Annotated in this window: 102 protein-coding genes and 1 riboswitch (2 of these 103 cut by a window edge); of the genes, 44 read left to right on the forward strand and 58 right to left on the reverse strand. The window is 55.4% G+C overall.

The window, feature by feature from the left end; all coding sequences use genetic code 11:
• The 7 genes from BJF95_RS04105 to BJF95_RS04135 all read right to left on the reverse strand — a co-directional run.
• Positions 1–715: the 5' portion of an ABC transporter substrate-binding protein gene (locus BJF95_RS04105; protein WP_075638196.1), read on the reverse strand. The gene continues 464 nt to the left of window position 1, outside the view; only the first 715 of its 1,179 coding nucleotides appear in the window; the start codon lies at positions 713–715; the stop codon falls past the left edge of the window.
• Between the two features lie 38 nt (positions 716–753).
• Positions 754–1,815: an ABC transporter ATP-binding protein gene (locus BJF95_RS04110; RefSeq protein ID WP_075638197.1), complete on the reverse strand. Its 1,062-nt coding sequence runs from the start codon at positions 1,813–1,815 to the stop codon at positions 754–756.
• 1 nt (position 1,816) lies between these two features.
• On the reverse strand, positions 1,817–3,880 hold the full coding sequence (locus tag BJF95_RS04115; RefSeq protein ID WP_075638198.1) for a hydantoinase/oxoprolinase family protein: 2,064 nt from the start codon (positions 3,878–3,880) through the stop codon (positions 1,817–1,819).
• A complete protein-coding gene (locus tag BJF95_RS04120) occupies positions 3,877–5,568 on the reverse strand; it encodes a hydantoinase B/oxoprolinase family protein (protein ID WP_075638199.1) in 1,692 nt (563 codons plus the stop codon). The genes BJF95_RS04115 and BJF95_RS04120 overlap by 4 nt, the downstream gene beginning before the upstream one ends.
• Before the next feature lie 143 nt (positions 5,569–5,711).
• Positions 5,712–8,351 (reverse strand): LuxR C-terminal-related transcriptional regulator, encoded by a 2,640-nt coding sequence (locus BJF95_RS04125; protein WP_245297228.1) that lies wholly within the window; start codon positions 8,349–8,351, stop codon positions 5,712–5,714.
• 199 nt (positions 8,352–8,550) lie between these two features.
• Positions 8,551–9,246, reverse strand: coding sequence for a 4'-phosphopantetheinyl transferase family protein (locus tag BJF95_RS04130; protein ID WP_075638201.1), 696 nt, complete (start codon positions 9,244–9,246; stop codon positions 8,551–8,553).
• A 72-nt stretch (positions 9,247–9,318) separates the two neighbouring features.
• Positions 9,319–9,897, reverse strand: a complete 579-nt coding sequence (locus BJF95_RS04135; protein ID WP_425348671.1) for a regulatory protein RecX — start codon at positions 9,895–9,897, stop codon at positions 9,319–9,321.
• A 169-nt stretch (positions 9,898–10,066) separates the two neighbouring features.
• On the opposite strand from BJF95_RS04135, the gene BJF95_RS04140 reads away from it, so the two are divergent.
• A complete protein-coding gene (locus BJF95_RS04140; RefSeq protein WP_075638202.1) occupies positions 10,067–11,095 on the forward strand; it encodes an NADP-dependent oxidoreductase in 1,029 nt (342 codons plus the stop codon).
• An 8-nt stretch (positions 11,096–11,103) separates the two neighbouring features.
• Here BJF95_RS04140 and BJF95_RS04145 read toward each other — a convergent pair whose 3' ends face one another.
• From BJF95_RS04145 to chrA, 7 genes are all read right to left on the reverse strand, one after another.
• Positions 11,104–11,589 (reverse strand): GNAT family N-acetyltransferase, encoded by a 486-nt coding sequence (locus BJF95_RS04145; protein ID WP_075638203.1) that lies wholly within the window; start codon positions 11,587–11,589, stop codon positions 11,104–11,106.
• Between the two features lie 69 nt (positions 11,590–11,658).
• Positions 11,659–12,285, reverse strand: coding sequence for a hypothetical protein (locus BJF95_RS04150; protein ID WP_075638382.1), 627 nt, complete (start codon positions 12,283–12,285; stop codon positions 11,659–11,661).
• A 138-nt stretch (positions 12,286–12,423) separates the two neighbouring features.
• On the reverse strand, positions 12,424–15,480 hold the full coding sequence (locus BJF95_RS04155; protein ID WP_075638204.1) for an isoleucine--tRNA ligase: 3,057 nt from the start codon (positions 15,478–15,480) through the stop codon (positions 12,424–12,426).
• Between the two features lie 346 nt (positions 15,481–15,826).
• The gene (locus BJF95_RS04160) at positions 15,827–16,078 is read right to left on the reverse strand and encodes a hypothetical protein (RefSeq protein ID WP_075638205.1); all 252 of its coding nucleotides are present in this window, start codon (positions 16,076–16,078) and stop codon (positions 15,827–15,829) included.
• A 142-nt stretch (positions 16,079–16,220) separates the two neighbouring features.
• On the reverse strand, positions 16,221–17,201 hold the full coding sequence (locus BJF95_RS04165; RefSeq protein ID WP_075638206.1) for a bifunctional riboflavin kinase/FAD synthetase: 981 nt from the start codon (positions 17,199–17,201) through the stop codon (positions 16,221–16,223).
• Between the two features lie 22 nt (positions 17,202–17,223).
• Complete coding sequence (locus BJF95_RS04170) at positions 17,224–18,075, reverse strand: TIGR01459 family HAD-type hydrolase (RefSeq protein WP_075638207.1); 852 nt, start codon at positions 18,073–18,075, stop codon at positions 17,224–17,226.
• A 98-nt stretch (positions 18,076–18,173) separates the two neighbouring features.
• A complete protein-coding gene (chrA, locus tag BJF95_RS04175) occupies positions 18,174–19,508 on the reverse strand; it encodes a chromate efflux transporter (RefSeq protein ID WP_075638208.1) in 1,335 nt (444 codons plus the stop codon).
• A gap of 182 nt (positions 19,509–19,690) precedes the next feature.
• Here chrA and groES point away from each other — a divergent pair, with 182 nt between their 5' ends.
• From groES to BJF95_RS04200, 5 genes are all read left to right on the forward strand, one after another.
• Complete coding sequence (gene groES / locus BJF95_RS04180) at positions 19,691–19,987, forward strand: co-chaperone GroES (RefSeq protein ID WP_012654127.1); 297 nt, start codon at positions 19,691–19,693, stop codon at positions 19,985–19,987.
• A 69-nt stretch (positions 19,988–20,056) separates the two neighbouring features.
• Positions 20,057–21,697: a chaperonin GroEL gene (gene groL, locus BJF95_RS04185; protein ID WP_075638209.1), complete on the forward strand. Its 1,641-nt coding sequence runs from the start codon at positions 20,057–20,059 to the stop codon at positions 21,695–21,697.
• 231 nt (positions 21,698–21,928) lie between these two features.
• Positions 21,929–22,357: a curlin gene (locus BJF95_RS04190; protein ID WP_075638210.1), complete on the forward strand. Its 429-nt coding sequence runs from the start codon at positions 21,929–21,931 to the stop codon at positions 22,355–22,357.
• Positions 22,358–22,436: 79 nt separating this feature from the next.
• Positions 22,437–22,838 (forward strand): curli-like amyloid fiber formation chaperone CsgH, encoded by a 402-nt coding sequence (gene csgH, locus BJF95_RS04195; RefSeq protein WP_075638211.1) that lies wholly within the window; start codon positions 22,437–22,439, stop codon positions 22,836–22,838.
• Between the two features lie 45 nt (positions 22,839–22,883).
• Complete coding sequence (locus BJF95_RS04200; RefSeq protein WP_075638212.1) at positions 22,884–23,297, forward strand: curlin; 414 nt, start codon at positions 22,884–22,886, stop codon at positions 23,295–23,297.
• Positions 23,298–23,332: 35 nt separating this feature from the next.
• On the opposite strand, the gene BJF95_RS04205 is transcribed toward BJF95_RS04200, so the two are convergent.
• Genes BJF95_RS04205 through BJF95_RS04215 form a run of 3 tightly spaced genes read right to left on the reverse strand, consistent with a single transcriptional unit; the run spans position 23,333 to position 28,849 of the window.
• Positions 23,333–26,653: an error-prone DNA polymerase gene (locus tag BJF95_RS04205; RefSeq protein ID WP_425348672.1), complete on the reverse strand. Its 3,321-nt coding sequence runs from the start codon at positions 26,651–26,653 to the stop codon at positions 23,333–23,335.
• Complete coding sequence (locus BJF95_RS04210; RefSeq protein ID WP_075638213.1) at positions 26,650–28,173, reverse strand: Y-family DNA polymerase; 1,524 nt, start codon at positions 28,171–28,173, stop codon at positions 26,650–26,652. Before BJF95_RS04210 ends, BJF95_RS04205 begins: the two co-directional genes overlap by 4 nt.
• The gene (locus tag BJF95_RS04215) at positions 28,088–28,849 is read right to left on the reverse strand and encodes an ImuA family protein (RefSeq protein WP_075638214.1); all 762 of its coding nucleotides are present in this window, start codon (positions 28,847–28,849) and stop codon (positions 28,088–28,090) included. Before BJF95_RS04215 ends, BJF95_RS04210 begins: the two co-directional genes overlap by 86 nt.
• A gap of 1,018 nt (positions 28,850–29,867) precedes the next feature.
• On the opposite strand from BJF95_RS04215, the gene BJF95_RS04220 reads away from it, so the two are divergent.
• A complete protein-coding gene (locus BJF95_RS04220; RefSeq protein WP_139317400.1) occupies positions 29,868–30,218 on the forward strand; it encodes a hypothetical protein in 351 nt (116 codons plus the stop codon).
• Between the two features lie 153 nt (positions 30,219–30,371).
• Here BJF95_RS04220 and BJF95_RS04225 read toward each other — a convergent pair whose 3' ends face one another.
• Complete coding sequence (locus BJF95_RS04225) at positions 30,372–31,067, reverse strand: L,D-transpeptidase (protein WP_083638686.1); 696 nt, start codon at positions 31,065–31,067, stop codon at positions 30,372–30,374.
• Positions 31,068–31,197: 130 nt separating this feature from the next.
• A complete protein-coding gene (locus tag BJF95_RS04230) occupies positions 31,198–32,007 on the reverse strand; it encodes a L,D-transpeptidase (RefSeq protein ID WP_075638384.1) in 810 nt (269 codons plus the stop codon).
• Between the two features lie 199 nt (positions 32,008–32,206).
• On the opposite strand from BJF95_RS04230, the gene BJF95_RS04235 reads away from it, so the two are divergent.
• Positions 32,207–32,839 (forward strand): DNA-3-methyladenine glycosylase I, encoded by a 633-nt coding sequence (locus tag BJF95_RS04235; RefSeq protein WP_075638217.1) that lies wholly within the window; start codon positions 32,207–32,209, stop codon positions 32,837–32,839.
• A 22-nt stretch (positions 32,840–32,861) separates the two neighbouring features.
• Here the strand turns inward: BJF95_RS04235 and copM are convergent, their stop codons facing one another.
• The 4 genes from copM to BJF95_RS04255 all read right to left on the reverse strand — a co-directional run bounded on the left by copM (position 32,862) and on the right by BJF95_RS04255 (position 35,192).
• On the reverse strand, positions 32,862–33,233 hold the full coding sequence (copM, locus tag BJF95_RS04240; RefSeq protein ID WP_075638218.1) for a CopM family metallochaperone: 372 nt from the start codon (positions 33,231–33,233) through the stop codon (positions 32,862–32,864).
• A 69-nt stretch (positions 33,234–33,302) separates the two neighbouring features.
• Positions 33,303–33,659, reverse strand: a complete 357-nt coding sequence (locus BJF95_RS04245) for a hypothetical protein (protein ID WP_139317401.1) — start codon at positions 33,657–33,659, stop codon at positions 33,303–33,305.
• Between the two features lie 45 nt (positions 33,660–33,704).
• The gene (locus tag BJF95_RS04250; RefSeq protein ID WP_075638220.1) at positions 33,705–34,406 is read right to left on the reverse strand and encodes an HAD family hydrolase; all 702 of its coding nucleotides are present in this window, start codon (positions 34,404–34,406) and stop codon (positions 33,705–33,707) included.
• 30 nt (positions 34,407–34,436) lie between these two features.
• Positions 34,437–35,192, reverse strand: a complete 756-nt coding sequence (locus BJF95_RS04255; protein WP_075638221.1) for a hypothetical protein — start codon at positions 35,190–35,192, stop codon at positions 34,437–34,439.
• 123 nt (positions 35,193–35,315) lie between these two features.
• Between BJF95_RS04255 and hisS the strand changes: the two genes are divergently transcribed.
• From hisS to hisG, 4 genes are all read left to right on the forward strand, one after another.
• The gene (hisS, locus tag BJF95_RS04260) at positions 35,316–36,929 is read left to right on the forward strand and encodes a histidine--tRNA ligase (RefSeq protein ID WP_075638222.1); all 1,614 of its coding nucleotides are present in this window, start codon (positions 35,316–35,318) and stop codon (positions 36,927–36,929) included.
• A 10-nt stretch (positions 36,930–36,939) separates the two neighbouring features.
• Positions 36,940–37,185 carry a hypothetical protein gene (locus tag BJF95_RS04265; protein ID WP_139317402.1) on the forward strand — a complete coding sequence of 82 codons (246 nt, stop codon included), beginning with the start codon at positions 36,940–36,942 and terminating at the stop codon, positions 37,183–37,185.
• Positions 37,186–37,351: 166 nt separating this feature from the next.
• Positions 37,352–38,470 carry an ATP phosphoribosyltransferase regulatory subunit gene (locus BJF95_RS04270; protein WP_075638224.1) on the forward strand — a complete coding sequence of 373 codons (1,119 nt, stop codon included), beginning with the start codon at positions 37,352–37,354 and terminating at the stop codon, positions 38,468–38,470.
• Positions 38,470–39,162 (forward strand): ATP phosphoribosyltransferase, encoded by a 693-nt coding sequence (hisG, locus tag BJF95_RS04275; RefSeq protein ID WP_075638225.1) that lies wholly within the window; start codon positions 38,470–38,472, stop codon positions 39,160–39,162. The genes BJF95_RS04270 and hisG overlap by 1 nt, the downstream gene beginning before the upstream one ends.
• A gap of 71 nt (positions 39,163–39,233) precedes the next feature.
• On the opposite strand, the gene BJF95_RS04280 is transcribed toward hisG, so the two are convergent.
• From BJF95_RS04280 to BJF95_RS04300, 5 genes are all read right to left on the reverse strand, one after another.
• Positions 39,234–39,680, reverse strand: coding sequence for a DoxX family protein (locus BJF95_RS04280; RefSeq protein ID WP_075638226.1), 447 nt, complete (start codon positions 39,678–39,680; stop codon positions 39,234–39,236).
• A 125-nt stretch (positions 39,681–39,805) separates the two neighbouring features.
• Positions 39,806–40,249 carry a hypothetical protein gene (locus BJF95_RS04285; protein WP_075638227.1) on the reverse strand — a complete coding sequence of 148 codons (444 nt, stop codon included), beginning with the start codon at positions 40,247–40,249 and terminating at the stop codon, positions 39,806–39,808.
• A 70-nt stretch (positions 40,250–40,319) separates the two neighbouring features.
• The gene (gene glcF, locus BJF95_RS04290; RefSeq protein WP_075638228.1) at positions 40,320–41,624 is read right to left on the reverse strand and encodes a glycolate oxidase subunit GlcF; all 1,305 of its coding nucleotides are present in this window, start codon (positions 41,622–41,624) and stop codon (positions 40,320–40,322) included.
• A 3-nt stretch (positions 41,625–41,627) separates the two neighbouring features.
• Positions 41,628–42,842, reverse strand: coding sequence for an FAD-binding protein (locus tag BJF95_RS04295; RefSeq protein ID WP_075638385.1), 1,215 nt, complete (start codon positions 42,840–42,842; stop codon positions 41,628–41,630).
• A gap of 11 nt (positions 42,843–42,853) precedes the next feature.
• On the reverse strand, positions 42,854–44,284 hold the full coding sequence (locus BJF95_RS04300) for an FAD-linked oxidase C-terminal domain-containing protein (RefSeq protein WP_075638229.1): 1,431 nt from the start codon (positions 44,282–44,284) through the stop codon (positions 42,854–42,856).
• Positions 44,285–44,417: 133 nt separating this feature from the next.
• Between BJF95_RS04300 and BJF95_RS04305 the strand changes: the two genes are divergently transcribed.
• The gene (locus BJF95_RS04305; RefSeq protein ID WP_075638230.1) at positions 44,418–45,314 is read left to right on the forward strand and encodes a LysR family transcriptional regulator; all 897 of its coding nucleotides are present in this window, start codon (positions 44,418–44,420) and stop codon (positions 45,312–45,314) included.
• 6 nt (positions 45,315–45,320) lie between these two features.
• Here BJF95_RS04305 and BJF95_RS04310 read toward each other — a convergent pair whose 3' ends face one another.
• Complete coding sequence (locus BJF95_RS04310; protein ID WP_075638231.1) at positions 45,321–46,730, reverse strand: DUF6880 family protein; 1,410 nt, start codon at positions 46,728–46,730, stop codon at positions 45,321–45,323.
• Between the two features lie 541 nt (positions 46,731–47,271).
• Here BJF95_RS04310 and BJF95_RS04315 point away from each other — a divergent pair.
• The 5 genes from BJF95_RS04315 to BJF95_RS04335 all read left to right on the forward strand — a co-directional run bounded on the left by BJF95_RS04315 (position 47,272) and on the right by BJF95_RS04335 (position 53,060).
• Entirely contained in the window at positions 47,272–47,781 is a 510-nt protein-coding gene (locus BJF95_RS04315; protein WP_175577195.1) for an NUDIX hydrolase, read from the forward strand.
• Between the two features lie 192 nt (positions 47,782–47,973).
• Positions 47,974–49,479: an inorganic phosphate transporter gene (locus tag BJF95_RS04320; protein ID WP_075638232.1), complete on the forward strand. Its 1,506-nt coding sequence runs from the start codon at positions 47,974–47,976 to the stop codon at positions 49,477–49,479.
• 31 nt (positions 49,480–49,510) lie between these two features.
• Positions 49,511–50,248 (forward strand): 16S rRNA (uracil(1498)-N(3))-methyltransferase, encoded by a 738-nt coding sequence (locus BJF95_RS04325; protein ID WP_075638233.1) that lies wholly within the window; start codon positions 49,511–49,513, stop codon positions 50,246–50,248.
• Between the two features lie 315 nt (positions 50,249–50,563).
• On the forward strand, positions 50,564–51,937 hold the full coding sequence (locus tag BJF95_RS04330; RefSeq protein WP_075638234.1) for a glutamate--cysteine ligase: 1,374 nt from the start codon (positions 50,564–50,566) through the stop codon (positions 51,935–51,937).
• A gap of 238 nt (positions 51,938–52,175) precedes the next feature.
• On the forward strand, positions 52,176–53,060 hold the full coding sequence (locus tag BJF95_RS04335; protein ID WP_075638235.1) for a DUF937 domain-containing protein: 885 nt from the start codon (positions 52,176–52,178) through the stop codon (positions 53,058–53,060).
• Between the two features lie 159 nt (positions 53,061–53,219).
• Here BJF95_RS04335 and BJF95_RS04340 read toward each other — a convergent pair whose 3' ends face one another.
• Positions 53,220–53,513, reverse strand: a complete 294-nt coding sequence (locus BJF95_RS04340) for a DUF1127 domain-containing protein (RefSeq protein ID WP_245297229.1) — start codon at positions 53,511–53,513, stop codon at positions 53,220–53,222.
• A gap of 204 nt (positions 53,514–53,717) precedes the next feature.
• Here BJF95_RS04340 and BJF95_RS04345 point away from each other — a divergent pair, with 204 nt between their 5' ends.
• The gene (locus BJF95_RS04345; protein WP_075638237.1) at positions 53,718–54,671 is read left to right on the forward strand and encodes a LysR substrate-binding domain-containing protein; all 954 of its coding nucleotides are present in this window, start codon (positions 53,718–53,720) and stop codon (positions 54,669–54,671) included.
• Between the two features lie 62 nt (positions 54,672–54,733).
• Here BJF95_RS04345 and BJF95_RS04350 read toward each other — a convergent pair whose 3' ends face one another.
• Positions 54,734–55,387, reverse strand: a complete 654-nt coding sequence (locus BJF95_RS04350; RefSeq protein ID WP_083638688.1) for a TetR family transcriptional regulator — start codon at positions 55,385–55,387, stop codon at positions 54,734–54,736.
• A gap of 448 nt (positions 55,388–55,835) precedes the next feature.
• Here BJF95_RS04350 and guaB point away from each other — a divergent pair, with 448 nt between their 5' ends.
• From guaB to BJF95_RS04375, 5 genes are all read left to right on the forward strand, one after another.
• Positions 55,836–57,326 carry an IMP dehydrogenase gene (gene guaB / locus BJF95_RS04355; protein WP_075638239.1) on the forward strand — a complete coding sequence of 497 codons (1,491 nt, stop codon included), beginning with the start codon at positions 55,836–55,838 and terminating at the stop codon, positions 57,324–57,326.
• A 100-nt stretch (positions 57,327–57,426) separates the two neighbouring features.
• On the forward strand, positions 57,427–58,302 hold the full coding sequence (locus tag BJF95_RS04360; RefSeq protein ID WP_075638240.1) for a dienelactone hydrolase family protein: 876 nt from the start codon (positions 57,427–57,429) through the stop codon (positions 58,300–58,302).
• A gap of 227 nt (positions 58,303–58,529) precedes the next feature.
• Entirely contained in the window at positions 58,530–59,558 is a 1,029-nt protein-coding gene (gene adhP / locus BJF95_RS04365; RefSeq protein WP_075638241.1) for an alcohol dehydrogenase AdhP, read from the forward strand.
• Between the two features lie 188 nt (positions 59,559–59,746).
• Positions 59,747–60,877 (forward strand): DUF3734 domain-containing protein, encoded by a 1,131-nt coding sequence (locus tag BJF95_RS04370; protein ID WP_075638242.1) that lies wholly within the window; start codon positions 59,747–59,749, stop codon positions 60,875–60,877.
• Between the two features lie 342 nt (positions 60,878–61,219).
• Positions 61,220–62,260, forward strand: coding sequence for a LacI family DNA-binding transcriptional regulator (locus tag BJF95_RS04375; protein ID WP_075638243.1), 1,041 nt, complete (start codon positions 61,220–61,222; stop codon positions 62,258–62,260).
• Positions 62,261–62,273: 13 nt separating this feature from the next.
• Here the strand turns inward: BJF95_RS04375 and pglB are convergent, their stop codons facing one another.
• Genes pglB through BJF95_RS04390 form a run of 3 tightly spaced genes read right to left on the reverse strand, consistent with a single transcriptional unit; the run spans position 62,274 to position 67,252 of the window.
• Positions 62,274–63,611: a polygalacturonase PglB gene (pglB, locus tag BJF95_RS04380; protein WP_075638244.1), complete on the reverse strand. Its 1,338-nt coding sequence runs from the start codon at positions 63,609–63,611 to the stop codon at positions 62,274–62,276.
• The gene (bglB, locus tag BJF95_RS04385) at positions 63,608–64,687 is read right to left on the reverse strand and encodes a beta-galactosidase BglB (protein WP_425348673.1); all 1,080 of its coding nucleotides are present in this window, start codon (positions 64,685–64,687) and stop codon (positions 63,608–63,610) included. The genes pglB and bglB overlap by 4 nt, the downstream gene beginning before the upstream one ends.
• Positions 64,688–64,714: 27 nt before the next feature.
• Positions 64,715–67,252 (reverse strand): hypothetical protein, encoded by a 2,538-nt coding sequence (locus BJF95_RS04390; RefSeq protein ID WP_075638246.1) that lies wholly within the window; start codon positions 67,250–67,252, stop codon positions 64,715–64,717.
• Between the two features lie 403 nt (positions 67,253–67,655).
• Between BJF95_RS04390 and BJF95_RS04395 the strand changes: the two genes are divergently transcribed.
• The gene (locus BJF95_RS04395) at positions 67,656–68,816 is read left to right on the forward strand and encodes an alpha-hydroxy acid oxidase (protein WP_075638247.1); all 1,161 of its coding nucleotides are present in this window, start codon (positions 67,656–67,658) and stop codon (positions 68,814–68,816) included.
• 55 nt (positions 68,817–68,871) lie between these two features.
• Here BJF95_RS04395 and BJF95_RS04400 read toward each other — a convergent pair whose 3' ends face one another.
• The 6 genes from BJF95_RS04400 to BJF95_RS04425 form a co-directional block, all read right to left on the reverse strand.
• Positions 68,872–70,800, reverse strand: a complete 1,929-nt coding sequence (locus BJF95_RS04400) for a beta-galactosidase (RefSeq protein ID WP_075638248.1) — start codon at positions 70,798–70,800, stop codon at positions 68,872–68,874.
• Positions 70,800–71,897 carry an ABC transporter ATP-binding protein gene (locus BJF95_RS04405; protein ID WP_075638249.1) on the reverse strand — a complete coding sequence of 366 codons (1,098 nt, stop codon included), beginning with the start codon at positions 71,895–71,897 and terminating at the stop codon, positions 70,800–70,802. Before BJF95_RS04405 ends, BJF95_RS04400 begins: the two co-directional genes overlap by 1 nt.
• Positions 71,890–73,992 carry an alpha-galactosidase gene (locus BJF95_RS04410; protein ID WP_075638250.1) on the reverse strand — a complete coding sequence of 701 codons (2,103 nt, stop codon included), beginning with the start codon at positions 73,990–73,992 and terminating at the stop codon, positions 71,890–71,892. Before BJF95_RS04410 ends, BJF95_RS04405 begins: the two co-directional genes overlap by 8 nt.
• Entirely contained in the window at positions 73,989–74,840 is an 852-nt protein-coding gene (locus BJF95_RS04415; RefSeq protein WP_075638251.1) for a carbohydrate ABC transporter permease, read from the reverse strand. The genes BJF95_RS04410 and BJF95_RS04415 overlap by 4 nt, the downstream gene beginning before the upstream one ends.
• The gene (locus BJF95_RS04420) at positions 74,840–75,748 is read right to left on the reverse strand and encodes a carbohydrate ABC transporter permease (protein WP_075638252.1); all 909 of its coding nucleotides are present in this window, start codon (positions 75,746–75,748) and stop codon (positions 74,840–74,842) included. Before BJF95_RS04420 ends, BJF95_RS04415 begins: the two co-directional genes overlap by 1 nt.
• Before the next feature lie 77 nt (positions 75,749–75,825).
• Complete coding sequence (locus tag BJF95_RS04425) at positions 75,826–77,058, reverse strand: ABC transporter substrate-binding protein (protein WP_075638253.1); 1,233 nt, start codon at positions 77,056–77,058, stop codon at positions 75,826–75,828.
• A gap of 191 nt (positions 77,059–77,249) precedes the next feature.
• Between BJF95_RS04425 and BJF95_RS04430 the strand changes: the two genes are divergently transcribed.
• On the forward strand, positions 77,250–78,176 hold the full coding sequence (locus tag BJF95_RS04430) for a helix-turn-helix domain-containing protein (RefSeq protein WP_075638254.1): 927 nt from the start codon (positions 77,250–77,252) through the stop codon (positions 78,174–78,176).
• A 35-nt stretch (positions 78,177–78,211) separates the two neighbouring features.
• Here the strand turns inward: BJF95_RS04430 and amaB are convergent, their stop codons facing one another.
• Together amaB and BJF95_RS04440 are read right to left on the reverse strand one after the other, a co-directional pair.
• A complete protein-coding gene (gene amaB / locus BJF95_RS04435; RefSeq protein ID WP_075638255.1) occupies positions 78,212–79,747 on the reverse strand; it encodes an L-piperidine-6-carboxylate dehydrogenase in 1,536 nt (511 codons plus the stop codon).
• Positions 79,748–79,807: 60 nt separating this feature from the next.
• Entirely contained in the window at positions 79,808–81,091 is a 1,284-nt protein-coding gene (locus tag BJF95_RS04440) for an NAD(P)/FAD-dependent oxidoreductase (protein ID WP_075638256.1), read from the reverse strand.
• A 163-nt stretch (positions 81,092–81,254) separates the two neighbouring features.
• Between BJF95_RS04440 and BJF95_RS04445 the strand changes: the two genes are divergently transcribed.
• Both BJF95_RS04445 and BJF95_RS04450 read left to right on the forward strand, forming a co-directional pair.
• Entirely contained in the window at positions 81,255–82,154 is a 900-nt protein-coding gene (locus tag BJF95_RS04445) for a LysR family transcriptional regulator (protein WP_075638257.1), read from the forward strand.
• Positions 82,155–82,265: 111 nt separating this feature from the next.
• Positions 82,266–82,417: riboswitch (FMN riboswitch) on the forward strand.
• A 202-nt stretch (positions 82,418–82,619) separates the two neighbouring features.
• Entirely contained in the window at positions 82,620–83,096 is a 477-nt protein-coding gene (locus tag BJF95_RS04450) for a 6,7-dimethyl-8-ribityllumazine synthase (protein WP_075638258.1), read from the forward strand.
• A gap of 38 nt (positions 83,097–83,134) precedes the next feature.
• Here the strand turns inward: BJF95_RS04450 and BJF95_RS04455 are convergent, their stop codons facing one another.
• From BJF95_RS04455 to BJF95_RS04485, 8 genes are all read right to left on the reverse strand, one after another.
• Positions 83,135–84,634 carry an amidase gene (locus BJF95_RS04455; protein ID WP_075638259.1) on the reverse strand — a complete coding sequence of 500 codons (1,500 nt, stop codon included), beginning with the start codon at positions 84,632–84,634 and terminating at the stop codon, positions 83,135–83,137.
• Between the two features lie 25 nt (positions 84,635–84,659).
• The gene (locus BJF95_RS04460; RefSeq protein ID WP_075638260.1) at positions 84,660–86,042 is read right to left on the reverse strand and encodes a M20 family metallopeptidase; all 1,383 of its coding nucleotides are present in this window, start codon (positions 86,040–86,042) and stop codon (positions 84,660–84,662) included.
• Between the two features lie 24 nt (positions 86,043–86,066).
• The gene (locus tag BJF95_RS24550; protein WP_280950432.1) at positions 86,067–86,195 is read right to left on the reverse strand and encodes a hypothetical protein; all 129 of its coding nucleotides are present in this window, start codon (positions 86,193–86,195) and stop codon (positions 86,067–86,069) included.
• Positions 86,196–86,297: 102 nt separating this feature from the next.
• Complete coding sequence (locus BJF95_RS04465; protein WP_075638261.1) at positions 86,298–87,812, reverse strand: ABC transporter substrate-binding protein; 1,515 nt, start codon at positions 87,810–87,812, stop codon at positions 86,298–86,300.
• Positions 87,813–87,969: 157 nt separating this feature from the next.
• Positions 87,970–88,839, reverse strand: a complete 870-nt coding sequence (locus tag BJF95_RS04470) for an efflux RND transporter periplasmic adaptor subunit (RefSeq protein WP_075638262.1) — start codon at positions 88,837–88,839, stop codon at positions 87,970–87,972.
• A complete protein-coding gene (locus BJF95_RS04475; protein WP_075638263.1) occupies positions 88,836–89,045 on the reverse strand; it encodes a DUF1656 domain-containing protein in 210 nt (69 codons plus the stop codon). Before BJF95_RS04475 ends, BJF95_RS04470 begins: the two co-directional genes overlap by 4 nt.
• A 4-nt stretch (positions 89,046–89,049) precedes the next feature.
• Positions 89,050–91,119: an FUSC family protein gene (locus tag BJF95_RS04480; protein ID WP_075638264.1), complete on the reverse strand. Its 2,070-nt coding sequence runs from the start codon at positions 91,117–91,119 to the stop codon at positions 89,050–89,052.
• Positions 91,116–91,589 (reverse strand): MarR family winged helix-turn-helix transcriptional regulator, encoded by a 474-nt coding sequence (locus BJF95_RS04485; protein WP_075638387.1) that lies wholly within the window; start codon positions 91,587–91,589, stop codon positions 91,116–91,118. The genes BJF95_RS04480 and BJF95_RS04485 overlap by 4 nt, the downstream gene beginning before the upstream one ends.
• 253 nt (positions 91,590–91,842) lie before the next feature.
• Between BJF95_RS04485 and argE the strand changes: the two genes are divergently transcribed.
• From argE to BJF95_RS04530, 9 genes are all read left to right on the forward strand, one after another.
• Positions 91,843–92,970, forward strand: coding sequence for an acetylornithine deacetylase (gene argE, locus BJF95_RS04490; protein WP_075638265.1), 1,128 nt, complete (start codon positions 91,843–91,845; stop codon positions 92,968–92,970).
• Positions 92,971–92,987: 17 nt separating this feature from the next.
• Positions 92,988–93,344 (forward strand): cupin domain-containing protein, encoded by a 357-nt coding sequence (locus BJF95_RS04495; protein ID WP_075638266.1) that lies wholly within the window; start codon positions 92,988–92,990, stop codon positions 93,342–93,344.
• Between the two features lie 312 nt (positions 93,345–93,656).
• On the forward strand, positions 93,657–93,905 hold the full coding sequence (locus tag BJF95_RS04500) for a hypothetical protein (RefSeq protein WP_075638267.1): 249 nt from the start codon (positions 93,657–93,659) through the stop codon (positions 93,903–93,905).
• Between the two features lie 254 nt (positions 93,906–94,159).
• Entirely contained in the window at positions 94,160–94,999 is an 840-nt protein-coding gene (locus BJF95_RS04505; protein WP_075638268.1) for a metallophosphoesterase family protein, read from the forward strand.
• The gene (locus BJF95_RS04510; RefSeq protein WP_075638269.1) at positions 94,996–96,156 is read left to right on the forward strand and encodes an ABC transporter ATP-binding protein; all 1,161 of its coding nucleotides are present in this window, start codon (positions 94,996–94,998) and stop codon (positions 96,154–96,156) included. The genes BJF95_RS04505 and BJF95_RS04510 overlap by 4 nt, the downstream gene beginning before the upstream one ends.
• Before the next feature lie 11 nt (positions 96,157–96,167).
• Positions 96,168–97,073 carry a carbohydrate ABC transporter permease gene (locus BJF95_RS04515; RefSeq protein WP_425348675.1) on the forward strand — a complete coding sequence of 302 codons (906 nt, stop codon included), beginning with the start codon at positions 96,168–96,170 and terminating at the stop codon, positions 97,071–97,073.
• Complete coding sequence (locus tag BJF95_RS04520) at positions 97,073–97,918, forward strand: carbohydrate ABC transporter permease (RefSeq protein ID WP_075638271.1); 846 nt, start codon at positions 97,073–97,075, stop codon at positions 97,916–97,918. Before BJF95_RS04515 ends, BJF95_RS04520 begins: the two co-directional genes overlap by 1 nt.
• Positions 97,919–97,944: 26 nt before the next feature.
• On the forward strand, positions 97,945–99,213 hold the full coding sequence (locus BJF95_RS04525; protein ID WP_075638272.1) for an ABC transporter substrate-binding protein: 1,269 nt from the start codon (positions 97,945–97,947) through the stop codon (positions 99,211–99,213).
• Positions 99,170–99,433: a hypothetical protein gene (locus tag BJF95_RS04530; RefSeq protein ID WP_139317403.1), complete on the forward strand. Its 264-nt coding sequence runs from the start codon at positions 99,170–99,172 to the stop codon at positions 99,431–99,433. Before BJF95_RS04525 ends, BJF95_RS04530 begins: the two co-directional genes overlap by 44 nt.
• Here the strand turns inward: BJF95_RS04530 and BJF95_RS04535 are convergent.
• The gene (locus tag BJF95_RS04535; protein WP_245297231.1) at positions 99,430–100,128 is read right to left on the reverse strand and encodes an NUDIX hydrolase; all 699 of its coding nucleotides are present in this window, start codon (positions 100,126–100,128) and stop codon (positions 99,430–99,432) included. The genes BJF95_RS04530 and BJF95_RS04535 overlap by 4 nt on opposite strands.
• A gap of 98 nt (positions 100,129–100,226) precedes the next feature.
• Here BJF95_RS04535 and BJF95_RS04540 point away from each other — a divergent pair, with 98 nt between their 5' ends.
• From BJF95_RS04540 to BJF95_RS04550, 3 genes are all read left to right on the forward strand, one after another.
• Positions 100,227–101,243, forward strand: coding sequence for a J domain-containing protein (locus BJF95_RS04540; protein WP_075638274.1), 1,017 nt, complete (start codon positions 100,227–100,229; stop codon positions 101,241–101,243).
• A 66-nt stretch (positions 101,244–101,309) separates the two neighbouring features.
• Positions 101,310–102,242: a hypothetical protein gene (locus BJF95_RS04545; protein ID WP_075638275.1), complete on the forward strand. Its 933-nt coding sequence runs from the start codon at positions 101,310–101,312 to the stop codon at positions 102,240–102,242.
• Between the two features lie 119 nt (positions 102,243–102,361).
• Entirely contained in the window at positions 102,362–103,585 is a 1,224-nt protein-coding gene (locus BJF95_RS04550) for an adenylosuccinate synthetase (RefSeq protein ID WP_075638276.1), read from the forward strand.
• On the opposite strand, the gene BJF95_RS04555 is transcribed toward BJF95_RS04550, so the two are convergent.
• The gene (locus BJF95_RS04555; protein ID WP_075638277.1) at positions 103,569–104,615 is read right to left on the reverse strand and encodes a substrate-binding domain-containing protein; all 1,047 of its coding nucleotides are present in this window, start codon (positions 104,613–104,615) and stop codon (positions 103,569–103,571) included. The two genes, BJF95_RS04550 and BJF95_RS04555, sit on opposite strands and share 17 nt — an antisense overlap.
• Before the next feature lie 100 nt (positions 104,616–104,715).
• The gene (locus BJF95_RS04560; RefSeq protein ID WP_075638278.1) at positions 104,716–105,153 is read right to left on the reverse strand and encodes an Lrp/AsnC family transcriptional regulator; all 438 of its coding nucleotides are present in this window, start codon (positions 105,151–105,153) and stop codon (positions 104,716–104,718) included.
• A 142-nt stretch (positions 105,154–105,295) separates the two neighbouring features.
• Between BJF95_RS04560 and BJF95_RS04565 the strand changes: the two genes are divergently transcribed.
• Complete coding sequence (locus BJF95_RS04565) at positions 105,296–106,345, forward strand: ornithine cyclodeaminase (protein WP_075638389.1); 1,050 nt, start codon at positions 105,296–105,298, stop codon at positions 106,343–106,345.
• On the opposite strand, the gene BJF95_RS04570 is transcribed toward BJF95_RS04565, so the two are convergent.
• Entirely contained in the window at positions 106,337–107,512 is a 1,176-nt protein-coding gene (locus BJF95_RS04570; RefSeq protein WP_175577196.1) for a glycosyltransferase family 4 protein, read from the reverse strand. The genes BJF95_RS04565 and BJF95_RS04570 overlap by 9 nt on opposite strands.
• Before the next feature lie 106 nt (positions 107,513–107,618).
• Here BJF95_RS04570 and BJF95_RS04575 point away from each other — a divergent pair, with 106 nt between their 5' ends.
• On the forward strand, positions 107,619–108,836 hold the full coding sequence (locus BJF95_RS04575) for a hypothetical protein (protein WP_075638280.1): 1,218 nt from the start codon (positions 107,619–107,621) through the stop codon (positions 108,834–108,836).
• Between the two features lie 83 nt (positions 108,837–108,919).
• On the opposite strand, the gene BJF95_RS04580 is transcribed toward BJF95_RS04575, so the two are convergent.
• The 4 genes from BJF95_RS04580 to BJF95_RS04595 all read right to left on the reverse strand — a co-directional run bounded on the left by BJF95_RS04580 (position 108,920) and on the right by BJF95_RS04595 (position 113,980).
• The gene (locus BJF95_RS04580; protein WP_075638281.1) at positions 108,920–110,608 is read right to left on the reverse strand and encodes a hypothetical protein; all 1,689 of its coding nucleotides are present in this window, start codon (positions 110,606–110,608) and stop codon (positions 108,920–108,922) included.
• A gap of 90 nt (positions 110,609–110,698) precedes the next feature.
• Positions 110,699–112,597, reverse strand: a complete 1,899-nt coding sequence (locus BJF95_RS04585; RefSeq protein WP_075638282.1) for a WD40 repeat domain-containing protein — start codon at positions 112,595–112,597, stop codon at positions 110,699–110,701.
• Between the two features lie 10 nt (positions 112,598–112,607).
• The gene (locus BJF95_RS04590) at positions 112,608–113,384 is read right to left on the reverse strand and encodes a hypothetical protein (protein WP_075638283.1); all 777 of its coding nucleotides are present in this window, start codon (positions 113,382–113,384) and stop codon (positions 112,608–112,610) included.
• On the reverse strand, positions 113,381–113,980 hold the full coding sequence (locus tag BJF95_RS04595) for a RibD family protein (RefSeq protein ID WP_175577197.1): 600 nt from the start codon (positions 113,978–113,980) through the stop codon (positions 113,381–113,383). The genes BJF95_RS04590 and BJF95_RS04595 overlap by 4 nt, the downstream gene beginning before the upstream one ends.
• Positions 113,981–114,147: 167 nt before the next feature.
• On the opposite strand from BJF95_RS04595, the gene ribA reads away from it, so the two are divergent.
• Both ribA and BJF95_RS04605 read left to right on the forward strand, forming a co-directional pair.
• Positions 114,148–114,774, forward strand: a complete 627-nt coding sequence (gene ribA, locus BJF95_RS04600; RefSeq protein ID WP_075638285.1) for a GTP cyclohydrolase II — start codon at positions 114,148–114,150, stop codon at positions 114,772–114,774.
• Positions 114,774–115,343, forward strand: partial view of a GNAT family N-acetyltransferase gene (locus tag BJF95_RS04605; RefSeq protein WP_075638286.1) — the beginning only. It continues 1,593 nt past the right edge of the window; only the first 570 of its 2,163 coding nucleotides appear in the window; its start codon is at positions 114,774–114,776; its stop codon lies beyond the right edge, outside the window. Before ribA ends, BJF95_RS04605 begins: the two co-directional genes overlap by 1 nt.

Genomic DNA, 115,343 nt, shown 5'->3' on the forward strand with positions numbered 1-115,343 from the left:
ACTGGCCATCCTTTTTGTGCTTGATCAGGAATTCCATCACCAGACCAAGCTCGGATTCACTCAGATTGCCTGGATCTTTGATTGGCTTGTTTTCGCTTTCTTTCAGATAGATCGCCGCAAAAATCGCGCTATTGATCCAGGCATCTTCCATGGCCACGCGGCCTTTGAGCTTGGGGTCAAAAATCACGCCATAGCTATCCACCTTGCCCAGCTTGTCGGGGCGGTAAATGATCGAATCGGCATTCACAACCGTTGGAATGCCATATTGCTTGCCATCCTGCTTCAGGTAAGGAATGTCGCGCGCCCATTGCCAAAGGCTATCATAATTGGCGATCTTGCTGACATCCCAAGGAATAATCACCCCCTGGCGGGCCAATTCCTTTTCGGCACCGCCTTGAAAGCCACCAATGTCGAAAAGATCATTGGCATTCCCAGCGGCAAGACGTGCAATAACCGGCCCAAGATCATTGCCATTGTCGGTGAACTCGGGTGAAACACCTGTCTGCTGGGCAAACTCAGCCCACTTGGCAACAATATCCAGCGTGCCCGTTCCCCAAAAAGCAATGGTCTTTGGATCGGCAGCAGATGCACCCTTCAAAAAGCCGAGGCTGCCCGCAGCAGCGGCCAAAGTGCCAACGCCTGCCATTTTCAAAAGTCCGCGCCGCTGAAGATTGCTCCAGCCTGCCGAAGATCCGTTCTGTATGCGTCCTGTCATTATCTTCCCCTTTTTTATAGTACAACTCATTTGCAGCTTTATGCCGCCGTCAGCAAAGCGGCTTTCGGCTTCAATGTCACAACCACATCCTCGCCCACACTCAGCAATGGCCCTCCCGCATCCAGCGCCATCACCAAAGTTTGCCCGTCAGCAAAGGCCAGTTTCACATCCCGATAGAGGCCTCGAAACATGGTCTCCACAACTTTCAGCCGCAGCTGATCGCCATCCGTGTTATTTTCGCCTAACACCACTCTGTCAGATCGAATTACCACAAGGCTTGTTGCGGGATCATGACGCGCCCCTTGCACAACGGGCACATGCTGACCACAAATAACGGCAACCACACCATTGCCGACCTCTTCCAACCGCTCCGGCTTCAACTGATTTTCCATGCCGACAAACCGCGCCACAAACGCATTGGCAGGCGATTGAAAAAACTGCTCCGGCCGGTCCAATTGTTCGATTTTGCCTTTGTGCATAATCGCCATACGGTCAGACAGGCTTAAAGCTTCATCCTGATTATGGGTGACGAGAACAAAGGTCGCGCCGGTGCGCTTGTGCAAGCGGCCAAACTCATCCCGCATCTGCTGGCGCAGGCGTTCATCCAGCCCGGTGAGCGGCTCATCCAACAGAAGAATGCCGGGCTCCATCACCAGCGCCCGGGCCAAGGCGACCCTCTGCCGCTGACCGCCCGACAATAAATTCACGTTGCGCTCCTCAAACCCGCTTAATTCCACCAGTTCGAGAATATTCTCGACCTTCCTGGCGCGCTCCCCACCCGACAGGCCGCGCAATCTTAAGCCGTATTCGATATTTTGCGCAACCGTCATATGAGGAAACAGCCCCAAGGACTGGAAGACTGTATTAACGGGACGTTTATTGGCCGGAACGTCCACCACATCGCGCCCGTCAAACAGGATTTCACCGGCACTTGGACGCTCAAAGCCGCCAATCATTTTCAAAAGCGTGCTTTTACCGCTGCCCGACGAGCCAAGGAGGGTGAAAAACTCTCCGGCCTTGATGTCAAGCGAGAGTGTGTCCACGGCCCGAACAGGCCCATAAGCGCGCGTGACATTGTTGATCCCGATTGATATGGCCATGTCAGATTGCCAGAGCCTCCTGCTCGCGAATAACAAGTATGCCTGTGTCCGTCATGGTCACGGTCTGCCCGGAAAGAACCAATGTTGTCGCGGTTGTTTCTTCAATCAACAAAGGCCCAGCCATGATTTCATTGATCGGCAAGCTCAATCGATCATACACAGAACACGGCCGCCATCCACCTTGATGGCCAAAATAAACAGATCTCTCACCAGTTCTCGCGGTGGCCGCGCTCAAACCTTCCACTTTTATTTTGGAAAGAGAAATTGTTTTGCCCTTCAGCACGGCCTCAACATGCAGGGTGGTCAATTCGATTTCAGCGTCAGCCAAGCGGAAGGAATAGGCCCGCTCGTGCACCTCGTGAAAATTCTGGCGGAAATCATCAATGGTAAAGCCATCGGCAAAATTTGCGAAAACCCCATGTTCCTGGCCTTTATAGCGCGCTTCGATCTGGTAATTGAAGCGAATATCGGCGTTTGAACCTGCCGCGAAATAGGCAATGGCCTCTTCTTCCATCTGCGCAAAGCGGTCCTTGGCTTTCAAAAGCGCATCACCCTGCAATTGTGCAAACCATGTTTCCCGAAAATCGGCGCGAGGCTCTGCCGCCAACATGCCCCAGGCCGAAAAAATTCCAGGATGGGGAGGAACAATCGTTGATTTGGCCTGAAGCTCGCGGCCCAGATTGCTGGCCATGGCGGGGCCTGCGCCACCGCTGATCAGCAGGGACACATCACGCGGATCATGACCGCGCTGCACCGTCACCAGCTTCAATGCATTGATCATTGTGGCGTGCGCTATATCAACAATGGCCTGTGCTGCATCTTCAATGGACAGGTTCAAAGGCTTGGCGATCGTTGCAATTGCGGCGGCGGCCTTATCCTTGTGCAGCACCATCGTGCCGCCCGCAAAGGTTGCGGGGTCGAAAATGCCAAGCGTGAGCAAAGCATCCGACAATGTCGGCTTGTCGCCGCCGCGACCATAACAGGCAGGCCCCGGATTGGACCCTGCACTTTCCGGCCCCACCCGCAATGCGCCGCGCTCATCCAGCCAGGCAATGGAGCCGCCGCCTGCGCCAATTTCGACAATATCGACCACCGGCACCTGCACGGCATAGCCGGGTTCGATCCGCGTATGTTCCAGCTTGTATTCCGCATTCAATGTGGGTCTGTTGCCGTGGATGAGCGAACACTTGGCCGTGGTGCCGCCGACATCGAGAGAAAGAATTTCACTTTCCCCCAACTCCGCACCAATTCGGGCAGCGCCCGCAACACCACCAGCGGGTCCGGATTCAACCATGGTCAGCGGGCTTTGCGTCACATGATCAAAGGATGAAATGCCACCATTCGACTGCATGGCATAATAGGGGCAGGTCAGATTGCGCTGGGTCAGCGATGCTTCCAACCGCTCGAAATAGTGCTGGATAATGGGTTGCACATAGGCATTCAGAACGGTGGTATTGGTCCGCTCATATTCGCGCCATTGACGGGACACCTGATGGCTGGCGCAGATGGTGGCAAATGGCAGCGCATCGGCCAGGATATCGGCGCAAGTGGCCTCATGCTCCGGGTTGGCATAGCTGTGCAGGAACAGAATGGCGACTGCATCGACATCTTCTGCCTCAAGGGCGCGAATGATCGGGCGCAGATCACACAATTCCAGCGGCTGCACCACACGCCCGGATGCATCCACCCGCTCACGCACCTCAAAACGCAAATGGCGCGGCACAAACGGCTCGGGGCTGTGAAATTGAAGGTTATAGAGATCCGGGCGATTGCCGCGACCAATCTCCAGCACATCACGAAAACCGGCTGTGGTGATCAGCGCCGTTTTTGCACCCTTGCGCTCGGTGATGGCATTGATAACGGTGGTGCCGCCATGGGCAAAGAACGTGACGTCGCGCACCCGCAACCCGTCCTTCTTTTCGCTCATGTCGATGGCAGAGAGAACACCCTCGGACTGATCATCAACTGTGGTCAGGCTTTTGGCCGTGAACACCTCTCCGGTGCGCTCGTCATAGCCCACGAGGTCTGTAAATGTACCGCCGACATCGGTCGCCAAACGAATCATTGCGCATTCCTCCCTTGAAAACCGTAGAGCGCGCAAGCGATGTCCTCGCTCACAAAGCCGTTTTTAATGTCATCTGCAACCATGGATGGCTCGCGCTCGAAAGGATCGCCCCAGCCACCGCCACCGCCGGTGATGATCCGCACCACATCACCTTCGCTGAGCGGGATATGCGCAGAGCGCCCGTGATGGTGGGTTGTGCCATCAAGCGCCTCAATCTGAAGGCCATTGGCCGAACCATTCTGCCCGCCCTGCATGCCCCAAGGCATGGTTTTGGTGCGACCAAAGCTGCAATAGGCCGAGGTTTTGCCAGACAATATCTGATATTCACGCACGATGCCGTAGCCACCACGGCGGCGGCCGGCACCGGCACCGCCTTCTGTGTTGAAGCCATAGCGCTTGACGAGCAGCGGAAAGCGCGCCTCCATCACTTCCACCGAATAATTGTAGGTGTCACCATCGGTGAGCGCGATCAGCGCGTTGGCACCATCGCGATCGCGACTGGCACCCCAACCGCCATGTTGCGGCTCGATATGAATAAATGGCGTACCGCTCTGGTCTTCACCGGCAATGTAGACGACGCAAAGGCTGGAATAGGAGCCCGCTGAAAAACGCTCCGGCACCAAGGGCGCAAGCGCTTTCCACACCAGTTCAGAGGCATGCACCGAACCTTCGTAATACCAACCGGTTGGTGCTGGCTTTTCGGCCGTAAACACCGTTCCCGCAGGCGCAACAACGGTCAGCGGGCGAAACCAGCCCTCGTTGGAGGGGGTTTGCGGCCCAACCAGTGCTTTCAAAATGGTCCGAACAGCGGATTCCAATGCACCACGGGCGCAATTGATCGGCCCGGCAACTGAAGGCGGACATCCGGTAAAATCGGCCGTGATGGCGTCTCCGGCAATGGTCACGGCAACCTGCACGGAAATCGGCGCTTCTGACACCCCATCGCCGTCAATTGTGTCGGTGGCGTGGTAGGTACCATCCGGCAAAGCCGCAATGGCAGCGCGGCTCATGCGTTCGCTAACGTTCAAAAGATGCTCGAAACTGGCAGAGACGTTGGAAAAACCGTATTTCTGCGCCATTTCGCCGACGCGGCGGGCCGCCACCCGCACGGTGGCAATTTGCGCTGTCAAATCGCCCATTGCCACATCCGGCATACGCACATTTTCCAGAATGACGTGCAGAATGTCATCGGCCAACACATCATTGCGCACGATCTTCACGCCCGGCAGCCGCAATCCCTCTTGAAACACCGAGGTTGCATTGGGGGCGAGACTGCCCGGCACAGAACCGCCCACATCAATGTAGTGAGCAACGTTGATGGCATAGGCCAAAATTTGCCCTTGCACAAAAATCGGTTTGACAATGGCAAAGTCACAGGCGTGGGTGCCGCCTGCGTAAGGGTCGTTGGTCAAAAGCACATCGCCATCGGAAAGATCACCAGCAAAACGAGCAATCAGAGATTTCACCTGACGGCCAAATGTGCCGGTAAACAGGGTGATGCCATTCATCTGGGCCACAAGTTCGCCCTCGGCCGTCAGAAGGCCACAAGCAAAATCGAGAACCTCATAAATGACCGGGCTCATGCTGGTGCGGGCCATGACGATGCCCATCTCGTCGACGATTGCGATCAGCTTTCCCTCGATGATTTCCTGTGTCACCGGGTCAAAATGGCATCCACCCATTTGCATGATATTCTCATCCCAATTCAATCATTGGGAGTAGAGTACCTTCAAACCAACCGCGCACAAGCCTGCCATATGGGTAGGCTCACACACCCCACCCTACCCATATGGGTAGCTATAAGCATGACCGAGCAACTACATCCTCTGGTTTATGCCAGAATACCAAGGCTACGCGCGGCTGTCACGGCGGCGGTGCGTGTGGTGACGTGAAGCTTGGTGAAAATATTCCGGAGGTGAAATTTGATGGTATTGTCGCTCAACGACAATTTCCGGCCAATTTCCTTGTTGCTGAACCCTTCACTCAAGAGCTGCATCACCGCCAGCTCGCGTTCGGTCAAGGCATCCAGCGCGTTGGCCGAAGCCGGCTGCGGTGCAACATCTGGCAGAGCCTGCCCCATCTCAGAACAGCTCAGCATGGCTTGAAGACGAGATCGCAGCACGGGCGAAAACCCGCTTGAGTTGGCACAATCCAGCAACAGCCTGATCAGGGGTCCCCCTTCAATCAAAACGAGTGAACGATAATCCTCCAGCGGGAAATTCAGCAAAAGATCCGCCAGACGAACACCGAGCAAAGACATATTGCCTTCAGCGGCCAGCAAGAGAATATCGATCAAGGCTAGCTCAATCGCCCTGACCACATGAGGCTTTCTGCCCTGCTGCGCCAAAAGCCACTCGAAGGTCTCTCTCGCCAGCCCGACATCACCGGATGCAAGATAGATCCTTGTCCAGAGCAAAGCCGGTGTTGTTCCGCGCAAATGCGTGGCAAGGTCATTGTCAACCGCAGACCGGATTGTCACCTTGCCAAACCCATTGGCCTCCGCATAGCGAATGGCCTGATCAACATCTCCGCCTTGCACTAAGAGCAAGGCACGCTCCCCATCGATCAAACGCATCAGCCGGCTAAAGCCCCGGCGTTTGGCCACGGGCCGGGCGCGGTCCATCAGCCCATGGCTGGCCATCGCACTTCCAGTCAGTCTCGACAGAATCTGCTGGCCAATAAAGCCCGCAGCCAGCACATCAAACCACGCATCGTGGCGCTCCAGATGCGGCAATGCCCAGCTTAAAATATCGTTGGCACCCACAAAATCGCCGCGCATCACCAATAATTCGGCCTTCAGCACTTGCCCCAGAGCATCCAGGTCACTGCCTTTGCCAATATTGGTTTGCACCTCATCAATAATAGTATCGTAATATTCCAGCGCGCTGGCACAATCGCCCCCCAGATAGGCGGCCTGTCCAATGTGCGCGTAGAGGTGAACGGCACCAAAATCAGCCCCGGCATCTCGAAAAACACGAATGGCAACATGGCCATAATGCAGCGCGCGATCAAGCTCACTGCGCTGCAAATAATTGTAGCACAGCATATTCAAGCCCAAAGCACGATAGACCAATTCGCTATTGGCAGCATTGGCCAGATCGCTCTCAAGCCCGGCCAAATCCTCGGATGACACTTGCTCGTCAAAATAAAGCGCCATCAGTGCCCGCACGACCCGCAAGTCACATAGATAACGTGGCAAGGATGCGCTGGCTGCGCACTCGGCAATCTCCATATAGTGATTGGCGGCATCAAGCTGCCCCGCCTTTGCACTCACCACCGCCAAACCAAGGGTGGTCAAGGGAAAGCGCGCCAAATCAATCAGCGCAACATTGCTCAAAATCGCGTTGAACAGATTGGTCTCGCCGCGGCTGCTGACATACACACGCCGCCAACCGCCAGACATTTCAACGATATCGGCGGCAAGATTGGCATTGCCACTCATCAAGGCATGGCGCACTGCCGCATCCAGATCGCCATGGGTCTGAAACCAGTGCGCCGCTTTTTCCAACAGGGGCGATGTCAGCACACCGCGCCTTGATGCCTCATCCTTTAGAAAAGCGTTAAAGACCGGGTGATAGCGCACCCAGCCAAACTCTCCGCCTAAAATCGCAATCGGCAGGGCATATTCATTCAAACGGCCAATGAGATTGGCAAAATCGGAACTTTGAAACACAGTCTCCAGCAGGCTTCGGCACACGGCGGGAAAGGGCGAGGTCTTGATCAGAAAATCCTGAATATCCGCAGGCAGATTGCTAAAAACCTGCTCTGACAGATAGGTTCCCATCTCGGCACTGCTACCGCCAAAGGACGATAGCAGCGCGTTACTGTCTTTGTTTTCGGCAATCAACAACCGCACCATTTGCAGCGCCACCACCCAGCCTTCTGTGCGCTTGTTTAACTCAGCCAACTGCTCTCGGGTCAGGTCTGCGGATTGCCCGGCAAACAATTCGGCGGTTTCACAGTCGGAAAAACCGAGATCGGCAATGTTGATCTGCTTCAACTCGCCCCGCAAGCGCAGTGCCGAGACGGGAAAGCGCGGAGGCGTGCGCGAAATCAGCACCAGCTTTACGTGGTCCAGCGTGCGATCGACCACAAGGCGGGCGACAATGGCCTCCGTCTCATCGGTTTGGGCAAAATGATAATCATCCAGAAAAAGAACGACGGGTGAGGATGCTTTTCGCAGCCGCGTGGCCAGCATGGCCAGAAGAGATGCCGCCGCCATGCCACCATCGGCGCTCGGTGCATCCTCCGACAAGGTTGAGCTGACGGCATCCAGCAACAGGCGCAAAAACACGACGGCATCACCATGTTCCTGATCAAGCGCCAACCAGGCGACACGAAAACCCTCATCCCGCAACGACGCAAACCATTGCGACGCAAGCGAGGTTTTGCCATAGCCTGCGGGCGCGATAACAGTTGTGACACGCTTCACACCCGCACTCTGCAACTGCGCCAAAATTGCATGGCGCATCACGGCATGCTGCGTACTCACAGGTGGTAAAAATCGGGTCTCGATGGTCATGGCGGGAAAGTGCGCTGTCGTTTTGACTTTAGCAAGCTAGAACCCTGTTTCATTAAGATTTTTGAGAGAAAATAGCACCAATTTATCTCAATAAAAACGGAAACCCCTAGTATAGCAGGGGCAAATATTGGCATCAAACCCTCTACAATCATCCGATGACTGGAAGACTGATTCCCGTATGCACCAAACAGGAGCCGACGCGAAAATGGCCGGTCAATTTTACAGAGCGGCAAAACTCTTGCGTCAAATCTGTCATCAACTCAGCTTGAAAGATACCTGCGGCGTGATCCACAATCTCTATGCGGGCATCCTCAAACCAGAACATCTTGCCGACCAAGGCATGTAAACATTTAAACAGGCTTTCCTTGGCCGAAAATATCATGGTGGTATAAACCTGCTCGGTCATCGACCCTTGCGGCCCATACGCCTCATCTGGACGGCAGATGCGCGCCTTGACATTCTCCATCACCTTTTGCGTCATGATTTCTTCGCTATCAATACCCAGACCGCGCATAATTTTTTCATCCGCAAGCGCTGCCGCCGCAAAGCCGTGGGTATGGGTGATCGATCCAACCAGTCCCTCTGGCCAGACCGGCGCACCGCTGGCACCTGTGGCAATGCTGACCCCAGCCTGCCCCGTTTGCGCCTCAATGGCGCGCATGGCGCACAAACGTCCGGCCACATATTCTGCCTTGCGCTTGGCAACGGCTCTCCCCATGGTTTCCGGCAGCGTAATTCCCAGCTCTTGCGCCAACTCCGATGTGTAACCTTCGATTTGAAAGCGAACCGCCCGATGCGCAACACTTTCATCGAACAGGCTTGGCGCATCCAATTCTTGATACATAGTGATCTATAACTTTCATGAACATCAAAGCCGACACGGACATTCCGGCATTTGCCTTCTTTTGCCTGCAGATCACAGCGGAGGCAAGAGAAGATCCTCGGCCTCTTGCTGGTCCATTTCCACTACGCGCTGCGCCAGCGCAAAGCCAAAACCATTGCGTGCCAACGAAGACAGCTCGCGCGTTAACTGGCGTTGATCGGCCTCTTTGCGGCGAAACGGGCCGTAACCGCGTTTGCGTGCAAAGCGCACCGCCGCAAGCACATCGTCGACCTCTTCCAATGCCGCTGTGACCAGCTCTTTCTCAATGCCTTTTCGGGCAAGGGTCTGCGCAATCGCCCGCCGCGACTTGCCATTGCGGGCTGCCGATTGTGATTTAACGTCGGCATAGGCCTGATCATCAATTGCGCCCATGGTCTGGCCAAAGCGCACGGCTTCATTGGCCAGGATTTCAACCACTTCAGGCGCGATATCCTCATATTTTTGCCGAGCCTTGCGGCTCACCGCCTGCATCAACTCCTGACGGCTCATCATGCGCCGCGCCAACCTGTAGGCTGCGGAATTGCGTGCCCAGGCCAGCATACGGGGTGTTGGTTGGGTACGCTCGCCGTTTTCGGACATGTTCGGGGTGCCCATTGCGTCATCAATCATCATAAAACAGCTCAGACCTGCCACATCTTTTGGCCTCACGTAGCCAACCGCGCACCGGAGGTCAATGAAGCATAGCAAAAGGTGATCTACGAGATAATTTGCCTTTTTGATCGAAACTTTCGCCGAATGCCCCATATAGAGGTCACAATTGCAACGAGAAAAAGGATGCCCCATGACTGATATTCAAAACCGGAAGGTTCTTCTGGCCTCACGTCCTGTTGGCAAACCAACTGTCAATGACTTCAAAATCACCACAGACACAGTTGAAGTGCCCGATGATGGCGAGGTACTGCTTGAAATCCTCTATCTCTCGCTTGATCCTTACATGCGCGGGCGCATGAGTGATGCGAAATCCTATGCCAAGCCCATCGAGATCGGCAGCGTGATGGAGGGCGGCACGGTTGCGCGCGTCAAGACCTCCAAACACCCGAAGTTCAAGGAGGGCGATATCGTGCTCTCTCATTCCGGCTGGCAAAGCTATGCCATCGCCAAAGGCGACACTGTGCGCAAACTGGATCCCTCTGTTGCTCCGATCAGCACGGCCCTCGGCGTCTTGGGCATGACCGGCTTTACCGCTTACGCTGGTCTTTTGACCCTCGGCAAACCCAAGCCGGGAGAAACCGTGGTGGTGGCAGCAGCCAGCGGCGCGGTCGGCTCCGTGGTGGGCCAGATTGCGCGGATCAAGGGGGCGCGTGCCGTGGGCATTGCCGGCGGGGCGGAGAAATGCGCCTTTGTGAAAAAGGAATTGGGGTTTGACGCCGTTGTCGATCATCACTCCGCCAATTTTGCAGCGGAGCTGGCAGAGGCCTGCCCGCAAGGCATTGATGTTTATTTTGAAAATGTTGGCGGCAAAGTTTGGGATGCCGTTTTTCCCCTGCTCAACACCTTTGCCCGTGTGCCGGTCTGCGGCCTGATTGCGCAATATAATCAAAAGCCCGGCGAATTGGCTGGCCCCGACCGCTTCCCGGCCACCATGCGCGATATTCTCACCAAAAGCCTGACCATTCGCGGCTTTATCCAGAATGAATTTGTGGCCCAGTTCCCGGAATTTTATCAGCAGGCGGCAGGCTGGATCAAGGACGGCGCGTTGCGCTACCGCGAGGATGTTGTTGATGGGTTGGACGCCGCGCCAGAGGCCTTCATGGGCCTGCTGGAGGGCAAAAACTTTGGCAAACTGCTGGTGAAAGTCAAAGACGCATGATCATCTGATTACCCCTCTTCGGCGGCAAAGCGTTTCAGCGCGTCGCCGGAGAGGCGATATTTGATCCACTCGGTTTGTGGCTCGCCGCCGATCTGGTTGTAAACCCGAATGGCTGGCTCGTTCCAGTCCAGAACACTCCATTCAAATCGGCCGCAACCCTTTTCCACAGCAAGCTTTGCGAGAAAACGCATCAGCATTTTTCCACCACCGCCACCGCGATGGGCCGGGTCCACATAGAGATCTTCAAGGTATAGCCCATTACGAGCAAGCCATGTGGAGTAAGAGTAAAACCACACGGCAAAGCCAATCGCCTCACCGTCTTTTTCCAAAATCGCCGCATCTGTTACCGAGCCAGGCCCAAACAGGGTGGCGTGAAGGCTGTCCAGAGTGGCCAACACCTCATGCTCGGCTTTTTCAAAAATCGCCAGATCGGTAATAAAGCGCAAGATCACAGGAACATCCTGCTCGTTTGCGGGGCGAATGGAAAATGTCATACGATTCCTCCAAAAAGAAAAGCAGGCCATTTCTGACCTGCTTTTTTAAAAATGACTGAGCAATCCGTCTTATTGGAACGGCTGCCACCACGATTTATTCGAGTTAGACACTTTCGCTTCTTTTTCGCGGCGCTTTTCTTTTTTCAGCTCAGGCTCGCCCAAATCATTGATCTTTGCTTCGTCAATGGCGCGATAGGATGCCGGTGGATCAGACAACAGACGACGCTGGTCGATATAGGCCCCTTTTTGCTCGGCGCGCGCCTTGCGGAACGCTTCCCACTTCTGCGTCTCGGTCATGGTGCCGTTGGTGCCATAACCGTTCAGCAACGGAGAACGATAACCGGGGGTGTTTTTGTTTTCATCTGCCTCGGCCACCAGACGTGCACGAACATCTTCAGGCGATTCAACCCACTCCGGATTGTCCTTGGAAGCCAGCGACTGCTGCGGCTGAACCAGATCTGCAGTCGCGCCCTTCGGCGGCAAAACCAGATCAGGACGCGGATTGTAACTGGTGCCCGCGTTTTTCGGCTTGCTTGCGCCCAGGGAAACAGCAGAACCCACATCGTCTCCCAGCTGCTCAAGAGCCGTCTTGTCTGTGCCGTAAGTTGGGCTGCTCATGCAGCCACTCAAGGCTGAGCAAGCGGCAAACACGCCCAAAACAGTGGCGCCAACGCGAAACATACCTGCCTTAACCATAAACACCTTCCAGCCCTTGGGACCGCCTCCAACAATTCTTTCAGGCGGGAACATTCCGCCTGAAAGAAAAATCCGGCCAATTTCAGGCCGCTTGTACCGGAATTGCGCTAAAAGCGCAAATCATCCGGTAAATATTCATCACACCGTAACACCAAGCTCACGAAGAGCGGCCGCATCGCGCGCCGATACATCGGGATATTGCGGGTCTGAGCCAACATCATCGGTAATCCGCCACGAGCGGGCACATTTTGTGCCTGTTGCCAGCGTTGGCTCAACCGATACCTGCGCAACCTCACTCAAACGGAAGGCATCAGCCGGTCCTTCATCGCCCACCATCGTGATGGCAGAGGTGATGCAGATTTCAGCCAGATCCAGACCGTTCAGCGCGGCCAAAAGCTCAGCGTCGCCAATATGCACAACCGGTGCGGCTTCCAAAGACGAGCCAATCCGCTTGTCCTTGCGCTCCACTTCAAGCGCACCCGTTACAACAGAGCGAACCTTGCGCACCTTGGCCCATTTGGCCTCAATGGCGTCATTGCGCCACGCGGCAGGCACAATCGGAAACTGCTCCAGATGCACCGATTCGGCTGCCGGATTGCGCGACAACCATGCTTCTTCGGTGGTGAAGGGCATCATTGGCGCAAACCACAACACCAGCGAATCGAACAGTTTGCGAATCACAAACAGGGCCGCACGACGGCGCGGTGACGATGGCGCATCGCAATAAAGCGCGTCTTTGCGGATATCGAAATAGAAGGCCGAGAGCTCGACATTGGCAAAATCGGTCAATGCGCGGGTGATCTTCTTGAACTCGAACGCATCATAGGCGTCGCGCACAAGCTGATCCAACTCCGACAGCCGATGCAGCATCAGCTTTTCCAGCTCTGGCAATGTGTCATAGGCGATCTCTTCGCCATGGTCGTGCGCCAGCGTGCCGAGCATCCAGCGGATGGTGTTGCGGATCTTGCGATAGGCATCCACATTGGTCTGGATGATGGTTTTGCCCAGACGCTGGTCTTCCCAGTAATCGGTGTTCATCACCCAAAGACGCAGGATATCAGCACCAGACTGCGCCATAACATCCTGTGGCGCAATGGTATTGCCGATGGATTTCGACATCTTGCGACCATCTTCCGCCATGGTGAACCCATGCGTGATCACCGCATTATACGGTGCCCGGCCACGGGTAGCGCAAGATTCCAGCAGCGATGAGTGGAACCAGCCGCGATGCTGGTCTGAGCCTTCGAGATACACATCGGCAGGCCATTTCAGATCGGGGCGATCTTCCAGCGTAAACGTGTGGGTGCAGCCCGAATCGAACCACACATCCAGAATGTCGCGCACCTGCGTCCAACGGTCTTGATCGGCCACACCTTCGAGGAAACGCTCCTTGGCACCGTCGGCAAACCATGCATCCGCACCTTCAACCTCAAAGGCTTCCAGAATGCGGGCATTAACGGTGTCGTCTTGCAAGACTTCGCCAGCCTCATCGGCAAATACGCAGATCGGCACACCCCATGCGCGCTGACGCGACAGCACCCAATCCGGGCGGCCTTCGATCATGGCGCGCAGGCGGTTCTGGCCAGCGGCAGGTACAAAACGGGTGTCGTCAATGGCTCCGAGGGCGCGCGAGCGCAACGTGGTGCCATCGCCCAATTCCTTGTCCATATAGACAAACCATTGCGGCGTATTGCGGAAGATCACCGGCTTCTTGGAGCGCCATGAATGCGGATAGTCATGCTTGATCCGGCCACGGGCAAACAGGTTGTTGGCGGCGATCAAGGCCTTGATGACCCGCTCGTTGGCATCGCCCTTCTTGCCGTTGTCGTCCATCACGCGGGCAGCGCCACCCTCAGCCGATGGGCCAAAACCGGGCGCATCTTCGGTGTAGAAGCCAGCGTCATCGACGGTGAAGGGGATTTTCGTGTGGAATGGCTTTCCCGTAAACACGAAACATTCGAGATCTGCATCAAAATGAAAGTCTCTGGAACGCTCAATTTCTTTGTTACTGAACTGCTTCAGCAGTTTTCCAACGAAATCCATCCAAGCATCAAAGTCTTCACGACCATGGCCGGGGGCGGTGTGGACAAAGCCAGTACCTGCATCATCGGTAACGTGGTCACCGTCAATGAGTGGAACGGCAAATTCATAACCGCCAGCAAGTCCCTTCAGAGGGTGATCGCACGTCATTATGCTAAGGAGTTCTGGAGGAATTCCTGTGATCTTTTTGTATTCCAATTTGGCTTTTGCAAACGCACCGGAAGCCAGCTGGTCTGCAAACACCAGCTTTTCTCCGGGTTGCGGACCGAAGTCATTCGCCGCTGCCGTAACCTCATAAAGGCCATATTCAATTTTAGAGGAAAAAGAGATAGCCCGATTTCCGGGGATGGTCCAAGGGGTGGTGGTCCAGATAACGACGCTTGCGCCAACAAGATCGGCTTCCAACTTTTTCGCAGCAGCGAAGGCGGCAGCCATTGAGGGGTAGCTACCTTCGGGACTCTGCCCCCAACCTTCTGCAACCACCGGAAACTTCACCCAGATCGCATCACTTTCAACTTCGTGATACTCCACCTCGGCTTCAGCCAAGGCGGTGCGTTCCACCACCGACCACATGATCGGCTTGGAGCCACGGTAAAGCTGACCGCTTTTGGCGATTTTCAGCAGTTCGCCAGCGATGCGGGCTTCGGCGTGGAAATTCATGGTGGTGTAGGGATTGTCAAAATCGCCTTCGATGCCGAGGCGTTTGAACTCTTCTGACTGCACCTTGATCCAGCCAGAGGCAAACTCACGGCATTCCTTGCGGAATTCGTTGATCGGAACTTCGTTCTTGTCCTTGCCCTTTTCGCGGTATTTTTCCTCGATCTTCCACTCGATGGGAAGGCCATGGCAATCCCAGCCGGGCACGTAATTGCTATCAAAACCGCGCATCTGGAACGAGCGGGTGATGACGTCTTTGAGGATCTTGTTCAGCGCGTGGCCGATGTGGATATTGCCGTTGGCATATGGAGGGCCATCGTGCAGCACGAATTTTTCGCGGCCAGCGGCAGAGGCGCGGAGCTTCTTGTAAAGGCCCATCTGCTGCCAGCGGGCCACGATTTCCGGCTCTTTTTGCGGCAGTCCTGCGCGCATGGGAAATTCCGTCTGCGGCAGCGCCAGCGTTGCGGAATAGTCTTTTTTGTCAACAGTATCGGTCATGATCTAGCCATAGATGAGAGGCGGCATGCTTTGCGCCTGAATTGAATAAAGTCGGTGACGGGGCGCATGATGGATCAAACGCCGAAAACCCGGACCCTCCGGCGGCTCCTAGAGCGCGCGGAAGGCCGGGCTAATAATTCGCAGAGATATGGTCAGCCAGACTTTTCTCATGATGGCGATTGTTTAAGCGGTTTCCCTTTGAAAGAAAAGGGGCAAAACAACAAGGCGGTTTTGCCGCCCTATCGGGTTTTAAAAATGCCGGGGCAAACGACGCGCACACGTGTAGGCCAACAGAAAAGCGATGTGAACCGCCACTGTGGAAAGCGCAATTGGGGATGAAGACGGATCAGGCCGCGGACGAAAAAGCTGCCTCGCCGGTTATGAGCTCAACCGTCATTGATGCGGGAGCACGGCGAATATCCTCGAAATAATTCGTGCATTCCTTCGATACAAATTTCAGCGCTGCTTCCTCGCTGGCGAAAAGACCGCCCAGTTTGTCAGTCGCATCCTGAAGGACCCAGCAGCCGTTTTGATTGCGGCCAATGGTAAAACGGGGAGCGGACTGAAACAGCGAACGCTGATTGACGACCTCATTCATGACACGTACTCCTTATGCTGAAGGTTTCCTATGAACCCGCGTGAAAGATAGAAGACGCCTCTTAAAGCTTTTTTGTCAAAACACCCGCAGATTTCACGCAATTCTGTCATGCATTCAGCGCATTGCCTGAAAATGGTATCCGCTAAAACGCTATTGTCTCATCCAGAACGCTCAGCGGACGCACACCCGCCAAAAGCGCCCTTGCCTCTTCCTCATCGCGCTTGATCTGCGCCACCAACGGTTCCAGCCCATCAAACTTCCATTCATCGCGCAAATGCCCGAAGAAGGACACGGCACAGACCTCGCCATAAAGATCGCCGGAAAAATCAAACACGAAGGTTTCCAAAAGGGCGGCACCATCTTCGGTCACGGTCGGGCGATAGCCAAAACTTGCTACCCCATCACGGATCACGCCATCTGGCCTGCGCAAACGCACGGCATAAATGCCGGGGCGCAAATTGGCCTGCGGTGCCAGCGCCATATTGGCCGTGGGAAAGCCAAGCGTGCGACCAAGCTGCTGGCCTTTGATCACTTCCGCCTCAACGGTATAGCGATAGCCAAGCAAGCCGGCCATTTCGCTCACAGCCCCTTCTGGCAGCAGGCCTCGAATGCGGGTGGAGGACACCACCTCGGCGTTTTCATCGCGAAAGGCATCCAGCAAGGTCACGCCAAAACCGTGGCGAGCGCCCGCTTCCATCAAAAAGGCCGGACCACCTTCGCGGCCCTTGCCAAAGTGAAAGTCAAAGCCGGTGACCACTTCGCTCGCCCCCAGCCAATCCACCAAAACAGAGCGGATAAACGCATCGGCAGAGCGCTGGGAAAATTCGAGATCAAACGGATATTCAATCACCGCATGAAAGCCGATGGCTTCCAGCAAACGCGCTTTCAAAGGGGCAGGTGTCAGCCGAAAAACCGGGGCGTCCGGCTTGAACACGGTGCGCGGATGCGGCTCGAATGTCAGCACCAATGCTGGCACATTGCGCTGTTGTGCCAATTCCAGCGCCCGGCGCAACACGGTTTGATGGCCGCGATGCACGCCATCAAAATTGCCAATGGCCACCACGCCGCCTTTGAGGCCATCCGGCAGCGGGGTCTTTTTTTCATTGCGATGAAAAACGGTCATTGGCTTATATCCACTAAAGGCTTCAGGCGAGTCTTGGCATCCAGAAGGCAGGTGTTACACCCTCCCCGGTCAGATAGGCTTTCAAGATCGCCTCATCAATCTGGCCATTCACGGTGTATTCGGCCGCATGAATGCCACCTGCGATGTAGAGCAGATCAAGACCGGCATCGACAGCCCCCTTCACATCGGTGGGCATGCCATCGCCAATGGCGATCACCCGCGCCTTGTCAATCTCTGTGCCGCGCGCATCACGGGCGGCCGCAAAAGCTGCTTCGTAAATAGGCTTATGGGGCTTGCCCGCCACGCGGGTTTCGCCGCCCAATTGCTGATAATAGGCGGCAACAGCACCAGCACAGGGAATCATCTTATGGCCGCGCTCAACAATCAGATCAGGGTTGGCGCAAATCAATGGCACTGAGCGCTGTTGGAAGGCCACCAACATGTCATGGTAATCTTCCGGCATTTCCACTTCGTCATCAAACAGGCCGGTGCAGACAATACATTCAGCCTCATCAGCCCCCACAACTGTGACATCCAGCCCATCCATCAGCGGCAGGTCGCGCTCTGGTCCCAGCAAGAAAACCTTCTTTGGGCCTTGCGCAATCAGCGTGCGGGTCACATCGCCGGAGGTGACAATCCGGTCAAAAGCGCCATCAAGCACGCCCATGGCCTTCAATTGGCTGATCACGCCCGGCGATGGCCGTGGTGAATTGGTGATCAGCACCACGGTCAGGCCTTTTTCGCGGGCCGCGCTCAGCACTTCGCCTGCCCCTGCAAACACATCCACACCATTGTGGAGCACGCCCCAAACATCGCAAAGCACGACATCATAAGCGTCGGTTGCATCGAGAAATGTTGAGAGGCGCTGGGTCATTGATCTGCCTTATGCGATGAACAGGTGTCGGTGACATGGCAAAGGATAGCGTCGATAGCAAGAGTTTTTGCGGCAATTGGTCATTGAGCATGGAGAATTTATGCCATGAACCGGATTGCCACCCCCAGAGCCGCAGCCGTTGCCAGCACCGTGGCAATGCCAAGCCGAAACCGAAACAACAGCAGGGCAGTCAAAAGCGCAATCACCAGAGAAGCTCCGTTAAGCGTCGTCCATTCGGGCACCGGCAATGAAAAACCAATTGCGGCCACCATGTCGCGCTGCACCACCTGCGCAAACAGCACATGCAAGCCAAACCAGACAGAGAGATTGAGAATCACCCCCACCACAGCCGCCGTAATGGCTGAAAGCGCTGCATCCACCAGCGCATGGCCGCGCAAGCGCTCAATCAAGGGTGCTCCGGCAAAAATAAACAGAAAACTGGGGGCAAAGGTGGCCCAAGCGGTAAGCAAGCCACCCATAAGCCCGGCAACAACCGGCATCACGCCGCCGGGATCTCGAAAGGCTGCGAGAAACCCTGTGAAGGACAAAACCAGCACCAGAGGACCGGGCGTGGTTTCGGCCAAAGCCAAGCCATCCAGCATTTCGCCCGGTTTCAGCCAGTGATAATGCTCCACCGCGACCTGTGCCACATAGGCCAAAACGGCATAGGCACCTCCGAAGGTCACCAGCGCCATGCGGGCAAAAAAGGTAAAAATATCCAGCAGCCGCTCATGCCCGGACAAGAGCGATAAAAGCGCCAGCGGTGCCAACCAGAGACAAAGCCACACGATCAGCGACAAAAGCACCGACTTCAACGACAGAGGCGAAGAGGCCGCAGCCTGCGGGCTTACATCCACCATCGCAAAGCGCGCACTTATCAGGCCTGCCACTGCAGCACCCACAACAACCAGCGGAAACGGCAAAGACAAACAAAACAATGCCACAAAGGCGAAAAGCGCAATCACTCTATGAAAGGAGGATGTCAGCGCCCTTTTGCCAATACGCAGCAAGGCTTGCAGCACAATGGCCAGCACCGCCGCTTTCAAGCCGAAAAACAATCCAGCAATCCAGCCGACATTGTGGTAGAGCGCATACAGTGTGGACAGACCCAGCATAACGGCCAATCCGGGCAGCACAAACAACAGCCCGGCGGCCACGCCACCGCGCAATCCCCCATTCAACCAGCCGATATAGGTGGCCAATTGCTGTGCCTCCGGGCCGGGCAGCAGCATGCAATAATTCAGCGCGTGCAGAAAACGGGCTTCCGACAGCCAACGCTTTTCATCCACCACAATCCGGTGCATCAAACCGATCTGAGCGGCGGGACCGCCAAAGCTCAGACAGCCGATTTTTGCAAAAGTCTTACAGATTTCGCCAAATGTCACGGTTTTGGCATCATCCTGTCGCATTCCCGGGTCTAGAATGGTCGTCATGCCTCTGTTTTCTTTTTTGGGGCTTTCAATTTTTGAGCGTGATTTTTTTAATCCTCTGTCCTTGACTCCCGCCCACCTCATCCTTATCTCAGGCTCGCTAGCACTCAAATAGACTGAGTGCTAACATTATCCATGCGGGGCCGTTTCGGTCCGCGAATGTCATTTGATCGAGGGATTAGACAATGGCAAGCACCAATTTTCGCCCACTTCACGACCGCGTTGTTGTAAAGCGCGTAGAATCTGAAGAAAAGACAAAGGGCGGCATTATCATTCCTGATACCGCCAAGGAAAAGCCAGCTGAAGGCGAAATCATCGCTGTTGGCCCAGGCACACGCGACGACAAGGGCGCACTGGTTGCTCTGGACGTTAAAGTTGGCGACCGCGTTTTGTTCGGCAAGTGGTCTGGCACTGAAGTCAAGCTCGACGGCGTTGACCTGCTGATCATGAAGGAAGCCGACATCATGGGCGTGATCGGCTGATTTTAGCCTGATACCCCTTCTTCCTTTTAACCAATTCACCAATGGGCGAGATGCCCGGGAGTTTTGAAAATGGCTGCTAAAGAAATCAAGTTTGGCCGCACTGCGCGCGAAAAGATGCTGCACGGCGTTGATATCCTTGCTGACGCTGTGAAGGTAACACTCGGCCCTAAGGGTCGTAACGTTATCATCGACAAGTCGTTCGGCGCTCCACGCATCACCAAGGACGGCGTTTCTGTTGCCAAGGAAATCGAACTGGAAGACAAGTTCGAAAACATGGGCGCACAGATGGTTCGGGAAGTTGCTTCCAAGACCAACGACATCGCAGGCGACGGCACCACGACCGCGACCGTTCTGGCCCAGGCTATCGTGCGCGAAGGCAACAAGGCTGTTGCTGCCGGCATGAACCCAATGGACCTGAAGCGCGGTATCGATCTGGCTGTTGCTGAAGTTGTGAAGGACCTTCAGGCCAAGGCCAAGAAGATCTCCACATCTGAAGAAGTTGCTCAGGTTGGTACAATCTCTGCAAACGGCGACACGCAGGTCGGCAAGGACATTGCTGAAGCCATGCAGAAGGTTGGCAACGAAGGTGTTATCACCGTCGAAGAAGCCAAGACCGCTGAAACCGAACTGGAAGTCGTTGAAGGCATGCAGTTCGACCGCGGCTACCTGTCGCCTTACTTCGTTACCAACCCTGAAAAGATGGTTGCTGACCTGGAAGACGCATACATCCTGCTGCACGAAAAGAAGCTTTCCAACCTGCAGGCTATGCTGCCAGTTCTGGAAGCTGTTGTGCAGACCGGCAAGCCACTCGTCATCATCGCTGAAGACGTTGAAGGCGAAGCTCTTGCAACGCTGGTTGTCAACAAGCTGCGTGGCGGCCTGAAGATTGCTGCTGTCAAGGCTCCTGGCTTCGGCGATCGCCGCAAGGCTATGCTGGAAGACATCGCGATCCTGTCTGGCGGTACCGTGATTTCTGAAGACCTCGGCATCAAGCTCGAAACTGTCACGCTCGACATGCTCGGCCGCGCCAAGAAGGTTTCCATCACCAAGGAAAACACCACCATCGTTGATGGTGCAGGTCAGAAGTCCGACATCGAAGGCCGCGTTGCCCAGATCAAGGCTCAGATCGAAGAAACCTCTTCCGATTACGACCGCGAAAAGCTTCAGGAACGTCTGGCCAAGTTGGCTGGCGGCGTTGCCGTGATCCGCGTTGGCGGCTCGACGGAAATCGAAGTGAAGGAACGCAAGGACCGCATCGACGACGCTCTGAACGCAACACGCGCTGCTGTTCAGGAAGGCATCGTTCCTGGCGGCGGTACAGCTCTGCTGCGCTCGTCCACCAAGATCACCGTTAAGGGTGTGAACGACGATCAGGAAGCTGGCATCAACATCGTTCGCCGCGCTCTGCAGTCTCTGGTTCGCCAGATTGCAACAAACGCAGGTGACGAAGCTTCGATCATCGTTGGCAAGATCCTCGACAAGGACAACGACAACTTCGGCTACAATGCCCAGACCGGCGAGTTTGGTGACATGATTGCCATGGGTATCGTTGACCCTGTTAAGGTTGTTCGCACAGCCCTGCAGAATGCAGCCTCGGTTGCTTCCCTGCTGATCACCACCGAAGCCATGATTGCTGAACTTCCTAAGAAGGAAACCGCTGGCGGCATGCCTGACATGGGTGGCATGGGCGGCATGGGTGGTATGATGTAATAAGGCCTTGGCCTTATACATCTGACCCCATACGGTTCAGAGTTTGAGAGAGCGGTCTTCGGACCGCTCTTTTTTTGTTCAAGCCTCAACCTTGATTTTAATAGTGAAAAGACCTGCCAAAAAAATTTCGGGTGAACGATATCTGAATGGTGCCTTCAGCATCCGTTCCAACACAGCAGCATAGAAAGAGAGCGTTCAACAACGGCACCATCCCTCAGAGGAGAGGCTCTCATGATCGCCAAATTTTTTATCGCAACTGCCCTTGTCGGCTTTACCATCATCGCACCGGCCATGGCCAACGATGTGCGGATTGAGCAATATGGCTGGTCCAATTCGTCAGGCGGTGCCCAGAATGGTTACAGAAACCGCATTCGTGTTTATCAGGACGGCGGCTACAATAGGATGAACAGCCGGCAATATGGCAGCGATAATCTCTCCGCTGTCGGCCAGCAAGGCCATGGCAACTACGGTGAGACCTATCAGTCCGGCAATCGCAACGTCGCCGGTATTGGCCAGTTTGGCTCCAACCACACAACAGTCATCACGCAGGACGGCAATGGCAATATTACCGCTGGCGTTCAGGTCGGCCATGGCTGCGCCGCCAACGTCAATCAGGGTGGTAGCGGCAATGTGGCCGCTTTTGTCCAAGCCTGCCCATAACCTTCCCAAATAGACGCATCGGCCCGGCAGACCCGCACCAGAGCGTGCGGATCGCCTTTCACCCCCAGGAGATGAAGTCATGCATAGCATTGTCAAAAATCATCGCCATCTCGCAATCGCCACGGGTGTGATTTTGCTGCCCATTGCCGCTTTTGCAACCATGGGCACCACCGCCGCGCAATCCACAGGTCCGGTGAGTTGTGATATTCGCACCAGCCAGTCTGGTGGGCAGATCACCCTCAACGCCATCGCCTCAACCGATCGCAGCGTCAATGGCAATTATACATTCCACATCAGCAGCACCGGCACGTTGAATGGCACGAACATTGACCAAAGCGGCGCATTCAACGCCACACCAAGCAAGCCTGCCACCCTTGGTTCCGTCATGCTGGATGGCAAAGGCGGCTACAAGGCAACGCTTGAGGTGACTGTCGACAAGCAAACCGTCAGCTGCACCAAGCGCATTGGCGACAGCGCTTAAACCAGCCCCAATACCGACAAAAAAACGATCACGATGGAGATCCCTATGAACCACTTGTCTTTCAAGAGCCTGGCCACTGCCATTCTCATCAGTGGTCTTGGCACAATGGCAATTACTGCCCCTGCCCATGCTGGCGGTTCGATTTCAATGAATTTCTCGCCAGCAAACGGCGGTGATGGTGATATGATCTCCAGCGGCTTGCAGCTCTACTCGCTCTATCGCAATTTCAAAGATGGCAATATCGAGCAATTGGGTCGCAACAATTCTGCGGGCCTTGCCCAAAATGGCAGGCGCAATCTGGGTATCATTCGCCAGCAAGGCAGCGAGCATAATGCGACGCTGGAGCAGGATGGCAATGACAACGCCTATGGCATTTTCCAGTTTGGCCGCCGCAGCAATGTGAATGTGCGCCAATACGGCAACAATCAGAGCGGCGCGACAGTCAGCTATGGCTGGTAAGAGCTCCCGCTGCTGCCCTCGCATTTTGCGCGACCTCAGTGAAAGTCGCGCGAGCGCACCCGTATCTGGTCCAGATGCTCATAGGGGTCAGCCACAGTGCGCGGCGGTGGTATTTCTGACTTAGAGGCCGCAAACGGGGGTGTGTACGGCAAGGGCGATTTCGCCACCGTGCGTGGGTCAACAGGCGGAATGCCGTGATGAAACTCATCACCCCGTCCATGAGGCAACGGAAACGGCCTATCGCGCGCGCCGACACTGCCCAGTTGTCGACTGAGATCCTCAATATGTTGCACCACCAGATGCACCACCTCGCCTTCCCGCTGGATATAGCCCCGCGCACCAACCATGGCGGCCCCCATCACCACAGGGCGATATTTTTCAAACATTTTTTTCCACACCACCAGATTGGCCACGCCTGTTTCATCTTCAATGGTCATGAAAATCACGCCTCTGGCCGAGCCGGGACGCTGGCGCACCAGCACCATGCCCGCAACTGTCGCGCGGGTCCTGTCCGGTTTGGAAAACGCATCGCGACAGGTTAACATACCTTTGCGGTTCAAATCCTCGCGCAGAAAAGACAGCGGATGCTCGCGCAATGTTAGCCCAACATGGCCGTAGTCCTGTACCACCTCACTGCCCGCCGTCATCGGTCGCAGCGACACCTCCGGCTCTACCTGCTCAACAAGCGAACCTGTCTTTGCGGCCGCTGCAAACAGCGGCAAAGGTGCATCACTGAAAGCCTTGATGGTCCACAGCGCATCGCGACGGGCAAGCTTCAGCGACGGGCGCATCGCATCGGCCTCTGCGAGAGACACCAGCGTCTGCGCTGAAACGCCTGCCCGCTGCCATACATCATCCACCGAGATAAATTGCTCCTCGCCACGATTGGCCACCAAGAGCGCCGCTTCGGCATTGCTCAAACCTCTGACCATGCGCAAACCAAGGCGCACCGCCAAAAATCCCCGGCCTCCATCCCCCTCATCCCCTGCCTCTCTCTCCAATGTGCAATCCCATCGCGACGCATTGATGCAGACGGGCAGCACAGTCACCCCATGGGCCTCGGCATCGCGCACAATCTGGGCGGCAGCATAAAAGCCCATGGGCTGCGAATTGAGCAAGCTTGCGCAAAACACATCCGGGTGGTGGCATTTGACCCATGACGAGGCATAGGCGATCAGCGCGAAAGATGCGGCGTGGCTTTCCGGAAAACCATAGGAGCCAAAGCCTTCGAGCTGGCGAAAGGTCCGCTCGGCAAATTCTCGCTCATAGCCATTCTTGACCATGCCGGAAATCAGCTTTTCACCAAACTTGCTAATACCACCCGTATGTTTGAACGTTGCCATGGAGCGGCGCAATTGATCGGCCTCACCGGGGGTAAATCCACCGCATTCAATGGCCACCCGCATGGCCTGCTCCTGAAACAGCGGCACACCCAATGTTTTATGCAGGACATTATAGAGCTCTGGTTTGGGATATTCGACCTTTTCCTTGCCCTCACGCCTGCGCAGGTAAGGATGCACCATATCACCCTGAATAGGGCCGGGCCGCACAATGGCCACCTCGATCACCAGATCATAGAATGTTTGAGGCTTCATCCGCGGCAGCATGGACATCTGTGCCCGGCTCTCAATCTGAAACACACCAATGGTGTCCGCTTTGGAGATCATCGCATAAGTCTGCGGATCCTCCTGTGGGATTGTCGCCAGATCATGCGGTTCGCCTTTATATTTTTCGATCATCTCAAAACAGCGCCGCATGCACGACAACATGCCAAGCCCCAACACATCAACCTTCATGAATTTAAGAATGTCGATATCGTCCTTGTCCCATTCAATCACCTGCCGATCCTCCATGGCGGCAGGCTCAATCGGCACCAATTCATCCAGCCGATCGCGGGTCAGCACGAAGCCGCCCGGATGCTGCGACAAATGGCGGGGCGCGCCAATCAATTGCTGCGCCAGTTCCAAAGTCAGGCGCAAACGGCGGTCCTGAAGATTGAGGTTCAAATCCTTGACATGCTTTTCAGAAACCGTGTCGGACCATCCCCAGACCCGCGATGACAGGGTCTTGGTCAAATCTTCCGGCAGGCCCAAAGCCTTGCCCACATCACGCAAGGCCCCCTTGCTGCGATAGCGTGTCACCACCGCGCAAAGCGCCGAACGGGTGCGGCCGTACCGACCATAAATCCATTGAATAACCTCTTCGCGGCGCTGATGCTCAAAATCCACGTCAATATCCGGCGGCTCGCGGCGCTCGACCGATATGAAGCGCTCAAACAGCAAATCGCTATGAACCGGATCAATCGAGGTAATGCCCAGCACGTAGCAGACTGTCGAATTGGCCGCAGAGCCGCGCCCCTGACAGAGAATGTTTTGCGAGCGGGCAAATTGCACGATGGAATTGACCGTCAGGAAGTAGGGCGCATAATCCAATTGCGCAATCAGTCGCAATTCATGCTCAAGCGTTCTGCGCACAGTGTCTGAGATACCATTGGGATAGCGATTTTTGGCACCTTCCCATGTCAGCTTTTCCAGTGCCTGTTGCGGCGTCAAATCCGGGAATTGTCGCTCCTCGGGATATTGATAGATCAATTCATCCAGCGAAAATCTGCACCGCGCCGCAAATTCTTGTGTGCGCGCCACCGCATCAGTGTTGCGCGAAAACAAGCGATACATTTCCGCTGGTGGTTTCAGATATCGGTCCGCATGGCGCTCGCGCCGGAAACCGGCATTGTCAATCGTCACGTTATGGCGAATACAAGTGACAACATCTTGCAAAATGCGCCGCTCTGGTGCGTGAAACAGCACATCATTGGTCACAAGGGTTAGCACGCGCGCCGCCTCGGCCAAAGCTGTCAGCTCAAACAACCGCAATTGGTCATTGGGCCTGCGCCGCAGCGTCAGGGCCAGATAGGCGCGATCCGCAAAAACTTCTTTGAGGCGGCGCAGCCGAAAGGCGCAAGCGTCATCGGCCAAATCGGGCACCAAAACTGCCAGCAGACCTTCTGCATAGGCCGCAAGATCAGCCCACTCCAGCTGGCACTTGCCCTTGCCTCCTTTTGTTTTTCCAAGGGAAAGAAGCCTGCAAAGCCGCCCGTAAGCGGCCCGATCTGTGGGATAGAGCAACACCGCCATGCCACAGGTGAGATCAACCCGACAGCCAATAATCAGCCGCACACCGGTGTCCTTGGCCGCCTGATAGGCCCGTACGATGCCCGCCAGAGAATGCCGATCTACAATGGCCAGCGCCTCAATACCAAGGGTTTTGGCCTGCTCGAACAGCTCTTCGCAAGACGACGCCCCCCGCAAAAAGGAAAAATGCGAAGTGACCTGCAACTCGACATAGCGGGACATCATGCGAATATCCCATGCAAAAACCAGCGATGCGAGCCGGTTTCAGCGTGCTCGCCATCGCCTGCGCGGAAAATCCAATAGCGCTCGCCCGCCTCGTCTTCGACGCGAAAATAATCGCGCACAGCCTCCAGCTCGGCATCGCGCGTCCACCACTCACCAAACACACGCTCCGGCCCATCCGCACGGCTGACCCGCCGCCGTTGGCCCTTCCAGGAAAACCACACCGGCGGATGGTCTGGCAAAAGTGCCATGGTTTCGATCGGCTCCGGATAGGGCAACAGACGCGATGGCCGTGGCCATTCATGGTTCCAGCCCTGCCCAACATCCGGCGAAAGCGGCGCGATACGCCGCAAAGACCGCTCTGGCACGTCGCTTGCCACAGGCGCAATCCGATAGAGCCTGTTATGCCCCACACGATTGGCAAGAATATCGATCAGACCAGAAATATCGGCTGCTGGCTCCTCATCCAGCAGAGAGATTGCTTGACAAGCCTGCAAGGGTTGGATCAGCGTTGCCGTCAACGACATGATTTCAATGCCAAAACCGGGATTAATGCTCTCAATCCGGTCGCATAGCAGGCGGGTCAAGCGCTTTGCATCCCGCACTGGCTGGGCCATGCCCACGCGCACCACTTCGCGCTGATTGTCCACCCGATGGCAGATCAAATCGAGCCGTCGCGCACCAATGCCCTTTTGCTCCAGCTCCTGACAGAGCGCCACAACCAGCTTTTGGATATAACGGGCAATGGTTTCAGCAGCGGCGATGGGCTCGGCAAACATCCTCTCCACTGAGGGCAGCTCTGGCACCCGCACCGGATCGACCGGCTCTGCCACGATCCCCAGCGCCTGATCCAGCCTGCGGCCCAGTTGCGGACCAAACCGCTGAATGAGCGGTGCACGCGGCTGGCCAAGAAGATCGCCAATCCGCTCAAACCCCAGCACTGCCAAACCATCCACCGTGTTGCGATCCAGCCTTAAGGCTGCGATGGGCAAGGGGCGAAGCGCCTCTTCTTCGTGCCCCGGCTCAATGATCGCGATGCGCCGCTTTGAAAAGCGTGCAACAGCATGGGCAACGCCCCATGTCGGGGCAATGGCCGCCTTTGCCTCCACCCCCATGCCGTCAAACCGCTCTAGCAGCCCTTGCAGCATGGCAGCTTCCCCGCCATGCAAATGCTCAGCGCCTGTGGTGTCCAGCATCAGGCCATCTGGCGCATCGGCTGCCACCACGGGCGAGACCTGCTGCAAAACCGACAAGGCCAGACGATGAAGCCCTTGCAGATCGGCGGCAGAATCCATATCGCGAATGGTCAGCCCGGCAACCAATGCCTGCGCCTTGGCAAGCGGCATCGCCACCCGCAAACCTGCGGCTTGCGCCTTTGCATCCACAGCCGCCACAACCCGGCGACTGCCCATGCGGGCAACCAGCACAAGTGGCCGGTCATGAAGGGGCAAATCGTCTGGCGATTTTCGTCGCAGCCGGTCGATCGACCAGTTTGGAAGGAAAAGCGATATGACCCTGGGCATCACAAGCCTCCACTTCAAATTCAGCCGCTTCACCACCGCGACACCGCACCAATTCCAATCGCCACCGCGCTCGGCCAATTCCCGCCACCGGCAAGGGTGCGGATGGCACAAAATAGGTTCGCCAGCGGGTAACAGCCGCTGTAGGCTGGCCAAAATCTGCCTGGCCTGCGGGATGTCGCCAGCGCCTGAGCGCAATGCCAATGGTGCCGGAGCGCTCTGCCGCCAATTGCAGGCGGCGCGAAATTGTCATGGGCAAGCGGGCAATCTCGGCCACCACGGCACCAAGACTGCCATGGCGCAGGCCTTCTTCAAAACACGATAACAGGCTTTTTTCGTCGCCTGTTTCAATGAAAATGACTCGATCCGGCACAAGCCCGGCCTGTTCCAGCGCAGGCGCAAACAAATCGCGCTGCGTGACACACCACAGCACTTTGCCGCTCACACGCGCTGCAATGCCGGCAGCAAACAAGGCGGCCACCGACGCATGCACGGCATCGGCACCGCCGCCCGCCACTTCATGCAAGGCCCCCAGAGCAAGACCGCCGCCGGGCAATTGCCGGTCAATGCCAGCCACGCCAAAGGGCAAAACATCACGCACTCGCCCACTTTGCCCTTCCAGCGTCTGAACCTTGGCGCGAAGCGCGGCTAGAACCGGATTAGAGACAATATTCGCCATCCTCAAAGGTCCCTTCTACACTTTCACGATCACCAGAACCCTAATGTTCTTTATTTGTTCCAATCGAGGATATGAGTCAATACTGAAAATCGAAATCGATTTAACAGTCTGTCCAAGCGCCACTGCTGGCTTGGCGAAAATGATGGTGCCGATATAGTGAACCCTGGTGCCACAACAGCATCGTGCCGCTTCCGATTTTCTGCACGATACAAACGTCGAGCGATCAGGAAATGATAAAAATCAAAATACAAGCAAAAATGTAAAAAATGAAAACAACACGGGATATTATTGACGAGATTATAAAATGAAAACGTTAAAAATAAACCTAAGGTTGTTTTTATCATTGCTCCTTTCAATTCGAGTCTCGCAATTTAGTGCTTTTTTTTTGACGAAAATTTAGATAAGTGAATTTCATTCATTTTTTGTACGTGTACCATGCCGAGAAAACCGCACGGGGAAATAGCCGATACCGACAAAATCAGATGGCTCTCAATGTACGACATTCATCCGTTCAGAGTTATGAGGCGTAGCGCTCTTTATAAAAGAATGCATACGGCACCGAGCTTTGGCGATTTCAACCTTAAATTCATCTCGATGTAAGGGGTCTATTTAAGAATTGATGCAATAAATATAAAATCTCAGCGATCTCTTGGCACGTGATAAGCCGCTGCATCAGCCTTGCTCCGGAAAATGGAAACCGGTTTTCGGCACGACGCTCTAAGACACCGATGGTCGGGCAACCCTGCTTTGGCCAATTCTACAAAATGACCGTGATTGTAACTTTACAAAGAAAAACCTGGCATGGAGCGTGGTGGGAAGCTCTATGCAAAGCATTTCCAGCGCGATTTTGCCTATCGGAAATGCAGAACGAAAGACATGGAGTATTTCATGGGGTCTATAAATAATGAAATACTCTGATCAAAAAAGCCTGTATTAAAGAAAAGTGGGAAATTTCATGTTTAAAATTGCGGGTTTGACAGATACAGAGAGATTTAATGGTATCGACCTCACGGGAGGCATGAGCAACTGGCTTATGCCTTATGGTCTTGTGGAAGAATGGTCGGGCAATCTTGGCAGCGGCGTTTTAAAACTCAGCGCCTCGGCAGCCTCTTTGCATGGCCTGTCCTGCAGCGAATGCGGATTGTTAACAGTCACCCGCCGCTATGATCAGCGCGATCGGAGTTCCGTTCTGGAGCTGTTTGAAAAAGCAGCCACCAAGGCATCGTCTTTTTGCTTTTCCACAACCATCATCTGTGAAACACAGCCCCAGATCAGCAGGCCGGTTTTCTGCATGGGACGCTCGATCGATTCTGGCAAAACCTGCCCTGATTCCATCGTCGGCATCTTTATTTTCCCCAATGTCCATTAAAAGCGGTTGCGTTTGCTTACAGCGCCGTTCGCCATATATGACGAACGGCGCTGTAACACTTTAAATCTACTGCATAATTCCTTAAATCGATTCCCACTTTCGGCCAATGCTGTCATGCAGCCGCATGCAACACATATAAAGTGCTACAGCGCCTCAGCCGCCAAAAATGGTGCGCAGAATATCAACGCCCCGGTCATCAAAACTGACATCGCCCTGCTTGTTTCCGGGGCCAATCACCACCACTTTGCTGCCAATATCAGCGCGCTCGTAAAGGTCCTGCACATCCTTGTTGTTCATGCGAATGCAGCCAGAGGAGAGGTTCAGCCCAATCGACCAAGGCTGATTGGTGCCATGGATGCGGAAAATCGTATCGCGATTGCCCTTATAAAGATACATGGCCCGCGCGCCCAAAGGATTATCCGGTCCACCCTTTTGCACTTCTGGCAAAAAGTGACCACGACGGGCTTCACGGCTGCGCATTTCAGCGGGCGGACGCCAGCTTGGCCATTCTTCCTTGCGACCGATCTTGACAACCCCTGACCAGCCAAAGCCTTCACGGCCAACGCCGACACCATAGCGGATTGCCTTGTTATTGCCTTCAACAAGGTAGAGAAACTTATTGTTGGTATCGATGATAATCGTACCCGGAGCCTCATTGGTGCTCAAACGCACCAGACGGCGCTTGAACTTGTCAGGAACCGGACGTTTCATCATCTCGCGCGTGACAACGCTGCTGGCCGTTGAATTGGCCGCATCATCCACCCGTGGAGCCGCAGAGGTGGTCACGGGCAAAGCAAGAAAGGCTGACATGGCAAAGGCCATGGCAGCAAAACATGCTGTTCTCTTCATGCACAAATTCCCCCTTGTTTTATAAGATGTTTACCAAAGTCACGCTCAAGCGCAAGCCATCACAGGGCATTGGGTTTTATCAAATAGATAAACACGTTGTAACAGTTTCAATCACGCAACAGACCCGAGATCAGATGACAATCACCTTGGTGCCAACCGGCACGCGCCCATAGAGATCCGTCACATCCTCGTTGCGCATACGGATGCAGCCAGATGACACGCCATAGCCAATCGTCCATGGCGCATTGGTGCCATGGATGCGATAAAGTGTCGAGCCAAGGTACAAGGCGCGCGCACCCAGCGGATTTTCTGGCCCACCTTCCATCTTTGCTGGCAAATAATGGCCTTTGGCCGCTTCACGCGCAATCATTTCCTGGGGCGGAATCCACTCTGGCCATTCGGCCTTACGCGTCACTCTATGCTCGCCCGCCCATTCAAAACCGGGCTTGCCCACGCCCACGCCATAGCGGCGGGCCATACCATTGTCCATCACCAGATAGAGAAAGCGATTGTTGGTATCAATCACCAGGGTTCCCGGCTTTTCCTTGGTGTCATAGCGCACCACTTGCGGCAAAAATTGCGGCGCAATCGCGGTGGGTCTGCGGGCCGGCATCGCCGCTGCCTGCTCGATGGCGGGCCGAAGCGGTGCTGCCTCACGCGGGCGATATGCACGGGGCGCTGCCGGATAGCTTTCACGCATCTGCATCGGTGCCTGATAGACCGCAGGCCGCTGATACACCACCGGTTGGCTCTGACGCACAGGCCGCGACACCTCCGGGGCTGGCTGCGACCTCACACCCAATTGCAGCAACCACGGCGCGGCCAGATCCGGGCTGACAATAACAGGCGGCCTTGCCTGATAACGATCATTCGCCATCACCGCTCCGGGCAAAACCGAAACAACAAGGCAGGCACTCAACAAAAACCGGGTCCGGGCCATCGACATACACTCACAACAAAACCGACAGGAATGAGATTTCACCCACGCTCAAACCTTGCCACCCACGCATTTCTGAAATGGTAAACAAGCGTTCATTAAACTTGCATCAATGCTGTAAACTGCGCAGCAAGGTTAGCAAGGGGTTGCGTGAAATGGTGAACAAAGAGTAAACATATCTCAACCACGGAGATTCGGGCGGATGGACAAGACAGGCTTGATTGCAGACGAGACGGGCACGCTGCGCTGTTTTTGGCATGGCGGTTTGGCGGATTACCTTCGCTATCATGATGAGGAATGGGGCCGCCCCGTCACTGACGATCACCGCCTGTTTGAGAAAATATGCCTTGAAGGATTTCAATCCGGCCTGTCCTGGCTGACAATCTTGCGAAAACGCGAGAATTTTCGCGCAGCGTTCGCGGGTTTTGACTTTGAAAAAGTCGCCCAATTTGACGACAATGACATTGCCCGCTGCCTTGCCGACACCGGCATTGTGCGCCATCGCGGTAAAATCACCTCGACCATTAACAATGCGCGCCGCGCCTTGGAGATAAAGGCCGAGTTTGGCTCGCTGGCGCGGTATTTCTGGAGTTTCGAGCCGGGACCGCAAGAGCGCCCGGCCACAATGGATTACGCCACTTTGCGCGCCAACCCCACCTCGCCCACCTCCATTCGGCTTTCCAAAGAGCTGAAAAAGCGCGGCTGGAGCTTTGTTGGCCCCACCACCGTCTATGCATTCATGCAGGCCATGGGGTTGGTGAATGATCATATTGAAGGCTGCGTCTGCCGCGCCAAGGTGGAAGCCTTGCGCGGCAGCTTTGTGCGTCCGACTTAATCCGCAGATGCAATGAGCGCGGTTACTTGCCGTGCGCTTTGAGCCAAGCCTGCATCATGGCAATTTCGCCTTCCTGTGCCTTGATGATCTCTTTGGCAAGGGCGCGGATTTTATCATCCTTGCCATATTGCAGCTCAACCTTGGCCATGTCGATGGCCCCTTGATGGTGGCCAATCATGCCACGAACAAAGTCAACATCCGCATTTCCCGTCATCGGGATAGACATGGCCTTGTGCATCTTGGCATTGGCTTGCATGAAAGCAGCACTGGACGGGCTGTCCGATTTGGCTCCTGCTGTCATCGGCATATCATGCTGCATTCCCGGCATTTTATCTTCGGCCTGGGCTTGGGTGAAGGCGAGCAGCATTGATGCCGCAAAAATCAGCTTCTTCATTATCGTCGTACCTTTCGAGAAAGAGAATAGAAATCAGAGAGATCGAGGATCTCATGCGTTTTCTATTGCTCAAGCCCGAGGGGGCGGCAGCAAAGGCTGGCTGTTTTGTGAGAAAAGCTGATGACCAAGCGCTGGCAGAGGTGCGCCATGCAAAAACGCTCTGGATGTCAATCCGCTGTAAAATGCTGGCAAAGTCAAACAGGCCGCGCAATGACCACAGCCAAACATGTTATGTTTGTCGCCACAATCGCGATCATGAGATGACAGGATATTGAGAGATGATGCGCCATCATCGGCGTGCTTATGCATCATCGGGCTTTGATCCTGCGCTACCGGATTTATGTGCTGCATGGCCATGCCATTCAGCGGCATTGCCCCATAGGCCAAAGCAGCAAAGATCAACATCAAACGCAAAAAAGCTCGCATGAGCACAATCTACAGCAAAGCGTTATCGACACAAGTGCTGCCACCCTACTCAATCGAAGCAATTAACTCTGGCAGATCTTTTATCTCTGCAAGCTCCCGAAATCTCGGCGCTTCTATAGGCTTTTCAACGTGTTCCAGCACCCATGTCAGCTCGTGGGGAACGAACACGCCCCAAGCCCCCACCGCCAAGGCCGGAACAATATCAGATTTCAGCGAATTGCCGACCATCATGGCGCGTTCCGGTTCATCGCCGTGCTTACAAAAAATCCGGCGATAGGTGGTGGCGTTTTTATCAGAGACAATCTCAACAGCATCAAAAAAATCGCCAAGACCAGATTGCGCCAGCTTACGCTCCTGATCAAACAAATCACCTTTGGTGATCAGGGCCAGAAAATAGCGTCCTGCCAAGGCTTCCAGCACATCGCCAACGCCCGGAAGCGTCTCCACCGGATGGCTTAAAAGATCACGGCCAATGGCGAGAATGTCGCCAATCACCTTACCGGAGGCGCGTCCTTCGGTAATATCCAGCGCCGTCTCGATCATCGAGAGGGTGAAGCCTTTGATGCCAAAACCGTAATAGGCGAGATTGCGCTTTTCCGCCTCCAGCAAACGATCCGAAATCATCGCAGGCTCGGCATAATCGATCAGCAGTGCACGAAAATGCTCTTCGGTCAGCCGATAGTAATGTTCGTTTTGCCAAAGCGTGTCATCGGCATCAAGACCGATGGTGGTAAGCGCACGGGTCATTGTTTCATCCTGTATTCTGAGCGTGCCAGTCTATCGCGCAATCACCTTATGGACAATTCGGTAATCCTTGCTCTCTTCGCCCAAAGGCACCACCGGCCAATCCCATTGCGCGAAAGAGGCTGGCGGGGCAAGACCGGCCAGCAGATCAGTGCGCTCATGCACATTTCCGGTGCGATCAATCACCTCAAACGCGACATCGGTCACAAGACAGGTTTTGGCAGGCACATGGGCCAAGCCATCCAGATGCGCCCCGATCAATTGTGCTATGCAGCTTTCCGCCATTGTGCCTGATCGCTCCTCAGCCAGCCGCTTTTTTACACCCATGCCGATTTGCGACAGAAGGTTGGCCGAGACCACCAGATCAAGATAGGGCACAGTGCGCAAAAAACCGAGCGGCTCCGGCGGTTTACCGGCCTTCAAATCATCATAGCCGGAAAGATCACGCTCAACGAATGTCACGTTGTTCAAGCGTTTCGCCCTGACCCAGAGGCGCACGCTAGCCACATGCACCAGATCAACCAAGACGACGGTGTCAAAGGCGCGCGACAACTCGACAATCGGCACATCGCGCAGCAGGCCGGAGCCAAGCACCACAGCGGTGCGCCGAGGCGAAATCGACGCCGCCGCTTGCAAGATAGCACCCTTGGTTTTGGCCTCATGCTCGGCCCAGTCTTTCGCACAGCGGCCCGCGCGCGACCATAAGTTCACCGAATAGCGGATGGAAGGTCGGTTTTCCGCCGTCGTGACCCACCATGTGGCAGCATATTGCAGGGCTTCCAGGATCATTTTATCGCCGTACCATGTGTTGCCCGCCGGAACCAGTCTACGGTCTTGCCGCTGATGCTGTGATCCACTATGACAACCGGAAAATAGTCATCAGATACTCCTATCAGACATGCGGTGCCGATTATGAGCGAAAAAACCAAGAAGCCACAGAAACTGAAAGCCCGCCTGCCCCGCGGTTTTGTGGATCGTGAGGCTCATGACATTCGCGCCGTCAACGAGATGACTTCGAAAATCCGCGAAGTCTATGAGCGCTACGGCTTTGATCCGGTGGAAACACCGCTGTTTGAATATACCGATGCGCTGGGCAAATTCCTGCCCGACAGCGACCGCCCCAATGAAGGCGTGTTTTCGCTGCAGGACGATGACGACCAGTGGATGAGCCTGCGCTACGACCTCACCGCCCCGCTTGCCCGCCATGTGGCCGAGAATTTCAACGAGATCCAGCTGCCTTACCGCACCTATCGAGCGGGCTATGTGTTTCGCAATGAAAAGCCAGGCCCAGGCCGTTTTCGCCAGTTCATGCAGTTTGACGCCGATAGCGTTGGCGCACCCGGCGTGCAGGCCGATGGCGAAATGTGCATGATGATGGCGGATACGCTGGAAGCACTTGGCATCAAGCGTGGCGATTACGTGATCCGGGTGAACAACCGCAAGGTTCTGGATGGCGTGATGGAAGCCATCGGGCTGGGTGGCGATGAAAACAATGGTCGCCGCCTCAATGTTTTGCGCGCCATTGATAAGCTGGATAAGTTTGGCGTCGAGGGCGTTAAGCTTCTGCTGGGTGAAGGCCGTAAGGATGAGAGCGGTGACTTCACCAAGGGTGCAGGTTTAAATGCAGAGCAGATTGAGAAGCTGACGCGTTACATCTCGATTACCGCAAGCGGAACCACGCATGGCCTGCCGGTAAAGGATTCTGGTCGCGATGTGTCTGACATGCAGACGTATAAGATCGGAGACGTGGAGTACTATACGGATAATTCAGAAACGACCAACGGGCTTAGGGCAATCGCAGGTGATAATTCAACTGCGATCCAAGGAATTTCAGAGTTGCAAACAATTGCCGCGCTTATTGATGCCGCAGGATACGGATCTAAGCGCATCAAAATCGACCCTTCCGTTGTCCGTGGCCTCGAATACTACACCGGCCCCGTCTACGAAGCCGAATTGACCTTCGACGTCACCAATGAAAAGGGCGAAAAGGTCGTGTTTGGCTCGGTTGGCGGTGGTGGTCGTTATGATGGCCTCGTGTCGCGTTTCATGGGCCAGCCTGTTCCTGCCACCGGCTTTTCCATCGGCGTATCGCGCCTCATGACGGCGTTGAAAAACCTTGGCAAACTGGGTGCGGACGAGGTGATTGCGCCGGTTCTGGTCACGGTGATGGATGGCGATGTGGAGAGCATGGGCCGCTATCAGCGCTTTACCCAAGCGCTTCGCAATGAGGGCATTCGCGCTGAAATGTATCAGGGCAATTGGAAGAAATTCGGCAATCAGCTGAAATATGCCGATCGGCGCGGATCACCGATTGCCATCATTCAAGGCGGCGATGAGCGTGAACAGGGCGTGGTTCAGATCAAGGATCTGATTGAGGGCAAGCGTCTGTCGGGCGAAATCACCGATAATACCGAGTGGCGCGAAGCCCGCGTGGCGCAAATTATGGTTCCTGAAGCAGAGCTTGTGGCCAAGGTGAAAGAGATTTTGGCAGCACAGGCAGAAGACCGGGCACGGCTGAAACTTTAAGGAGGCTTGTGTGGAAGACAGTGCTCCCATTTCCACCACCCAGTGGAATGAGATGAAAAAGCTGGAAGCCAGTTGGTTTGACCGGCTTTCCACTGTCTGCATCACAGTTGGGGTGGCGGCACCCATTGCCGCCAGCACATTTGCGGCCCAAAATGATCACAACGTGCCAGTTGTTGGCCTGCTGTTCTGGATTTTTTCATCCGTTGTGTTACATATATTGGCAAGGTTCTCTATTTTGGAGATGAAGCAGCCATGACTTTTGAACAGATATATACAGTTATGCCTATTGGCTTGTTTGTTCTGGCAAGCGGACTGCTCGCCTATAAAAAATGGCAGCATAGCCAGACCCATCATTGACATAGCCGTCAAAGGGTGGTGTTCGGATTATCCCGAATACTTACGTAAACCAACCGGGATAATTCATGCCACTGATCAATATGCCGGAGTTTACCGGTTCTCTTCTTGCCGATTTCACTGCCCGTGGTGCGCCGCGCGTGGATACCCCGGTTATACAGCCAGCCGAGCCGTTCCTGGATATGGCGGGCGAAGACCTGCGCAGACGGATTTTCCTGACCGAGAGTGAGACCGGCGAAAGCCTGTGCCTGCGGCCGGAATTTACCATTCCCGTCTGCCTCAGCCATATTGAAACCGCAACCGGCACGCCAAAGCGCTATAGTTACTTGGGCGAGGTGTTTCGCCAGCGCCGCGATGGCAGCAATGAGTTTTATCAGGCAGGCATTGAAGACTTAGGCGAAACCGCAACCGCGAGCGCCGATGCCCGCGCCATCAATGATGCCGTTGGCATTTTGGCCACGCTTTTGCCCGGCCGCACCCTATCCGTCATGGTTGGCGATCAGGCGGTGTTTGAAGCGGTGGTGAAAACGCTGGGCCTGCCGTCTGGTTGGCAAAAGCGGTTGATTCAGGCCTTTGGCGATAGCCAGCATCTCGATCAACTCTTGCACAAACTGGCAAGCCCGCAGATTGCGTCGGGTCTGGATGCGACCTCGCAAGCGCTGATCACGGCGGGCGATGAGGCCGGGTTGATTGCCTATATCGACCAGACCATGCAGGACACGGGCTATTCCACCAACGCCAGCCGCAGCCCGCGCGAAATTGCCGCCCGGCTGAAGGAAAAGCTTTCGCTTTCTGAAACCCGGCTGGATGAAAAAGCCCTCACCGTTTTGCGCGATTTTCTGGCGCTGGAATTGCCATTGAGTGATGCCGCAAAGGCTTTGACCGATTTTGCCTCCGCTGCCGGGCTCAACCTTGGCAGCGCGCTTGGCCAATTTGAAGAGCGCATTGCGGCCATGGCGCAGCTTGGTCTGGATATATCGCGCATCACCTATCGCGCTGCCTTTGGCCGCCCGCTGGATTATTATACCGGCCTGGTGTTTGAGGTGTCGCAGCTTGACCAAACGGCTGTTCTGGCCGGTGGTGGACGGTTTGACCGGCTGCTCACACTGTTGGGCGCAAAAGATACCATTCCCGCCGTTGGCTTTTCGCTGTGGCTGGATCGCATTGAACTGGCGAGGTCACGCTGATGACAATTACCATCGGATTGCCCTCCAAGGGCCGCATGAAAGAAGATTCCTCGGCAATTTTCGAGCGTGCCGGTTTGAAAATCACCGCTGTCGGCAATGATCGCTCCTATCGCGGACGAGTTGAGGGCGAGGATATTGAAATCGCCTTTTTATCGGCCTCTGAAATTTCGCGCGAAATTGGCAATGGCACCGTCGACTTTGGTGTGACCGGCGAAGACCTTATTCGTGAAGGCTTGGCCGACGCCGATGCTAAGGTGGAAATTGCCGCCCGTCTTGGCTTTGGCCATGCCGATGTGGTGGTGGCCGTGCCGCAAATCTGGCTGGATGTGGACAGCATGGCCGATCTTGGCGATGTGGCGGCTGATTTTCGTGCCCGCCATGGCCGCCGTCTGGCCATTGCAACCAAATATTGGCGCATGACCCAGCAGTTTTTCTCGCGCCAGCATGGCATTCAGCTCTACCGCATTGTCGAAAGCTTGGGCGCAACGGAAGGCGCACCAGCGGCGGGCCAGGCAGATATTATTGTCGATATTACCTCGACAGGCTCGACCTTGACTGCCAATCATTTGAAAGTGCTCAATGATGGGGTGATCCTGCGCTCTGAAGCGTGTTTGGTGCGGGCGCGAAAGGTAGAGCATCAGGGCAACCCGCTGGTGGCCAAAATCATCGGTGCCGTGCGCGAGATTTTGTAAGCAAAGCAACAGAAATAAAAAGCCCGCTGAACCGGTGTTCAGCGGGCTTTTTTTGATCTTCAGCTTGTCAATTATGCAGCTGCATAGGCTTTGGTGGTGCGCGCATCCACCGAATAGGCACCGGCACCCGTTGCTGCGAGCAGGATATAGGCACCAGCCAGTGTGAAATTCTTCATCATCATAATGCCGTTCAGCGTGTTGATCCAGCCAAGCGCTGCATCAGGCCAGCCGGGAACAACAACTGTGCCGCTGTGAAAAACAGCGCCGGTGAAGACACAAAACAGCGCCAGCGCTACACCAACAATCTTGACTTGAAAGCCAACGAGAACGCAAAGGCCTGTGACCAGCTCAAACAAACCAGCAAGGTAAGCAAGGGCTGTAGCGGCAGGAAGGCCAGCGCCGGTGATCATTCCCGCCGTGCCGGCTGGGTCGGTCAGCTTGCCAAAGCCGGAGAGAATGAAAATGAAGGAGAGAAGAATTCTGGCAACCAGAAGAACCGTACTGTTAACATTCGACATGTGAAGCTCCTGAAAGGTGAATGCCGTATGAAGCGGCGTTGACGCTTTTCTCTCACACTTCAATTGTCTCCGATAGATAGACTAAAATAGACGTATTGTTCAATATATGTGAACGTCGCTGATCATCACAATCTGGCGCAGCTTACTTTTCCGACGCGAGTCACTGAAGATGATGGATCATTCTCTCCCAACGGCCGCACCACAATTTTATAATTTCCAAGGAAATGATTGATGTCTCCTTTTTCCTGCTTGGTATCCAGCGTCAACTCCACATGTGTCGCTGTGGTGTTCACGCCGGATTCCGATGATGTTTCAATCATCATGCTTGTGTCATCACGCCGAGATTGAACAACGTCATCCTCACCAATTTTGAGGATACCTTCCAGCGTTTTACCCTGGCCTGGTTTGAAAACGACAATGCCGCGCAATGTCTTGAGAGGCCAGTCTGGACCTTCCTCAAACCCGCCCTCGACCGAGAGCTTCAATTGAGCATCGTCAACAGCACAGTAATATCGATCCATTGCATAAGATGTCTCAGCCGACGCCATCAACATGATGAACGGCAGCACTCTGTATTTCACCACGACCTGTCCTTTCGCGCCACACCAACACCAAGGCACGAATTATAAATACACGCGCTTAGGAAAGCCTTAACTTTGACGGTTGCTCACCGCCAAAAGCCCAATCGAGCAGCTCAACACTGTGCACCACGGGGATCTCCGTGCCAGAGCCAATCTGCGTCATGCAGCCGATATTGCCTGCTGCAATCACATCCGGCCGCACAGCTTCAATATTGCGCAATTTGCGGGCCTTTAGCTGGTCAGCAATATCCGATTGGAGAATATTATAAGTGCCTGCCGAGCCACAACATAAATGCCCTTCTACTGGCTCGCGCACGGTGAAGCCTGCCTTTTTCAACAGCATTTTCGGAGCCATGGTGACCTTTTGTCCATGCTGCAAAGAACAGGCCGAATGATAAGCCACGGTCATGCCTCTGTCCGGCTGCTGGGGCAAATCCAGCGTGGCCAGATATTCGGTGACATCCTTGGCTAGCCTTGAGATTTTGGCGGCTTTTTCGCCGTAAGCTGCATCAAGCCGCAGCATGTGACCATAGTCTTTAATGGTGGTGCCGCAGCCGGATGTGGTGATGATAATCGCATCCAGACCGTGCTGCTCAACCTCACGCATCCACACATCAACATTGTTGCGGGCAGAGGCTTTCGCCTCCTGCTCACGGCCCATGTGGTGCACCAGCGAGCCGCAACAGCCCTCGCCTTTTGGCACCACCACCTCAACCCCCAGCCGTGTCAACAGCCGGATGGTGGCCGCGTTGATGCCGGGATCCAGCACCGATTGCGCGCAGCCGGTCAACAAAGCAACGCGCCCGCGTTTTTCATTTCTGGCCGCATGCGTGCCGGGATTGGAGAGCGTGGATGGATAAGGCACCTGTTTTGGGGCCAGTTTCAACATGGCCGCCAAGGGCTTGAGCGCCGCTATTTTCTCCATCATCGGCACAAAAGGCGCACCAAACCGGGCAAGCGTGAGCGCCACCCGCATCCGTCCGGGATAGGGCAAAACCCTCGCCAGCATCGCCCGTGTTATCCGCGTCATCAGCGGCCTTTGATAGGTTTTCTCAATATGGTTGCGGGCATGGTCCACCAGATGCATGTAATCCACCCCAGAGGGGCAAGTGGTGGTGCAGGCAAGGCAAGACAGACAGCGATCGACATGGGTGACGATTTCCTCATCCGCCGCCCGACCATTTTCCAGCATGTCCTTGATCAGATAAATCCGCCCGCGCGGACTATCCAGCTCGTTGCCGAGCGTCACATAGGTGGGACAGGTGGCCGTGCAAAAACCACAGTGCACGCATTTGCGCACAATGCTTTCGGCCTCCGCAACATTGGCATCCGCAAGCTGGGTGGGGGTGAAATTGGTTTGCATGGATCAAACTCTCCCGGCTCGGTGCGCATCAACGCCTGTCATAAAACCCGGATTGAAAATGGCGTGAGGATCAAATTGTACAGCAATGCGTTGCGAAAGGGCCGCAACCGCAGCGGGTTGCGGCTCAAAGGCCTGCACTTTGTAGCCGCCTGCGCGTATCAAGGTGGCATGGCCACCGCCCAGCGCTTTGATGCCGGCACGGATCATCTCGGCCTCTGGCTCGCCTTCCATCTGCATCCACACAAGACCACCCTGCCAATCATAGAAAGCATCAATGCCCGCCTGAAGGCGCAAGCCTGCCACGAGTTGATGCCCAGCGGTGGGTGCCACCGACACCCGCCACAGCGGCTTATGCAGCGATTCCGTATAGGGCTGAACGTTGCGGATCTCTTGCCAGAGCGTGGCGCTCGCGTTCCCATCCAGCACCGAGATAGGGCCAAGCCTTGCCATGACGGCTTGTAATTTTCGTGAGCGCTCTACAACCGAAGCTGCCAATCCTTCGAGCCTGAGCACCGTTGCAGAGCCCGCTGGCAAAGCGCCCGCCAACATGCGTGGCGCAACCAGATCCGGCAGGTGGGCCGCCCCCGTCACCTCCACCGGCATGGCCATGGCCACCGCCATGGCGCGGGCGGCAGTTGCGTCATCCAGACCAGAAAGCACGATGGTTTCTGTCACACGGGGACGCGGAAGAACCTTGAAAGTCACTTCGGTGATAAAGCCAAGTGTGCCATAGGAGCCTGCCAAAAGCTTGACCAGATCAAGCCCCGTGACATTTTTCATCACCCGGCCGCCCGCCTTGATCGCCTCGCCTTTGCCATTGATAAAGCGAATACCCAGCAAATGATCGCGCGCCGCACCCGCCACAAACCGGCGCGACCCAGAAGCGTTGACGGCAAAAGCACCGCCGATGGTTGGCTCGCCCTGTGTGCCCATCATGAGACGGTGGTCCGTGGGCTCAAACGCCATAGACTGCCCATGGGCTGCAATGGACGCCTCGATTTCAGCAACCGGCGTGCCAGCTTTGGCGCTCAGCACCATTTCCGCAGCATTATAGGCCGTGATGCCCGAGAGCAGCCTTGACGATAGCACTGCCTCAGAGAGAACGGCATTGCCAAAGCCTGCGCGTGTTCCATTTCCCTTAATAGTCAGGCGCGTGCCATTGTTTGCCGCATTGGCAACAATCTCAGCCGCCTCGGCTTCAGACTGGGGCGTGAGCATGATCCGATTGGTCATGAGCGGCCCTCCAGCGGAAAGACCTTGGACGGGTTGAGCAACCAATCTGCATCAAATGCGGCGCGTGCTGCCATCTGCTGGGCCAGATCGGCCTTTGAAAACTGGTGGCACATCAAATCCCGCTTTTCGATGCCCACGCCATGCTCGCCGGTCAGGCAGCCGCCAGCGTCCACGCAGAGTTTCAAGATCTCCATGCCAGCCGCCTCGGCACGCGCGGCATCTTCCGGGTCGTTGATATTATAGAGGATCAGTGGATGCATATTGCCGTCGCCTGCGTGAAACACATTGGCAACCCGCAAGCCATAACTGTCTGTGATTTCCGATGTTTTCTTCAGCACATAGGCCAATTGGCTCAGCGGCACCGTGCCATCCATACAGATATAATCGGCAATGCGGCCCGTGGCTCCGAAGGCCGATTTGCGGCCTTTCCAGATCAAGGCCGCCTCGGTGGCCGATTGGCTTTCCCGCACGGTTTTCACACCATGAGCGCGGGCGATTTCGCAGATGTCGGCCAGCATGGCGTCCATTTCCGCTTCCGACCCCTCGACCTCGACAATCAGCAAAGCCTCGGCATCCATGGGATAGCCCGCTTTGGCAAAAGCCTCGCAAATGGCAATGGCCTCGCGGTCCATAAACTCGATCGCCACCGGCACAATACCCGCACCAATGATATCCGCCACGCAATTGCCAGCCGATTCGGCACTGTCAAAGCCAAACAGCACCGGCCTTGCCCCTTCGGGCTTGGCCAGCAGGCGCACTGTCGCCTCCGTGACAATGCCGAGCTGCCCTTCAGAGCCGCAAATCAGACCCAACAGATCATAGCCTGCGCTATCCAGCGCCTTGCCGCCCAGTTCAATCACGGTGCCATCCACCAGCACCATTTTCACACCCAGCAGATTGTTGGTGGTCACACCATATTTCAGGCAATGCGCGCCGCCGGAATTCATGCCGATGTTGCCGCCAATGGTGCAGGCCAATTGCGAACTGGGATCGGGGGCATAGAAAAAGCCCTCATGGCTCACCGCATCCGAGATGGAAAGATTGGTGACGCCCGCCTGCACGGTGGCGGTACGGTTCATGAAATCGATGTCGAGTATTGTGCTCATGGCAGAAAGGCCGAGAATGACCGCATCCTCCTGGCCAATCGCCCCCCCCGAAAGCGAGGTGCCCGCCCCGCGCGGCACCACCGGAATTTGATAGCGATGGCAATATTTCATCACGGCGGCCACTTGCGCGGTGGTTTCCGGCAGGGCAACACAGAGCGGCATGCGGCGATAGGCCACAAACCCATCGGTTTCAAAGGGCACCAATTGAGTCTTGCGATGAATCAGCCGCTCTTTTGGCAAGAGATCGGCCAAATCAGCAACAATTTGATCTCGCCGATCCAAGATCTTCTGATCGGGTGCCAGAAATGAAATGGCCTCCATCCTATCGCTCCTCCCTCTGCATTGGCTAAGAGTCTTTCGCCAATACCAACTGGTATCAGCGCAAGACAGGTGCCCGCAAGCGCTGTTTTGTGCTAGTCATTTATGACAAAATGAGCAAAAGTGGACATGATTGATGACAAACCTTGGTGATCTTGATGTTTTCAGCCGGGTGATTGCGCTGGGCAGCATGTCGCTGGCAGCCAGAGACATGGGGCTTTCTCCAGCCGTGGTCTCCAAACGGATCAAGCGGCTGGAAGAGCGCCTCGGCACAAGGCTGTTGCAGCGCACGACCCGCCAGATCTCGCTGACAGAAGCAGGCCAAGGCTATTATGAGCGGGTGATCGGTGTTCTGGCCGGGCTGGAAGAGGCGGAAGCCTTTGCCGCTGGCCGCGCTTCGCACGTGTCGGGCAGTTTGAAAATATCGGCCCCAACATCCTTTGGCCGCATGCATATTGCCCCGCATCTCAAAGCCTTCATGCAGGCGCATCCGCAGCTGTCATTGCAATTGATGCTCAGCGACGAATTCACCGATATCGTCGGTGGTGGCTATGACATGGCCATCCGCATCAATGATCCCACGGATTCGTCGCTGGTGGCCAAAAAGCTGGCAACGGTGCGCCGGTTGCTCTGCGCCAGTCCCGATTATCTCACGGAGCATGGCACACCGCAAAGCCTCGACGATCTCAAACACCACCAGTGCATCCCCGCGCACAACAATGAGAGCTGGCGCTTGGTTGGCCCCCAAGGCCCTATCAATTACCGGCCGGATGGCATGCTGATTACCAATTCATCCGAAGTCATTCGCGAAGCCGTTCTGGCAGGGCTGGGCATTGCCCTTCGCTCCACCTGGGATGTGGGTGCCGAATTGAAAAGCGGGCGTTTGATACAGGTTCTGCCCGCCTACGAAGGCTCACGCCATCTGTCTTTGTCTGCTGTCTATCCCAGTCGTCAGTTTTTACCGGCCAAGATCCGCCTATTTATTGATTATCTCGCAGCCCTCTATGGGCCGGTGCCCTATTGGGAGCGGTGAAAAACTCTAGCGAAGCTCATGCGGCACCAGCATCCAGAACGAATATTTTCGTGCATGTTTGCTGCGCAACCCTTGCATGAATTGCACATGGCTTGGCAGCGAGGTCTCAGCCGAAATCCGAGACGACATCTCTTCCAACCCCGCTAGACACCGAGCCGCAAATTCATAGGCGGGCGACAGATTGCGGTTGAGAATATCGTTTAGCAATGCGCGATCAAGCACGGTTGCCGCAATCGGATAATCGTCACGCAAAGCCAAAGACACATCCGAGAGCATTTCATAATAACGACCATCCCATTCTTTTGCGTGGTCGATAATATATTGCGCGGCCAGATCAAGCTTTGGCCATTGCACCAAAAACAGCAAAGCTTTGTTGATGTTCTTATCTGCCAGCACCAGCGCGATCGCCTTGTCCATCTCATCGAACTCGGCAAAATCATCGAGTTTTGAGAGATATTGACGCAGCATATCAACATCGAAACTCTCACAAAAAATATCCCAGCGCAGCTTTTGCGCTTCATCGCGCCGCTTGAGCCGGTCGAGAATCTCGGTCTCCAGCAGTTTTCGCTCACGCGCACCATATTCGGGCCCGGCAGCGGCACGAATACCGCCGACATATACCATATGCATGCCCTTGGGCTTGCGCCTCGCCCAAATCAAAGCGTCTTCAAACTGCCCGGCATCAAACAAAAGTTGCGCCATTTGCAGAGAGTTTTGAAACATCTCTGGCTTGAGGTCTTCCAGAGCGCTCATTCTTTTGAAATCACCCTGCTTTTGCGCCAGAAGCTGCAAAAGCCCAAGGGCCGATGGATAGGTTCGGTTTTTCGCAGGCACTTTTTGCAAAAATGCCTTCCAGTCCTCTGCGGCCTCAACGCTCAGCCCGGTCATCAGCCGGGTAAAAAAGTCATCCTGCTCACTTGAGAGATCAGCACTGCGCATTTTTTCAATCGTCGGCACAAGGGCAATCTGCTGTGCGGGGTCCAAGTCCGAGACCAGCGACACCGCAGCCTCATTGGCCTGATCAAAGAACTTTTCCAGCTTCACACTGCGATCATAGAGCCGATGGAGCAATAAGAGTTGCATTGCCACCAGCCGCAACATTCGCTCAGAGGCTGCCAAGCGGTCTACACTGCCCAGTTCGGCATGGATGGTGCGCACCATACCGCTCAACTCCACAGCCATGTCCCGGGATTTGGCAGCCGTAATGCGGGATGTCGATTTTTCGATCTGGTCCAGGCGCTTGTCGAGCATGGCGCAGATTTTTGCAGAGCCGCCTTCGCCAGCAATGGCTGCCTGCAACCGTATCTTCAATGGCTTGTTGGCAGCGGCTTCTTCCAGCAAAATCTCTGCCAATTTCTCAGCGCCGAGACTGGACAGCCCTTTCTTGTCAAATTTGACAACCGCCTTCTTTGCCATCCCATTCTCCCTCAAATGCCCGTGAAGCCTGTCAGCATGCCTGTTTCGGGCCTTTTAAAGCGAAATTCCCACAAAGCCCAAAGAAAACAGAGAGGATGCACCGGAAAACTGAGATAACGATCACGAAACCTTGATAGATGAAACGTCTAAATTCGTGTGTGAGCCAATTTTTAACGTGAATTTTTTGCAAATTAGTATATCGGATCAAAATGTGCCACACCCTCGGCGCACTGCTTGCAGCATGTGACGCCCGGTGTTCGCACAGAGGCTGCCAACATTACAGCGCCGTGCGCCATATATGGTGCACAAAGGACGCTGTAACACTTTTAATCTACTGCATAATTTTCGCCTTAAATCGATGCCGATTTAAGGCGAAAATTATGCAGTAAAATCCAGGCCAAACCATCGGTTGACATCATAAGATTCAGCCTGGCTGGCTCTTCAACAAACGTCAAACATTGGCGTCAACAACCAAGAATCCGCGCGCTATTTGTGCAAGGATTGGTTATATTATGATTCTTGAAAGTAGGAGATTTGTTTTTTGGCCGTGCTGAACCGTATCTTGTCCGAATTGGAATTAATGTTCCGGCGACCGCCGAAGCAGCAATTCGGCGCGATATGCTATCGGCCAGTCTCTGACGGCAACAGCTCTGATATTGAGGTATTGCTGATCACCAGCCGCGACACGGGCCGTTGGGTCATTCCAAAAGGCTGGCCCATGGGCTCAAAAAAATCCCACGCGGTGGCAGAACGCGAGGCTTACGAGGAAGCTGGCGTCAAAGGCAGAGCTGAAAAGGACTGTTTCGGCTCCTTCAGCTATGACAAAGCCATGCCCGGGGGCTTGAAAGTGCCTTGCGAGGTCAAGGTCTATCTGCTGCGCGTCAACGAGTTGCTGGAGAATTATCCGGAAAAAGGCACCCGTACCTTGGAATGGGTCAGCTGCGAAGAGGCCGCCGATCGGGTCCGAGAGCCACAATTGAAACGTTTGTTCCATTTGCTGTCGCTTTCGCGTAAACGAAATGCAGCCAAAGCTGGTCAAGCCACTCTCTGAATCGCGCCTTTTTGTTATCATCAGCCGCGCGGCACAAAGTGTTACCAGCCACGGCGACAGCGCTTTGCGGTTTTAATCGTCGAAGGCGGTGTTGCATCCCACCTGCTGTATAATTCGTCTCTGGATCGCACAGGGTTCAGGATATTATGCGGCACACTTCCTGCATTATTTCAACGAGCCATTTTCTCCAGCATGAACAATCCGACCCCAAAACGCGCCCAAAAGACGCTCGATAAAGACCTGGACCGCCTGACCTTTCTGGAGCAGGCAGGCCAACAGGTGAGCCGAAAGATTGCGCCTCTTGGCGTCGCTCTTATCTTTCTGATTGTCGCGGGCATCCTCGGTCTCGGCTTTACTCAGAACCATGCGCAGGCGGGCATTGTCGTCGCAGCCTCGGCGCTGGCCGCCTATATGGCCATGAACATTGGTGCCAATGACGTGACCAACAATGTTGGTGCCGCCGTGGGTGCGAGAGCCATATCCATGCGCTGGGCCTTGGTAATGGCGGCAGCCTTTGAAGTCGCAGGTGCCTTTATTGCTGGCGGGCGTGTTACCACCACCATTGCCACCGGCATTGTCTCGCCGGCTTATCTACCAGAGCCGCAGATTTTCATCGGAATCATGATGGCAGCACTGCTGGCCGCAGCCCTTTGGATCAATGTTGCGACGTGGCTGAATGCGCCCATTTCGACAACCCACTCGATTGTCGGAGGGGTGCTTGGGGCAGCAGCAGCCGCCGTTGGCTCCTCGGCCATCAATTGGCAGGTGATCATCAATATAACCTTGGGCTGGATGATCTCTCCCATCCTTGGCGCATTGATTGCTGCAGGGATTCTCTATCTGATCTACGAATTTATCGTGTATCGTCCCAATAAGATTGAGGCTGCAAAGCGCTGGGTGCCGGTGCTGAATGGCCTGATGATGGGCTGTTTCACCTGTTATTTGAGCGTGAAAGCCGTCGGTCAAGGATTTAGCGCCGTCTCCCATTCTGCAATTTTGCTGGGACTCGCAACGGGCTGTGCAGCCTGGCTTGGCAGCATGCCGCTGTTGTCGCGCCAGGCGGAAGGGCTGGAAAATCGCAATCAATCATTGCGCAAATTGTTTCGTTTGCCGTTGATCGGTTCTGCCGCTTTGCTGTCCTTTGCCCATGGTGCCAATGACGTCTCCAATGCCATTGGACCGCTCACCGGCATTATTCACACCATTCGCCAGACCGATGTGCAAAATGTGGCCTCTGTTCCCTTCTGGGTATTGGTCATTGGTGCATTTGGCATTTCCATTGGTCTCTTGTTGTTTGGCCCGCGCCTGATCAAGCTTGTGGGCAGCAAGATCACCAAGCTGAATCCGATGCGTGCCTATTGTGTTTCCATGTCGTCGGCCGTCACGGTGATTACCGCATCATCGCTGGGCCTGCCGGTCAGCTCCACCCATATTGCCATTGGCGCAGTGTTTGGCGTTGGATTTTTTCGTGAGTGGTATAACAACAATTCGCGCCGTCGGATGGAGTATCTGCACATGAAATCCTCCGAATGGCAGGTGAAAAAGCCCAAAGCCGTCAATGTTGATGAGCAAAAGCGCCGCCGTCTGGTGCGCCGCTCCCATATTTTGACCATCATGGGCGCATGGGCCGTAACGCTGCCGGTTTCAGCCGGGCTTGCAGCCATGGTGTATCGCGCTATGTTCGCGCTGATTGGCTGAACGCAAGACGACAAGAGAATGAGGCATTGCCATGCGGGCAAATTATCGGATGCAGAGATTGCACGTACACGCAGACCTGAGCCAAAACACTGCCATTGAAACCACACCGGAGCAGTTTAACTATCTTGCCAATGTGTTGCGCATGGCAGATGGCACAAGCGTGCTGTTGTTTAACGGCCGCGATGGCGAGTGGCAGGCAAGCCTAACCTTTCCGACCCGCAAGCGCATTCTACTCACTCCCCTTGAGCAAGCCCGCCCACAACCAGAACCAAGCGACCTTGTGTTTCTGTTTGCTCCGCTCAAGGTCGGGCGCATGGATTATCTGGTGCAAAAAGCGGTGGAAATGGGTGCAGGCACCTTGCAGCCGGTGATGACCCAGCATGTTCAAGGCAAGATTGGCAGTTTGGAACGCCTGCAAGCCAATGCGCTGGAAGCGGCAGAGCAATGCGGCATTCTGGCCCTGCCGGAGGTCCGCGCACCTGTGAAACTCAAAGATCTGCTGGAGCGCTGGTCGCCAGAACGGAGAATTATTTTTTGTGATGAAGACAGCGCGACCAACAATCCGATGATGATCTTGCAAGCAATTGCAGAAAAGCAATTGGCACTGCTGGTCGGCCCCGAGGGTGGGTTTTCCGATGAAGAGCGTGCCCTGCTGCGCTCGCTTGCTTTTGTCACCGCCATTCCGCTTGGACCCCGCATTTTGCGCGCCGATACGGCAGCCGTGGCCGCGCTTGCCGTTGTGCAGGCATCTGCGGGTGACTGGAAATAAGGGTGATACAACGCCTAGACCTTTGTTCAATAAAACTGAACGCCAAAATCGCAAAATTTGCTTGCGCAACAGCCGGATTCCGCCCTATCACCCAGACCGGATTGCCGTATCTAGAGTTTGTCAGGGAAAAGTGGAACCCGGTTTTCCCGATGAGACAAATTCAAACAAAGACGTTTAGAGACTGTCTGGTTCAATCTGAACCTGACAGACTCTAATGCGTTGCAAAACACAAAACCCGCTGCACGCGCCACTGTGAGACGCACAGATCGCCGCAATTGCGCAGTGAACCGAAATAGACAAAATAAGGTCGTCTCCATGGCCCGTGATACCACTGATGACACACCTTTGACCTCTGTTGAGGAACTGGCCGATTATATGGCACAGGGTGCAAAGCCAAAATCGGCCTTTCGCCTGGGCACCGAGCATGAAAAATTCGGGTTTTTCATGGCCGATCACACTCCGGTTCCCTATTTCGGTGAGGCCAGCATCCATGCGCTTTTGACCGGCATGCAGGAAAAGCTGGGCTGGGAGCCGATCATGGATGGCCCCAACATCATCGGGCTTGCAGGCGGCAGCGGTGAAGGCGCGATTTCAATCGAGCCGGGTGGGCAGTTCGAGCTTTCGGGGGCGGCCCTTGAAACCCTGCACGAAACCGAGGCTGAGACTGCGCATCATCTCAACGTCTTGCAACAGATTGCCGAACCCATGGGCATTCGTTTTCTGGGCATGGGCGGCAGCCCGCTGTGGAGCCTTGCGCAGACACCCAAAATGCCCAAATCCCGCTATGAGATCATGACCCGCTACATGCCAAGAGTTGGCAAAAACGGGCTCGACATGATGTATCGCAGCTCGACCATTCAGGTTAATCTCGACTTCTCCTCTGAAGCCGACATGCGCGTAAAAATGCGCGTCTCCACCAAGCTGCAATCCATCGCCACCGCGCTGTTTGCCGCATCGCCCTTCACCGAGGGCAAGCCAAACGGCATGCAATCCTGGCGTGGCGAGATCTGGCGCGATACCGACAATGGCCGTGCCGGGCTTTTGCCGTTTGTGTTCCAGCCTGATTTTACATTTGTCGATTACGCCACATGGGCTTTGGATGTGCCGATGTATTTCGTGGTGCGCGATGGCCGTTATCACGACTGTACCCACGTCACCTTCCGACAGTTCATGAATGGCGCACTCAAGGGTGAGATTGCCCAATGGCAGCCCACACTGGGCGACTGGACCAACCATCTCGGCACTCTTTTCCCCGATGTGCGTCTCAAGCGCTTTCTGGAAATGCGCGGTGCGGACTGCGGCCCGAAAAGCCATATCAGCGCATTGTCAGCCTTCTGGGTTGGTTTGCTCTATGATGAGCAGGCCCTGGCGGCCACAGACGCACTGACCGCAGACTGGGATCTGCAATCCGTTACAGCCTTGCGTGATGCCGTTCCAACCGAAGGGTTGAACGCAAAAATCAAGGGTCATACTGCCTTGGATATCGTGCGGGAGGCGTTGAAAATTTCAAGGGCTGGCCTGAAAGCGCGGGCGCGCCTGAATGCTGCAGGGCAGGACGAATCGCTCTATCTCGATCCGCTCGATACCATTGCGCAAACCGGCTGCACCGTTGCGCAAGCCATGCTGGAAAGCTACGAGCATCAATGGAACAAATCGGTCGATCCGGTGTTTTCCGCCTACCAATATTGATCACACGCTCCGGTTTTGTCAGGTATATGACCCATATTTATGAGAAACCCCTGCTATAACGGGAAAAAGCCATTTGCAGGCGCATTTTTCCCGTTATACTGTTCGATGGCGACACTATGCGCCTGATAGAATGGGCACTGGTCGGTGCAACATAACCGCTTTATGCATCACCCACCTCAGGCTTCTATCGCTTTCAGGTGTTTTGTAAAAAGCCTGTGCGCGAGGGGAATGAACGCTGATGATGACACTGTTTGAAATGATGCTGAGAGCACAAAACGGGGCGGCCATGGACTCGATGGCCAAACAATTTGGCCTGGCGCAAGAGCAGGTCGCGCAGGCGTTGGCCGCGTTGACCCCGGCTTTTTCTTCCGGATTAAAGCGCACCGCCACAAACCCCTACGATTTATCAGGGCTGTTTTCAGCCATATCGTCCGGCAATTACGGACAATATTTTGAAGACCTCAGCAAAGCCTTCACGCCACAGGGCGTGGCTGACGGCAATGAGGTGTTGCAACAATTGTTTGGCTCGAAAGAGGTTTCAAAGGCCATTGCCGCGCAGGCAGCACAAGTTACAGGCATTGGTCAGGACATTCTCAAAAGCATGCTGCCCACCATGGCCGACACCATCATGGGCGGATTGATGAAGCAGGGCCTGGGCCAAATGGGGGCAAACACCAATCCATTTACGGTCACGCCCATTGCGCCGATGGTTCAGCAATGGCTGGAGGCAACAGGCTTTGCGCCGAAGCCTGCGCCAAAACCATCCGCCGATCCCTTTGACAATCCATTCATCAATGCCTGGAAAGACATGATGGGATTAGCACAGGCAAAGCCTGCGCCAAAGCCACAAGCCAGCGCAAATCCGTTTTTAGACAATCCTTACACCAAAGCCTGGCAGGATATGCTCAACACCTCTTTTGGCACCACACCTGAGGCACAAGCCGCAGCGGAGCCTGAGCCAGAGGCAAAAAAAACCGTATCCGATATGATCAACACCATGTTTGATAGCGGCTTGGAAGTTCAAAAGAACTACCAAAAGAGCATGGAAAAAATCTTCGATACCTACACAATCGATAGCAAAACGGAATCAACAGTCGAGAAAGCCGATAAGAGCGAAGCCTGATATAAAAAGGCCCGGCAACAGGCGGCTGTTACCGGGCAAAAGCAGGGATTATTGGCATAACTCCCTGCGGGGATTTGAAACATTCCAGCGTCGGCCCGAGGCGGGGAACCGGTTTTCGGAAATAACCGATGCGAAAACAAAAGACGTCGCAATGCGACATTATCCGAGAGAAAGCTCCGAGCCAGACCGTCTCGCCTTCGCATGGCGCGCCAGCGTGATGGATGGGTCTGCCATATAGGCACCGCTGCCCAAGGCATGTTTGACATCTGAGCGGGTCAGGCCAAGGTCATTCAGCAGATAATCATCCATCTCTGCAAGCCGCATGGCCGCTTGGCGATTGCTCCAGATACGAACGACCGCCTTGACCTGCTGTGCATACTTGCGAAGGATGGCTCCAAAAGCCATGCCAACATCGGCAAATGTACGGTGGGTCATTTCAAAGGTCGTGCGCATGGTCATCATCCTTTTGCGTTTGGCACGAGAAAAGCCGCCAGCCTGAACAATCAGACGTACAGCGATGGGGAAAGCGTTGAGGGGAAGGCCATGAGCGGCCAGACCGATTGATCGTTTACAAGGGGAGAAATGCCAAATTTTTATTGATCAGTCCAACGAATGTTTCTAATGATAATCATCAATCCTTCTGATGGAATGTGAACCATGTCCGCGCCCCTTGATATTGACCAGCTCCAGACATTCGTCGCCATTATTGACACCGGCAGCTTTACCAAAGCCGCAGCGCGGGTCTTTAAGACACAATCTGCCGTATCCATGCAGATGCGCAGGCTGGAAGAGCGCATTGGCAAACAATTGTTCATCAAGGACGGGCGGGGAAACCGGCTTTCTGCGGAAGGCGACAAGCTGCTGAATTATGCGCGACGCATTATTCGTCTCAATAGCGAAGCCATGGCGGCCTTTGACGACAACCGGCTGGAAGGCACATTGCGCATTGGCACGCCAGACGATTACGCCGACAGGTATATGCCGGAAATCATTGGCCGCTTTGCCAAGACCCATCCCAATGTCGAGCTTTATATTGTTTGCGAACCCTCTGTCAGCCTTGCTGAAAAAATGGGGCGCGGCGAGTTGGATATTGCCCTTGTCACCCACAATCCCGTGGCGCGGCACTCCGATGTGGTGCGCACCGAGCCCCTTTGCTGGGTTGGCTCTGCCAATCACGCTCTCAAGGAAGGCGCGCCCGTGCCGCTTGCTGTGGGCAGGCGGGATTGCAACTGGCGCCAGCTTGCCTGCTCGGCGCTGGATGCGGATGGACGGGACTATCAAGTGCTGTTCACCAGTTGGTCTTCCACCGTGGTTGCCGCCGCTGTTCTGGCAGGACTTGCAGTTTCGATCATGCCCGAGTCGGCGCTTCGCGGCGGCATGAAAGTGCTGACGCAGGCCGATGGCTTCCCGCCCCTGCCGCCGGTGCAAATCGGCATCATGAAACGCCCCGGCCTCTCGCCATCCCTGATGAACGCCATCAGCGATCACATCGCTGCATGCCTGGACAACATGACGCCCACCCCCCACGAAGATGATCTGGATACGGATGCAAAAAGCTTCGGCCGTCAGTTTCCGCGCTTACGACCAGGACATATGATTCCTGGGTGGTAAGATCGGCAACAATTGGCACAAATGCTGATGTAGCCGAGACCATGCTAGCCTCGGTCGTCGCTTCATTCTTTGGAGGCTGACTTGGCTGGCGACAGAACGATGTCGCAGACCAGCTTTTTCCATTCATCCAGCAGTGCCCCTGCCCGCTCATTGCCATCGGCCAGACACCGGAGCACAGAGCCGGTGAGCAGCGAGGCGAGCACAAAACGGTCGCGCTCACAGGCACTTTCGCGTTCACCAACAAATGGTCCCAGCACATTGAAGGCAAACGCGCCCAAATCCTCATGGGCTTGGTATTGCAACTGTGCCAAATCGGGATCAACAGAGGTTGCCATCCATAATTCTCGGCATAGCGGATTATGAAGGTGAATCTGTGCTCCATCCTCGATCAAATCAATGACTCTGGCGCGCGCGTCGGCTTCGCTGCGTACATCCTTTAATCTGGCTTTAATACCTTGCATGACCGCCTTGAGACGGAGGTCCAAAATGGCCTTGAGAATGGCGGCTTTTTCCGGGAAGAATTGATAGACAGAACCAACGGGCACGCCAGCATGGGCAGCAATGTCCGTCATCTTCATCTGTGCAACACCATGCGCAACGATAAGTGTTTCAGCTGACTCCAATATCGTTTCAAAGCGCTTGATACTACGCTTCTGCTTTGGTTGTTTGCGCGGGTTAATTCGCGACTCTTCGTTGGGCAGCTTCATAGCCGTCATTGTCCCGTCATAGACTTGCAGGATTCGCTCCACATCATGTGGAACACAACAAACGGCTCTAACGGAAGGGCGTTCAGTTTTGATTAATGCGAAGTAGTAAACTCATTGAAAAAGCCATGGGGTAACACGTCCCACTTTGGCTCAAACCGTTTCAATTCAAAACAAAACCATGCAATTTTAAGAGAAAGCGCTGCAAAAGTTATACACAGCCTGACCATCGATTTCGTTGAGACGTATGATCATGATCAGCACATCCGCCACTTGCGGAGCAAACGCGCAAGCGGTGTTGCGATTTTTGCGATCTTGCACAACTGTTTCTTTTGCTATTCCCTTCTTGTCATGAACGTGTTACCAGCCCTCGCCAACTTCCAAGCATTTCATGCAGAAGCAAACCGGTGGATCAATCGTCTCCCGGTGGACTCTGTCTATTCACACGAAGGAAATTGGCATGGCACGCATCGTAATATCGGCAACCGGCGCAGAAGCGCTTACTTTTGACGATGTCCTCTTGCAGCCCGGGCATTCTGAAGTGATGCCAGGACAGACAAATATCTCCACCCGCATCGCCAAGGATATCGAGCTGTCTCTGCCGATTCTGTCTTCTGCGATGGATACGGTAACGGAAAGCCGTTTGGCGATCGCCATGGCACAGTCCGGCGGTCTTGGCGTTATCCACCGCAACCTGACCCCGATCGAACAGGCCGAGGAGGTTCGTCAGGTCAAGAAGTTCGAAAGCGGCATGGTGATCAACCCCGTGACCATCAATCCTGAAGCCACACTGGCTGAAGCGCTGTCACTGATGAAAACGCACCGCATCTCCGGCATTCCTGTGGTGGAAAATGGCAGCCGTCCGGGCCGTCTGGTTGGCATTTTGACCAATCGTGATGTGCGCTTCGCCTCCGACCATTCCCAGAAAATCAGCGACTTGATGACCAAAGACAATCTCATCACGGTCAAAGACGGTGTTGATCAGCAAGAGGCCAAGCGCCTGTTGCACACCAATCGCATTGAAAAGCTGCTGGTGGTCGACAATGACGGTCGTTGCGTTGGTCTGATCACCGTCAAGGACATTGAAAAGACCCAGCTGAACCCGCATGCTGCCAAGGATGCACAAGGCCGCCTTCGCGCCGCGGCCGCCATTTCGACTGGTGAAGATGGCATTGAGCGCGCAGAACGTCTGATTGATGCAGGCGTGGACGTGATTGTGGTAGACACCGCCCATGGCCATTCCCAGCGCGTTCTGGATGCCGTGACAGCCGTTAAAAAGCTTTCCGGTAATGTGCGCGTCATTGCGGGCAATGTCGCGACGGGTGCAGGCACCCTCGCCCTGATTGATGCAGGCGCAGACGGCATCAAGGTCGGTATTGGCCCTGGCTCCATTTGCACCACCCGCATTGTTGCCGGCGTGGGCGTGCCACAGCTGGCCGCCATCATGGCAGCGGTGGAAGAAGCCAACAAGCACGGCATCCCGGTGATTGCCGATGGCGGCGTGAAATTCTCCGGCGATTTGGCCAAGGCCATTGCCGCAGGTGCCTCTGCCGTCATGGTTGGCTCGCTTTTGGCTGGCACAGATGAAAGCCCAGGCGAAGTGTTCCTCTATCAGGGACGCTCCTTCAAGGCCTATCGCGGCATGGGGTCTGTCGGTGCCATGGCGCGCGGCTCTGCGGATCGCTACTTCCAGGCCGAAGTGCGCGACACCTTGAAATTGGTGCCAGAAGGCATTGAAGGTCAGGTGCCGTATAAAGGTCCGGTGTCTGCCGTGCTGCATCAATTGGCTGGCGGCCTCAAAGCGGCCATGGGCTATGTTGGCGGCAAGGACATTCTCGACTTTCAGGAAAAGGCCACCTTTGTGCGCATTTCCGGTGCAGGTCTTCGTGAAAGCCATCCGCATGGTGTGACCATTACCCGCGAAAGCCCGAACTACCCCGGCGCGGCATAATATCCATCTGTCACAGCACCGTGAAAAATAAAAACCCGGATCGACATTGTCTGCCGATCCGGGTTTTCTATGTCTTCTTCAAACAACGAGGAGGAAGACCATGGATAAGCAGAACATCACGCAGGCCATGATTGATGCCTATGATGAGTATACGCATCTTACCCTCGACCGCAGAGGGTTCATGGAAAAACTCAGCAAGCTGGCAGGCTCCGGTGCTGCTGCTGCCGCCATTATGCCCATGCTGGCCGCCAGCAAGGCGAGTGCTGCGCTGACCGCCGACAATGATGAGCGCCTGAAAATCAAAATGGTGACCTATCCTGGCGCGGGCGGCACCATGAAGGGCTATCTGGTGATACCGAAAGCGGCCAGCAATCCCTTGCCGGGGGTGATTGTCATCCATGAAAACCGTGGCCTGAACCCGCATATCGAGGATGTCGCAAGGCGTCTGGCATTGGAGGGTTTTGTGGCCCTTGCCCCCGATTTTCTCTCACCGCTGGGCGGCACGCCTGAGAATGAAGATGCGGCCCGCGAGATGTTTCCCAAACTGGATATGGCGACGACGATCAAAAATGCTGAAGCCAGCCGGGCATACTTAAGCGCGCTGAAATACACCAATGGCAAGATCGGGGCCGTTGGCTTCTGCTGGGGTGGCGGCCTGGTCAATCAATTGGCCGTGGCCTCGCCCAAACTGGGGGCTGGCGTTGCCTATTATGGTATGCAGCCCAAGGCCGAACAGGTGGCCAGCATCAAGTCACCGCTGATGTTGCATTATGCCGGACTGGATGAGCGCATCAATGCTGGCATTGATGCCTATAAGGCTGCTTTGGAAGCCAATAGTCAAAAGCCTGAAATTTTCATCTATGCGGGCGTCAATCACGCTTTCAACAATGATACATCGGCTGCGCGCTATAACAAAGAAGCGGCGGATCTTGCCTGGTCCCGCACACTGGGCTTTCTCAAAAAACATCTGGATTGAGCAATTGTCGAACAGTTGACTTCAATCAAAAGGGAACGCCGCATCATCCGTTAGATTCACTCCAAGGCCCCTGCGAGGATCACCACGCAGGGTAGAGCATCGGCTGAAAAGTGAGAACCGGTTTTCAGATCAATCCGATGCCTACACAAAAACTGAGAGCATCGGGTTGACCTCGCTTTTCGGTCCGATGTTCTATTGTGACGAAATAGATTTCTTTGGAGGAAATCATGGCATCAATGATGAAAGCCGCCGTTTTGCGGGAATTTGGCAAACCTTTGAACATCGAAGAAATGCCCATCCCCGAGCCCGGCCCCGGCCAGATTTTGGTCAAATATGAAGCAACGGGTGTTTGCCACACCGATCTTCACGCCATTGAAGGCGATTGGCCGGTCAAGCCCACGCCGCCTTTCATTCCCGGCCATGAGGGCGTTGGCTTTGTGGCAAAGCTTGGCGCGGGCGTCACCCGCATTAAAGAAGGTGATCGCATTGGCGTGCCATGGCTGCACACCGCCTGTGGCTGCTGCACGCCCTGCCGCACAGGCTGGGAGACCCTGTGCGGATCGCAGCAAAACACCGGATATTCTGTCAATGGCACCTTTGCCGAATACGGTCTTGCCGATCCCGATTATGTCGGTCGTTTGCCAGACAATCTGGCGTTTGGCCCGGCCGCTCCGGTTTTGTGCGCCGGAGTGACCGTCTATAAAGGCTTGAAAGAAACCGAAGTGCGGCCCGGTGAATGGGTTGTGATTTCGGGCATCGGCGGCCTTGGCCATATGGCCGTGCAATATGCAAAAGCCATGGGCATGCATGTGGTTGCCGCCGATATTTTTGACGACAAACTGGCTTTGGCAAAAAAGCTCGGCGCGGATGTAATTGTCAATGGCCGCGATTCCGATGCCATTGCGCAGGTGCAAAAAGCCACCGGCGGCGTGCATGGCGCGTTGGTCACGGCTGTTTCGCCAAAAGCGATGGAACAGGCCTATGGCTTCTTGCGCTCGAAGGGCACCATGGCGCTGGTGGGCCTGCCGCCCGGCTTCATTTCGCTTCCGGTGTTTGACACCGTTCTCAAGCGCATCACCGTGCGTGGATCGATTGTCGGCACGCGGCAAGACCTTGAGGAATCGCTGGTTTTTGCCGGAGAAGGCAAGGTCGCGGCCCATTTCTCCTGGGACAAGATCGAAAACATCAACGCCATCTTTGATCGCATGAAAGAAGGCAAGATTGATGGACGTATCGTTCTGGATCTCGCAAGCTAAAGCGAAGCCGCTCAATCATCACATCACAATAGCATCGCGCGTTGATAAAACGCGCGGTGTTTGTTGAATTACACATTGTCACGCCTTCGTGCACCACCCTGCCGTTTAAACGGTAGCGCCCCTGACCACATCTGGCTATTGTTGTCGCATTGCAATAAACGGCACGGATGTTGAGGCTTATGTCAGACATGACCACGAATTCTGCAACAGATCGTATTTTTGTGTTTCAAGGTGGCGGAGCGCTGGGCGCTTATCAGGCAGGTGCCTATGAGGCGCTGCACAACCATGATGTTGCGCCCGACTGGTTGGCTGGCATATCCATCGGCTCCATCAATTCTGCAATTATTGCTGGCAGCCCGCATGAAAAGCGCGTGGAAAATCTCAAAACCTTTTGGGATATGGTGTCCTCCAGCCTGACATTCGATTTCGGCCAGCAAGAAACACCAATCCGCCGGGCCACCAACGACATGTCGGCAACGATCGGGGCAATGTTCGGCATTCCCGGATTTTTCTCGCCGCGTCTACACACGCCTTATCAATGGCTGTTCAACCCGTCAGCACAGATCAGCTATTACGACACCGAACCGTTGATGAAATCGCTCAATGAATTGATCGATTTCAAGCTGATCAATGATGGCTCAACCCGCCTCAGCCTTGGCGCGGTGGAGGTCCAGACAGGCAATTTCGCCTATTTCGACAGCCGCCATACCCGGATCGATGTTCGTCATATCGCGGCTTCCGGGGCCTTGCCTCCGGGCTTTCCGCCGGTGGAAATTGGTGGTCGCTTCTATTGGGATGGTGGACTGGTGTCCAACACACCTTTGCAATATGTGCTGGACAATAACGGCAGCGAGCGAGATCTGGATATTTTTCAGGTCGACCTGTTCAGCGCGCGCGGTGATATGCCCAAAGACCAGTTCGAAGTCGAAAGCCGCACCAAGGAAATTCGTTTTTCCAGCCGAACCCGCATGAACACCGATGAATTTGCCAAAAGGCAGATTGTTCGGCGTGCCGCAAAACGGCTTTTGGACAAACTGCCAGCAGAATTCAAAGATGACGAAGACGCCAAAATTCTGCGCTCCATTGGCCATGAATATGATGTCACCATTGTGCATCTCATCCATCGCCGTGCCGCCCATGCCACCCATTCCATGGACGCCGAGTTCTCCCGCAAATCCGTGACCGAACATTGGCAGGCGGGTTATGATGATGTGTCCTACACGCTTAAGCATCCGAAGTGGCGCAATCGCAGCCAGCCCAAAGATGGCGTTCAGATCTTCGACTTGACGCGCGAACGCAGATTAAATGTAAAATCCTGATCAAACAGCAAGCGCATAGCCAATAGAAATGGTGATCTCCTCATGACGTTTTAAAATCTTCACAGTGTTTTGTATGGATTAATAACAGTTTATGACAAACTATGCTGTGAAGATAAAACATCGGCCGACGCTTGAGAGCCAATTTTCGGATCATTCGATGCGGCAATAAGGATTTATAGCACAAAGCGCCGTGCGTTTTCACAAGCGCACAAAAGACGCCGAAAGAGCTTAAATCTCATATGCGCCTTGCATCGCTTTCGATTTTTAGCATGATGTTGCGGCATCGGAGCGAAAAACGGCAATCGATTTCCGATCCGATACTATAGCGTGCGAGGAGAATGCGTGAAGACAAAAATTGGTTTGCGCGAGGTTGCTCAGGAAGCTGGCGTCTCTTTGAGCACCGCTTCCCACGCCTTGAATGGCACAGCCCCCTTGACCAACGAAGTGCGAGACCGGGTGCTTTCCTGCGCGCAGCGTCTTGGCTACCTTGAAAAGCGGCGCAACAAGGCCTCGATTGCCAGCTTACGGGCCATTGTGCTGGCCGTAACCGGCGATGCTGCTCCGCAGAGCGATCTGAATATGGTCAGTTGGACCATATTGAACGGTTTGCGGCAGGAATGCGAGCGCCGGGCCATTCGCATTGTTCCGTCTATCAGCCCCGGAAACCGCATTGACGCAAACGAGATCAAGCGTTTGTCGCAGACCGAAAAAGTGGATGGCATTGTTATCTTGAACGATGATCGCCCGGAACTGATCAAAAGCCTTGCGCATTTGCCCATACCCACCGTGATTATCAACGGTGAAGACCCTGCCATGTTGCTGGACACGGTCACGGCAGGCAACCGCTTTGGGGCGCGGCAGGCGACTGAGCATCTCCTATCGCTGGGGCACCGCCGCATTCTGCATTTGACCTGGCCGGGCCGCACCACCATTCGCCGCCGTCAGGATGGGTATATGGATGCGTTTTTGGCCGCCAATCTGCCAGCGCCCACCGATATGGTGGTTGAGGCGGCAAGCTTTGAGCCGGAGGAAGGCGAAAAAGCGATAAAGGCTCTGCTGGAAAAAGATCACACCTTGAAGGGTGCAACCGCCATTTTCTGCGCCGCCGACAATCTGGCCCTTGGCTGCCTGAAAGCGCTCAGTGACGCAGGCATCCGTGTTCCTGACGATATATCGGTGCTCGGCTGCGATGATATTATGCCGGCAGAATTCAGCGTGCCGCCGCTATCCACCGTGCAACTGCCAAGCGCACGCCTGGGCGCCGCGGCCATCGGCCTGATGGAGCAGCGGGTGATTGCCAATGACATTTTGCGTCCGGCGCATCGGCTGGAATTGGGTTGTAAACTGGTTTTGCGGGGCAGCGTTGCGCCACCCCGCGCTTGATCATGGATAAAAGCTAAGCGGCAGCAGCCTCAACAAGCTCCTGGCTGTTCCATCCTTGTGGCAAAGGCTGTGGCCGATCAAACGCCACGTCCTCGACGTTCAAGCCCTTCACGCCTTGCACAAATGCGCCGGGCATGCCGCCGGGGTAATCCAGCAGGCCAACGATGCGGCCGTCAGAGCCACGGGTCCATGCGTTGGCGCGGCCTTCTGCGTTAGGATCGGGCGTCAAATCGGCATTGGTGGGGCGCAAATCGTAGCGCAGACCGGTTCCCAGCTTGCCAACCTGCTGCTCCAGCCGAATGCGCGAAAGCTGCACATTGTGGATGCCAGCCGGCGCAACAGACACCAGGGTCACAGCACCTTCCATCTTGCCGGTAATATCTTCGACGATCAGGTTTTCAACAGCACCCGCAGGGCGTTCAGACACGCGATCCACCACCGTCACAGTCAAGGCCTCTCCAGAGCCCCAAAAACCATCGGGTGTTTCAAAGCAATCAAGATCAATGCGTGAAAAGCGAACATTGGACACCCGGCCGCCATCGCGCGAGAAAATGCCAAGGCCACGGTTGGACTGCTCCACCTTGCAATCTTCAAACACCACATTGGTAAAATCGCCAAAAGATTCCGTGCCGATTTTCAAAGCACAACTGACGCTGGAGACCGTGCAGCGACGCACGACAATATCCTCGCATGTGCCAATGGCGGTGCCATTTGGACCCGCGCTGGTTTTGAGGCAAACACCATCATCGGCGGTCGAAATCTGGCAATCTTCAATCTGCGCCCGGCGGCAGGCATCCAGCACAATACCGTCGGTATTGGGCAGGCGGCGATTGTTGGTGACGCGCACATTGCTGATCGTCAGATCTTCACAATTGACAAAATGCAGGGTCCACATCGGAGAATTGGCGACATCCAGGCCTTGCAGGCGCACATCCTTGCAATGTTCCACCACCAGCACACGGGGGCGGAACTCGGCGGGCGTAAATGTGCCAACGCTCTCATCATCACCGATGATGAAATGATCGCCGCCCGCATCAATCCGGCCGGGGCCGGTGATGGCAATATGCTCCACCCGACTGGCCACCAGCATGGCGCGGTTGGATTTTTCAGCAATCACATCGACGATATTGTCGCAATAAGCCTCATAATCCGGCACAGGCTGCAACACAGCACCCTCTGTGAGATGCAGTTCCACACCCGTCTTCAGCTTCAGGCCGCCAACACTGTGGACACCCGCCTGCAAGGCAACGGTGCCGCCACCGGCTGCGGATACGCTATCAATAGCGGCCTGAATGCCTGTGGTATTATTGGCGTCCAAAGCGGTGATGGATACATAGGTCTCGGATGTCATGCAGTGTCTCCTTGGGCAACCAGCACGTCTGTCAGCAACAGCAGCACCAGCGCCTGACCATAAGGGGTCGGTAGGTTGGGAATTTTACGATAAAAATCAAGGTCATGGCCCATCGGCGTGCCATCGGACACGCCATGCACCACGCCCTCATCATCAATCTCACTGAGAACGGCGGCAAGAGCGCGATCGGCATGGACCTTATCAGCAGCATCGAGAATGCCTGCCTCGATGCCGCGCAAAATGCCATAGGCGATGCCAGCGGCGGCAGACGTTTCGGTGGGCGATGTCGGATCATTCAAAAGCGTGTGGAAAGCACCATCGGGCCGCTGAAACGCTTTGAGCGACGCCACCTGACTTTGCAAAACATGGCTTAAAAAGCGCTTGTCTTTGGCCTCCAGCCCCGGCACCAGAAAAAACAGCTCTGGAATGGCAACCGTGATCCACGCATTGCCGCGCGCCCAAAAGGCTTTGGCAAAATTATGCCGTCCTTTAAACGTCCAGCCATGATACCAAAGCCCGCTGACAGGATCAGACAAATAGCGGGCATGGATCATGAATTGATGGACCGCTTCATCAACCCAGTCTTTGCGATCAAAAAACACCCCGGCGCGGGCCAAAAACAAGGCGGCCATAAACAGGGTATCGTCCCAAAGTTCGCCCTCGTTCAGGCGCTCCTTGACCACATGCTGAAAGCCGCCGCCTTCTGTTTTGGGCAGGCTTTTCACCAGCCAATCAGCCCAATCCTGCACCAGGGCTTCAAAATCAGGCCGATCCACATGCTCGATCAAAATGGCCAGCGGCAGCATCGGTGCTGTGCTGTTGATCTGGCGGGGCGGCAAGCCGCGCCCGATCTGCATGGCATACCAATCCACCAGATCATCAAGCGCCACCTTGTCGTTTGCCGCCAAAGCTCGGCGCAAAAAGCCATAAAGGCCAACGCCCACTTCCCAGTCCCACTCGTCAAACTGAATACCACGGCCTGCGTCCTCGCCCACAAGCCCTTCTTCAATGCCTTTCAGGCGGCTAAAGGCCGCGGCCACACGGTCAATGGTCTGTTGCAATGCGTGAGTGTTCATGTTCTTCCCATCCATAACATCCCCCGATTATTGTATTTGCGCGCGTTGAAAAATCGGGCCAACTCCATCCCCATGCGCTGTCGCACTGTCAAAGGTCAGCATGGGAACCGGTTGCTCATGCACAAATGCTTGCTCCTGTTGGCCGATGAAAAACCGGCCATCATAGTGCAGTTGCAAATCAGCGCCGTGCGGCGGGGACACGTGCAGCGAGAGGTTTTGGGCATCAAACCGGATGGGCGTTGCCCGCAATCGATCCATGAATGCGGCAAAATCAGCTTGATCACCGGTGCCAACCACAGCCACCCAGCCAGAGATCGGCGCATTGCTGCGCACCTCGCGGCCTGTCATGGCCCCTGTCTCCATCATCTCAAGACCATGGCTGTTATAAAGACCAGCAAACCCGCCCGCTGAGCGGGCAAAAAGCCAGTTTTCCTCCAACACAATTTCGTCCAGCCCATCGCGACCAAGATAAGCATGGGTCAGCGGCGAACGGCTTTTGCTGCTATCAAAAATCATCAAGGCAACATCGCAATGCTGGGCAACACGCGGCAAAATGCCATTTCCGGCCCAATAGGATGGGCGTTGATGGCCCCACGGATCATCCTCGCCGGGATTGTTGATCCACAACCGCGCCATGGGATGGCCAGCCAGGCGAATATCCAGCACATGCTGCTGGTGCCCACGGGTGCCGGTTTTATGGTCAACCACGGTGGAAAGCTGCGAGGCCTCGGTTTTGAACACCACCAGTTTGCCGCTTTCCAGCCCTTGCGCATAGCGCGCCTCGATACAGCGACCGGGGACGATATGTGCCAATGCCTCAAGATCGGCGGGCGGCGTATAGGATGATGCACACAACATCGGCAAGGATGCCACGCCACCATTCAACCAGCCTTTGCCAAACGCCACCCATGCAAAGGGTGCAAGCTCAGTCAGCGGACCCGCCCGCAGCTCCTTATCATAGGCACGGCCTTGGGAACCGGCAGGCACGCCCGCAAGCGTGTGCAGCGCGATCATGCGGAAGATCAGATCGAGTTGATAGCGGGCACGCTTGGCAAGCGCTTCAGGCGCAAATTGCTCAACCGCTAACAGACCAATGAAATCAATCGGGTAATAGGCGGCCGAATTCCACTCGGCCAGACCGTGCGCTTCCACACTGTCAAACCATTTGTTCAGGCGCTCAACGGCCAGCGCCGCCTGCTGCCGACCTGTGCGCTTTGATGCCGAAAAGATCGAATCCGGCAGCAATTGCCCGGCGAGAAGTTGGCTTGTGTGAAAGCACAGCACATGGTTTTCGCTCCAAAACCACATGGTGTCATTGCCCGGCTCATCCACCCAATAGCGGTAGGAGAGCACCGATTGCTGCACCCGCAGCCTAAGATCGTCGGGCAGAATCTCTGCGAAATCGGCCAGCAGCCAGAGCAGTGGCACTATGATGAAATCAGAGCAATCTTTTCGCCAATCAATCGAATCCAGCGTGTCATCCACCAATTGGCGGAGGATGGTTTGGTCGATCTCACCGCTGGCCGCCATGGCCAAAACCCGACCAATGCGCGGCGCGCCAAAGCGGGCGGAATAGATCAGGGCCTCCCGCTTTCTCTGTTGCAGCGTGGCAGCCCCTGGCGGCAAGGCCAGATCCGACATAAATGCCGCATCAATCGTACGGCTCACGGTGCCAGCCCCTTCACCAAGGCGCAATCGCACCCCATGATAGCCGTCGGGCAGCTCCTGCGTTTCGGGGATCACCAGCCGTGTTGCGCCCGCCTTGAGTACCACGGTTTGCGATAGCAAAATTGCGCGATCATGCCCGTGGCTGAAAACCTCAACCGCAACGGCAAGATCAATTTCAGGTGCGGCGTCAAACAGCAGCTCCAGCGGTTGGCGCACAAACACATCGCGAGACGGGCGCACGCCGCGCACCAGCGCTTCCAGCCGCGCCAACTCCGCACCATCCAGGGCCACCGGCAAGACAACGGTAATCGGCTGTGGATCGGTAACTTCCAGCTCAACAAACCAAAACGTATCGCGTTCAGCCAAATCTTCCGTGTGGATCAAAATGTCATTGTCGCCGGCAACAAGCTGAAGAGACACATCTGTCACTGATTCGACGTTGCGGCGAAATGGCTCGAATCGCACCTGCTCGACACCGTTGACAAAGATGCGCACGCCGCCACAGGTCTTGACCCTCAAACTCAAGCAGCGATCAGCATCAACCCGAAAACCACCTCGAAGCCAGCGACGAACATGGGTAGGCACATGCCAGAAATTGGTGAACTCAACCCGGCGATTGGCCCCCGGCAGGTTGAGATGAGACGGCTCCCATGTCACATCCGGTGCGATCTCGCGCCCTACCATGGTTGCCCAGAAAGCCTTGCGGCACGGCAAATCACCCACATCAACAAAGCCATTGATGAAACGGTAATTGGCGCGATCCTGCGCAACCGCAGCCTCGCCCGGAAAATATGTGGCAAACAAATGCGACACAACCCAGGACGTGATTGTCTCACCATGGTGAACTGCATACACGGGATCGTTATCGCCTTTTGCCAGCGGGGTGGGTTGAGCCATGAATCGCCTCCCTTCGATCATGAAATTATTTTATTGAATTTGGCGACATGGCTTTCACAACATCAAACAATTTCAATTTTTTTGACGAAACTACGGGACGAATTCTTTGTCAAGCTGGAATTCAAGTTGGACACGGCAGAAAATCTGCGATCATTGACAATGAAAATATATTCATTAAACTTTTGCCATAGTCGATAAAATCCGACACGGGCTTTCAGATGTCCCTGTGTGTTGAGAAATTTCCAAACCGGTGCTGATGTCTAAAGTGATGCCTGCGGCAAAATCCCTCTTGGCGGCACGGGGGTGGAAGCGCTACGACTGAGCATGGTCGCGGAACATGGCACAGGCAAGCCCGGTCCGCTCCAGCCTTCGTGCATGCCGTTTTTTAGAGGAACTCCGTCCCATGCTCAACGCGCTTACCATTGATGATCTGAAGCGACAGGCCCGCCGCCGCGTGCCGAAAATGTTCTTTGATTATGCGGATAGCGGAGCGTGGACAGAATCCACATACCAAGCCAATGAAAGCGATTTTTCCAAGATCAAGCTGCGCCAGCGTGTGCTGGTGGATATGACCAACCGCTCGCTGGCCAGCACCATGATTGGCCAGCCGGTGACCATGCCGGTCGCCATTGCGCCAACCGGCTTGACCGGGATGCAGCATGCCGATGGTGAAATTCTGGCAGCCGAAGCCGCCGAAGCCTTTGGCGTGCCCTTCACATTGTCGACCATGAGCATCTGCTCCATCGAGGATGTGGCTTTGCACACGCGCAAGCCTTTCTGGTTTCAACTCTATGTGATGAAAGACCGCGATTTCATCAACAATCTCATTGATCGCGCCAAAGCAGCAAAATGCTCGGCTCTGGTGCTGACGCTGGATTTGCAGATTTTGGGGCAACGCCACAAAGACATCCGCAATGGCCTGTCTGCACCGCCAAAATTCACGCTCAAGCACATCTTGCAAATGGCAACCCGCCCGCAATGGTGCATGGGCATGGCAAACACCCAGCGCCGCAGCTTTGGCAACATCGTGGGCCACGCCAAAAATGTCTCGGACCTCTCCTCGCTCTCATCGTGGACTGCCGAGCAATTTGACCCCAAGCTGTCGTGGAAAGACGTGGCATGGATCAAGGAACGCTGGGGCGGCAAGCTGATTTTGAAAGGCATTCTGGACGAGGATGATGCGAGAGCCGCGGCCGACAGCGGCGCGGATGCCATTATTGTTTCCAATCACGGTGGCCGCCAGCTTGATGGGGCACCATCCTCGATTTCCATGCTGCCGCGCATTGTGGCCGCTGTTGGTGATCGCATTGAAGTGCATATGGATGGCGGCATCCGCTCTGGTCAGGATGTTTTGAAGGCTGTTGCCCTTGGTGCCAAGGGCACCTATATCGGCCGGCCCTTCCTCTATGGTCTGGGGGCTGGTGGTCGAGAAGGTGTGACGCGCGCGCTGGACATTATTTACAAAGAGATGGATGTCACCATGGCGCTCTGCGGCAAGCGATTGCTGAGCGACGTTGATCAGAGCATTTTGCTGGACAATCCCTATGCTGCAAAGGCTCTGTAAAGCAACTTAACCATCAGGCCCTGCACGTTACCGCGCAGGGCCTGATTTTAGACGATTATTTCCACACCGCCACATCTTGCGGTTTGAGCACCTGATCACCCAGCACGAAGTCACCGGAAACCGGAATAGTCCAATCTTCCGAGCCATAGTTGAACGCAAAGGTAAATTTGCCACGGCGACGGATGCGGATATGGGAGGGCACGTCCAGCGTTTGCAAACCAGCCTTATTGGCGAGAAGCGTCAAGGTGGATGATAGCAGAGCCTCATCGGGCCAGCAGGCCAGATAATGATGACGATCATTGCCGGTGAGCGCCGGATCACCGTTTTCAAACTTGCCAAGCACCTCGGCTGTGGTTTGCAGATATTCGCGCCAGCGAATGGCCGCACCCGACACCAAGCCGCTAACGGTGTCACGAATTCCGGGGCGAAGCGACGCAACCTGCGTTTGGCGCGTGCCGGTCAAGGGAGCCAACGGCCCCGGTGGCAGATTTTCAGGAATGCGGAAATGGCGATCGCGCGAGCCGGAGCGCGGGCCATAGAGCACAACGGCATCGGTGTTTTTCAACACAGTCAGAGCCGCCTCATCCACTTGCATCAGGCAAGGCACTACCACCAGCTTATAGCCAGACAGATCGGCGCCGGGACGCACGAAATCCACATCAAGGCCTAGCCTGCGTAAGCTCTCATACCAGCGGAAGGCCAGCTCTTCGTAGCGGAAATCCTTGCCCTGCGGCTGGATCATGCTGGCCCAATAGCTGGCGTAATCATGCACCAGCGCAACGGAGGCTTTCTCACCTTGTGGAAGCGGGCCAAGCGCTGCCAATTCCTTGGCAACCTGCATGGCTTCCAACCCGCCAACGGACCATTCATCCAGACCGGGTAGATTGAGACCCGCGTGCATCTGCTCTTGCGCAAACGGGGCCTGCCGCCAGCGGAAATAGCTGACAACCTCGGCCCCATGGGCAAGCGCTTCCCATGTCCACAGCCGCACCATGCCGGGCTTTGGCACAGGATTCCACGGTGCCCAGTTGACCGGGCCGGGCTGCTGCTCCATCACCCAAAAACGGCCTTTGCCGACACCGCGATACAGATCATGATGGAAAGGCGCGATATCGGGATGCGAGGTCTCAGCCCAGCGATTGCGCTCCTCTTCGGTAAAAGGAAATTTCTCCACAAAGCCAATCGGATAGCTATCCCACGATGCCAGATCGAGGTTATCACCCACCTTGAAGTGATCGAAATCCGACACGAAGCCCATGAAATTATGGGTCACCCAGCTGCCGGGGGCGTGTTTGCGGATAATCTCCACTTGCATTTTGTCATAGGCGGCAACCTGATCGGACGAAAACCGCCAGAAATCCAGCCGCTGGGCCGGGTTGGGTTCTGTCACCGTCAAAGTCGGCAGCTCAACCTCATCAAAGCTGTTGAACTCCATGGACCAGAATACGCCCGCCCAGGCTTCATTGAGCTGATCTGTGGTTTGATAGCGCAGCCTCAGCCAGCGGCGGAAAGCTTTCAGATCTTCCTTGCCCCACGACACTGTGGTGTCGTGGCAGCCATATTCATTATCCGTTTGCCAGCCGACAATGCCGGGATGCTCACCATAGCGTTTGGCTACAATCTCAACAATGCGTGCGCTTTCCTTCCACCATACATCAGAAGAAAAGCTGTAATGGCGGCGAGAGCCAAAACCGCGCACCTTGCCGTCGGCATCATAGGGCGCGATTTCTGGAAATTCATCCATCAGCCATTTTGGCGGGGTGGCGGTGGGCGTGCCCATCACCACTTTCAACCCCGCCGCATGCAATACGTCAACGGCGCGATCCAGCCACTCGAACGAGAACTCACCCCGGCGCTTTTCCAGCCGCGACCAGGCAAATTCACCCACGCGGACAAAGGATATGCCAAGCTCAACCATGCGCTTGGCATCGAGCTCCCATTGGCTTTCCGGCCAATGCTCTGGATAATAACAAACGCCCAGCATTATCGTGTCAAATCCCCATTGATAACCGCTTGTCCTGCCTCGTCAAACAAATGGCAGGCGCGTGCATTCAGGCCGATGGACAGCGCCTCGCCCGGTTTGGTGGAAGCCAGTCCACCGGCCTTGACGGCCAATTCGTTGTCGGCATCGAGTGTGACGAAAAACAGCGTTTCAGACCCCAGATATTCCGCCAGCCGCACCGGCGTTTGCAACACCAGATCGCCTTGGCCGGTGGCATCGATATGTTCTGGACGAATGCCCAGTGTCATTTTGCCTGCTTTGATGGATTTGCCTTGCCCATCAAGATTGATCACGGAGCCGCCGGGCAGAGTGACGGCAATCTTGCCACCATCGCTCGGGGCCGCTGTCACAGGCACAAAATTCATCTTGGGCGAGCCGATAAAGCCTGCCACAAAGAGATTGTTGGGGCGATGATACAGCTCCAGCGGCGAGCCAACCTGCTCGATCTTACCCGCCGAGAGCACCACAATCTTGGTGGCCATGGTCATGGCTTCCACCTGATCGTGAGTGACGTAAATCATCGTTGCCTGCAAATCCTGATGCAGCTTGGAAAGCTCGGTGCGCATTTGCACGCGCAAGGCCGCATCCAGGTTGGACAATGGCTCATCAAACAAAAACACATCGGGCTTGCGCACAATCGCACGGCCAATGGCCACACGCTGGCGCTGACCACCAGACAACTGCCCCGGCTTGCGATCCATCAGCGCATCGAGCTGCAACAGCTTGGCTGCCACATTGGTGCGCTCTGCAATCAGCTCTTTGGAATGACCGGTCATTTTCAGGCCAAAGCCGATATTGTCGCGTACGCTCATATGCGGATACAGCGCATAGGACTGGAACACCATGGCCACACCACGCTCAGACGGACCAATCTTGGTCATGTCCTTGCCGCCAATTTCCAGCGCGCCTGAGGAAATCTCCTCCAGCCCGGCAATGGCCCGCAGCAGCGTGGATTTGCCGCAACCCGACGGGCCGACAAACACGCAGAACTCGCCGTCCTTCACCTCAAGATCAACGCCCTTGATCACACTCAACGCGCCAAAATTCTTCGTGACACCCTTCAGACGCACGTCAGCCATGGTGATTTCCTCCCTCAATCAATTCAATTTCGAGCAGCATGGCGCTTTCCGGGCGCAGCATCGGCAGCGGCAGACCGCCCTTTGCCAGATCCTTGCCGTCAAAGCTCACCTCACCGGCCAGCAAACGCTTTTGCCCCTCGGAGATGCGAATAAAGCTCGGCTCCGCCGGATGCACCGCGGCAATCCGCCAGCGCCCACCGGCTGCGGCCACATGCTCCGGCAATGTCAATGGCTCCGGCTGTTCAGCCACCATTTGCGGGCCTTGGGCAACAAACACCGCAAGCTTCTCGGCGCTGGCGGCACCCCACACATAGCGGCCATCCTTTGGCTCAATGCGGAAATTGGCACCCTTTGCGTGCAGCAAATCACGCAAGCGCTTGTGGGTGGCGATATAGCCTTTCAGCTCCTCGCGCTCTTCGCCTTCCAGCTCCAACGGGTTAAGCTCCACGCCCAGATGATAGGCCATGGCCACCAGCGCCCTAAACGCCAGCGTATGACGCCGCTCGGTCTGATGATTTGGTGAAGCCGAAATGTGACTGCCCAGAATTTCCGGCGGCACAAAGCTTGACGCGCCGCGCTGAATTTCCAACCGCTCCAGCGCATCGGTGCAATCGGAGGTCCACACACGATGGGTGCGGGCCAGTGCGCCATAATCAATTCGCCCGCCACCAGAAGCGCAGCTTTCAATCTCAACACTCGGATGGGCGGCCCGAATACGGTCCATCAACGCATAGACGGCGCGGGTTTGGGCTGCAATTTTCGCCTTGCCATCGCGCCCGCCTGCATGGGTGAGATCGCGGTTCATATCCCATTTCACGTAGGCAGTGGCATGATTTGCCAAAACGGCATCTATCTTTTCAAACAGGTAGTCGCTCACGTCTTGCCGCGTCAGGTCCAGCACCAGCTGGTTGCGCGAGAGCAGCAAAGGTCGCCCCTCCACCTGCAAAACCCAATCAGGATGGGCCTTGTAAAGATCCGATACCGGATTGATCATCTCCGGCTCGAACCAGATGCCAAATTGCATGCCAAGACCGGTAACGTGATCGACCAGCGGCTTCAACCCATCTGGATATTTGCGGGCATCAATATCCCAATCGCCAAGGCTGGTGGTGTCGTCATCGCGTTTGCCAAACCAGCCATCATCAAGCACGAAGCGCTCAATGCCCAACTCGGCAGCCGATGTGGCTTGCGCTTTCAGCGACTCCATCTGATGGTCGAAATAATTGCCTTCCCAGGTGTTCAGCGTCACCGGGCGCGGGCTCATCTTGCCACCCTGCCAGTTCAAAAGATCGTTGCGGACAAAGGCATGGAAGGCAGCGCTGTCTGGCCCGGCATAGGCTGTTGGGCTTTGATAGCGTTCACTTGGGGCCAAAATCATTTCGCCGGGTTCAAACAACTCACCCAGATGCACAAGGCGGCGGCCATCATCCAGCCGGTCAATCACGCATTGATGGTTGCCGCCCCAGCCAAGCGTGACACCAAAGCTTTGGCCTTCACCCTCAAGGCGCAGCATGGGAAAGCGATCATGCGACGTGCGACCACGGCGGCTTTCCTGGCTCCACACACCATTGCCCAAGGCCTCGCGGCGGGTTTGAAACTCGCGCCCCCACATGCCGGAAAAGCTGACCACCTCAACCTTGCCCGCTGGCACCAGAAAGCTTGCCGCCATGCAGCGATCAAGCACGTAATCCGAGCTGCCACTATTGTGCAGCTCCGTCGCAATCGACAAAACACCGCTGTCAAAAGCCTCAAGACGGATGGCGATGCCGATGGCGGCAACCGCGTCACGCGCACTCAAAACCGTAACCGAGCCGCTGGTCTTCACCTCCCAGTTGGAAAACTGCAAAATGAAATCACGGCCCATGCGGTGGCCGGAAATGGCAGGCCAGCCGAAATATCCCATGCCACCCGTGGGCAGCAAAACAGCCGATGGCACCGCATCATCCATGCCATTCACCCGGCTGGAACGTTCAACCTCATAGAGCGGGGATGCCTTGACAGTTGCACCAAAGGCCAGAATTTCGGGCATGCCAGCGTGCGGCAGACGAAGGCTCAGCGCAGATGCGCCAGCCCCGATCGAAACAATTTCACTCATCCCTTGGTCGCTCCAAGCGTTAGCCCGGCAATGAAATGCCGCTGCATCAGGAAAAACATCGCAACCGGCGGAAGGGCCGCCACAATCGAGCCAGCCGACACCAGATGCCAGGCCGCAACCCATTGACCGTTCAGGGTAAACAGACCCGCCGTGACCGGCATGGCGCTTTGGCTCTGCACCAGCACAGTTGCCCAGAAATAGTCATTCCAAACGAAGGTGAAGACCAGAACGGAGAGCGCTGCAATGGCAGGCCGCATCAACGGCAGCACGATATGGACAAAAATCCGCCACTCGGACACGCCCTCAACCCGCGCCGATTCAATCAGCGCAAACGGCAGGCCCTTGATGAAATTGCGCATGAACAGGGTGCAAAAACCGGTTTGAAAGGCCACATGAAACAGCACAAGGCCGGTGACCGTATCATACAGCCCCATTTTCAAGGTCATATCCCGCACCGGCACCATGAGGATCTGGAAGGGAATGAAGTTACCGGCCACAAACAGGAAGAATAGAACCAGATTGCCCTTGAACTTATAGGTCGCCAGCGCAAAACCGGTGAGGCACGACAGTGCCACCGCCCCAATGACGGTGGGAATGGTGATCTTGAACGAATTGAGAATATACCAGCCAATTGGCGAGTTTTCAAAAACGGCAGTGTAATTTTCAACACCGGCAAAGCCGGAAGGGATACCGAAATAATTGCCGGCCGCGAGATCGCTCGCAGGGCGGATTGAGGTCAGTGCCACTCCCAGCAAGGGCAACAGCCACAAAACCAGCGCCACCGGCAAGAACAGTTTATAGCCAATCCGCACAAGGGGGCTGGCTTTTTCAATCGGTGTCGGAAACATCAGGAATTCCTTTCCTGAGACAGCATGCGAACAATGAATAGCGTGATGAACACCATCATGATCAGGAACAGCACCACGGCAATGGCCGCGCCATAGCCCATGCGGAAGCCATATTCCGAGAGCGCCTCTTCATACATGTAATAGGACAGCACCCGGCTGGAGCCATAAGGACCGCCTGCTGTCATGATCGAAACAAGGTCGAACGAGCGCAGTGCGCCAATCACCGTCACCACCATGGCAATGAAGGTTGCCGGAGCCAGCTGCGGCAGAATGATGTTTTTCAAAAGCGACCAGCCCTTGGCCCCATCCATTCTAGCTGCTTCCACCTGCTCCGGGTTGATGTTGTTGAGGCCCGTTAGATACAAGATCATGCAATAGGCCGTCTGCGGCCAAAGGCCTGCGACAATGATGCCATAGGTCACAAAGCGCTCATCGGCCAGCACGGCAAAATCCATGCCGGTGAGATCCTTGATCAGCACTGAAAACAGCCCGAAATTCGGCGCATAGAACCACGTGAAGATCAGGCCGACGACGACCTGACTGATGACGAATGGAAAGAAAAACAGCGATTTATAAACGCGGATTCCCGTCACCGTCTGGTTGAGAAACAGGGCAACGGTGAGACCCGCCGGAATAGCCAGCAGATAGAGAACCAGCCAGATCACATTGTTTTTCAAGGACGTGTAAAACGCATCATCCGTGAGCAATTCTTTGTAATTGCCCAGGCCAATCCACACCTTTGGGCCAAGACCATCCCAATCGAAAAAGCTGATCCAGACGGACTGAAAAATCGGCAGGATGACGTAGATGATGAACATCACAATGCCCGGTGCCAAAAACAGCATGGGGGCAATGCGCTGCTGGTTGCGCTTCCAGAAGCTTGAAGACGGTGTGGCGGTGTTGCTCATGACGAGCACCTCCAGAATAAGACAGACATGAGACCGGATGCCGCGCGATGCGGCACCCGGTCCTTGGGAGGATGAGGTTATTTATAGACCCGCTGGCGGACCTTATCGAGGCGTGCCAGAATCTGGTCGATCTTATCAGGCTTGACCATGAATTCCTGGAAGCCTTCCATGCCGGCCTTGGCCATATCGGCCTGCGCATCGCGGTCATAGAATTGCGAGAGCGCCTTGGCGTTGGACAGCATGGTAAAGCCCTGCTCCAGAATCGGATCAGACGGCTTGGTCGCCTTGTTGTTCACCGGCAACTGACCAAGAATATTATTGATCTTGGTCTGGGCTTCAGGCGTTGCCAGATAGGCCAGAAACACCTTGGCGTCAGCCTTGTTCTTGGCTTTAGCCGGAATGTGGAATGTATCGGTCGGAGCCTCTTCTGCCACAGGAATGCCGGGGGTGATTTCCGGGAATTGCAAGAAGCCGATCTGCTCATCCTTCAGGCCACCGATCTTCATGGTGGCGACCGCGAAATTGCCCATCAGATACATGGCAGCCTTGCCCTGCACGAATTGCGGCATGGCATCTTGCCAATCAATCGCGGCGTGGTTCTTGATGAAATAGCCGGGCTTGACCAGCTCGCCCCATTTTTCAAACACAGCCTTCACGCGCGGATCGGTATATGGCACCTTGCCGGAGGTCAGCTGCATATGGAAATCATAACCGTTGACGCGCAGGTCAAGATAATCGAACCAGCCAGCCGTTGGCCAAAGGGCTTTGGTGCCAATGGTGAACGGTGTGATCCCGGCAGATTTCAGCTTTTCGCAAGCGGCCAGCAGCTCTGCCCAGGTCTTGGGCGGCGTAATGCCTTGAGCTGCAAAAATGTCTTTGCGGTAGTAAATGCCCCACTGGTAATAGGTGTAAGGCACGCCCCACTTCTTGCCGTCAATGGTCATGGACGGTGCGGCAGACTTCAGCTGCTCATCCAGACCATTGGCCGCCCAGATGTCGCTGACATCTTCAAACATGCCCGCCTTGACAAAAGGCTCCATGCGGTTGCCCGCATACCAGGCCATCACGTCCGGCGCATCGGCGGTCAAAAAGTTGCGCACCGCAGCCTTATAGCCTTCGTGGTCGAAATTGTTCCATTTGACGGTAATGTCAGGATGCTTCTTCTGAAAATCTGCAATCATCTCTTCCATGGCCTTTTTCGGCACCGGATCTGATTGGTCAGAATTCAAGGTAATCTGCCCGGCATAGGCATTGGTGGAGATCAAAGCTGCCGAGATCACAAGCCCGCTGAGGCTTTTGTAAAAATTCATGTCTTCCTCCCTGTGGTTCAGACCGGATGGAAACGGTTCCTTCCATCGTTGTCTGTATCATCCATTCTTACGTTTCTTCGCAAAACCCGGTCCCTCCGAGCACGTTTTGCGAAACTGGCTTGATCATTCCCACATGAGCCGTAATAATCTACCAGATTTTCCAGAAATATTTCCGGTATCCTAAGGTATCCATGACCAACGCCCCTATCATTAACAGGTATGAGTCGATTCCCGTCCACCCGGAGTTGAATCCAGCCCATCCTCTGGTGGTCTTCGGTGATCACCGCTTTTGCGCCGGTGAAATGCTGGAGGTTCATAAAATGACCGGCCCGCACATGCACAGCCAGATCGAGCTGAATTTTGTGCTGCAAGGCGAGATGACCTATTGGTTTGACGGGCGCGAACTGACAGTCTCGGAAGGGCGACTTTGCCTGTTTTGGGGCATGATTCCTCATCAGGTGATTGATCGACGCGAAGGCACCCTGTTCATTTGCCTCTATGTGCCAATGTCGGTGTTTTTGGGATTGGCCAGCCTCAGCCGGTTTCGCGACGCGGTGTTTCGCGGGGCTGTTATTGAGGCCTTGGAAATTCGGCCATGGGATCGCGAAGTGTTTTCGCGCTGGCGCGATGAGCTTTTGTCCGGCGATGAAGGGGCAATCGAGATTGTGCGCTCGGAACTGACAGCCCGGGTGATGCGCATTGAACGCGAGGGGTGGCAAGACCTGCGCGAACAGGGCTCGGCGCTGGCAAGTCTTGGCCAGCGCAGCGACGATTGGGTGCCGCATGTGGAAAAAATGCTGCGCTTTATTGGTGAGCACGCACCGGGCAATATCTCTGCCGACGATGTTGGGCGTGCTGCCGGGCTGCATCCCAATTATGCCATGGGACTGTTCAAGCGTGGTATCGGCATGACCATCAATCAGGCCATTGTCCGCCATCGGCTGGACACCGCCCAATCGCTGCTGATTGCCACTGATCTGCCCATTACCGAAGTGGCGTTCGAATCCGGCTTTGGTTCGCTTTCCACTTTTTACGATGCGTTTCAGCGGCGATTTCTGGAAAAACCAGTGCAATATCGCCGCCGCATGCGCCTGAAAGGCGGCAAGCAGGTTGCATAAATGCCCCCGGCTTGGAAGCCGGGAGCTTTTGTCCGTTATTCCACGTCGAATTTCACGCCCTGCGCCAAAGGCAGGGAGCGACCGAAATTGACGGTGTTGGTGGCGCGGCGCATATAGGCCTTCCACGCATCCGAGCCAGATTCGCGACCGCCGCCCGTTTCCTTTTCTCCGCCGAATGCGCCACCGATTTCGGCACCGGATGGGCCAATATTGACATTGGCAATGCCGCAATCCGAGCCGCGATCCGAAACGAAGGCTTCGGCCTCGCGCAGATCATTGGTGAAGATCGATGACGACAGGCCCTGTGGCACATCATTGTTCAGCGCCAGCGCGTCGTTGAAGTCGCTATAGCGGATCACGTAGAGAATGGGCGCAAAGGTCTCTTCCTTCACCGGCCCACTTTGCGAGGGCATTTCAACAATGGCGGGGCGAACGTAATAAGCATCGCCGCCATCACTTTCATTCATCCGCGCGCCACCATGCACGGTGCCGCCCGCAGCCTTGGCTGCTGCCAGCGCCTTTTGCATGCCATCAAAGGCACCCTTATCGATCAAGGGACCAACCAGTGTGCCGGTTTCCAGCGGGTTGCCAACCGTGACCGAGCCATAGGCCTTGATCAAGCGTGGCACCAACGCATCATAAACGCTGTCATGCACAAACAGGCGGCGCAGCGACGTGCAGCGCTGGCCCGCCGTGCCCATGGCAGCAAAGGCAACGCCGCGCAGAGTCAAATCCAGATCTGCCGTTGGCGCGACAATAGCCGCATTATTGCCACCCAGCTCCAGAATGGCGCGGGCAAAGCGACCCGCCAGACGCGGGCCAACAGCCCGGCCCATGGCGGTCGAGCCGGTGGCCGACACCAAGGGTACCTTGGGGTGATCGACCAGCACTTCGCCAATAGCGCGATCGCCAATCAACAGGGTCGAGAGATTGGCAGGTGCCGCGCCGCCCGCCTCGTTGTAGCGCTTCAGTGCCTTGTCAAAAATCGCCTGCGTCGCAATCGCCGTCATCGGCGTCTTTTCCGATGGTTTCCAGACGGTGGAATTGCCACACACAATGGCCAGCGCCGCATTCCAACACCAGACGGCCACCGGGAAGTTGAAGGCGGAGATAATGCCGGTGACACCCAGCGGATGCCAGGTTTCCATCATTCGATGCTCGGAGCGCTCGGTAGCAATGGTCAGGCCATAAAGCTGGCGGGACAGACCGACTGCAAAATCGCAGATGTCGATCATTTCCTGCACTTCGCCAAGGCCTTCTGAGGTGATCTTGCCAGCCTCAATCGACACCAAGCGGCCCAGCGCATCCTTATGGGTGCGCAGTTCTTCGCCCAGCAAGCGGATCAATTCGCCACGCTTGGGGGCTGGCACCAGCCGCCATTCCAAAAAGGCTGCATGGGCTTTGTCGATCGCAACCGTGGTTTCAATGGGGGAGATGGTCTTGAGCATGCCAATCACGCTGCCATCGATGGGCGATCTGGCTTTCAGCGTACCGCCGCTTAAACAAGCTGTCGGCACACCAAGGCTTGCCAGAATACCGGCGACATCTTTGGACAGGTCAGTTTTTGCCATTGATTTCTCTTCCTTCAAAACGCGATGTCTTCATCGATCATGCCAATCGAAAATGACTGGTTAAAAACGATTTTCCGTCAAATGGGCAATTTGCGCACCCATCTCATAATAGGCCTCTTTGACGGCTCTGAATGAAACGGCCTCCGGCTCACTCAGCGGCAGAGGCAATTGCTCTTCGCTTATCTTGCCCAGCACCAGATCGGCCAGTGTTTTACCAAATGTTGTTCCGGGCGCGATACCACGTCCGTTATAGCCAGAAAAGCCAACAACCTGGCTGTCAAACCGGTGAAAGCGCGGAACCGCATCATTGGTCATGCCGATATGGCCATACCACTCGGCCTCAAACTCAAGCGTGCCAAGCTGCGGAAACAGCCGTTTGAGGCTGCGCTTGGCCCAGGCCCGATGCACCGCCGCACCGCTGTTGCGCAAAGCGCCAACGCTGCCAAACACCAGTCGACCGGCCTGATCCATACGGAAGGACGATAAAACCTCCTTGGTATCCCAACAGCCTTCACGATGGGGCAAAACAGAGCGGCGCAGGTTGTCGCTCAATGGTTTTGTGGCAAAGTTGAAATAGGGCAAATGCACCTGCTCTTGCCGAACCCGCTTCCAGGGGCCGGTGGAATAGGCATCGGTGGCAACAATAACCCACTGGCAGGAGACGCTGCCGCGCGCGGTTTCCACCAGCCAATCCTCGCCCTGCTTGCGCGCATCAATGACAGCGCTGGATGTAAACAGCTTTGCTCCGGCATGAAGGGCGGCATGGGCCAAGCCACGGGCATAGGCCAAGGGCTGCAAGGTTCCGGCGCGCGGATCAAACAAAGCCCCGGCATAGGCAGAACTTCCCACCCGTCTTGCGGTTTCCTCGGCATCCAACAGCTGAACCGGTGCACCGCGTGCTGCCCATTGCCGATGGCGATCGCGCAGCTCTTGCAAACCTTGCGCCCCCACCGCCAAATGCAAAGTGCCATTGGTTTCCAGCTCACATTCGATCCGGTGTTTTTCGATCACCTCCCGCACCAGAAGCGGTGCCTGCCCCAATTGCTGAAGCGCACGCTCACCATGCTCTGCCCCCAGCACTTTGGGCACATCATCCGGCATCACCCACATGCCGCCGTTGATGAGGCCGACATTGCGGCCAGCGCCACCAAAGCCTGCTTCCACCGCTTCCAAAATGATCACCGAAAGGCCGGTTTCGGCAAGATGCAGCGCCGCCGACATGCCAGTGTAGCCCGCACCGACAACCACAACATCTGCCAGCAATTGCTCATCCAGAATGGATGTGGCCGGGGCGACGGGAGCTGTTTTTTCCCAAAGTCCATGAGAACGCGGATTGCCGAGCATTGCCTACCCTCTTGTGGTCATTGTTGATGCTGAATATGGACCTGAATGATTGTTTTATCGAGAGGTCTATTCATGGATCCGCGATGAATATATCGATGTTTACGCAAGAGTTTATTCCGCATCGGAATGACCTTGGCTGAATGTCGCTTATTTTGGAACAATCATGCAAAGCCCACGCCGTTTTTTGCCATCGTTGCATCTTCTCGCGGCCTTTGAGGCCGCCGCTCGCACTGGCAGCGTCACCGCAGCCGCCCGCGAATTGAGCCTGACCCAAAGCGCCGTCAGCCGCCAGATCAAGGCGCTGGAAGAGCAAATCGGGGTTGAGCTGTTTCACCGCGAGCGCCAGACCATTCGCTTGACCGCAGGCGGCAATATTTATGCGCGGGAAATTCGCGATGCCCTGCGCATTATCAGCACCGCCTCGCTCACGCTGAAAGCCAATCCCTTTGGCGGCACTCTCAACCTTGCCATTCTACCCACTTTTGGCACTCGCTGGCTGGCCCCGCGCCTGCCTGCCTTTTTGAAGGCGCATCCCGGCATCACCATCAATCTTGTCACCAAAATCTCTTATTTTGATTTTCGCCTCGAGCCGGTCGATGCCGCCATTCATTTTGGCAGGCCCGAATGGCAAGGGGCCGAGATGTCGCTTTTGCGCTCGGAAACGGTGGTGCCAGCCTGTAGCCCGGATTTGCGTGAGCAATACAGCTTTCAATCTGCGCATGACCTTCGACAAGCGCCTTTGCTGCATCTCACCACACGGCCCGATGCGTGGGAGCGATGGCTCTCAAAAAACGGTGTTGATGCTGATCACGTACGCGGCATGCTGTTTGATCAATTTGCCACGGCCTCACAAGCGGCCATGGCAGGGCTTGGCGTGGCCCTTTTGCCGGAATTTTTAATCGAAGAAGAACTGGCATCGGGCCGATTGGTGAAGGCCATTGATCTGCCGATGAGAAGTGCCGAATCCTATTTTCTGGTGTGGCCCAATGAACGTGCGGCCCATCCGCCACTGCAAGCGTTTCGCGACTGGATTTTGAAAGAAACCGAAACCCACCGGCAGTAAAGAGAAGAGGCGTGCTTTTGTAGACGCTGTGTTTAGCAAAAACCATGCGGCAATACGGCAAAAAACAGCATGACATCGTCTTGCTTGATCGAAAGCGCCACCTTAATATCAAAACGTTCTCAGGGCGGGGCGAAATTCCCCACCGGCGGTATCGGGTGTAAAATCCCGGAGCCCGCGAGCGCTTCTTGGCACATGTTGAGAAGGTCAGCAGATCCGGTGAGAAGCCGGAGCCGACGGTATAGTCCGGATGGAAGAGAGCAAGCGAGAGATGCCATTCTACTGCATAATTCTTTAAACCGGAATCAGTTTGAAGAGAAAATTATGCAGCAGATATAAAGGGCTACAGAGAACCTTTGTGCGCCATATGTTGCGCACGGCTCTGTAGATGAATGGTGGATTTCGCCTGTTCGCCCAAGGGCATTTTTGGTCACTCCACAGGTGACTTAACCCTTGAAAGGCAGAAAAATGACAATTGCACCACGACTTGAAACCAACAAAATCGCCGTCATCCGTGCACGCTGGCACGCAGACATCGTTGACAATTGCGTCAACGCCTTTGTGGATGAGTGGCAGGCGCTGGGCGGCTCCGCCTCTGATGTCGAGATTATCGATGTGCCCGGCGCGCTGGAAATTCCGCTGCACGCCCAGACATTGGCCAGAACCGGCCGCTATCGCGCCATTATCGGCACCGCCTTTGTGGTGGATGGCGGCATCTACCGCCACGATTTCGTGGCCAGCACCGTGCTGGATGGCATGATGCGCGTGCAGCTGGATACCGACACGCCCATTCTGTCCACCGTGCTCACACCCCATAATTTTCAAGAAAGCGAAGCCCATATCGCCTTCTTCAAGCAGCATTTCGTGCTGAAGGGCAAGGAAGCTGCCTCGGCCTGCAAAGCCATTTTGCAAGCCCGTGCTCAGGTGTTGGTGCCTGCAATTTGACGATAGAGCCGGGTCTGCACCGCCAGACCCGGTCTTCCTTACCAGTCCGGGAAAAATCCGGGCATGGTGGCGATTGGTTTGGCCTTGGCCAAAAGCGCAAGATCAACCTGCGGCACACCAAACACCACATCATCAGCAAGAATGGCCTGAATTTCGGCAGCCACCTTTAAAACACCCAGATCATCATGGCGCTTGCCAACAATCTGCAAGCCAAACGGCATGCCCAGACTGTCACGTCCCACAGGAATGGTAATGGCTGGATGGCCCGCAAGGGTTGAGGCATAGGCCAGTGCCAGCCAATGGTAATAGCTCTTGGTCGCCTGGCCATCAATATGGGTCGGGTAAAGCTCGTGCCAATCGCGCGGGCTGATGGTGACAGCCGGGCTCAAGACAAAATCATGGATCTCGAAAAAGCTCTGCCAATCGCGATAATAGCCGCTTTGGCGGGTGATGGCGTCCGAGAAATCCTCCGGGCCATAGGTCATGGCTTCCGCGACGTTGACGGTTACATTCGGGCCGACCAGTTTGGGATGTTCCCGCACATATTGGCCATGCGGCACAAACAGCAAAGCCCGCAGCACGGAAAAAATACGATCCGCATCCTGTGATGGCGGATGGGTTTCCTCGACTTGTCCCATATGGGGCAACAGCCGCTTCACGACCGCTTGGAAAGCATCACGCACCACGGATTCCACCGGCGCGAAACCGTAATCTTCGGTCACCGCCATGCGCAAACCGCTGAGGTTAACCGGGGTAAGCCGCGCAAAATCGGCCGGGTTCCAGGCGGTTTTGCCATCCACCACCACTGTGTAAGGGTCAAGCCTGTCTGGCCGCGCCATAACGGACAGCATCAGGCCAAGGTCCTCCACTGTGCGGGCCATGGGTCCGCTGGTGGACAGCGGCAGCAGCGCCGCGCCCCGTGTATCGCCCGGCACCACACCAGGCGAAGGTCGAAATCCAACCACGCCGCAAAACGCTGCCGGATTGCGCAGGCTTCCCCCCATATCCGATCCGGTCGCAAGTGGGGCCATGCGGCTGGCCAGGAGCGCTGCCGACCCGCCCGATGAGCCAGCGGACGACTTGCTCGGATCGTGCGGATTGCCAGTGGCACCATAGACTTTGTTAATGGTATTGCCGCCCGCGCTCCAGTCGGGATTGTTGGTCTTGCCAAGCGGTATGGCTCCTGCCCGGCGCATAGCCGCAACAATCGCATCATCTTTGGTGGCAATATTATCGCGGAAAATTTCAGAGCCAAAGGTGGTTGGCAGGCCTTTGACGTCATTCATGTCCTTGACGCCAAAGGGCAGACCATGAAGGCAGCCGAGCGGCTCATTGCCCATCACCTGCTGCTCTGCCGCGCGTGCGTCAGCAATAACCTGATCAAAATTCTGCGCCACCACCGCATTGATGGCCGGGTTGATCTGCTCGACGCGTTCAATACAGGCCTTCGCCAGCTCAACCGGAGACAGGCTTTTGCGTGCAATGAGACGAGAGGCCTCTACAGCCGACAAATCAGCAGGATTGGTTTTCACAGTCATAACCTTCGCCTTTTTGAGAAAAAAATCAGGAAATCTGCTTCAGCCTTTCAGCGTTTTCGCCAATATCGAGGAAAAGACTGGTCATAATCCGCATCCCCTCTTCCGCAATCGACAACAGCGCGTGTTCATTGGGGCCATGCTGGCCGCATTCCGCATGAGAGTGAGGAACCCAAATGGTAGGCAGGCCCAAAATATCGGTAAAGGCATCATTGGGCAGTGATCCGGCCAGATTGGGCAGCACGTGAGGAGGCTTGCCGCAGGTTTTGCTTACCGATTGCTCGACAAATTTCACCCATGGGTGATCCTGCGAAAACCGGGTGGCCTTGAAGGATTCACCACGTGCCATTTCCACCTGCACCATGCCAAAACCATGGGCATCCAGATGCCGGCGCAGGGCTGGCAAAATGCCGTCCATATCTGTGCCCACCACAAAGCGCAGTTGGCACGTGGCCTTGGCACTGCCGGAAATAGCATTTTGTGGCGCATTGATGTTGCCCGCCGAAATCGCCAGAACTGCCATGGAATTCCAGCCAAACACCCGCTCCGACGGCGTCAAATCCGCCTGTCCCCAATCGGCATCATGCTTGCGCGGCGGCAGGTCTTTCAACGCGGCGCGAATATCGGGCGTGAGGCTGGTGGGCAGCCATTCCGGAATCTGGATCTGGCCTCTTTGATCGACTATTGAGGCGATGGCGTGGGAGAGGATAATCACCGGATCGGCCAAAAGCCCGCCAAAATTGCCCGAATGGTGGTCGTTTTCACGCAAATTGACGAGGAGATTGAAGGCAAGGCCGCCACGCGAGCCCATAAACATCGTGGGTGTATCGGCGGCAAGCCGCGGGCCATCCGAGGCAATCAACACATCGGCGCTCAGCGCCTCTTTGTGGGCATGGAAAAACTCACGCAGGCCATAAGAGCCGGTTTCCTCGGCCATTTCCAAAATGATTTTGGCGTTAAAGCCAAGCTTGCCCTTGGCCTTGATGATCTGCTCCATCGATTTGATGTTGATCAGATGCTGGATCTTGTTATCGGCCGTGCCGCGCCCATAAAGCTTGTCGCCCTCCTGCTTTAGAAGGAATGGATCAAGCCCTTCGCGCCAACGATGCGCCTCACCATTGCAAACATCACCATGACCATAGACCAACACGGTCGGCAAATCGGCACTCTCAAAGCGCGATGCCAAGAGCAGCGGCGCGCCACCCGCGCGCGGATTGGCAAAAATCTCGGTCTCGAACCCCAGGCTCGCCAACCAGGGCTGCATATTCTGTTGCAAATAGGCTTGCAGTTCTTCCGGCACCCCTTCCGACTGGCTTACGGATTTGCGCGCCACCAGATGCGCCAGATCATTGGCCAACTGGCCGCTCAAGGCATAATCTGATGCCTGTTTAACAACTGTGTCCCGTTCCATGTCGTATGCCTTATCGTTTATGCGTCAATTGTTTGTGCGGCTGCGCTTCAAATTGCCAAACACCTCATCCACTGCGCCATATTCCAACATCTGGCGCTTTTGCATCATCAGAATATGGTCGGAAATCTCAGCTGCAACCCGCAAATCATGCATGATGAACACAATCGTGAGACCAACGGCTGGTTTTAATGTCGCTGAGCAGTTTCATTCGAAAACGCAAACGATTGCAACGCTGCGGGCAGCGTGATTGACGGGTTACTTCCAGCTGATGTCGTAAAAACGCACCAGCTCATCCGGCGTTGGCGTGAACGACACATCCTTGGCGAGAATATAATTGGTGGAGTAGAGCCAAAGTGGGACAAAATACGCTTTATCGGCAATGATCGAGAGGGCCTTGCTGTAGAGCATTTTTCGGTCCGCAGTGTCCGTGGTCTTATCTGCCGTGTTCAAAAGATCCGCCACCTCATGATCACGCGCATCGTCTTCCCCCGACAGCGTAAAGAAATAGCTGGTGCTGGCCGAGGCATCCGCCAGGGAATTGGAGCCCCATGTCAGAAAAGACATGGCCCCGCCTTCCTTCAACCGCTTCTCGCGAAGCGCGGCATAGGGCATATAATGCAGATGGGCCTGAATGCCGACCTCCGCCAGCATGCCAATCATTGCCTCGGCCAGCGACCGATCCCGATAGGCGTAAAAATCTACGTCAAATCCCTTGGGGTAACCCGCATCTGTCAGAAGAGCTTTGGCTTTTGCCGGATCATACGCATAGCGGGTGACGTCGCCATCACAACCAAATTGCATGGGGGCACAGGCGCTGTTGATCACCTGGGTTGTGCCTTTTATCATCCCCTCGACAATGCCCTTGCGGTTGATGGCATGGTTGACCGCTTGACGCACCTTCAGCTTGGTCAGCGGGTTGTCCGCACCAGAGCGGCCGGCGGCATCCATTGAGATATAACCGATGCGCATGGTGGGCGCATTGATCACCTGAAATCTGTTGAAACGCTCCATCGTCTGGGCTTGATCGGATGGCACCTGCCACACCATGTCGATACCGCCATTCAGCAACTCTGCCATCTGAGTACTGGTGTCGGAAATGACGCGAATATCGATGTTTTCAATCTTTGCTTTCGGCTTGGCGGCGGCAAAATAATCATCATTGCGCTTGAGCACAAAATGCTTGCCCGGATCAACACTGACCACTTTGTAAGGCCCAGTGCCGATGGGATGTGTTGCAACACCCGCAGGACCAACCTTGGCATAATAGTCGCTGGGTTGAATGATCACCGGACCGGCGAGATATTCCAAAGCGGCGGGAAACGGGTCTTTGGTGTGGATGCGCACCCTGAATTGATCGATTTTCTCCACAGATTCGATCCAATCCACCGCAAATGTGTTTTGGGCTTGGTGTTTAGGGTCAATTTCATAATTGAGCGTGTAGACCACATCATCGGCATCAAACGGCTGGCCGTTGTGAAAGGTCACGCCCTGACGCAAGATAAGCTCGAGCGTGGTCGGGTTTTCCCAAGACCAGCCGGTTGCAAGATTGCCAAGATAGTGATTGGTTTTAGGATCTCGATAGAGCAGGCCATCCCAAACCGCCGCCGCCATCAACGCACCTTCACGCGCGGTGTTGAAATAGGGATCGAGATGCTCAAGTTCCTTTGAAAATGCAATGTGAAGCGTGTCATCTGCCTTGCCGGCAAAAGACGGCGAAGAAACAAGGCATGCAGGCAGAAGCACTGCCAAGGCAGTCAATGCAAATCTCATATCATTCCCCTCTCGCCCCTTTTCGAGCTGTAAGCGGAAACTAACGGCATTGACAAATTTGTACACAAAAAAAATTAGACAATACAACCTTAAGAGGAAAGCTCATATACCTGCGAAGCTTTGATGCTGCTCCGCAAGCACAGAGGCTTTTCCTCAATCAGTTGCCATCGGGCTGGATATCAACCGTTGCCGTGAGACCCGAGATCAGCTTTGTGCCTTCCGGTATCTTGTCCAGATGGATACGTACCGGCACGCGCTGGGCCAGACGCACCCAGCTGAAGGTGGGGTTGATATTGGCCAAAAGCCCTGAGCTGGACGTGCGCTCGCGGTCCTCGATGCCTGTTGCAATACTATCAACATGGCCTTCCAGATTGCCCTTCTGGCCCAGAATACGCACCAGAGCACGGTCGCCCTTTTGAATACGTGGCAGCTTGTTTTCTTCGAAATAAGCTTCGATGCGCAAGGAATCGCTATCCACCACGGCCACTTTTGCCGCACCACGGGTAACAAAATCTCCCGGCTGCAAATTCAGGTTGGTGACACTGCCATTGACCGTGGTTTTCACATCGGTGCGCTCCAGATCCAGCTTTGCCAGATCGCGGGCCGCCATGGCCTTCATGTAGGCGGCCTCGGCCTGCTGCTCTGTCGCAACCGATTTCTCCTTGGTTTGGGCAGAGGCCGAATCCCCAAGGCGTTCATTGCGTTCGCGCTCGGATTTTGCCAGATCCAAGGTTGACTTTGCCTCAGTGAGCGCTGCCTCGGCCTGCAACAATGCCAGCTCAAAGCGTGAGCGATCAACCCGAAACAGCACATCACCCTTGTGCACGATCTGATTGTCCTTGACGAACACATCACTCACCAGCCCGGTCACATCCGGGGCGATATCGACCACATCTGCGCGCACCCGGCCATCCCGTGTCCAGGGCTCTTCCATATAATAATGCCACAGATGACGCCCCACAAAGACGGCAGCCACAACAACAATCAGGGTAAGGCAGATTCTGCCCATCAACTTTAACGTATTCATGCGAAAAACCAGCGTGTTATGGAGAAAATTCCTCCAAGCAGAAGAACATAAAGTGCAACATCAAACAGACCACGGTGCCAAACGAGGGCGTAAAACCCTATGCGGCCAAGCACTTTACGAATGAGTATGCTGACCACAAAGGTGATGAGCATGAGAAGTAGAAGGCGTGGAAAATAGACGCCATAAAGGTCGAGTTCAGCAGGCATTGGTTTACTCAGCAGCGATCGAGAGTGTTTGGGGCTGCGGCAAGGGTTGCGAAAAGGATTGAAGGTCGGGTGCCGCCGCTTGCGGAAAGAACACGCGGCGCAAACCAACAAGGGCATCAATCACCCGCCGGGCGGCATCCCCTTCCTTGCGCACCACGGTTTGTAATCCGTTGTCGATCAGCACCATCAGCGTCGCATCGCAAGCCAACGCGCGCCCGGCCTTGAGCTGCCTTCGATAATGCGCGGCAACAGCAATCAACACCTGAGAGACGATTGCCGCACTCTCAACAGACAAATTGCGGCGCTCCTCTTGCAGCGACACGACATTGATGGCGAGACGCACATCGGCAAAACCATCAACATTGGCCAATTCGCGCTCATTCAGCGCAGCCAGGCGTGGCACGAGCTGGCCAAGCCGGTCGAGAATGCGGCCCGCAAGCCGCTCAGGATCTGCGGATCTCAAGCCGGCAGCCGTATCGGCCAGATCACGCCATCCGGCTTTGAGCAAACGCTTTGCGGCCAATCTCGCCCCGAAAGGATGCGCCACGCTGATCCAGACATAGGCAAAAGCGATACCAAGCACGGTGGCCACACCGCCATTGGCAAAGGACGCAAAATCTGCGGTGTAGCGATCCTGAATACCGACCAAGGTCGCCACATTCACCGCCACCAACATGCCAAGCACGGCCGTTTGCGGATTTGTCATCTTCAAGCCCAACAACAGCAGGAAGGGAGCAAGAGCCAGCACCATCATTTCAAAATTGGTGGCAAAGGGCAAAATGCCGAAAAGATAAACAAAGGAGGCGATCACCGATACGACTGTCCAAACCAGCATGAAACGGATCATCGGAGCAGGCCGATCTTGCGCCGCAAAGAAGGAGCAGGCAACGGCCGTCATGGCAACAAAGCCAGCCCCTTGCGCCCATTCCAGCGCAATCCAGATGGCGCTGGCAATCAAAATACCAACAACCACAATACCGGCCTTGAGGGCCAGAAATGCATGGTCGAAATGGCGCGATGCAACCGAGAAACGCCGATCTGAAAGATCGTCCATCACCGTGTGACGTCCTTTGGCAATACGGTCCAGCAGCACCAGACAATCACGCCAGAGCTCAACCGCTGCCTTCAAGCGCATCAAAAGACCGGAAAAGACCAGATCATTCCAGCCATGAAGTTGATGGGTCTTTTGTTGCCGGGCAATGGCCTCCAGCAACACTTGCGCCTTTTGCGTGGCACCTGGCTTGCCGCCCATTTTGAACCAATCCGCAACATCATTCAGCAGTTGCGTCAAATCTTCGGGCAAATGCTCACATCCCTGCCGCACGGCGTGAAGCCGGTCAGCCAGAGACGAAAACACGGGCAGAAGCATCAACAGGCGTCCACGCAGCTCGCGCGCATGGCGCACCACATCGCGGGTTTCCAGATCATAGGATAACTGACTGATGATCAGATCAAGCCCGGCAACATCGGCGGCCAATTGCTGACGCTTCACAGGCGTGGCGGGGCTTGCCCCTTCCCCACGCAGAATATCATTGGCCCAGGAGCCCGCATCGCTTAGCCAGCCCTCTATGCGACTGCCAAATTGTGCGTTCAGGCTGACGGGGAAAATGACGGTATTCACAACGCTTGCGCAGATAATGCCAAGCGCGATCTCCTCGGAACGCGCAAGCGCCGTTGCGAAAATCGTATCCGGCACATCCAGTGATGGCAGGGCAATCAAGGGCAAAGTATATCCGGCCAGCATGAAAACATAGCTGCGCGCGGTGCGATCCAGCATGGAGATCAGCAGCAGGGTTCCCGTCCACAGCGCCACCACCAAAGACAAAAGCTCAGGGGCATTAATGAAGAGTGGAACAAGCAAAACGGCAGCGGCCGCACCCAGCAGCGTGCCCAAAATGCGATAAAGCGCCTTGGATTTGGTGGCACCGGAAAAGGGACTCGAGACGATATAGACGGCCGACAACGCCCAATAGGGCCGGGAAAGATCCAGCGCCAAAGCGATATAGAGCGCAAGCATGCCAGCAAGGAACGCCTTGCCGGAAAAGGCCCAATCCCTCCATGAATGTGCTATCATTGCCCGCCTTCCTTTTTGCCCCCGCCTTGAAGCGCGTCACCGCAGCGCTGCTGGAATACATCCAAAACGCGAAATGCCATTTCGAGTTCCGTCTCGGAGATATCCCCCAGAACGCGTGCGCGCTCACGGTCCAGCACGGCCTCAATGCGGGCCGCCAGCTCCACCCCTGCGGGCGTCAGCCAAAGCCCTTTGGCGCGGCGATCCAAAGGGTCGTCCTTGCGCACCACCATGTCCAGCGCTTCGAGCTGATCAAGCAGCCGCACCAACGATGGGCTTTCGATGCCAATGTGTTCGGCCAGCGCCGTTTGCCGCACGCCATCGCCGAGCCTGCTGATCCACAACAGCGGTGCCGCGCAAGCCTCGGAGATTCCATGCTCAATCAGCGCCTGATCCACCAGCTTGCGCCACAGGCGGGCGGCGGTGAAAAGCTGACTGGTCAAGGCACGTTGAAAATCTGATTTTGGTTCCATGCCTGACATATATCATCAATATAGTTAGGATACAAATTATTTTAATGCGAAATTCAGTATCCCTCAACAGCGGCAGAATTTGCTCTTCAACGCCGGTGCCACACAACAATCCCCCAAATCCGGTGTGCATTCAGCATCCACCGCCCCTGAAGGCGCGCTAACCTTGCATCGTCCAGCGAAAAATCCCCGGATTGGTTTTGCACAGGTGAACCGATTTGCCACACGCCATCCTGCACCATGAAAGACAATGCCTATGCAGGTCATCAATATTCTAGAAAAGCTGATTTCCTATCCATCGGTGGTGGGCAGCGCCAATGATGAGATTGTCGGCTGGATCAAGACCTATCTACAAAGCCATGGCGCGGCCGTCACGGTTCTTCCCGGCCCGGAGGGTGATCGCGCCAATGTGTTTGCGACATTCGGCCCGAGGGACGTTCCCGGCTACATCCTCTCTGGCCATATGGATGTGGTGCCCGCCGGTGAAGCGGGCTGGAACAGCGATCCTTTTCAGTTGCACCGTGATCATGACGCGCTGTTTGGGCGCGGCACCAGCGACATGAAAGGTTTTCTGGCCTGCGCCTTGGCAACTGCTGCCAAGATATCGGCGATGCCGCTGGTGCGCCCCATCCATTTGGCGTTTTCCTATGATGAAGAGGCCGGTTGCCGGGGTGTTCCGCATATGCTGGCCCATTTGCCGCAGCTTTGCGCGCCGCCGCTGGGGGCGATTATTGGCGAGCCAAGCGGCATGCGCGCCATTCTAGCCCATAAGGGCAAGGCTGCGGCACGGGTGACAATTCGCGGGCGTTCCGGCCATTCCTCCCGGCCCGATCTGGGCCTGAACGCCATTCATGGCGCAACCGATGTTTTAATCGCCGCTCGCGATGCCGCAGCCGAGTTGGCCAAAGGCCCCTTTGAGGCCACCTTTGAGCCGCCCTATTCTTCTTTGCAGGTTGGCACGGTGCGCGGCGGTCAGGCCGTGAATATCATTCCCGATCTTTGCGAGGTTGAATTTGAGGCACGCGCCATCTCCGGCATTGATCCATCAAACCTGCTTTTGCCCGTGCGCCAGGCCGCAGATGCGCTGAAAAGCCAAGGCTTTTCTGTCGATTGGACAGACATGAGCGCCTACCCGGCGCTTTCTTTGCCCGAAAACGCGGCCCTTGCCGCCCTTCTTGCCCGCCTCACCAACAACGAGCCGCTGGCCGCCGTCAGCTATGGCACCGAGGCGGGGCTATTTCAGCAAGCTGGGGTCGATGCCATCATCTGCGGCCCCGGCGACATCAGCCGCGCCCATAAAGCCAATGAATTCATTCTCGTCAGTGAACTGGCCGCCTGCCAGAGCATGATTGAATCCCTGGCAGATCACTGCCTTACTCTTTGACACAAAGGTTTACCCGCATGTCTCTTTTGCAAACTGTTGATACCAATCCCACCTTTGCGCCCAAGGAATCCAAACCGCTGCTTGAGCGGTTGATCTCAGGCGATCCATCCTTCAAAACCTGGCCGCAGGACGTCTGCCGAGGCGAGATGATCCACACAGGCGTGTGGGAGGCAACACCCGGCGTGACCAAATCAATCAAGGGCGAGACCTTTGAATATTGCTATATTCTGTCTGGCGTTGTCGAAATCACGCCTGATGGCGGTGAACCGGTGATCTACAAGGCTGGCGATCAATTTATCATGAAACCCGGCTTTGTCGGTGTTTGGAAGACCATTGAAACCGTCAAGAAGGTTTACGTCACCGTTCAGGCCTAAACTCGTTGCGTTCAACGGGTCTCAGTTGAACGATAACACGCCGCATTTTTGCGTCTGTTGCATCCATCCACGGGAAGGATGCAACAGATAGAGGGTGCATTGTCGCCCAGCGAGCGTGGCGGAACAATGATAATGTCCGATCGTTGTTTACTCCAGGGGTTCAATGCGTCACAACAGCATAATCGCCCTGCCAATGCCCGAGCATCTGCCAATCGCGTACCCCATGACACATGCGCTCTCAAAGCGGCATCATGTGAACAGGAACGTCGTATTTCGGCTGATCAAAAGCGCCACCTATATAAGGACAAGACCATGATCCGTTATACCATTGATCCAGACGCCAAGGTTGCAAAACCCAATGAGAGCGCGGCTCAGGCCAAAGCCGGCCCTATCAGCGAAGAAAACCGCAAAACAGAGGCCAAGGTCGACAAACCTGTCGATGGAACACCCGCCAAAAAGGCTGGCCCCATTGCTGCGGAAAACAAAAAAGCCGCACCAAAGAGCCGCAAAGCCCCTGCCAAACGCGCGACCAGCAATGAGGATGACGAGCGCTTGCTCTGAATTTCTTTCAGTCGCATTTTGGCGAGGCCCATTCCGACGGGCCTCCCCCCTCTCTTGATCTTAGGCTGTCAGCAGCCATTTTAACGTTAAACCCTGACCTATTACGATCCCTATCCCATTTCGGTTTTTATCCAGCATGACAATGCTGTGACGAAAATGGAAGCGGCGTGTCACGCGCTGTTATGGAGATGACATGCACGGGCTCTATGGAGAGCGGCAGAAGATGCCGCTTGATCCAATGCCCGGAGCCCTCCATGAAAATCATTCAGATCACCGATACCCACCTCAGCCCGGTTAAATCACACTTCACCGAGAACTGGGAACGGCTGGCCGCGTGGATTGTTGAGACCGGTGCCGACCTTGTGGTGCACACCGGCGATTTGACCATTGATGGCGCGGACCTTGATGACGACATGGTCTATTCCATCGAGAAAATGCGCAAGCTTCCCATTCCCATGCTGATCGTGCCGGGCAATCACGATGTTGGCCATCTGCCGGGATCAGATCAACCGGTTAATCAGGAGCGCCTTGCCCGCTGGCAAACGCTGGTCGGACCCGATCGCTGGGTATCCGATCATCCCGGCTGGCGTTTGATTGGTCTTAACAGTCTCATCATTGGCTCCGAGAGCGATGAAGACGAAGCGCAGTTTCAATGGCTGGAAGCCCAGCTTACCAGCCGTGATGGTCGGCAAGTGGCCATTTTTGCCCATAAGCCGCTGTTTGTGGATGCCGCCGATGAAGGTGACAGTGGCTATTGGGGCATTGCGCCCAAACAACGGCAGCGGCTGTTGGATCTGTTTAAAGACCATCCGGTCAAGCTGCATGCCAGCGGCCATTTGCATTGGGCATGGCAAGGCGAACATGCAGGCATAACACTGGTGTGGGGTCCGCCCTCTTCTTTCATCATTCAGGATTTTGAGCGCGAAATGCCGGGCGAACGGCTGGTGGGTGCCGTCATCCACACCTTGGATGAACAGGGTGTGTCCAGCGAGATTGTGACGCTGCCACAGCTGACCCCTTTTGTGTTCGATGATCTTGCCGCCGAGCTTTACCCCAAGGCAATCCGCCATCAGCCTGAGGAGGCCGCCCAATGACCGTGCTTTCGCTCAATGGCATTACGAAATCTTTCGGTGGCAATCCGATCCTCAAAGGTGTGAGTCTCGAGGCCAAGGACGGCGAGTTTATCGCGCTGGTTGGCCCATCCGGCTGCGGCAAGAGCACGCTTTTGCGCATTGTGGCCGGTCTTGATCACGCCGACGGCGGCGACATCATCATTGGCGGGCGCAATGTCTCAACCATCAATGCCGCTGATCGCAATGTGGCGATGGTGTTTCAGTCCTATGCGCTCTATCCGCATTTAACGGCTGGGCAAAACATTGCAGTGCCATTGGCGATGCGCCGTTTGAGTGCAGCCCAACGCCTGCCGATCCTTGGCAATCTCATGCCGGGGCAAAAGGCCATTCGCACTGGCATTCAAAACCACGTACAGGACATGGCGTCTGCTCTGAAAATCGACCATCTGCTGGATCGTAAACCCGGTCAGATGTCGGGTGGTCAGCGCCAGCGCGTGGCCTTGGCCCGCGCCATGGTGCGCCAGCCCAACGTGTTTTTGATGGATGAGCCGCTGTCCAATCTTGATGCCAATTTGCGTGTGCATGCGCGTGGCGAAATCGTCGATCTTCATCGCCGCGCTGGAGTGCCCACGCTCTATGTCACCCATGACCAGTCCGAGGCGCTTTCCATGGCGGACCGCGTGGCGGTGATGATCGGCGGTAACCTGTTGCAATTGGCAACACCGCAAGAGATCTACGACAATCCGGCCCATGTCGAAGTTGCCCGCTTTTTGGGCCAACCGCGCATCAATGTGCTGGATGCGCAAATGGATAAGGCAGGCCTTGTGCGCTTTGGCGCAACTACGCTGGCTGCCCGCGTGCCAAACGCTGCCGGCAAGGTTATGCTGGCTATTCGCCCCGAATTTGTCGGGGTTGGCGTTGAGACGAGTGACGCTCTGCCCGCACGGGTCGAGAGGCTGGAGTTTCTAGGCTCCGAAGTAGTGGTCTATGCCAGGCTTGCCGCCATTGCTGAACTGGTGGTGGCAAAAATATCCCCCCAACAGTCTGCCAGCATCCGCATCGGCAGCACCATTGGCCTCACACTGCCGAGCGAGAAAATCTTTCTGTTCGGCGAAGATGGCGCGCGGCTCAAAATCGAAGCCGTTTCCCATGCGGGCAAGTTGGAGGCAGTGCGGTGAGCGTTGCAGCCATAAACTCCTCCATCAGCGTTCCACAGCGAATACATCAGGACCGGCAGGCCCGCATCGGCTGGCTTTTGGTGGCCCCGGCACTGACCTTGATCATGCTGTTCATCATCCTGCCAACCATTGCAGTGATTGTGCTTGGCTTTACCGATTTTGAGCTGGGCTATCAAAGCTTTCACTTTGTTGGTTTGAAAAACTATATCCATTTGTTTTCAGACCGGACATTCCGGATTTCACTGTGGAACACCACGCTTTACACCCTGATGGTGGCCCCCGCCTCCATCATCCTCGGTCTCGGCATTGCCTTGATGATCGAGGCCGAGCCTTGGGCGAAATCCTTCTTTCGCACCGTGTTTTTCTTACCCGTCGCATCCCTCATCGTCGCCATGGCAACCGTGTGGCAATATATGCTGCACCCGACCATGGGGCCAATCAACATCATTCTATCAATGATCGGTGTTCAAGGGCCAAACTGGCTGGGGGCATCAAACTCGGTGCTCTACAGCCTCTCGATTATTGGTGTGTGGCAATCCGTGGGCTTCAACATGGTGTTGTTTCTCGCAGGCCTTACCGCCATCCCGCGTGATCTTTATGCGGCGGCCGAAATTGATGGCGCAAAACATTGGCTGGATCGCTTTCGCCTGGTGACCTGGCCAATGCTGGGACCAACCACCCTGTTTGTCACCACCATCAGCATTATCAACGCCGTGAAAGTGTTTGAGACCGTCAAAACCCTCACCGAGGGCGGCCCCAACAAGGCCTCCGAAGTGCTGCTCTACACCATCTACCGCGAGGGCTTTGTGTATTTGCGGGTCGGTTATGCCTCGGCCATGACGGTGGTGTTTCTGGCCATCCTGATTGTGCTGATGCTCATTCAATATCGGGTTCTGGACAAGAAGGTGCATTACTGATGGCAACTTTACGCACCCACAATATCACGTTTGGCCGTATGATCCGCCTTAGCGTGCTCTGCCTGATCGCGCTGATCTTCTTCTCACCCTATATTTTTCTGATCTCGACAGCTGGCAAGGCGCAGGCCGATATTTTCACCTCATCGCTCTCGATCATTCCGCAGCATTGGTATTTTGTCGAGAATTTCACTAAGGCCTTTGACCGGGTGAATATGCCGCAACTTTTGTGGAACGGGGTTCTGGTCTGCGGCATGATCCTGATCTTGCAGGTGATTGTGGCCGTGCCTTGCGCCTATGCCATGGCCAAGCTGAAGTTTCGGGCCGCCCAAACCATGATGATGATGGTGATGCTGGGCCTGCTGATCCCCATCCACGCCACCGCCCTTCCGCTCTATGTCGCCTTCAATAATCTGTCCCTGCTCAACAGCTACACCGCTTTGGTGGCTCCTTTTTCGATCTCGGTGTTTGGCATCTTCCTGTTTTTGCAATTCTTCCGCGCCCTGCCGGATGATCTGATCCATGCCGCCCGTCTGGATGGCATGTCGGAGATGGACATTGTCACCCGCGTGATTGTGCCCAATGCCTGGCCCGCCATCACTGCCTTTTCGATCTTTTCGGTGGTCGCCCATTGGAATGATCTATTCTGGCCGCTGATTGTGATTTCCAAACAAGGCTTTGCCACACCGCCGCTTGGGCTGCTGTTTTTCCGCGCCGCCGAAGCTGGCGACGATTACGGCGCGCTGATGGCCGCCACCCTCATCATCACCCTTCCGCTCGTCCTTGCCTTTTTGCTTGCCCAAAAACGCTTTGTCGAGGGGATCACCATGACCGGCCTCAAAGGCTAACCAGTCAATAAAACCAGGAGAGCGCTATGATCCACTTCAAAAAGCTTGTTGCCATTGCGGCAATTGGTATGGGCTTCACCGTGCAGGCCCATGCAGAGACAGTGCTGACCGTGCATTATCCTATGCCCGGTTTCTTCAAAGACGTGATGGACACGATCTCGAAGAAGTTCATGGAAGAAAATCCCGGCATCAAGATCCAGTTTGCCAGCCCATCGCCAACCTATGAAGATGGCATCCAGACCATTATGCGTCAGGCTGGCACCTCGGAAATGCCCGATGTGACGTTTACGGGCCTCAACCGTCTTCGCATGTTGGAAGAGCGTAAAATTCCGGTCGATCTGACCCTTCTGGTCACCAAGGAAGGTGCACAGATGGCCGAGCAAGGATTTTCCGATACCATCCTGAAGCTCGCTCAGGTCAAGGGCGTGCAAGTTGGTCTGGCTTTCGCCACCTCCACCCCGATCATGTATTACAACGCCGATCTGATCCGCAAAGTTGGCGGCAACCCCGATGTTCCACCAAAGACCTGGGATGAAGTGATTGCCCTTGGCGACAAGATCAAGAAACTCGGTGATGGCATTGAGGGCATCGATTTCCGTTGGCAGGGTGATGACTGGATGTTCTCCGCCCTTCTGTTCGGCGCTGGCGGCACCATGCTGTCTGCTGATGAAACCAAAGTGACCTTCAACGGCCCTGAGGGCCTCAAGGGGGCTGAAATCCTCTCGCGCATGGTCAAAGAAGGCGGTCTGCCAGTCTTTACCAAATCGGCAGGCGAGCAGGCTTTTGCGGCTGGTAAAGTTGGTTTTGAATTCCAGACCACGGGTGCACTGCGCAACACCATCAAAAATGTTGGTGGCAAGTTTGACCTTCGCACCGCCGAAATTCCGTTGATTGATCCGGTTAATGGCAAGCTGCCCACCGGCGGCAACGCCGTGGTCATCCTGACCCATGACAAGGACAAGCTGGACGCTGCCTGGAAATTTGCCAAATTTGCCGCTGGCCCCTATGGCGCATCTGTGGTTGTTCCCGGCACTGGCTATGTGCCCAACAATGAGCTGGCCGCAAAATCTCCAAAATATCTGGGCGATTTCTACAAGGAAAACCCGCTGTTTCAAGCAGGCCTCAAGCAGATGCCCCGCATGATCCCATGGTATGCATTTCCCGGCAGCAATGGCGTGAAGGTGACCCAGACCATTGTTGAAAACCTGTCGCGGATTGTTGAGCAGAGCGCGACGCCAAAGGAAGCGCTTGATGATGCCGCAGCCGACGTGGCCGATCTTCTGCCGCGCAGCTAAAGTTTGTCAGGGAAAAGTGGAATCCGGCTTTCCCAAAAAGACAAACTCTAAAAACCAGATTAATTGGGGGATGCCGCTTTTTCAAAAAAGAGCGGCGTTCCTCATTTCATACCCCATTCAAGACGTTTGCGTATTGAATGGGGTGATTTGTATGCGTTTTGGACACATCCTCGACATCGATCTTGCAAAAACCGATTTCACCGATCCACTGCCACTTTAACCACTACGGCCCAAAGTACGATCAAACATCTGGACATCGTTCTTCAGGCGAAAAAGACGGGCCGGGCGTTTGCTCAACTCGCTGCTATTGCTTCCCGTTTTTTCCAGAAATTCGAAATCTCCCACCTTTCGGCGAAAAGCACTTGTATCGAGCTTTTCACCCAACACAACCTCGTAAGCGAGCTGCAACTCTGACAATGTAAACTCCTTTTTGAGAAGCATGGCAGGCAGCGTGGAATAGGCCCCTTTTCCTCGAAGTCTCGCGAGAGCATCTTTCAAAATCAGGGCGTGATCGAAAGCGAGTTCAGGCAGGCTTTTCGTATCAAGCAGCGCAACATCTGGACTATCCACGATCTGAAGATCACTTTTTGGCAAAAGTGCAATATAGGCAACCGAAAGCGACCATCCGCGAGGATCGCGCATCTCACCGCTATAGGTGGCAAGTTGCTCCACATAAATATTGGTGGCCCCCACTTTGCTCCGCAAAACACGCTGGATTGCAGCCAATGTGTCGCTGTCTTCTCCCACGCGCACAAAGCCGCCGGGCAAAGCCCATGCGCCGGCAAAAGGCGCGTTCGGCCGACGATGGAGCAGCACCTGAAGCTGGCCATTATCAAGGGTCAGAACCACCACATCAACCGTGAGAATTGGAAGACTTTCCTTTCTCAAAGCGGAACCTATCTCTTTCATCGGCATCGACTGTTCCTGATGCGGTCAGACGTTTGTATGCTGTCTTTTTTAACGTGTTTCATTGCGCATTTCAGGCCCATCTTGAGGCTTTCGGAGTTTCCATAATGCTATCAGCAGAAACCATTCTTTCAACACCCGTTACAGCCGCAAGCTCAGTGTTTCCCGGTGATCAAGACCAGATCAAGCATGAGTTTCGTCGATTGGCCGCGCTGTGGCATCCCGACCATTGCTCAGATGCGAAAGCATCCGATGTCCTGTCTCATCTTGTGTCTCTTAAAAATCACCTTTTGCACCGCAGCCCAATGAAGGCAAGCGTTGAAAAGATCATCACCACCGAAAAGCGTGTTTTGCGAATCCGTCCTCTCTCCGTGCGACAAACAGATCAAGCCGAGATCATTCTGGGCCAGACAACCTTTGCCCAGCTTTTTTCTGGCCAGCAAAGAGATCTGGCCGATTGGGAAGCCGGAGCCATTGGTCGTTTTCGATATGCGGATTCGGACATGCAGGCGCAAATGCAGCGCTTTTTGCCCCGGATACAGATGGATGAGCGCACAGAAGACGGCGGACGTCTCCTTGTCTGCAACCGTGGTGGCGACGATATTTTACTCTCAGATCTTTTGGCAAAATTTGGGCCTCTGCCGGCGGTTCACGCGGCGTGGCTGGGATCTGGCCTTTTGAATATTGCCGCATGGCTCGAATGGTCGGGAATTTGTCACGGCGATATTGGACCCGATGCCATTGTGATTGATCCGACAACCCATAGCGTGCGCCTCATGAGCGGGTGGTGCTTTTCATGCCCGTTTGGAAAGCGGCCGGAGGTTCTGCCCTACCGCACCCTGAACATTTTGCCTCGCCTGGCATCCAGCGGAGAGGTTGTCGACGCCTATGTTGATTTGCACCTCATCCGCCAGACATTGCGCGAGGCGTTAGGGGATCCGGCGGGCAGTCGGCTGCAATCCGGCCTCGTGCCGGAGCCAATCGCCCATTGGATCAACCTGCCACCCGAGGGGCCTGCAATTGCTGACTACACGATATGGCAGCGCCAGCTCAGGCGCGCCTGGGGACCGTCCAAATTCATCACCTTGGACATCGATGCCAATCACATTTACGGGGTCGGTTGATTTTTTATTTGCAATTTACATTTTGCATATTAATATAAAGACAGACCAAACAAAGGAGTATTAATCATGGGAAACGGACGTTGGAGCGCCCAGAGCTGGGCTCAATATGCCCATAACAATGTGCACAATCAGACACGCAGCCAGATTTTCTCGACACAGACTTTGTTGGACACTTACAACCCGGCAAAGATCAAAATGCGCGAAAGCCGGGCCAGCGCTGACAATCCACATCCAACCCCGATCATCCTTGCATCGGATGTCACCGGCTCCATGGGCATGATTGCGGAACAGTTGATGCGCGACGGGCTGAACACGCTTGCTCAGGAAATTTACGGTCGCAAGCCAATCAGTGATCCGCACATCATGATCATGGCGGTTGGCGATGCAAAAACGGATTCAGCCCCGCTTCAGGTGACACAGTTCGAGGCAGATATCCGCGTAGCGGAGCAAGCCAGAGAGCTATGGCTTGAAGGCGGCGGCGGCGGCAATGGTGGTGAAAGCTACTGTGCAGCGCATCTCTTTGCCGCAATGAAAACGGCAACAGATGCTGCCGAAAAGGAAAATCGCAAAGGTTTTCTGTTCACCATTGGTGATGAACCTGTCCATGATGGCATGACCCGTCAAGAAATTGAGAGGGTGATGGGCATTAAAACCGAGAAAGATCTCTCGGGTAAAGAATGCGTCGCTCTGGCGCAGCGAAATTGGGAAGTCTTCCATATCGTGCTCACCAATGAAGGTTTTTGCCAATCCAATCCTGCGCCCGTTCTATCCAGCTGGCAAAAAATCTTGCCCGAGCGCACCATTAAACTGTCCGACGTCAATCGACTTGCAGAAACCATTATTTCGCTCATCCAGGTCAACCGGGGTGCTGATCCTGATGCGGTTGCCAGCAGCTGGTCAGATTCGACCGCAATTGTGGTGTCGGATGCCCTGAAAAGTTATGGCGCATCGGCAACTGCCCCCCAAACAAAGGGGATTCGCAGGCTTTTGGGCTTCTAGAGCATCGTGCAGAAAATCGGAACGATGCTCTACGTTTTGTTTTTGCATCGAATTCATCCGAAAACCGGCCCCCACTTTTCGGACCAAAGCTGTAGCCTTTGTCAAGGAATGGACACGTCATGAAAACTGCCTTTGCTGTGATTGGTGCCAATTGGGGAGACGAAGGAAAAGGACTGGCTGTTGATGCGCGCGCCAGCGCATTGATCCAAAACGGTCATGCTGTCACCGTTGTTCGAAGCAATGGTGGCGCGCAGGCAGGGCATAGTGTGGTGTGTCCAAACCATGGAAGACATGTTTTTCATCACATTGGGGCTGGAACACTGGCGGGCGCTGCGACACACCTTTCCCAGTTCTTTGTCGCACATCCAATGATGTTGGCCGATGAGCTTTCGCGGATCCAATCCCTTGGTGCGCCGCGTCCGCCTATGACCATTGATCCCCGTGCGCCGATAACCTCTCCTTGGGATATGGCCATAAATCAGGCTCTCGAGATTGCGCGCGGCGACAAGAAACATGGATCCACCGGTCTTGGTTTTGGCGAAACAATCGAGCGGATGGAAAAAGGTCCTGCGCTTGTGGCGCAAGACCTTTACACTCGTGGCCTTGCTGAAAAGCTGGATACAATCCGCCGCGATTGGCTTCCCTTGCGTAAAGCACAACTGGGATTGATTGCAGATGACTCGCCTCTGGGCGCGGTCCTCTCGGGTACCGAGGACGCGCAAGCCGTCTTCCTGCGCGATTGCGAGGCTTTTGTCAGCGCAGTAGAGTTGTTCGCCGATGGCGATCTTGCAGGCGATGAAACCATCGTTTTTGAAGGGGCGCAAGGACTACAGCTTGATATGAATTTTGGCCGGATGCCCCATGTCACCCGATCCAGAACCGGCCTTGCCAACATGATACGCATTGCCAAAGAGTGTGGCATCACCAGCATTCACACAAGCTATATGACGCGCGCTTATGCGACGCGTCATGGTGCCGGGCCATTGCCGCACGAGGCTGACACGCCAAATGCGCTTCCGTGGCTGACAATGGAAGATAGAACCAATGCGCCCAATCCATGGCAAGGCACCTTGCGCTTGGCACCACTTGATTTGGACGCGCTGAACCGCGCAATCAACGCAGATTTACAAGAGCAGACGTGGTCCGACATTTCAATTGATCCTCACATAGGCATAACATGCCTTGATCAAATCAATGAGGCCGCCCCCCTGATTGCCGGTGGCCAAACGCTGCATTTTACGGCCAAAGACATCCCACTTGCCATAGGCAAACATGTGGGCCTGAAAGTCGCGATGCAATCCTGGGGAGATTGCCGTAACAAGGTGATCATGTCGGAAAATTAGATCGCTTTGACAACCGGTTCCCACTTTTCGGACCAAAGCTTTCGTTGCCGATATCGCGCACCGTGCCGCCGATGCGCAAACTGTGCGGCACATTCAAATGGCGTGGCGTGCTGCCATTTTCGGTCATATCGATCAGCAGCGAGGCGGCAGCGGCCCCCATGCTGGCATCGGCCATTTCAATGGTGGTCAGCGGGGGATCAATCAAGCGCCCAAGCGAAATGCCATCAAAACCGGCAACAGAGATATCGGCTGGAACAGTCAATCCCTCGCGGCGCAAAGCGCCGATCACGCCAAAAGCCAGCAAATCATTGGAGGCAATAATGGCGGTTGGTTTGAACAGTTTGAGAGATTGACCCAGATCCAGCTCATCATAACCATTGAGAAAACCGACTTCCAACGCCGGATTCGGCACCAGACCACGTTGTTTCATCGCCGCACAATAGCCGTCATAGCGCAACTTGGCGCGATCAGACGCGGCAAAAGCCCCCGACACAAAGAGAATGCGGGTGTGATGGTGATCCAGCATATGCGTGCATAGCTCTCGCCCCGCCAAAAAATTATCCGCCGCCACTGACGCCGGAAACCGCGCGGTTGGCAGATTATGCAGAAGGACTGTCGGCGGCAAGGCTTTCGGCAGGTTGGCACCATTGGCTTGCGGATCGCAAAGCGTCATGATCAAGCCCACCGGGCGTTCGGACACCAGATCCACAATGGCCTCTGCCTCGCGCACCAGATCGTAATCCGATTGGGCAATGATAACCCCATGACCCGACACGCGGGCACGTTTTTGGATATTGGACAGGGAGGCTGCAAAAACAGGGTTGGTAATGCTGGGAATCAGCACGCCAATCATCGGTTTATGGCGCATCCGCTGCACGGCTGCGGGGTTGGCATCAGGCCGATAGCCCAGCTCCAAAGCTGCTTTTTCCACCCGCCGCGCCATGCGCTCGCTCACCGGTCCGCTTTTGTTGAGCGCCCGCGAGACCGTGGCGGCCGAGCAGCCAGCCTTCAACGCGATTTGTTGCAGCATTTGTCATCACCGTTTCAGAAAAGTGAAAGCGGCCACCCACCAGCCAGCTTGAACGGTAGAAATAGGGGCAAGCTGTGACAGTTTTTTAACGCATGCTTACTCACACACTGCTGAGCAGCAGGCTGGTTTCGCTATTGGCCACGCCATCAATCATCCGCACCTCGCGCAGCACCCGATCAAAGTCTGGCAGGCTGGCAACGCGGATATTGGCCACCAGATCCCAATTGCCATTGGTGGTGTGCAGCGCGTAAATTTCGGGTAAGCCTTTGAGCTTGCGAATGACCTGGGTTGTCGATTTTCCCGTCACCTCAATCATCATCACCGCCTGCACGGTATCATGTTCATAATCCTGGCGAACCCGCACGGTAAAGCCCATCACCGTGCCAGTTTCCAGCAAGCGCTCCAGTCGCTTTTGCACCGTGCCACGCGCCACGCCAAGCGTATCCGACAGGGTGGAGAGCGAGGCACGCCCATCGGTGCGCAAGTGGGCAATGATGCGCCGATCAAGACTGTCTGGAGTATAATCCGCTGCCGCCATCTCTCATCCTACCTTATCATTTTGATATATTGACTGATCATTCTGCGCAATTTAGCGGGTATTTTGCTTTGAAAACAGCCTTTCGGGTGGATATTTCTGTCTGCTAATCTGTTTGTCACAGCATTGGCAAGAGGAGATGACCATGCCCACCACCGCCCCCTCGCAAAAAGCCTTCATTCCCTTTGTCAGTGTCGAAAACATGATGCGGCTTGTGCATCATATCGGTATTGAGCCAATGCTGGAGCAGCTCACCGATGCCATTGAAGCGGATTTTCGCCGCTGGCCCTCATTTGATAAAGTGCCGCGCGTTCCCTCCCATTCGCTGGAAGGGGTAATTGAGCTGATGCCGACATCAGACGGTGAGATTTACGGCTTCAAATATGTCAACGGCCACCCTCAGAACACCGCCCAAGGCCTGCAAACCGTGACGGCTTTTGGCCTTTTGGCGCAGGTTTCCAATGGCTATCCGGTGCTTTTATCAGAAATGACCATGTTGACCGCCCTGCGCACTGCGGCAACCTCGGCCCTTGCGGCCCGCTATCTCGCCCCCCAAAATGCAAAAACCATGGCTTTGATTGGCAATGGTGCGCAAGCCGAATTTCAGGCGCTGGCCATGCGCGCTGTTATCGGCATTGAGCATGTCAAACTCTTTGACATCGACCCGAAAGCCACTGAAAAGGTCCGCCGCAACCTTGAGCCGATGGGCCTGGCCATCACCGCCTGCTCATCGGCCCAAGCCGCCATTGAGGGGGCCGACATCATCACCACCTGCACGGCCGACAAGCAATATGCCACGATTTTGACCGATAACATGGTGGGGGCCGGTGTGCATATCAATGCCATTGGTGGCGACTGCCCCGGCAAGACCGAATTGCACCCTGACATTCTGAAGAGGGCCGACACGTTTGTGGAATATCCGCCGCAAACCCGCATTGAGGGCGAGATCCAGCAGATGGAGCCGAATTATCCGGTGACCGAACTGTGGCAGGTGATCAATGGAGAGGCCAAGGGCCGGAAAGATGCCAGCCAGATCACATTGTTTGACAGCGTGGGCTTTGCCATCGAAGATTTCTCGGCGCTGCGCTATATCCGCGCCAAAATCAAAGGCACGGATTTCTATCAGGAACTGGACATGATTGCCGACCCCGATGATCCGCGCGATCTGTTTGGCATGCTGCAACGCTCAAAATAAGCCCGGCTTTTCAGCAAGCTCAGCAAGATGCCGGGCAAAATGGCATACATCTGTTTGTGGCAAAAAGCCAAGGGCAGCATGGCGCGCTGCATGCGCGCTGGCGCGGTAGAACTGCGGATCGCTTAGCAAACGAGACAGCGCAGCCCGCCAAGGTGCTGTATCTTGCGCAAGCACACGCACCTGCCCGCCGCTCTGCTCGATCGGGCAAACAGGAAGAATGAAATCCACACCCAGCATGGCTTCTGTTTGCCCACCCAATCCGCCAGCCAGCACCGGAATACCCCGCAACATGGCATCAACCGCGACATAGCCAAATGTTTCTGGCACCAGCGATGGGGCCAGAACAATGCGGGCATCTTGCAAAACCGTGTCAATCTCATCGGCCGCTTCCAGCAGCGTCACGTTGGCGCGCGCCCGTAATACCTCGATAACAGCATCATCCGCGCCCCAGGTTGGCACGGCTGCAAAGGCCGTATCGGCAAAATGATCGACCAGATCCAGAAAGATCGGCAGGCCTTTCAAAACACAAGGGTTGATCATGGTGACATAGCCACCGTCCGGCCTGCCGCGCACCGCAAAGGGCGCGGCCCCAAACACTGGAAAACGGAGCAATGTTGCCTCCAGCCCGCCAAATTGGCGCACGTATTGGCGGCTATAATCGCTCACCACCACAATATCACGCGCTTTTCGCATGCGCGCATGTTGCTCCGGGTTGAGTGCACGCGACTCAGGCCCGAACGGCAAATGAAAATGGGTGTGAACCACCACAATGGTCCGTTCAGCGGCAAAGCTCAGGGCAGCTTGCAAAAAGATGGCGCGGTGGTCATCCGACACCAAAATCCAATCGGGGCGCTTACGCTGAATAAATGCCTCCAGCTCTGCTGCCGCATTGGGCGCTGCGGTGTCCATCGCCAGTACCTGCACACCCTCATGGCCGTAATGCTGCTGTCCACGTTCATCTTCGCGCACAATGGCACCGCGCGCCGCCAAGGCTTCGGGCAAAAACACCGCCGGGTTATGCTGGGCTGGCCCCGGCAAGCGCGCAACAACCCGGCAATCAAACCCAAGCTTGGCAAGTTCCCGCATCAACAGACGATTGGCTTTATTGCCGCCGCCAAAAGAGGGCAGGTAAACGGCATCTTGCAAGAGAAGTACTTTGGTTTTCATGCCCGCCATTAAGCGGCGCAGATAGGGTTTTGTCAAAATCTATTTCTCGTATAAAGAGTAAAAATTACAAATTAGCGTTTAAATTTAAAGCCCAATGGAGAGCCCTGTGGATGATATTGCGTGTGGCCTGATCATTCCCCACGTCTTGCATGATAACAGCGACCGCGCCCGCGCGTTGACTGTATCATGGCTGCGGTGGAATTATTTTGGCGATATTTTTGAAGACAGCAGCTTGGACAATCTGCTTTTGCGGGCTCTCTCTACCGGCTGCCGCTATTGTCTCATTCAAGGCTACGGCCATATTTTGACCGAGCACGCAGGCCCCAATGGCGGCAAAGCCATCAGCGCTTTTGATGCCTTGCGGCTATGGGCCAAAGAACGCAGGTTTATCTTTGCCGGTGTGGCAGACCGCTGCGTTTTTGTGGATCTTGAAGCTTGGCAGCACCATGGCCAGCCCAAGCTGGAGCCCGCCAACCTTGTGCCGTTCGGACCGGAGCTTGCCGGCCATATGCTGGATCTTCAGCCGGACCTCAGCAGGGCTTCAGATTTCTTTGCCTTCCTCAAGGACATGAGCGAAAAGGCAGGACGCGGCGTTTTTGTGCTCAACTACGAATCCTACGACGATATCGAGGTGCCAGCAGAGACCTTCCAGCGTCCGCTTTCCACCCTTTATTGCGTGGCAGCAGGGCTCAAGCCCAACCGGATTTTTCACACCCATGGCATCACCGAAAACAGTACTGTGGTGTTCTTTGATTATAGCCAGCACGCGCTGGATTTTCGCCGCCGCCTGGATGAGGAATGGGATGGCGAAGATTATCCGGCCTATCTGCGAGGCGCGTTCACGCACACGCACAACACCCATTACTATCTTTGGCCCGGTGCCAAGCTGGATGCGATGGATTGGCAAGAACTGGAACGTCTGTGGGAATTGGAGCTGACCCGCTGGGGTGGCGCGGATGCCTTCAAAACCCATTGGCGGAGCTATCAAAACATCAAGAAAGACTATCTGCTCTGCAACATTCTGAAGCCTCAGCCGTTGCTGGAGCGCATTCAGCCTGAAGAAGGCTCTGCGATTTGGTGGAGCAATGCCTTTTGCACCATTTACAGCGCCACCCACCACAGCCTTGAAGAAAAGCGGAGCTTTTACGAAAGCTGGATCAATGCCTTGGCCGACAAGGCACCAATGCTGTTTCACTATGGATCAGACCACAGCAATTGCAGCGTCAATGGCATGAATGCCAGCGCCTATCGCGAGGCCTATTTTGCCCGTGGCGGCGATCCACTGATGTCACGAAAGCTGCATCGCCTAGCACTTCGGTTTTAAAAATGCGCTTCGGTTTTAAAATGCCAAAGGGGCAGTGCCGGTCACTGCCCCTTCAAAATTCACATCATTTCAAGGCGATACACTTACTTATCCGGAAAGATGTGGCTGACGCTGGTTCCATTCGGATAGTTGGTGCCGCTGCCATAGAGACCATGGCAGGTGAAGCAATTGGTGGTTGGCTGGCTGGCGCTGGCCTGCGTCAAACTGCCAAGGCTGTATTGCTCAAACGTTTCCATGGTGCTGTTGGCCAAAAACTGTGTGCCCTTTTCGACATATCCGGGTTTGAAGGGAATAGGCCCCTTGGCCCAGATCGAGCCACCCTGGAAATAATTGGCATAAACCGGACCACCCGCACTGACCAATTGCGGCGCAAGCGATGCCTGTACCGACATCAGCAGCGTGTTGTTGACCACAGCGAAATCGCTGACCTTTGGCGTTGTTGATTGGAGGTTGCCCCAAGGGTTGAGCCGAACAACACTGGTGGGCGTCAACTGTGGCGGCGACCCTGCGGCAGGAACAGACGTGCTGGAGGTGAAGGTGATCACCATATTGCCCTTGGCATCGGAGCCAGAGGTTGCTGTCTGGGTGATCGCAGACGGTGCGACCGCAGCGCCCTTTTCACCGTTGTAAAAAATATAGTTGCTTTGGGTGCTCGTGCTCAGTGGAACCGTGGAGATGCAATCCGTTCCGCTTTTGCAGGCACTTGTGGTGATATCGTAATTGGTGTTGAGGTAATTGAAATCGGCGTCTGGCGCGTTGAATTTGGATTCAAACGTGGCCCAGACCATTTCAGGATGCCCCTGAACTGTGCCGACAACATGCATGCCCACCAGTGCCAGCGTCCTTGTCGCAGTCACCGTGCCGTCACTGGTCAATGTCACCAAACCGTTTGTGGAGCCACTTTTGAAAGCCGGAACCTCCGCTTCAATGGTTTGCAGACCCGCCTTTTGGTCTGCGGTCAGATAGGTCACGTCAACCCAGGAGCTTTTCACCTCCATGGCCAATTGCTCAGCGTCACCATAGGTCACGCCAGAGGCCGTCTCGATGTCTTTCACCTGATCCAGCGTGATTGGAAAATTCCCCGCATTGGGGTTGGTTTTGTCGTTGTAATATTTGACCTTTGCCTGATTTTGGGCAAGGCCTGCAAAAACGTCGTTCACCTGAATGGTATAATAGACAATCGGATAGGTGGCATAACCTGCCTTATTCGGCACCGGCACCGGAGCGCCATTCAGAACCAGAACGCCACTTCCGCCCGCTTGCGCGGTTGAATCTGCTGCAGGCGTTGTCAATGTTGCGCCCTTGAGCTTGGCCTTCACCTTTGCAACCACCTCTTCAGGCGCTTCCTTGGGCTTGTTGACACGCACCTTGAACAGTGAGTGTTTTTTGACCTTGTTGGCAGAAGCGCTGACGCCTTCGGCATTTTTGGTAAATGCAAATGTACCGTCCGGCTTTTCGGAGGCGGTGTAGAAGGTGGGCGAGAAAATCACGAGGTTGCCGGCTTTATCGTGGCTTGTCAGCCACAGAAACATCTGGGCACCCCATTGGTAAAAGTCACAATTGGTATCATCTTTAAAAGACGCACTGTTTGCCGGTTTGAAATTCAAACCGCCACTGTAGGATGTATCCTGCCATGCCTTGAACATATTCGGTGTAACAGCACATGTTGCGGCCGGTGCCGGCGGGGTCTGGGCCTGCGCCTGCTGGCCAAAAGCGGCTCCTGCCAACAGCAGGGCCAGACGACAGAGCCTGATCGGTAATTTTTGTCCCATGTCTCTCTCCAATTGTGACGATAATGCTGAAATTTCTGCTGGCACCCCACGTGTCCAGCGCCTCCTGCTAGAGTCTTGAAACGGTGCTGCTCAAGCCACGCGCGCGGCAACCTCCAGAGCTTTCACCTCCAGCGCGGGCGGCGCAATCTGTTGCACCATGGCCCGATAGACATTGGTGACAGACAAATCATCGACCTTGATCAGATAAACGCCTCCGTCATAGGAGGAGGCCAAAAGCCCGCCGGAGCCGCGCGAGAGCGAGCTGATGCCATTGGCGGCAATGGTCTGGCGCTGTACCGTGCCGGATGCCAGATCAACCTTGAGAAGTGCGCCCCAATAATCGCCCACAATCACCGTGTTGGCATCCCAAAAGCACAGGCATTTGGGCGAGCGCCAGCCAAGCTCGATCGCATGGGTCAGCCGTGCCTCCGCGACATTGTAAACATTGAGGGTAAAATCACGCGAGGCGCTGGCGATCTGGTCGCCCTCGGGTGAAAAATCCACATCGTCAACAATGGCCGTATGGCCTGCGAATTCGTTGACCAACTCACCATCCAACGTCCAGGTGGCAAGGCTGCCATCGGCCCCGCAACTGACACCAAGATCCGCCGTTGGATGCAAGCGTAGCGCCTTGACCGCGCCATCATGTAAAGGATAGGCCTTCACGCTCTCGCCATTTTTTGATATCCGCGCAATGGCCCCGCTGTAGCAGGCGGCAAAGATTGCGCCCACGTGCCCCGGCTGATGGGCAACCCGCAGGGAATTGATCGGCCCCTGCCCCAGTTCCACGCTTGCAACGGGAGCAAGGCCGTCTGATGTGCGCTCAAGCACATGGAGCTTATGGTCGTGTGCTCCGGTAATGACACGATCAGACCATGGATCAAGCGTCACCGCATTCATCAAACGGCGGCCGCCTTGTGGCTCCACGCGCGAAAGCAGGCTGGCGTCCTTATCCGTCAGCTGCAACAAACGCACGAAACCATCATCGGCAACCGTTGCAACGGTGCCATCAGGCGCGCCCGAGATCTCGTTGAAACAGGCATTGCCATCGTCGCCGGGTCCACCGCCCAGCTCGCTGATGCGCTCGCCTGTGGCCGCATCCCATTGCACAACCGTGCCATCAAATGTGCCCGCCAGCACCGAGCGGCCATCCGGTGCCCAGCTGAACGAGCGCTCCCATTTGGTGGCGTGCGGCTGAAGCTCCACCTTGGCGGTAAATGTGTGCGCATCCCAGATACGGATTCGCTGATCATAGGCGCAAGATAGAATATCGCCATTGACCGGAGAAATCGCCACTTTCTTGATGGCCGAGCTGTGCGCTTCAATCACGGCAATGCTGTCGCCGCTGCGCACATCAAAAAGGCGGATTACACCATCATCGCAGCCCAGCACGGCACGACCATACAGCAGATCAATGGCGCAGGTGTCGGTTTCCGTTTCAAACGGCCCCCAGGTGCGCAACAATTGGCCGGTTTCCAGATTCCATTGCCGCAGGGTCATGTCATCGCCGGAGGAATAGATCAGGCCATCATGATAGCTGACCGACAAAACATCCTTTTCATGCCCCTCGATCACGCGGCGAATGGCACCGGTTTTCAAATTCCACACGATGATGCGACGATCACGCGAAGCCGACACGCCCGTCTCAGCATCCACAAACACGAAGCACTCGACATCGTCATTATGGCCGCGCAACACCCGTTGCAGGCTGCGTTTTGTCAGATCCCAGATGTAAATATCGTAATCCGACGAGGATGACGCCGCACGCTTGCCCTCATTGTCCACAGTGATGTGATTGACGAGGTGGCGGTGGTAGCCCAGAAGCTCCACGGTTTGCGTCTTCAAATCAAACAGCGCAACCGCCCCGTCATAGGCGGCGCTGACCACGGCTGTTTTGCCAGCAATGGCGGCAACCGAGGTTACCGGCCCTCTATGGCGCGTGAAGATCTCACCCGGCTGCACCCTTGCGCTCATATTTGCATAGGCCATTGCAATATCCTCATCTTACAGGTTGATGACTATGAATGTCAGGCACATCCCGACCGTGAATGTCTTGAAACAGAGGCGTGTCGCGCAGGGCCTCCGACAGCTCGGGCAAATTGGCAATCACCTTGCCCAGATCATCCACCCCACGCTTGCGGCAGGTGGGAGTGAGAGGAGCAACGGCTTCGATACCAAGATAGGCCAGAATGCGCGTGACCTCGGCCCAGTCCCCCAGCAATTCGTATTGGGTCTCAAGCCAATCCTGCCCGGTCGCCGTCAGCACCGATTCCATCTGCGCATAATAGAGGGCGTTGTTATGGGCATGTCTTTGCAAAGCCCGCGCATCAACCTCAAGGCTTGGTGGGTCCGCCACTTCGCGCGGATCATAGCTTTCCCAAACACCGGTGATCTGGGCCAGTTTTTCGGACACATAGGCGCGCACCCGGTTGCGGCGCTTGAGCATGATCTTGCGCACCGAGGGATCGCGCAGCAGCACATCGCTGGCAAAGAGATCTTCACCACGATTGATCTTGAAGCCAACCGCCGCTTCACGACCCGCCGACTGCCAGATCTTTTCCAGAAAGCTCAAGGGATCAGCGTCGCGCTCAACAACGGTGCCCAATGCCGCAGCCAGATCGCTGCGATCACGGGCGTGGTGGATACCACCGGGGTTAAACACGCCATGATGGCAGAGGATGTGCGGATGCGCATTCAGCAAGCTGCACAGCAGATTGCTGCCGGTGCGGGGCGCTGCAAAAATAACAAATCGGACTGCACAAGACCCGCTCTTCATGACGCCTGCTCCAATCCCTGGGCAAGACCGCAGGCGTGAGCGTGGCCTGCCTCAAGCAGAAACCCTTCACCGAAGGGGCTTACGCGTAGATCCTCCAGCGTGAAGCCCAATTCCTCACGCGCCAAATGAACAGCCCGCTCAACCGAGGAAGTGCGGACAAAAACGGTCACCACATCGGCAAAGCCCTGCCGAAAAAATGAGTGCAGCAGTGTGCGCCCGCCTTCCACCAGCAGGCTGCGGATGCCATGCCCGTAAAGCGCCTGCAGGGGCTGGCGCAAATCATGTCCCTGCATGGGCAACGATACCAGATCAGACGCGTGACCACAGCCTTGGAAAGGCGCTCCATTGCCAATCACAAATGTTTGCACCGCAGCAGGCTGGATGGCGCAGGGCTGCGAGCCGGCAAAGATAACCCGAACTGGTTGGCGCTTCGGCTCCCGTCCCAACCGCTCAGCCCGCGCTGTTAAGCGAGGATGATCAATGTTCCATGTTCTCCCCCCCACCGCGATCGCATCATACTGCTCACGCAAGTGATGAACACGCTGCCAATCAGCGCAACAAGAGACGTTGCCATCGATGCTAGATGACGTCTGCAACACTGTTGCATCCTGCATCGCAAAGTTGATGTGTATAAAGGGACAGAGCATTGCCGTGACCAATATTGAGCAACAGGTAATGCAAGCATAAGACATTATAACATTTGATTGCAACTTATTTGTGTGCGATATTCTCGTCATAATCGTAAATTTATGTCGGTGCTCTTATGAACGTCCAAGGCAATATCAAAGATGCCGTGCAACCTCTCTCAGAAGCCATGATCCCGACGCAAGACGGGCAATATCGCATGATCGTGTTTCAAGACGAGCAAACGGCGCAGGAGCACGTCGCCATGGTGATGGGTGAGATCGACTCCGCCAAGCCCACACTTGTGCGTCTTCATTCAGAATGCATGACGGGCGATCTGTTTGGCTCCTATCGCTGCGATTGTGGCGAGCAACTGGCGGGCGCACGCCAACGCATTGCCGAGGAAGGTGCCGGAATCATCCTGTATTTTCGTCAGGAAGGGCGTGGCATTGGTCTTGCCAACAAATTGCGCGCCTATGCCCTGCAAGATCAGGGACACGATACGGTGGATGCCAATCTGCTGCTGGGCTTTGCCGCCGATCAGCGCAGCTTTGATAGTGCAGCAGCCATGCTGATGCACCTTGGCGTGCGCATGGTGACGCTGATGACCAATAATCCGCGCAAGATAGAGGCCCTGCAGGCGCTTGGCATTGCCGTTGTCGAGCGCTTGCCGCTGCACCCCGCACCACGCCCGGAAAATCACCATTACCTTGCCACCAAGGCATTGAAGCTAGGCCATCGCCTTGAAGGGATGGACAGCCTGTAATGGCGGACCTATCGACCAAAGCCGCCCACGGCTTTCGATCAGCAAATGCGTCCCTTGGCACCGTTGCAATTGTTGATCCCTATGATGCCGGTGCAAATCTGGCTGAGGCCTTTGCCAAAGAGGGCGTTTCAGCCATTATGGTGGGCAGCACGCCCGATATTGCCCCGCAGGAAGGCACGGTTTTCGATCCCGACACTTTTCGTCGCCTGCTGTTTTGGCAAGACGATTTGGCGCAACTGATCGAGACCTTGCGCCTTGAAGGCGTCAGTCATGTTCTTGCCGGATCGGAACGCGGCACCATCCTCACCGATCATTTGGCAGAAGCGCTTGGCTTGCCCGGCAATGGCACCGCTTTAAGCCAGACCCGGCGCGATAAATTCGTCATGATCGAGCAGGCGCGCCGGGCAGGCATCCGCACCCCGCCCCAGATACAATCCGACCGGCTGGATGATATTTTTGACTGGATCGACCAGCATTGTGTGCTGCCCGTGGTGCTGAAACCGCCGCAGTCCAAGGGGGCTGATGGTGTGCGCCTGTGTCGATCACGCGATGCGGTGGCAAAAGCCTTC

This window comes from Rhizobium oryziradicis (genome assembly GCF_001939045.1).
GTDB classification, from domain to species: domain Bacteria; phylum Pseudomonadota; class Alphaproteobacteria; order Rhizobiales; family Rhizobiaceae; genus Allorhizobium; species Allorhizobium oryziradicis.

Coding starts and splice junctions, on each gene's coding strand:
- BJF95_RS04200 (WP_075638212.1), top strand. CDS start 22,884: ATGAACCACTTGTCTTTCAAGAGCCTGGCCACTGCCATTCTCATCAGT.
- BJF95_RS04330 (WP_075638234.1), top strand. CDS start 50,564: ATGGCCCGTGATACCACTGATGACACACCTTTGACCTCTGTTGAGGAA.
- BJF95_RS04245 (WP_139317401.1), bottom strand. CDS start 33,659: ATGCGAGCTTTTTTGCGTTTGATGTTGATCTTTGCTGCTTTGGCCTAT.
- csgH (WP_075638211.1), top strand. CDS start 22,437: ATGCATAGCATTGTCAAAAATCATCGCCATCTCGCAATCGCCACGGGT.
- BJF95_RS04500 (WP_075638267.1), top strand. CDS start 93,657: ATGATCCGTTATACCATTGATCCAGACGCCAAGGTTGCAAAACCCAAT.
- BJF95_RS04115 (WP_075638198.1), bottom strand. CDS start 3,880: ATGATTCGTTTGGCGACCGATGTCGGCGGTACATTTACAGACCTCGTG.
- amaB (WP_075638255.1), bottom strand. CDS start 79,747: ATGGCAAAAACTGACCTGTCCAAAGATGTCGCCGGTATTCTGGCAAGC.
- BJF95_RS04300 (WP_075638229.1), bottom strand. CDS start 44,284: ATGGAGGCCATTTCATTTCTGGCACCCGATCAGAAGATCTTGGATCGG.
- groL (WP_075638209.1), top strand. CDS start 20,057: ATGGCTGCTAAAGAAATCAAGTTTGGCCGCACTGCGCGCGAAAAGATG.
- BJF95_RS04230 (WP_075638384.1), bottom strand. CDS start 32,007: ATGGCCCGGACCCGGTTTTTGTTGAGTGCCTGCCTTGTTGTTTCGGTT.
- BJF95_RS04550 (WP_075638276.1), top strand. CDS start 102,362: ATGAAAACTGCCTTTGCTGTGATTGGTGCCAATTGGGGAGACGAAGGA.
- BJF95_RS04425 (WP_075638253.1), bottom strand. CDS start 77,058: ATGAATTTTTACAAAAGCCTCAGCGGGCTTGTGATCTCGGCAGCTTTG.
- BJF95_RS04590 (WP_075638283.1), bottom strand. CDS start 113,384: ATGAAGAGCGGGTCTTGTGCAGTCCGATTTGTTATTTTTGCAGCGCCC.
- BJF95_RS04160 (WP_075638205.1), bottom strand. CDS start 16,078: ATGAATGAGGTCGTCAATCAGCGTTCGCTGTTTCAGTCCGCTCCCCGT.
- hisG (WP_075638225.1), top strand. CDS start 38,470: ATGACAATTACCATCGGATTGCCCTCCAAGGGCCGCATGAAAGAAGAT.
- BJF95_RS04410 (WP_075638250.1), bottom strand. CDS start 73,992: ATGAGTGAAATTGTTTCGATCGGGGCTGGCGCATCTGCGCTGAGCCTT.
- BJF95_RS04130 (WP_075638201.1), bottom strand. CDS start 9,246: ATGTATCAAGAATTGGATGCGCCAAGCCTGTTCGATGAAAGTGTTGCG.
- BJF95_RS04480 (WP_075638264.1), bottom strand. CDS start 91,119: ATGATAGCACATTCATGGAGGGATTGGGCCTTTTCCGGCAAGGCGTTC.
- BJF95_RS04505 (WP_075638268.1), top strand. CDS start 94,160: ATGAAAATCATTCAGATCACCGATACCCACCTCAGCCCGGTTAAATCA.
- BJF95_RS04350 (WP_083638688.1), bottom strand. CDS start 55,387: ATGACGGCTATGAAGCTGCCCAACGAAGAGTCGCGAATTAACCCGCGC.
- BJF95_RS04205 (WP_425348672.1), bottom strand. CDS start 26,653: ATGATGTCCCGCTATGTCGAGTTGCAGGTCACTTCGCATTTTTCCTTT.
- BJF95_RS04400 (WP_075638248.1), bottom strand. CDS start 70,800: ATGCTGGGCGTTTGTTATTATCCAGAGCATTGGCCGGAAAGCCAATGG.
- chrA (WP_075638208.1), bottom strand. CDS start 19,508: ATGACGACCATTCTAGACCCGGGAATGCGACAGGATGATGCCAAAACC.
- BJF95_RS04155 (WP_075638204.1), bottom strand. CDS start 15,480: ATGACCGATACTGTTGACAAAAAAGACTATTCCGCAACGCTGGCGCTG.
- BJF95_RS04235 (WP_075638217.1), top strand. CDS start 32,207: ATGGACAAGACAGGCTTGATTGCAGACGAGACGGGCACGCTGCGCTGT.
- BJF95_RS04570 (WP_175577196.1), bottom strand. CDS start 107,512: ATGAAAACCAAAGTACTTCTCTTGCAAGATGCCGTTTACCTGCCCTCT.
- BJF95_RS04525 (WP_075638272.1), top strand. CDS start 97,945: ATGATCCACTTCAAAAAGCTTGTTGCCATTGCGGCAATTGGTATGGGC.
- BJF95_RS04120 (WP_075638199.1), bottom strand. CDS start 5,568: ATGCAAATGGGTGGATGCCATTTTGACCCGGTGACACAGGAAATCATC.
- groES (WP_012654127.1), top strand. CDS start 19,691: ATGGCAAGCACCAATTTTCGCCCACTTCACGACCGCGTTGTTGTAAAG.
- pglB (WP_075638244.1), bottom strand. CDS start 63,611: ATGACATCCGAGACCTATGTATCCATCACCGCTTTGGACGCCAATAAT.
- BJF95_RS04310 (WP_075638231.1), bottom strand. CDS start 46,730: ATGGCAAAGAAGGCGGTTGTCAAATTTGACAAGAAAGGGCTGTCCAGT.
- BJF95_RS04210 (WP_075638213.1), bottom strand. CDS start 28,173: ATGCCCAGGGTCATATCGCTTTTCCTTCCAAACTGGTCGATCGACCGG.
- BJF95_RS04110 (WP_075638197.1), bottom strand. CDS start 1,815: ATGGCCATATCAATCGGGATCAACAATGTCACGCGCGCTTATGGGCCT.
- BJF95_RS04545 (WP_075638275.1), top strand. CDS start 101,310: ATGGGAAACGGACGTTGGAGCGCCCAGAGCTGGGCTCAATATGCCCAT.
- BJF95_RS04455 (WP_075638259.1), bottom strand. CDS start 84,634: ATGACTGTGAAAACCAATCCTGCTGATTTGTCGGCTGTAGAGGCCTCT.
- BJF95_RS04540 (WP_075638274.1), top strand. CDS start 100,227: ATGCTATCAGCAGAAACCATTCTTTCAACACCCGTTACAGCCGCAAGC.
- bglB (WP_425348673.1), bottom strand. CDS start 64,687: ATGAACACTCACGCATTGCAACAGACCATTGACCGTGTGGCCGCGGCC.
- BJF95_RS04305 (WP_075638230.1), top strand. CDS start 44,418: ATGACAAACCTTGGTGATCTTGATGTTTTCAGCCGGGTGATTGCGCTG.
- BJF95_RS04335 (WP_075638235.1), top strand. CDS start 52,176: ATGATGACACTGTTTGAAATGATGCTGAGAGCACAAAACGGGGCGGCC.
- BJF95_RS04345 (WP_075638237.1), top strand. CDS start 53,718: ATGTCCGCGCCCCTTGATATTGACCAGCTCCAGACATTCGTCGCCATT.
- copM (WP_075638218.1), bottom strand. CDS start 33,233: ATGAAGAAGCTGATTTTTGCGGCATCAATGCTGCTCGCCTTCACCCAA.
- BJF95_RS04370 (WP_075638242.1), top strand. CDS start 59,747: ATGACCACGAATTCTGCAACAGATCGTATTTTTGTGTTTCAAGGTGGC.
- argE (WP_075638265.1), top strand. CDS start 91,843: ATGCAGGTCATCAATATTCTAGAAAAGCTGATTTCCTATCCATCGGTG.
- BJF95_RS04255 (WP_075638221.1), bottom strand. CDS start 35,192: ATGATCCTGGAAGCCCTGCAATATGCTGCCACATGGTGGGTCACGACG.
- BJF95_RS04565 (WP_075638389.1), top strand. CDS start 105,296: ATGCCCACCACCGCCCCCTCGCAAAAAGCCTTCATTCCCTTTGTCAGT.
- BJF95_RS04220 (WP_139317400.1), top strand. CDS start 29,868: ATGAGCAACTGGCTTATGCCTTATGGTCTTGTGGAAGAATGGTCGGGC.
- guaB (WP_075638239.1), top strand. CDS start 55,836: ATGGCACGCATCGTAATATCGGCAACCGGCGCAGAAGCGCTTACTTTT.
- BJF95_RS04390 (WP_075638246.1), bottom strand. CDS start 67,252: ATGGCTCAACCCACCCCGCTGGCAAAAGGCGATAACGATCCCGTGTAT.
- BJF95_RS04520 (WP_075638271.1), top strand. CDS start 97,073: ATGGCAACTTTACGCACCCACAATATCACGTTTGGCCGTATGATCCGC.
- BJF95_RS04460 (WP_075638260.1), bottom strand. CDS start 86,042: ATGGAACGGGACACAGTTGTTAAACAGGCATCAGATTATGCCTTGAGC.
- BJF95_RS04135 (WP_425348671.1), bottom strand. CDS start 9,897: ATGATGATTGATGACGCAATGGGCACCCCGAACATGTCCGAAAACGGC.
- BJF95_RS04145 (WP_075638203.1), bottom strand. CDS start 11,589: ATGACATTTTCCATTCGCCCCGCAAACGAGCAGGATGTTCCTGTGATC.
- BJF95_RS04445 (WP_075638257.1), top strand. CDS start 81,255: ATGCAAAGCCCACGCCGTTTTTTGCCATCGTTGCATCTTCTCGCGGCC.
- BJF95_RS04215 (WP_075638214.1), bottom strand. CDS start 28,849: ATGGCGAATATTGTCTCTAATCCGGTTCTAGCCGCGCTTCGCGCCAAG.
- BJF95_RS04280 (WP_075638226.1), bottom strand. CDS start 39,680: ATGTCGAATGTTAACAGTACGGTTCTTCTGGTTGCCAGAATTCTTCTC.
- BJF95_RS04325 (WP_075638233.1), top strand. CDS start 49,511: ATGCGGGCAAATTATCGGATGCAGAGATTGCACGTACACGCAGACCTG.
- BJF95_RS04295 (WP_075638385.1), bottom strand. CDS start 42,842: ATGCTCACGCCCCAGTCTGAAGCCGAGGCGGCTGAGATTGTTGCCAAT.
- BJF95_RS04580 (WP_075638281.1), bottom strand. CDS start 110,608: ATGGGACAAAAATTACCGATCAGGCTCTGTCGTCTGGCCCTGCTGTTG.
- BJF95_RS04140 (WP_075638202.1), top strand. CDS start 10,067: ATGACTGATATTCAAAACCGGAAGGTTCTTCTGGCCTCACGTCCTGTT.
- BJF95_RS04360 (WP_075638240.1), top strand. CDS start 57,427: ATGGATAAGCAGAACATCACGCAGGCCATGATTGATGCCTATGATGAG.
- BJF95_RS04270 (WP_075638224.1), top strand. CDS start 37,352: ATGCCACTGATCAATATGCCGGAGTTTACCGGTTCTCTTCTTGCCGAT.
- adhP (WP_075638241.1), top strand. CDS start 58,530: ATGGCATCAATGATGAAAGCCGCCGTTTTGCGGGAATTTGGCAAACCT.
- BJF95_RS04495 (WP_075638266.1), top strand. CDS start 92,988: ATGTCTCTTTTGCAAACTGTTGATACCAATCCCACCTTTGCGCCCAAG.
- BJF95_RS04430 (WP_075638254.1), top strand. CDS start 77,250: ATGACCAACGCCCCTATCATTAACAGGTATGAGTCGATTCCCGTCCAC.
- BJF95_RS04170 (WP_075638207.1), bottom strand. CDS start 18,075: ATGACCCAGCGCCTCTCAACATTTCTCGATGCAACCGACGCTTATGAT.
- BJF95_RS04555 (WP_075638277.1), bottom strand. CDS start 104,615: ATGCTGCAACAAATCGCGTTGAAGGCTGGCTGCTCGGCCGCCACGGTC.
- BJF95_RS04535 (WP_245297231.1), bottom strand. CDS start 100,128: ATGCCGATGAAAGAGATAGGTTCCGCTTTGAGAAAGGAAAGTCTTCCA.
- glcF (WP_075638228.1), bottom strand. CDS start 41,624: ATGCAAACCAATTTCACCCCCACCCAGCTTGCGGATGCCAATGTTGCG.
- BJF95_RS04405 (WP_075638249.1), bottom strand. CDS start 71,897: ATGGCTGACGTGCGTCTGAAGGGTGTCACGAAGAATTTTGGCGCGTTG.
- BJF95_RS04475 (WP_075638263.1), bottom strand. CDS start 89,045: ATGCCTGCTGAACTCGACCTTTATGGCGTCTATTTTCCACGCCTTCTA.
- BJF95_RS04420 (WP_075638252.1), bottom strand. CDS start 75,748: ATGAGCAACACCGCCACACCGTCTTCAAGCTTCTGGAAGCGCAACCAG.
- BJF95_RS04560 (WP_075638278.1), bottom strand. CDS start 105,153: ATGGCGGCAGCGGATTATACTCCAGACAGTCTTGATCGGCGCATCATT.
- hisS (WP_075638222.1), top strand. CDS start 35,316: ATGAGCGAAAAAACCAAGAAGCCACAGAAACTGAAAGCCCGCCTGCCC.
- BJF95_RS04225 (WP_083638686.1), bottom strand. CDS start 31,067: ATGAAGAGAACAGCATGTTTTGCTGCCATGGCCTTTGCCATGTCAGCC.
- ribA (WP_075638285.1), top strand. CDS start 114,148: ATGAACGTCCAAGGCAATATCAAAGATGCCGTGCAACCTCTCTCAGAA.
- BJF95_RS04190 (WP_075638210.1), top strand. CDS start 21,929: ATGATCGCCAAATTTTTTATCGCAACTGCCCTTGTCGGCTTTACCATC.
- BJF95_RS04415 (WP_075638251.1), bottom strand. CDS start 74,840: ATGTTTCCGACACCGATTGAAAAAGCCAGCCCCCTTGTGCGGATTGGC.
- BJF95_RS04450 (WP_075638258.1), top strand. CDS start 82,620: ATGACAATTGCACCACGACTTGAAACCAACAAAATCGCCGTCATCCGT.
- BJF95_RS04440 (WP_075638256.1), bottom strand. CDS start 81,091: ATGCTCGGCAATCCGCGTTCTCATGGACTTTGGGAAAAAACAGCTCCC.
- BJF95_RS04395 (WP_075638247.1), top strand. CDS start 67,656: ATGCTCAACGCGCTTACCATTGATGATCTGAAGCGACAGGCCCGCCGC.
- BJF95_RS04485 (WP_075638387.1), bottom strand. CDS start 91,589: ATGGAACCAAAATCAGATTTTCAACGTGCCTTGACCAGTCAGCTTTTC.
- BJF95_RS04340 (WP_245297229.1), bottom strand. CDS start 53,513: ATGCGCACGACCTTTGAAATGACCCACCGTACATTTGCCGATGTTGGC.
- BJF95_RS04165 (WP_075638206.1), bottom strand. CDS start 17,201: ATGACCGTTTTTCATCGCAATGAAAAAAAGACCCCGCTGCCGGATGGC.
- BJF95_RS04465 (WP_075638261.1), bottom strand. CDS start 87,812: ATGAGATTTGCATTGACTGCCTTGGCAGTGCTTCTGCCTGCATGCCTT.
- BJF95_RS04250 (WP_075638220.1), bottom strand. CDS start 34,406: ATGACCCGTGCGCTTACCACCATCGGTCTTGATGCCGATGACACGCTT.
- BJF95_RS04150 (WP_075638382.1), bottom strand. CDS start 12,285: ATGGTTAAGGCAGGTATGTTTCGCGTTGGCGCCACTGTTTTGGGCGTG.
- BJF95_RS04320 (WP_075638232.1), top strand. CDS start 47,974: ATGAACAATCCGACCCCAAAACGCGCCCAAAAGACGCTCGATAAAGAC.
- BJF95_RS04510 (WP_075638269.1), top strand. CDS start 94,996: ATGACCGTGCTTTCGCTCAATGGCATTACGAAATCTTTCGGTGGCAAT.
- BJF95_RS24550 (WP_280950432.1), bottom strand. CDS start 86,195: ATGCATGATTTGCGGGTTGCAGCTGAGATTTCCGACCATATTCTGATG.
- BJF95_RS04530 (WP_139317403.1), top strand. CDS start 99,170: ATGATGCCGCAGCCGACGTGGCCGATCTTCTGCCGCGCAGCTAAAGTT.
- BJF95_RS04125 (WP_245297228.1), bottom strand. CDS start 8,351: ATGCGCCATGCAATTTTGGCGCAGTTGCAGAGTGCGGGTGTGAAGCGT.
- BJF95_RS04585 (WP_075638282.1), bottom strand. CDS start 112,597: ATGGCCTATGCAAATATGAGCGCAAGGGTGCAGCCGGGTGAGATCTTC.
- BJF95_RS04470 (WP_075638262.1), bottom strand. CDS start 88,839: ATGAATACGTTAAAGTTGATGGGCAGAATCTGCCTTACCCTGATTGTT.